Raw genomic sequence first — 109,224 nt, 5'->3', positions numbered from 1 at the left:
GCGGGCGCACAGGCCCTGCGACGATGCAGCGATTGCAGTCGCGGCGGTCCGTGTTATGGGACGCCATGGGATTCTCCTCGGCCAGACACGGTTGGATGACGGCGCTGCTTGCGTCGTTCCTGGCCCTGTTTGTCCTGGTCACCGCCGTCGAGGCCGCCACGTGCGCCCCCGAAGCCGCGACCGCCCATGCCTCGGAGATCGTCGCCGACGCTCCCTCCGATTCCGACAACACCGACCGGCCGGATCAGCACGCGATCTGCTCTCACGGCCACTGCCACCACGGCGGCGTCGCCGTGCCGCAGACGCCTGACGCGCCGGTCGTGACCCATGCCGGGTCCGATCTCGACGCCCTTCCGCTGGCGGACGGCTTGCCGTCCCGCATGCCCGCCGGACCAGACCGCCCTCCCAGAGGCTGACGAGACTGCGCGCGACCGCGCGCCTTCCACGTCAACCATCCGGGAAACAGGACCTATGCCATCCCCTAAACGCCGTCTGCCGCACCCCGCGGCCGGCGGAGCCGCGATCACTCTCGCGGCGATCCTGGCCATGCTGGCCCCAGGGTCAGCCTTCGCCGAACCCGTCACCCTGGCCGAGGCGCTGTCCCGCGCCGCGGCCTCTTCGCCCACGCTGGCCGCCGCCGAAGCCGATGTCGCCGCCGCCGTCGGCCGCGCGCAACAGGCCGGCTTCCGGCCCAACCCCGAACTCGGCCTGGAGGTCGAGAATTTCGCCGGCACTGGCGGCTTCTCCGGCGTCGATGACGCCGAAAGCACCCTGAGCGTCGGCCAGCGGTTCGAACTCGGCGGCAAGCGGCCCGCACGCGAGCGCGCCGCCCAGGCCGAGGTGGACGCCGCCCGGCTGCGCCTCGCGGTCGCGCGGGCGGACCTGGAACAACAGGTGCGTGACGCCTACGCCGAGGCCTATGCGGACAGCCGCCGGGTCGAACTGGCCCGCGATCAGTTCATGCGCGCCGATAACCTTCAGACGATCGCCACCGAACTGGTCGACGCCGGCCGCGAACCGCCGTTGCGGGCTCTGCGAGCGCGCACCGCCGCCCTGGAAGCGGTCGGACGGGTTCGCGCGGCTGAAGCCGAGTACGCTGAAGCCCAGCGGGCGCTCGCCGCCCTGTGGGGCGGCGGTGAAGAGCTGCCCGAACCGACCGCCGCTGAGACCCCAGCGGCGCCGAGCTCGGTCATCGACCCGGCCAGCGCGCTCGACGTGCGTCTCGCCGAGGCGGAGGTGGCCACCTCGGTCGCCGTCGTCGAGCGGGAGCGGACCCTGTCCCGTCCCGATGTGACCGTCAGCGTCGGCGCCCGCCAGTTCCGGGGCACGGACGACACGGCTCTGGTGTTCGGCGCCTCCATGCCGATCGGTCTGTTCGACCGGAACCAGGGCAATATCGTCGCCGCCAACGCCGAGCGGACCGGAGCCGAGGCCCGCCGTAACGCCGCCCTCGCCGGCGCGATCCGGCGGACCCGCGACGCCCAGGCCGCGCTGCGCACGGCCGAAGCCCAGTTGGCCTTCCTCGAAACCCAGGCCGAACCCGAAGCGATCGAGGCCGTGCGCATCGCGCGTGAAGGCTTCTCGGCCGGCCGCTTCACCCTGCTGGACGTGCTGGACGCCGAAGAGGCGCTCAACACCGTTCAGGCCGACATGATCACCGCCGAGCTGGAGCGGGCGCAAGCCGTCGCCGCCCTGACGCGCGCCACCGAAACCGAAGGATCCGCCCAATGAAGAGATTGACCAACCAGCAACGCCTGCTCGGCGGCGCGGCGGCGGCCGTGATCGTCCTCGGCGGCGGGTTCGCCGTCTGGAGCATGACGCGTGGTCCGGAAGCGCCGGCGGAAGCCGCGGCGGAAGCCGAAGAAGAACACGGCGCCGGCGAGGCCCTGGAGATGGACGCCGCCCGCATTCAGGCGGCCGGCATCATCCTCGCGCCCGTCGGCAGCGGTTCGCTGAGCGCCGAGATCGTGGCCCAGGGCACCGTCGTGGGCACGCCCCAAGGCGAGGCCGTGCTCGCGGCCCGCGCCGACGGCGTGATCACCGGCGTCTCACTGCGCCTCGGCGACAGCGTGCGCGCCGGCCAGACCGTGGCCCTGATCGAGAGCCGCGAGGCCTCCTCCATCGCCGCCGAACGGGCGACCGCCCAGGCCCGGTTGACCGCGGCCCGGCAGGCGCTCGCCCGCGAGCAGCGGCTGTTCGACTCGCAGATCACCGCGCGACAGGATCTCGAAGCCGCCCAGACCGTCCTGGCGGAGGCCGAGGCGGAAGCGCGCCGGACTTCGTCCGCTGCCGCCGCCGCCCGGGTCTCCGGCGACGGCCGCAGCACCGGGGTCGTCAGCCCGATCAGCGGGCGAGTGACTGTGTCCAATGCGACGCTCGGCGCCTTCGTCACGGCCGGGACCGAACTGTTCCGGGTCGCCAACGCCAGCCAGATCGAGGTCCAGGCCTCGGTCTCCGCTGACGACGCGGGGCGGATCGCTCCAGGCGACCGGGCCAGCATCACCCTGCCGGAAGGCGAGGTCCAGGCCACGGTGCGGTCGATCACCCCGGGGGTGGACGCGGAAAGCCGCGCCGCCACCGTCCTGCTCACCGTGTCCGGCGTGGGAGGCTTGCGCCCCGGCCAGGCCATCGCCGTGCGGATCTACACCCGCGACGCTCAGACCTCCGCCGGCGTTTCGGTGCCCGAGGAAGCCATCCAGACCGTCGAAGGCCGCGAAGTGGTCTTCGTCAGAACGGCGACGGGCTTCAACCCCGTGCCGGTCATCGTCGGCCAGCGCAGCGCCGGCCGGGCCCAGATCACCTCCGGCCTGACGGCGGGGCAGACCGTGGCCACCCGCAACGCCTTCCTTCTGAAGGCCGCGCTCGGCGCCGGCGAAGTGGAGCACTAGCCCATGATCGCCAACCTCATGGCCCTGTCGGTGCGGGCGCGATGGATGATCATCGCGCTCGTGCTGCTCGTCTCCACCTACGGCGCCTGGCAGCTGACACAGCTGCCCATCGACGCCGTGCCCGACATCACCAACAACCAGGTGCAGATCAACACCTCCGACGCCTCGCTCTCCCCCGTCGAGATCGAGAAGCGCGTCACCTTCCCGGTCGAGACGGCCATGGCCGGCATCCCCGGCCTGCAGTCCACCCGGTCCCTGTCGCGCAACGGCTTCTCGCAGGTCACGGTGATCTTCGAGGAGAACGTCGACCTCTATTTCGCGCGGCAACAGGTCAGCGAGCGCCTCGTCCAGGCCCAGGAAAGCCTGCCAGAGGGCGTCCAGCCCCAGATCGGACCGGTCACCACCGGTCTGGGCGAAGTCTTCATGTACGCCATCGACTTCACCAACCCGGGCGGGCGAGGCGCGACCGTGCGTAACGGCCAGCCGGGCTGGCAGTCCGACGGGTCGTTCCTGACCCCGGAAGGCGACCGCCTGACCGACGACATCTCCCGCGCGGCCTATCTCCGGACCGTGCAGGACTGGATCATCGCGCCGCAGCTGCGGACGGTGAACGGCGTGGCCGGCGTCGACACCATCGGCGGCTTCGAGAAACAGTATGTCGTCGAACCCGACCCGACCCGCTTGGCCCAGTACGGCGTCTCCTTCAGCGAACTGGCCGCCGGTCTGGAATCCGCCAACCTCTCCGTCGGCGCCAATTTCGTCGAGCGGGGCGGCGAGGCCTATCTGGTGCGGGCCGACGCCCGTATCCGCAGCCTGAGCCAGATTGAGGAAGCCATCGTCGCCACCCGTGGCGGCGTGCCCGTCGCCGTTCGCGACGTCGCCGCCGTCCGTCTCGGTGGGGACCTGCGCACCGGCGGGGCCACCATGAACGGCCACGAGGTCGTCATCGGCACCACCCTGATGCTGATCGGCGAGAACAGCCGCACGGTCGCCCGTTCGGTCGGCGAACAGCTGGAGACGACCGTTCGGTCTCTCCCGCCGGGGATCAAGGTGACCCCCGTCCTCGACCGGTCCAAACTGGTCAACGCCACCATCTCCACCGTTCAGCGCAACCTGATCGAGGGCGCCATCCTCGTGGCGGTGGCTCTGTTCCTGCTCCTGGGCAATGTCCGCGCCGCCCTGATCGCGGTGGCGATCATCCCGATCTCCTTCTTCATGACCGCCATCGGCATGAACTTCATGGGGGTGTCGGGCAATCTGATGAGCCTGGGGGCGCTCGACTTCGGCCTCATCGTCGACGGCTCGGTGATCATCATCGAGAACTGCCTGCGGCGGCTGGCCGAGCGCCAACACCACGAGGGCCGGTTGCTGAGCCTGCGCGAGCGGCTCGAGGAAACAACCATCGCCACCCAGGAGATGATCAAGCCGACCGTCTACGGCCAGGCCATCATCCTGCTGGTCTTCGCGCCGCTGCTCACCTTCCAGGGCGTCGAGGGCAAGACCTTCTCGCCCATGGCCATCACCCTGATGCTGGCCCTGGTCGCGGCCTTCATCCTGTCCATCACCTTCATCCCGGCGATGGTCGCCCTGGTGATGCGCAACAAGGTCTCCGAAAAGGACGTCTTCGTCATTCGCTGGATCAAGGCGAAGTACGAGCCTGTGCTGCGTCAGGCCGTGGCCCGGCCCTGGCCCTTCGTGGGCGGCGGTCTGGCCCTGTTCGCCGTCGCCGGGGTGATCTTCACCATGCTGGGACAGGAGTTCATCCCGACACTGGACGAACGCAACCTCGCCATGGCCTCCCAACGGGTGCCCTCCACGGCGGTGGAGCAGTCGATCCGCATGCAGCGGGGCGTGGAGAGCGCGATCATCGCCTTGCCCGAGGTCGAGCTGATGTTCTCCAAGACCGGCACCGCCGAGGTGGCCACCGATCCGATGCCGCCCAACATCTCGGACGGCTTCATCATCCTCAAGCCGCAGGACCAGTGGCCGGACGGGGTGAACACCAAGGAAGACGTGATCGAACGCATCGAGGCCGCGGCGGCGGGCCAAGTCGGCAACGGCTATGAGCTCAGCCAGCCGATCGAGTTGCGGTTCAACGAACTGATCGCCGGCGTCCGCGGCGACGTCGCCATCAAGATCTATGGCGACGATCTCGACAAGCTGACGGCCACGGCCAACCGGATCGCGGCCCAGCTGAACGCCACGCCGGGCGCGGCCGACGTCAAGGTCGAACAGACCGACGGCGCGCCGTCTCTGGACGTGACCTTCGACCGGGCCGCCATCGCGCGGTTCGGCCTGACGGTGGAGGAGGTGGCCGACACGGTCGCCGCCGCCATGGGCGGGCGTGAGGCCGGGCAGCTGTTCGAAGGCGACCGCCGCTTCGACGTGGTGGTCCGCGTGCCCAACGCCAGCCGACACGACCTCGACGCCCTCGGCGCCATCCCTGTGATGTTGCCGGAAGCGGAGGGCCGCACACGGGCGTCCGTCCCGTTGCGGCAGGTGGCGTCGTTCCGCTTCGCCGAGGGGCTGAACCAGATCAGCCGCGAGAACGGCAAGCGTCGCGTCGTGGTCCAGGCCAACGTCCGCGGCCGCGACGTCGGGTCGTTCGTCCGGGAGGCCATGCCCAAGGTGGAGACGGTCGCCTTGCCGGCCGGCTCCTGGATCGAGTGGGGCGGCCAATTCCAGAACCTCAAGGCGGCCTCCGACCGCCTGTCGCTGGTCGTGCCGATCTGCTTCCTGGCCATCTTCGCGGTGCTCTTCCTCGCCGTGGGGACGTTCGGGCGGGCGGTGGCGGTCTTCCTCACCGTGCCGCTCGGTCTGGCGGGCGGCGTCTTCGCCCTGGCCCTCACCGGCATCTCCTTCTCGGTGTCGGCGGCGGTGGGCTTTATCTGCCTCGCCGGGGTCGCGGTGCTGAACGGCCTGGTGGTGATGTCGTCGATCCGGCAACGGCTCGACGCCGGAATGGAGCTCTCCCGCTCCATCATCGAGGGCTGCATGGAGCGGGTGCGGCCGGTCATCATGACCGGCCTGGTCCCGGCCATCGGCTTCGTGCCCATGGCCCTGGCCCACGGCACCGGCGCCGAGGTGCAGAAGCCCCTGGCCATGGTCGTCATCGGCGGCTTGGTCACCGCAACCCTGCTGACGCTGCTCGTCCTGCCGGCGATGAGCCGGCTGGTCCTCGGCCTGACCGAGGGACGGCGTCCCAAGCCCACCGACGCGCCGGCCGGCGAACCGGTTCCGGCGGAATAGTCCCGGTCCCCGCCGTCGCGTCGGCGGCGGGGATCTCCCTTTTCAGGAGGCGATCATGTCCGACCCCATCAAACTGATGCGCATCTACACCGACGAGGCCGCCTATTTCGGCGATCGCAAGGTCTTCGAAATCGTGGCCGAGCGGGCCCGGTCCGCCGGTCTGGCCGGCGGGACCGTGCTGCAGGCCCTCGTCGGCTTCGGCCACACCCCGCACCTGCATCGCCGTCACGTCCTCGACGACGACCAATCCCTCATCGTGGAACTGCTCGATCATGAGTCCAAGCTGAGGGGTTTCCTTGAAACCCTCTCCGACCTCGAACACCTCGGCCCGGTCACGCTCGAGGCGGTCGAGGTCCTGCGTTGGCCCAACCCCGCTCCGGCGGACGCCGACTAGGAGAGCGGCTTTGACGGCTCGCGATCAAACCGAACGTCAGCAGCGTCGCACGCTGTTGACGGTCCTCGCGCTCAACGCCGGACTGGCGGGTGCGCTCGGCGTCGGCGGCGTCACCGCCGATTCCAGCGCCTTGCTCGCCAACGCCGTCGACAATGCATCCGACGCCGCCGTCTATCTGATCAGCTTCCTGGCGATCGGTCGGGACGGGTCGTGGAAGCGGGGCGCGGCCCGTCTGTCCGGGATCATGCTGCTGATCTTCGCCGCCGGCGTCCTGCTCGACGCCGGGCGCCGGTTCCTCGTCGGAACAGAGCCGATCGGCCCGACCATGATGGGGCTGGCCGTGGTCGCCGCCGTCGTCAATCTTATCTGCCTGCACCTGATCCGTCGCCAGAACAGCGGCGACGTCAACATGAAGGCGGCCGAAACCTTCAGCTTCAACGACTTCGCCTCGAACGGCGGCATCCTCGTCGCCGGAGGACTGGTGATGTGGCTGGACCAGGCTTGGCCCGACCTGGTTGTCGGCGTGCTGGTCGCCGCCATCGCCGCCAAGGGTGGGGTCGAAATCCTGCGCGACGCAGCTCGCGCCAAATCCGACAAGGAGAGCGGCGTATGACGTCGACACATTCGTCCGAAGAGCAGACCAAGGCCGCAGACCACGGTCCCGGTGATGGCCACGATCACGGCCATGGCGGCATCCTCGGTCCCAACACCGAGGTGATCTTCGCGCTCTCGTCGGGCGCAGCCTTGGGTGTGGGGTTCGCGCTGGAGAAGCTCGCGCCGGGCGTCCCGACCTGGATCCCGCTCGCGCTCTACCTTGTCGCCTACGCGTTCGGCGGCTTCTTCACCGTCCGCGAGGCGGTCCAGAACCTCCTGCAGAAGCGGTTCGAGATCGATACCCTGATGCTCGTCGCCGCCGCAGGCGCGGCGGCGCTCGGTGCCTGGGCCGAAGGCGCGCTCTTGCTGTTTCTGTTCAGCATCGGTCATGCGCTTGAGCACTACGCCATGGGGCGGGCCAAACGGGCGATCGAGGCCTTGGCGGATCTGGCGCCCCGGACCGCCCACGTGCGGCGTGACGGGCAGGTCGTCGAACTGCCGGTCGAAGAACTGCTGGTCGGCGATACCGTGGTGGTGCGTCCGAACGAGCGCCTTCCGGCCGACGGCTTCGTCGTGGTGGGAACGACAAGCATCAATCAGGCCCCGGTGACCGGCGAGAGCATGCCGGTGGACAAGCAGCCGGTCCCGGACGCCGCCGCGGCGCGCGAGCGGCCGGCCCAGGTCGGATCGGCGTCCCTCGTCTTCGCGGGCACCATCAACGGCGCGGGTGCGATCGAGATCGAGACCACCCGCAAATCGAGCGACACCACCCTAGCCAAGGTGGTCCGGATGGTGAGCGAGGCCGAGACCCAGAAGTCGCCGACCCAGCGCTTCACGGACAGGTTCGAGCGTATCTTCGTACCCGTCGTCCTGGGCTTGGCCTTCGTGTTGTTGTTCGCCTGGGTGGTGGTCGATGAGCCGTTCCGCGACAGCTTCTATCGCGCCATGGCCGTCCTGGTCGCCGCGAGCCCTTGCGCGCTCGCCATCGCTACCCCGAGCGCGGTCCTGTCGGGCGTCGCCCGTGCGGCGCGCGCGGGTGTTCTGATCAAGGGCGGCGCGCCGTTGGAGAATCTGGGCTCGCTCAACGCCATCGCCTTCGACAAGACCGGGACCCTGACCGAGGGTCGGCCCCGGATCACCGACGTCATGCCGGTGCGCGGGACGACGGAAGCCGACCTCCTCGCGATCGCGGTCGCCGTCGAGCGGCTCAGCGACCATCCGCTCGCGGAAGCGATCGCCCGCGACGGCTCTGAACGGCTGGGCGATACCGCGCTCGTGGCCGCGACCGAGCTCAAGAGCCTGACCGGCAAGGGGGTGACGGCCCAACACGGCGGCGAGACGATCTGGATCGGCAAGCCCGAGATGTTCGGGGCCGACGGCGTGGCGGGTCTCGACGACGAGACGACGGCCGTCGTCGCGCAACTGCGCGAGCAAGGGCGGACCCTGATGGTGGTGCGGCGCGGGACGCGAGACCTCGGTGTCATCGGCCTGCTCGACACGCCCCGGGTTGCGGCCGGGCCGGCGCTCGCCGCGCTGCGGGCCCTCGGCGTCCAGCGCATGATTATGATCTCGGGCGATCACCAGAAGGCCGCCCAGGCCATCGCGGAGCAGGTCGGGCTGACCGAGGCGTGGGGCGATCTCATGCCGGAGGACAAGGTCGACGCCATCAAGAAACTCCGCGCGGACGGCAAGATCGCCATGGTGGGCGACGGCGTGAACGACGCCCCCGCCATGGCCACGGCCACGGTCGGCATCGCCATGGGCGCGGCCGGGTCCGATGTCGCTCTGGAGACCGCGGATGTCGCCCTGATGTCCGACGATCTGGCGCAACTGCCGTTCACGGTCGGCCTTAGCCGGCAGACCCGCCGGATCATCCTCCAGAACCTCTATGTGAGCCTCGGCGTGGTCGCCTTCCTGGTGCCGGCGACCATCCTCGGCCTTGGCATCGGCCCCGCCGTGGCGCTCCACGAAGGCTCGACCCTGCTGGTGGTGTTCAACGCCCTTCGGCTGCTTGCCTACCGCGATCCGGCCCGGACGGCCGTCTCAACCGCAATCCCGGCGGGCCCTGCGGCCTCTCCGGCGCTCTCGAGGACATCGATATGAAACGGATCGGATGGGCCTCCGTCATCGCCGTCTTTCTCGCCCTGTCGGCCTTCGCCTTCGGCATGATCTCGCGGCAGGCCCGCGACGTCCCCGATCGGGGCCCGGCCGTGGACGCGCGTCCGATCGACACCGGGGCGAGCCACGCCGGAGGACCGGCCGACAACCCCTCGACGGCGGCCTATCGTGAAGCGAGCGCCCAGATGCACGCGGCCATGAGTATCGACTACACGGGCGACCCCGACATCGACTTCCTGCGCGGCATGATCGCTCACCATGAAGGCGCCCTCGCCATGGCGAAGATCGCCGTCGAGCACGGGGAGGCCCGGGACGTCCGCAATCTGGCCGAGGAGATCATCGCCGCGCAGGACGCCGAAATCGTCCGGATGAAGGTAATGCTTGCCCGCCACGAGGACGCCCCGGTCCCCGCCGGAAGGCCCTGAGTCAGTGGCGGGCAAGCGCTTCACCGTCCGAAGTCGCGACATTCGCTGGCGCGAGGGCCGCTACGGCAAGCGACGGCGATCGCCGTTGTTGAGCCGCCCGCCGAGACCGCGGCCCGTCCTTGATGTGGTGATCGCGCTCGTCGCCAGCCTGATCGCAGGGGGACTCGTGCTCTGCATGGCCTTCCTGCTGCTTGGCTCCTACGGCTTGCCCCTTCATCTGGGGTATGGCGTCATCCTCGCCGGCGTGACCCTCTGCAGCCTGCTGATGGGCCCGCGCGACCGGGGAGGGGTGATGATCACGGCCGGTCTGGCGCTCGTCTGGATCCTGGGAACGGCGAGCCTCTACGTCGTTCGGGACGCTATTCATCTCCGCCCCCACGAACACCGCAAGCCGGCGGCGGTGGTCTTCGGTCGGGAGCCGTCCTGAATGCCGGAGCCTGCCGCGCTTGCGCCGTCGCCTCGTCCCGTCCGGATCGCGCGGGGCGGATGGCTGGACGCGCTGCGCTTCATCGTCGGGGCGCTGATCATCCTCTACCATTTCCGCGAGGCCTCGCCGGTCCCGCTGCCGCAACTGCATCCGGTGTTCGACCGGGGCTATCTGCTCACCGACTTCTTCATCATCGACTCCGGCTATGTCCTGGCCCGCATCTACGGCGACCGGCTCGCCGCCGGCCAGGCCTCGCTGCGCGCCTATGCCCGTCAGCGGCTGCTTAGGGTCATTCCGGCCCATTTGGCCGTCAGCCTCGTGCTCGTGGCCATCGTCGGAGCCGCCGCCCTGGCGGGGATCACGCCGAGCAATCCGCGATGGTTCGACTGGTCGCAGCTGCCCGCGCAGGTGCTGCTGGTCCAGGCCTATGGCGTGCCGGGCGGGCAGGGGTGGAACGCCCCGACCTGGACCCTCTCGGCCCTGATCGGCTGCTATCTGCTGTTGCCCTGGATCTGCCGCGCCCTGTGGCGCTGGCCGCCGGTCGTCGTCGTGTTCGGCGCGACGGTCCTGGTCCTCGCCGCTGACGTCGCCGCCTCGCTCTGGCTCGGCGATCCGATCTACCGCCTGCCGATGCGCTACGGCATCCTGCGCGCCCTGCCGCTGTTCCTGCTCGGGGTCGCGGCGGCCTTCTACGGCGCGCGGGTCTATGTCGGGCCGCGCCTGGCCGGAGCGATCGGCGTCGCAGCCGCCGTCACGCTCATCCTGTTCCAGGCCTTCGGCGCCTTCAGCCTGCTGTCGCTGGGCCTGATGACCGTGATCATCTGGGCCGCCGGCGCCGTGCCGGTGCGCAGTCCCTCACGGCTGATCGAGCATCTGGCCCTGATGTCGTTCTCGATGTTCCTGACCAATGAGGTGAGCCGCATCGTCTGGTTCGGCCTGCTCGACGCCCTGGGCCAGGAGGCCTGGTCGTCCGGCGTTCGCTGGGTCCTGTGGGCCGTCGGCTTCGTCGGGGCCTTCGTGGCGGCGGCGGTCTTCCGGTACGGCTTCGACCGCCCGGTGCAGGTCTGGCTCAATCCGTCCAGCGCCGCGTCGAATCGCGAGCGGGTCGGCATCGAGGCTGATCCGGTCACGCCTGCGGCCCGGCCAAAGCTTCATATGACGGGCAGGGGGCTCAGCCCGGCCGAGTACCGCGCCCAGCATGGCGGTCACCCGCATCAGGCTGACTTTTCGCGCAGCGCCGATGGCGGCGACGGCAGGACGGTGGACGGGAACGAGGCGGACTGACCCGACCGGCCGTGAACCGGTCGCCTGACGACCTCCGCCGGCCTGTCGGGCGTCAGGCGCCGTTGTGCCGGCCGAACACGCGGGTGGAGCCGTCGTTGAGGATCAGGACAGTCGTATAGGGTTCGCGCCCGGCGGCCTCCATGCCCGGCGAGCCCGCGGGCATGCCGGGCGCGCTCAACGCCCGGGCGGCCGGACGCTCGCTGAGCAGCCGGTCGACGTCGTCGGCCGGAACATGGCCCTCGATGGCGTAGGCGCCGACCACCGCCGTGTGACAGGAGGCCAGCCGGTCGGGAATGCCATGCTGGGCCCGGATCGGTGCCAGGTCCTCGCGCTCGACGACCTCGACGGTCCAGCCGGCCTGACGCATGTGGGCGATCCACCCGCCGCAGCAGCCGCACCAGGGGGTCTTGTACGCGGTCATCCGCTTCGACGGCGTGGCGAGGGCCGGGCCGGCGAGGGCGGTCAGGGAGAGGCCGACCAGCAGGGCGCGGCGGGAAGGACGGGTCATGGGCGGCGATCCGGATGCTGCGGCGAAGACGGACACCCTAGACTGATGACCGCCGCGCCGCGAAACGACCCGGTGTCACAGGAGGCGACTGCCGCCAAGCGGCGCAGGCGATAGGGACATGGGGTGTGTGTGTTCCCTTTCTGTTCCGATCTTGGTACAGCGGGATATGAGCGACGGGCCGGTTCGCAAGATCATCCACGTGGACATGGACGCCTTCTTCGCCTCGGTGGAGCAGCGCGACGACCCGGCTTTGCGCGGGCGGCCGGTGGCGGTGGGGTACGCCGCCCAGCGTGGCGTCGTGGCGGCGGCCAGCTATGAGGCGCGGGTCTTCGGCGTGCGTTCGGCCATGCCCTCGACCACGGCCTTGCGCCAGTGCCCGGGCCTCGTCTTCGTCCCGCCCCGGTTCGAGGTGTATCGCGCCGTCTCCAAACAGATCCAGGCGATCTTCGCGGACTACACGCCTCTGGTGGAGCCGTTGTCCCTGGACGAGGCCTATCTCGACGTCACCGACAACCTGCGCGGCCTGCCGACCGCCTCGGAGACCGCCGTCGAAATCCGGGCCCGGATCCTGGAGGAGACCGGCCTGACGGCGTCGGCCGGGATTTCCTACAACAAATTCCTGGCCAAGCTGGCTTCCGACCAGCGCAAGCCGAACGGCCAGTTCGTGGTGCCGCCCGGTCGGGGCGAGGCCTTCGTCCAGACCCTGCCGGTGAAACGCTTCCATGGGGTCGGGCCGGTGACCGCCGCCAAGATGAGCCGGCTGGGCATCGAGACCGGCGAGGACCTGCGGCACCAATCCCTAACCTTCCTGCAACAGCATTTCGGCAAGTCCGGCCCCTGGTACTACGCCATCTCGCGAGGCGAGGATCATCGCGCGGTGAATCCGAACCGCGAGCGCAAATCGTCCGGATCGGAGACGACCTTCGGAAGCGACCTGACCGATCCCTCGGCGATCGAGGCCGGTGTTATCGCCATGGCGGGCGATGTCTGGGGCTGGTGCGAGAAATCGGACGCATACGGGCGCACGGTGACGGTGAAGGTCAAATGGGCCGACTTCCAGCAGTCCACCCGCAGCCGTTCCTTTCCGGAGCCGGTGACGTCCAGGGAGCGGCTCGAAGAGATCAGCCTGCTGCTGGTCCGCTCCCTCTATCCGCCCGCCAAGGGCATCCGCCTGGTCGGCGTCAGCCTGTCCAACTTCAAGGCGCCGGCGGTCTCGGCGTCCGATCAACTCGCCCTGGCCTGATGGGTGTGCAGGCAGACCTCTTCGGCGAGCCGGTCGCCACCGGGCCCGCCGCCCCGGCCGGGTTCCGCTACTGGCCCGATCTCCTTTCAGAGGACGAGCAGGCGAGGGTGGTGCGCGCGCTTCAGGCCTTGTCCTTCAAGCCCTACGAGCACCTCGGCTATCTCGGCAACCGTCGCATCGCCGCATTCGGGCGGCGCTATGATCTGGCGCGCCAGGCGTTGGAGGCGGCCGAGCCTTGGCCGGCGTTCCTGCAGGAGCTGCTAGGCCAGTTGACCGACCGGGCCGGTCTGCCGGCGGAGGATTTCGTTCAGGCGCTGGTCAACGAATATCAACCCGGCGCCGGGATCGGCTGGCACAGGGACCGGCCCGTGTATGGCCGGATCCTCGGGGTCTCGCTGCTCTCGCCCTGCATCATGCGTCTCAGGCAGAAGCGCGGCGCCGGCTGGACGCGGGCCGGCGCGCCGCTCGCGCCGGGCTCGGCCTACCTGCTGTCGGGCGAGGTGCGCCGGGACTGGGAGCATTCGATCACGCCGATGACCGCGCTGCGCTATTCGATCACCTTCCGGACGCTGGCGTGCTTAACGCCCTGATCCCCGCATATCAGGCGCAGCGATCAATCGGCGGCGGCAGCCTCCGGATCATCGTTCTCCGCGAGGATTGCTGTGGTCCTCGCGTATGGGTAGCGTCCTCAGGCGGGAGAGACTCGCTCGGGGAAGTTCTCCAGGCCATGGTGGCGACATACGATCGACAGCTGCTTGCCTTGACGGCGACGGACTTGGAAAAGTTCGTTCGCGACTGGGCGCTTGAGAAGAAGACACAATATTTCAAGGTCGAGGTGTTCAGCGGCTCGGGTGATCGAGGCCGTGACGTCGTGGGCTTTGTTGATCAGACGCTGCATGAGGGCGACTGGGACAATTTCCAGTGCAAGCAGTACGGCAAGACGCTTCCTACCGCCTCGGCCTTCCACGAGATCGGCAAGATTCTCTATTACGCCAGCCTAGGTGAGTTCACCCCGCCTAGGGCATTCTCGTTCGTCGCCCCAAAGGGCGTCAATCGCAACCTGCAGCGCCTCCTGTTCAAACCGGTCGAGTTCAAACAAGCCTTCATTGCGGGCTGGAACGAGCACTGCGAAAACACGATAATCGAGGGGGCCAGCGTGCCTCTGACGCCTGAGTTGACGGCCTTTATCCAAGCCTATGACTTCTCGCGTATTGGCCGCGTAGGCTTGGATGATCTTATCGGCGACCCCGCCGCCAAGCCGGTCCTGTACAAGTGGTTCGGGGCTGATCCCGGCCCGGCACCCCTAGGGGCTACGCCCGATGTCGTCCACGACGACGAGCTTCCATACATCGGCCAACTGCTTGCGGCGTACTCCGAGCGCGCCGACGCGCCCATTGCCGACCATCAGGCCGCAGCGGGCCACCCGCACTTCGGAACCCATCTGGCCCGACAGCGTGAACGCTTCTACGACGCCGACGCCTTCAAACGTTTCTACCGTGACAACACCGACGCGACCGCGATCGAGGCGTTCGAAAGCGACATATATCATGGCGTGGCAGACACCTGCGACGGACCTCACGCCGATGCGCTGAGCCGAGCCGATGCTGTGATGTCACAAGCGGCGACCGTTCAGCCGAGCGGCGTCCTTGCACAGCATTCCCGCGTGAAGGCGAAGCAGGGGATCTGCCACCACTTCGCCAACGAGGCTGAGCCGAGGCTACGATGGCAGAAGCCATGAGCGGCGCCGCCCCCGTCTTGTTCAATAGCCCGCTCGAAACCGGCGTACGGGCGATTGTTGTCCTGAACGCGGCCTATCCCCGCGCTTTCGACGTCACTGAGATCGCCTGGTTCGACCATCTGATCGTCCACACCGGCGATATCGGCGGACCGGAGAGCCTCCATCCAGACGTCCCGCAACGGAGCGGAGAGCTGCTCGTGCGCCGTCGGCTGGTCGAGGACAGTCTGCTGGTGATGCGGCGACTTCACCTGGTGGAGTTCGTGCCCGACGGCGACGCGGGTTTGCTCTATCGGGCGAGCGAGGAGGCCGTAGGTGTCATCGAGTTGATGCGATCGCCCTACTCGATCGCATTGCGGGAACGGGCCGAATGGCTTGCATCCAATGTGCTCTCGCGGTCTCGACCGGACCTTGAGCACCTCGTCGCCGAACGGATCGGGCGCTGGCGGATCGAGTTCCATGGCGGCGACTATGCCGGCGAGACCAGCACCCATGTCTGATCGGATTGTTCTGCGCAGCTTGACCTTCACAGGGCCAGACAAGGTGTCGGCGGCCCTGACGTTCGGCGACAAGCTGACTCTGATCTGGGGCGCGTCCAACACCGGCAAATCCTTCACGCTGAAAGCGCTGGACTTCATGTTCGGCGGCTCAAAGGCCTTGCCGGACATCAACGAGCGCCAAGGCTACGACACCGCGTGGCTGGCGCTTACGCTGCCGAAAGAGGGCGACGTGACTCTGTCGCGTGCTTTGAGTGGGGGCGCATTCTCCCTTCACCAAGGGCACGTCACTGCGCCCGTTGCTGGCGAGAACGCCCGGACCCTGCAGCCCAAGCATGACGCCGTTGCCGATGGTAATTTGTCGGCGTTGCTACTCACTGAAGTCGGGCTGCGCGGCAAAGAGGTCGCCACCAACGCGTTTGGCCAGAAGCGGCCTTTGAGTTTCCGCGACCTCGGCCTGATCTATCTCGTCGATGAAACGAGCATCCAGATCGAACGATCGCCGATCGAAGGCGGGCAGCGTGACGCCCGAACGACCGAGCGAAGCGTGTTCCGACTATTGCTGACAGGTCTGGACGACAGTGCACTCGTGGCGGTCGAAGATCCAAAGACCTTTAACGCCGCCAAACAGGTTCGGCTCGAGGTCGTCGACGATATGATCGCCGAGATCGAGGCTGCGATCGAGGCGGAGTATCCGGACACCGAAGACCTTGAGGATCAGCTCAATCGATTGGAAAGCTCCATCGAGGGGGCAAGTGCCAGCTTCGCCACTCTGCAGACCTCAATCCGCGGTCTCATGGCCGAGAAGCAGACGTTGGCGCGCGCCATTCCGGATGCGTCGAGCCGGCTCGACGAAGTGAACCTGCACATTGACCGCTTCGAGCAGCTTCAAGAGGTGTATGCATCCGACATCGACCGACTGGAATCTCTGGAAGAAGCGGGCTTCCTTCTGGGCCTGTCCGCCGAACGGCAATGCCCGTTGTGCGGAGCCGCGCCAGCCGCCCAGGTCCATGCTCACGACCATCAGGATATCGCGTTGGTGAGAGAGGCGGCTCTGGTTGAGATCGCCAAGATCCGTCGGCAGTCCGAAGACTTGGCAAGCACTCTCGCCACCCTCCGCGATGAGCAATCGCTTCTGGGTGATGAACTCCCCCGCCTCACAGACCGCCTCGATAAGCTCGAGGCCGATATCGCTGACCTAACGCCCCAGGCCGCCCAATCGCAGTCTGACCTGGGACAGATCGTGGCGGCGCGGGACCAGGCTCGACGCGGCCTCGCCCTTCTGGCGCAGCGCGACGAGCTCTCGCGACGTCGGGGCGGTTACGAAGGCGCGAAGGCGACGCCCAAGGCGGATCGGCCTGTCTTGGCCCTGGCCGGCAGCATCACCCATGAGTTCGCCCAGATCGTCAGCGGCGTGCTGGAGCAGTGGGGCTTCCCCGGAGAGCACCATGTCTCGTTTGATGACGAGACCTACGATCTGAAGATTGACGGCAAGGCTCGGGTCGCCAACGGCAAAGGCGTCCGAGCCGTCACGCATGCTGCGTTCAAGGTCGCTCTCCTGTTGTTCTGCCGTGAGAAGGGCTTGCCACACCCGGGCTTCCTGGTCCTAGACACGCCGCTCCTGACTTATCGCGATCCTTTAAAGACGCCGAAGTTCGGAGAGCTCGAGGACGACGAGCGTGCGCTGGCGGCGACCTCGCTCAAGGACCGCTTCTTCGATCATCTGGCTTCGCTGGAGATCGACGCTCAGTTTGTCATTCTGGAGAATGTTGATCCGCCGACCGGACTGGAAACTCGGGCGCATCTGGAAGTCTTCTCCGGGGGTGACGGGCGACGAGGGCTGTTCCCCGTCTAGTCGCTGCTGTCGGCCCGTCTGAACGCCGCCGACTTTGGGTGTGGATCGGTCCTGCGCCTGCTCACGGACCGCCTCGGTTTCGGGAGCCCGTGAGAACGGGTACCGTTGTGTCATGCTGGATTTCCGGAAGCCGCATGCGTTTACGGGCCGCCTTTCGAGAGGCGGTGACGACCAATATGTGGCGTTCAAGCTCACCCTCACCCCGTCCGGATCGCTCGTCTTCGACTTCGAGGAGCTGGCGTTCACCAAGGCTACCGCCTGGCTGCGCGGCCCCGACGACCGCGGTGAGACGGTGTCCTACTTCAGCTTGGTCGCGCAGTCGGGCGAGGTGACGCTGACGACGGATCATCTGCACCTCAACGCCCCCGTTCATGACGATCAGGAGGGGTCTTATCTCGCCTTGAAGGGGCAGGCCCAGCTGGCGACCCTGACAGCCTCTCGGACGCACGAGGAGCCGTTCCTACGTATGGGATTGCGGGCGTTTCAGGGCTTCGGCCGGCATCAGGTCGAGACGGCCCTCGGAACGATCTATGTCGGCGGCGGCCCGGCCAAGCCAGTCGACGACACGATTTCGGGGTTCATAACTCTCGTCGCGCCGTCCGCCGTCGCCGATCGTCCGGCGTGGCGGGCTGAGGCGGGGCGGCTGCTGGAGTACCTCAGGCTTATGACGAGCTTCGCGGCCGGCCGGAGCCTCAAGGGCCCGACCCTTGAGTACGCGAGCGGCACGGAGTGGACGCTTGAAGTCCTCGAGCAGGCCGGCGGGGGCGACACCCATCAGCCCGTCATCCATTTCTTGAACCAACAGGCCTTCGTGCGTGCAGCCGTCGACGCCTGGTTTTCACCGGTGTTCAAGGTCGAGCAGCTGATGTTCGCCCTCGAATGGTACGTCATGGCCGCGGGTTACACGGAGATGCGGCTGGTTCAGGCCATGACCGTTCTCGAAAACCTGAGCCATGCCAACCTGACGTCTCGCCAGAGCCATTTTCTCTCGCCGACGCAGTTCAAACGGCTCTCGACCGCGATGCGGGCTGCGGCTCCAGTGGCTCAAGGCAATCCTGACCTTGAAGCGCTATTGACGGCCCTGCCGGGTAAGATGGCGGACCTGAATCGCCGGCCGCTGAAAGACAAGGTGAGGCTGCTCATGAAGCAGTGGAATGTCCCGGTCGCCGATCTCAATCTCGAGGCGCTGGATCGTGCAGTGAACGTCCGAAACGAGATCGTGCACCGGGGCCACTATCGCGCCGACGAGCCGCGGTCATCGGCAGGATCGGGACTCTGGCCTCACGTGCAGTTCGTTCGGGAGGTCATCGCCCGGATCGTGTTCGCGATGATCGCTTATGACGGCCAGCGGATCGGCTGGATCGGCGGCTATCATCTGACAACCTATCCGCCGTCGGAGGTCTGATGGCGCCCCGGCGTTGGATCACTCCGCCCCAGGATCAATGGGATTTCCCCTGGACGCGCGGCGACCGCTGTCCCTGCGAGAGCGGGAAGCCGTTCGGCGAATGCTGCCTGAGTTCCGATGGCCGCCCCCATCTGAAGCTGGGGCCTATCCACCCGCCGCCGCCGGTCACCGGCTATGCCCACCCCAGATGCTATCTCAACCGGTCTGGCGACTGCTCGCGCACGATCAGCCGGGAGCACTACATCAGCCGGGGCCTGATCAGCCGGCCGGGGCTGAAGGTCAGGGGCATGCCGTGGCAGGCGGAGCCGGTGATGGCCACGTCCGCTGACGCCCTGACATCCAAGATCCCGTGCCAGCGCCACAACTCCGCGCTCTCGCCCCTGGACGCCCATGCCCAGCGCGCGTTTCTGGCTCTGGAGGCCGCGCAGATGCACGCCACCAAGGCGTCCCTGTCCCGCAAGCGGTTCTCGACCCTCGTCTCCGGCGAGGCGCTCGAACTCTGGGCGATGAAAACCCTGGCCGGTCTCTATGCGACGGGCATGGACTTCAAGGTCGGGCCCTACCGGTTCCGCGACTATCCGCCGCCTATGGCGGACATCGCCGACGCCTTGACGGCGACTCCGCCCCGAAGCCTCATGCGTCTGGAGGTGCCGACGGATGCGGACGCGCACGAGGCGTCCCTCGGCCGCTCGGCCGTCTCGACCCTTCCGGTCATCGACGAGGATCAGGGCCGGCTGGTCGGGGTGATCTTCCGCCTGCAAGGGCTGGGATTGAAGTTTCACCTCGACGACGAGGGTGCGCCGGCGCCGTCCGACGCGGGGCTCAGACCCCACATGATCGATGTGGTGGGGCCGGACCGGAGCAGCCGCATCTACGTCAGCTGGGGCGAGGCCCGGCCCGGTCAGATCGTCTTCCTCAAGCTGAAGCCCGCGACGCCGCGCCAGAAGGACACCTGGCGGGCGTCGCAGAAGGGCTAAGGGCTCCGCCCTCGCGCGGGCCAGGGTGAAGCGGCCCCGCCGCCGGACCGGCCGGTCTCCCCGACCTTCCGCGCCGGCGAATGTCGTCACGATGATCATCAGGGTCAGGCTTGTGCAGGTCGGGCGATCCCCCTCCGGCCGGTCCGCCCTGGCCCTTGCTACCCCGGTCTCGCCGACGGGCAGGGTTTCAGGCGCGCAGTTCGCGTGCCTGCAACCCATGCCCAAAGGAGGCAGACATGACTGCTCAATCCATCGAAACCGTCGCAACGGAGCCGCAGCACGGCGCCGAGATCATCGTGCCGCTCAATCGGCTCAAGGCCTCGCCGAAGAATGCGAGGAAGACCCCGCACAGCCCGGCGACCATCGAGGCCTTCGCCGCCTCCATCAAGGCCAAGGGGGTGTTGCAGCCGCCCGTGGTCGAGATCGAGCGGGACGGGGAGGGCGCGCCGACCGGGAACTACCTCGTCACCATCGGCGAGGGGCGGCGTCAGGGCCTGCGGTTGCTGGCCAAGCGCAAGGCGATCAAACGGACCCACCCGGTCCGCTGCATCGTGGACGCGGAGAACGACGCTCATGAAATCAGCCTCGACGAGAACATCACCCGCGAGGCCATGCACCCCGCCGATCAGTTCGAGGCCTTCCAGCGGCTCGCCGTGGAGAAGGCCTATGGCCCGGACGAGATCGGCGCCCGGTTCGGGGTGTCGGCTCAGGTGGTGCGTCAGCGGCTTCGGTTGGGATCGGCGGCCCCGGAGTTGATGGCGGGTTATCGCGCCGGGACGCTGGCGCTCGACCAGTTGATGGCCTTCTGTGTCAGCGAGGATCGGGACCGCCAGCGGCAGGTGTTCGAGCAGATCGGGCCGCATACCCCGGCCTATGCCATCCGGCGCGCCATGACCGAGGCCAAGGTCAGGGCTGATGATCGGCGCGTCCGCTTCGTCGGCGTCGAGGCCTACGCCGAGGCGGGCGGCGGAGTTCTCCGCGACCTGTTCACCGAGGACGGCGGCGGCTGGCTGGAAGACGTTTTCCTGCTGGACCGGCTGGTCGCCGAAAAGCTGGCCGGGCTGGCCGACGAGGCGCGCGAGCGCGAGGGCTGGAAATGGGCCGAGGTCAGCCTCGACTATCCCGACGTGTCCGCGTTCGGGCGGGTCTATCCGGTGGCGGTCGAGCGGTCGGAGGCGGACGCCGCCGAGATCGTGCTCCTGTCCGAGGAGTACGACGGGATCGTCTCCGGGGCGGGCGCGGAAGGTCTGTCGGCGGAGGCGGATGCGCGGCTGGAGGAGATCGACAAGGCCTTGCAGGCGTTCGGCCCGGACTTCGCCTACGCCGACGAGGCCAGGGCGCGGGCCGGGGTGGTGGTGACGCTGGGTCACGACGGCCTCGCCCGGTTCGAGCGCGGACTGGTCCGCGTCGAGGACGTGCCCGCCGATCCGCCGTCGCCGTGGCAGGAGGACGCGGCGGCGGACGAGGGTGCGGACGACCGGCAGAGCGCGGAGGCGGAGGCCTCCGAGAACGAGGCGCCGTCGGCCCTGTCGGATCGTCTGCTGATCGACCTGACGGCCCACAAGACCATGGGGCTGCGCGACGCGGTGCAGGCCGATGTGAATGCGGCGCTGGCGACGGTGGTCCACGCGCTCGCATTGCAGGTCTTCTATCCGGGCTACGGGGTCTGGACGCCGTTGCAGCTTCGGCTGACGACGACCGGGCTGGAGCGGCTGGCGCCGGGGGTGGACGACGGCCCCGCCGGACGCCGGGTCAGCGACCGGTGCGAGGCGTGGGGGGCGCGCCTGCCCGAGCGCCCGGAAGACCTCTGGGGCGTGGTGGCCGCGTTGCCGCCTTCGGAGCAACTGGACCTGATGGCCTGCTGCGCCGGGGTCGGCCTCTACGCCGTGCGCGATCCGCACGACCGGCGACCCGGCGCCTTGGCGCAGGCCGAGACGCTGGCGACGGCGGTCGGGCTCGACATGGCCGGGACGTGGACGGCGACGGCGTCGTCGTATTTCACCCGCGTGTCCAAGGCGCGGGCGCTGGAGGCCGTGACCGAGGCCGTGAATCCGGAGGAAGCGGGTCGGATCGCCGGGTTCAAGAAGGCGGACATGGCCGAGGCCGCCGAGAGGCTGGTGGAAGGGAAGGGGTGGCTGCCCGTTCCGCTGCGAACCGTGTCGGATGCAGCCGAGCCGGAGGATGAGGGCGCGAAGGCACCGCGTGACGACGACGCCTATTCGTTCGCCGCTGAATAGCTCCGTCCGAGACAAAAACTCGCCGCGCGCCCTTTGGGGGCGCGCGGCTTTTTTGTTGGGCTATCAGTGAACATCGTCAGCGATGCTGAGCAGCTCACGAGCAAACTCGAACTCGCTGACGAGCTCGCTGGCCTTTTCCTTCGGCCATTCCTGTTCTCGCAGGGTTGCATAGAGAAGGTCTGTATCGAGCCGTTTGCCCCTCCGATGCACAGCGACAAGGAAGGCCGCCCAACGCTTGAAATCTGCGGGGTGCGATGACCCCGAAGACTGGTTGGCCGCACCCGAAAACTGCACGAGAAGCCGCGCGATCTCGGGTCCGACTTCCGCCGCGAGCGAGGTGCGGGGCAGGGACGTGACCACCGACAACGAGAGCGCCGCCGCCGCCGGCTGAACAAGCTGTTCGAGGAACTCCTGAAGGGCCGCGTTGTAGACGCCCGTGCTGAGGTTGCCGACATCACGGGGAACGATGTTCACGATCTGGATGCCCTCCGGCTCCAGATGCAGCGCCACCCCCAGCGCCGGAAGCGAGCCGTCCGCCTCTCTCGAGAAGACGCGGTAGCTGTCGTCGCCGATGTTCGCCTCGCCTTCCGCCGAGCGCGCCCACGGCGCTTTGGCCGCCTGCGTCATGTGATCAACGAGCGCATCGACCTGCGCGCGCGTCCCGCGAACCTCGAGGTCGCGCATAACTTCCATCATCGTTTTCCCTGCCAAGTGTTCGCATATTGTTCTTAGCGCGAAGCAGGCTAGGGTCAAAGCTGTCGCCACGCCGGAACGAGAGATGCCCACAGGTTCGCTGTACGCACGGATGCAGGCCCACGGCACCTTGTCGGAGTCGCCGCGCGACATCGCCAACGCCGTCTATGCGCTGCCGTCGACCCTGCACTGGATGCGCGGACTGGCGATCCTGTGCGAGGCGCAAACCGTCTCGTTCCGAACGGCGCGACCCTTCTACCAAAGGGTCCAGCGCAAGCCGCTTCCTGATCGGCAGCTCAACTCGATCTATGAGCAGCTTCTGCTGTCACTGCATCACATCGCGGCGCTCGACGCCCTCGCGCTCGCACCGAACAAGGCCGACGTGAGCCGCGTCGGCATCGTGGCCTGGTACTACGGCGTCTATGGCGCGGCCTCGGCGATGATCGCTGCGGCCGACGGCTCGTTTCCCGAAACCCACGCCAGCACCGCCAGGCAATGGGACCGACAGTTCGCCGTTTCGGGCCTGGTGATGCCGCCGTTCGCTGACCGCGTCGGGCGCCTGTGCGCGGCAGATGTGGAGGAAGCGCTTCGCGTGCCGCGCAGTCGCGGCAAACACTCGCTGACGTTGCCGCCGGGCTCGGCCGACGAGGCGTGGGGGTGCATCGCCGAATACCTGTCGGGCACGGCGTCGTGGGAACAGTGGAACGTCGAACAGGCGGTCCGGGGATCGTCTGGTTTTCGCGATCTCGGCGTGGAGAATTTTCGCACGAAGGCGGCCCGCGAACTCCGCGATGACGCGCTCGGAAAACGGAGCGTCTGCTTCCTTCATCAGGCGTCTCGGTATCGCGGCAAAGCCAACTACCGCGACGCCATCTTCCTCGCCTACGGCAAGTCGGTGCCGAAGTCGGTCGACGGGTTCGTCGACGACCTGCGCACCGTCCTCAGAGCCTTCAGCGGCATGGCGGCGGCCTATTGCGCCGCGCGCGTCGGTCGGGACGAATGGGACTGGTTCGTCGCGGACATCGCCAGTCGCCGCGCGATTTCGCTGTCGCCCGAGGAGGTATGGACGTGAGCGTCGTCTCGGTCGCCTTTTCGATACGACCGAAAATGACGCAAGCGCGCGCCAATGTGCAATCGCGATTCCGACCGGAGACAAGCTGATGCCAATTGCCCGTCTATACGCCCGCGGCGCCGGAGGGCGTCTGGAAGACCTTCAACATGACATCGATCTGAGCGAATGCGCGGGAGTGTGTCCCATGACGGGGGACCACATCGTCGCCTCCAAGGTCGGCGAATCCGGCACGCTCTGGGAAGTGACGGGGCGGTACTTCAAGGCTCGGGGGCACGACGAGTACGTGGTTCTGATTGTTCAGGAACGCGACGCCCGTCCGGATGAAGTCGAATTCTTCTGAGGCTAGGGATGCAGCCTCTCGAACTGCCCGACTTCGACTTCGCCGACGATCCGACGCTCGAGCGTTTCCTGCCCTCCTTCGACGGTCGGTGGAGTCGACAGACCAAGGCGATTCTGACGGCTCTGGGCGCGAAGCCGCTCGACCTGAACGGCAACTGGGCCGGCACGCCGACCGATTGGTGCTGTCCGGTCTGCCGACGATACAAGCCCGAGATCGCCCGATTGACGCCGGCGGGCGTCGTGCTTTGCCAGCTCGACCGACACCACGACCATCTCGGCGACGAGGGCGCGCGCATTCTGTGGCGCGGCCAGCAAAAGCAGCCCGACCGGGCGAGGCAGGACGCGCTTCACAGCGCGATCCAGGCCTGTCTGGCCCTCGGCGAGCGGTTCCATCCGACGCTGGTCTGCAGCGACTGCAACGCCGCCGACGGAGCGGCCAAATCGGCGCTGGCGGGCGTCGTGCATCCGGAGTTCAGCTTCGCACCCTCCGAGATCGCCAGATTCATCCGGATCGCCCACAACCGTCCTCATGAAGTCGATCCCGACATCGCGCGGGCCGTCTGGCTTGAGGTTGCTGACGACGTCCGGGACCGGCTATCCTTTATGGAAGTCATGGCCCGACGTGTCGCCGAGGGCCGGCACAGCCGCGAGGGATCCGGTTATACGCCTCACTACAAGGCCACGCTTCTGACCGATGTCCTCAGCGCGGCCGGGCATCCCAGAATGCAGGTTGAATGGCTGGCGGGCGCGGTCGAGAAACGCTCTATCCAGCGCGACGGCTTTGCGTCGTCGGTGAAAAAGCCCTCGAGGAAAGCCGTTTCGGTCCCGACTCTGGAGGATCTGGCGCGGTTCATCGCCAGCCAGCACGAACGAGATTTCTGGCATGCGCCGGCGGAGGACTGGCGATGCGCGGCCTGTGACCGATCCCGCTTCGAGATGCTTCGCAAGTCGCCGAAAAGCGGCCTCTGGACCGCCGGCGCCCACCGGCGGCGCGTCTTCCTGGCCGAAGCCGATCCGGACGCCCTGTGGCGCCGGAACGGCTGGTACGAGCACGGTCTCACCTTCGCCAATCATGAGACGGTCTGGATCTGCAAGGACTGCCGTCTGATCATCACGGACGCCAAGCAGACCGGCCAGAACCTGACGGACGACTGCCTCAGCGTCGCCGACGTCCGGGACCTGCTGATGTCGGTCACGCCGCACGAGCGGCCGGAGTACGATCGCCAGGCCGCCGCGCGCCGCGCGAAGGACAATTTCGAGGTCATGGCGGCGATCGAGGACTACGACCTCCACCGCCGCCGATGTTTGGACCTGTTCTACGACCGCAGGCGACTTCTGCGTTCGAACCGCGAGTCCGACATAAATCTCTGGCAGCTGGAGGCGGTCTGGGAAGACCACATCGAGGAAGCCCAGCGTCCCGGCCATCTCGCGTGGCTGATCGATCAAGGCCGCCGCTTCGCCGAGGTCAACCAGCGGGACCGGTGGCCGCGAGATGAGGCTGAGGACGGCTAGGCCGGTTTGTCCGGCGAGGTCAGCGGCGCCCGACCCGTCAGGCGTTCGGCGAAGCGGGCGATCTCGGTGAAAACCTCCGGATACAGGCCGGAGATGTTGAGCGCCGTCGCCACGTCCTTCGGACGAACGCGCGGCGTGTCGTCGGTCTCTCGCCGGGCGTACGGAAACAGAATGGAGACCCGGGCGTCGATCAGGGCGGCGCGGGCGACGATCACCTGGATGGTGTCCGCCATCACCGCGTCCCCACGAGGCGTCTGCAGGTTTCGCCACGCGGCGTCGGCGTTCGTCGCCAACACTTGGAGTTCGGAGATGATCTGGGCGACCTGCTCGCCCGGTTCGTCGGGCGCCGTCAGGATGAAGGCCTGAAGATCGCGCACCAACTCGGTGGGCAGCACCGGCAGTTCGACCAAGCCGCCGCGCGGCAATCTGATCTTGCCGACCCGGCCGAGCAGGGGTGAGACCGCCTTGATGACGGCGCGAGCGTATTCAGAGATGTCGTTCAGGCTGAGGGGCAGCACGGCGCGGGCGGCCGCGGCGGCCCGTCGGTTTCGTTCGGCCTCGATCCGGTCGGCCTGCCTGATCTGCGACAGTACATAATTGGCCCCGTAGAAGGCGGCGAGCAGGGCGATGGCGGCCCCGGCCAAGTCCTGCCATTTGTGGATCGAGGACACGCGGGCCGCGAACCCGGGCACGAATGCGTCGGCACCGATCAGCAGGCAGATCGCCACGAATACGATTCCGATCCCGAGCGCGGGTCCCAGATGCTCTCTCGTCACGGGTGAGGCTCTTCCTGCAGTTGTGATGGCGCGAAACGCTGTAGACTGGACGACATCACGACGCGAGGCCGCTTATCCATGAGAATACGCTTGCCGGGAGCAGGGCGGTCGGGGAGACTCCCCGGGTGAAGAAAAGCCTCGATCATCTGCCGCTGCGCAAACAGTCGGAACTGCGCCACGTCGTCGACGTCATCCAGGCTGCGTTCGAGGAGGCCATCTCGACGCGCCGCGCCGCGCGCCTGAAGAACGGCAAGATCCTCAAGATCATCCTCTATGGATCGTACGCGCGCGGCGACTGGGTCCACGACCCGGTCGGGCGGTATTTCTCCGACTTCGACCTTCTGGTCGTCGTCGATCATGAAGACCTGACCGACGGCGAGTTCTGGCATGACGCCGAGAACCGGCTGATGCCGCTGGGGCCGGACATCCGCACCCCCGTCAGCCTCATCGTGCACAGCCTTGATGATGTGAACGAGCAGCTGGATCGGGGGCGCTACTTCTTCGCCGACATCGTACGCGAGGGAATCGTCCTCGACGACACGCCCGGCACCAAGCTGCACAAGCCCGCAGATTTGAAAGCTGCAGCGGCCTTGGAGGAGGCGGAGCAGCACTTCGAGAAGTGGATGACCAGCGCCACCGGCGCACAAGCCATAGCCCAACATTCGATCGAGACAGGCCAGCCCAACTGGGCGGCATTCATGCTCCATCAAACTGCGGAACACCTCTACCACTGCATCCTGCTGGTGGTGACGCTGTACAGTGGCAAGGCCCACAACCTGGCCTTCCTCCGCAAGAAGACCGAGGCCATCGACGCCCGGCTGGCCGAAGCCTGGCCTCGCGAGACCAAGTTCGAACGCCGCTGCTTCGAACTTCTGCGCGAGGCCTATGTGAAGGCCCGCTACTCCAAACACTACAAAATCAGCGGCGAGGAGTTGGCTTGGCTGACGGAGCGGGTCGAGGTCCTGCGTACTCTGACCACGGCAGTATGCGAGAAGCGGATCGTCCAACTTCGCATTGAAGCCGGGGACGATACGAATGGTTTGACCAATGCCGACGCCTAGCACGGAACATCGCTTGGCTAAGCTGGAGGAGCGCCAGGATGCGATGGATATGGCGTTCATGGCCATCATGACCAACGACCAAACCGCAGCGGAAGAGGAGGGGCGTGATTCCATCGGCTCACTTGCCGAAGCAGCGGTCGGTCCCTTGGACTACGATCTCCGGCAGTCAGAGAGCCAAGGCGACATCAATCCTCGGCTCAGGCGGGTGATTGAACGCGCGAAGTGGCTCTTGGCTGGCAATCCATACGACCCACTCGATTAGCCACGCAATGCGTGGATTCACGCTTTAAGACCACGCATTGCGTGGTATCGTCCGGCATGTCTGAACTTCTCGATATGGAGCCGGATGAGCTCCGGACGTTTCGCCAGAACCTGGATCTCACCCAAGCAGAGCTGGCTGAAAAACTAGGCGGGTCGCGCCGGTCCATTGAGGACTGGGAAGCGGGCCGACGCCAGCCTCCCGCCATGCTGCGGCTGGCGCTGGCCGCACTCCGGTTTGACGTGCGGCCCTGGTCGCCGATCACGATTGACCCGCGCTATCCTGATCGGGAAAGCGTCGAGAACGCAGTCCGTGACCGCTTGCATGAAGTTGCATCGGATCGAGCGCAGACCAAGTTCGAGAACTGGCTTGGCGACACAGCATCTCTTCCGCTCGCCGAAGCGATCCTGCTGGGTTTCCTCGAGACAGCGACCGACGGTTACAACGACGTCGAATTGAGGGACGGTTGGGATCGATTGCCGAAGTCAGGGTGGCGGACGACGATGGTCGTCAAACCGGCGCTCGGCAACGGTCTGCATCCGAATGTCGCGTTCGAAACCCGACATGACGAGCACGCGCGGCGCCTAGCCGTGTTCGTTGACAGCAAAAGGCCGAATGAGAGACTGCCTGGTCGTCTTCGAGTCGAGCAGGCGCTTGTCGATCAGGGCTTCCGCGTCATGACCTTCAGCGGCGAGGAGATCCTCGCCGATCCGGAAGGCTGCATCGATCGGATCACCAGCGTCCTCTACGATCTCGTGGACGAAAACCTGATCGCCGCCGGGATCATCTCGCCGCCACCGCGTAAGCGAGATGAGATCGGATGATCCAGCACGACGTCTTCATCTGCCACGCCAGCGAGGACAAGGACGCGGTCGCGCGACCGCTGGCGGAAGCGCTTCGCGAGTGGCACCTCGACGTCTGGTACGACGAGTTCTCAATGAAGGTCGGCGACAGCCTTCGGGAGGCGATCGACCGCGGATTGGCGAGCTGCCGGTATGGCGTGGTGATCGTCAGTCCCGCCTTCTTCCAGAAGCGCTGGACCCAGCGCGAGATGAACGGGCTGGTGGCGCGGGAGATGAGTGAAGGCCGCAAACTCGTCCTGCCTATCTGGCATGATGTCGAGCTGTCGGATGTCGTCGCCTATTCGCCGCCCTTGGCGGACGTCGTCGCCACCCGGTCGTCGGTCGGGATGGACCGCATGTGCGCGGACCTTCTACGGACGATCCGTCCTGAGGAAAGCCCGCTGATGGTGGCCCGCGACGAACTGATCCGCCTCGGCTGGTCGCCGCCGCCGATTTCGGACGAGTGGTGGCTGGACATGGTCGAGGCCCAGGAACACGCCGTCTCGTCGATGTGGTCTGTGCCATGGCGATTTCCGCTGCCGGAGCGCCTCGGCAGCCAAGGGCGCCGGCGGGGGCTGAACATCGCCTGGACCGCGCTTCAGCTCGACTGGCAGCACCAGGCGGAGCATCGGAAGATTTGCCAGATCACCCATCCCGACGACGTGCTGGCCTTCGTTCGGGGCGATCCGGCTTTGACCGAAGCGGCGCACGACTATCCCCAGCACTTGGCGAACTACGCGCCGCAGCTTCTCATCCCTCAGTTCTCGGCGGAGTTCGCCGATGATTTCGACGACCTGCTCCGCGAGTCCGAGGAGCGCTGGCGCACGCAACCGGACCGTCGGTTTCCCGAGGCGATGTGCGATCGGCAACTCGCCCTTCGGCACCCCGAGTTCGGTCGACACTCGGCTGTCGAGGTCGCCGAGAAATGGATGGTGGGCCTGGGCGGCGACCATTCGGCGAGCGTCTACGAAGAGCTGGAGTACATTTTTTGGCTCCTCGCGCCCGACAGTGACTGGCTGCCCGCCGATATCCGGGCGTTTCTCATAAACGGCCTGAAGGAGCGTGCGACTTGGGATCGCGACAGGATCATCACGACGAACGGAGCATTCAGTTCGGCGATGATGACGGCGCGGCGCACGCCATTGCGCTGGACACGCGGCATCAAGGCGGACCTGGAGGAGATCGTCTCCAGCTCCATCAGGAAGATGGGTCTGACCGCGGCGACGAGCTCGATCATTGATCGCTTCATCGAGGAGGACTTCGTTGGGGTCTGCGACAGGGTCGAACGGGAGCGCGCGGCGGCGCGCAGGCGTTGAATGGCGGTCGATGAAAAGGACCGCCGCCGGTTCTGGAGCCGACCGACGCCCCTGCGTTCGGTCGACGAAGGAGAGCGAGACGCCACGATGCGGCATCTCCGGGATCGAGCTGAAGGGCAACTGGTCGCTCATCAGCTTGCCCTTCAGATGCAGGGGAAGGAACGGTCTCACTACGGCGATGCTGACGCGGCCCGTCGCTACCTCGACCTAGTCAGAGCCCTTCGACAGGCCGGGCAGATCACGTTCGCTGAATATGTGCTCCAAGTCGGCAGCCGCATGGAGATGGTCTCCGATCATCGGTGGACCGAGGGCGCCTACAGCGCAGACCTCGGTCCGATCGACGCCGCGATGCAGCGGGTCACCCGGGCGCACGGCCTCTCCGATGACCAGTACTGGGCGAGTGAGGACGAGCCCCCGGAGTATCGCGAGCTCTCGGAGGCCTATTCCGCCTGCCTGGATCTCAAGCTGATCGGGGTCATGCGGGAGTTCGGCGAGGCCGAACTCGCCGATCTTCGAGAGCAGCACCCGGATCGATACGACGCGTTGCGGGAAGAGGGGCGCCGATCGGTCTTCGAGAAGGACAATCGCCACACTGCGTTGGCGACCCTCATTGCCCACTACGAGAGCGAAGCCGAAACGGCGGGCGCGGCAGGAGCCTATCTGTCCGGGTGTCTGATGTGGGGCGCGGCGGTGGAAGGACGTCTGCTCCTGTGGTGTCTCAGGGCGCCAGTCGTCGCCGAAGAGGCGCGACAATCTCTCCCTGCGAAGGAGCGGCCTCGGAAGCCGGACCCGGTCGAGTGGACACTCGACAATCTGGTCCAAGTCGCGAGAGAGGCCGGCTGGATCGGCGTGCTGGAAGACGATGATTTCGTATTCTCAGTCGAGGGCCTGCTTCGGAACCTGCGCCAGACGCGAAATCTGATCCATCCCGGAAGGTCCCTTCGAGAGGCCCCGCATCTGAGGCGCGACAAGGCCGCGTTCGACGACGCGCGCGCCGCCTATGCCGCGCTTCTCATGAACGAGGTCGCCCACGCGCCAGCAGCGCCCGACGATCCCGCCTCGACGCGCGCCTAGCTTCCACAGCAATTCGAACAAATAGAGAACAAAGACCTTGCGATCACGTCGCCATCCCGCGTAACCCGACGCCGGGTCGGTTGGCTGGATCGGAGCGGACCGTGAGAGAACAGGGCGCGCGGCGGGTGCCGCGAGAAGACGTAGTTCCACGGATTGGGCGGCGTCTGGTCGTGCGGTGCGACAGTCCGCTGTGTGATCATGCGGTCTTGATGGATCCGCGTCCGGTCTTCGGCGCACCGAAATATTGGCCGGCCAGCGGGCCATCCTACCGGTTCCGATGCCAGTGCGGGCATCGAGTGGCGTCCGTCTCCTACACCGACAATGGAGATCAGGCCGAGGGATCGATTTCGCCTGCCGCGCTCAAGCTTTGGTTCTAGATGCACAGGCCGTTTGGGCCGCCGTCTCCCCCGCGCCTCGTGACGGTGCAGTCCGCTCGGCGGCATGGTCTGCTGTTGCGCATCGCCTGTGAGCCCTGCGGCAGGACCCAATCGATCGATGGAGCCGCCTTGCCTGTGATCCCGCGCGCCATCGCGGTCGGCGAACTGTGGTTCGCTGGCCGGTTTCGGTGTGCGGCGTGTCGGCGACCGGCGTCCCGGCTTGAGCTGATCGAACGGGGACAGGTTCAGAAGACGCTGGAGCGGTGGGGCCTAGGCGAACCCTTCGTGGCACAACGGCTGCGTCGACACTGGCGGCATGATCCCTACGACCGGCGTGACTGGCCCGCCTGGTTCAGGCGTGGGTGACCATGGTCGTCCTACCTGCAACGGCCAGCCTTGCGCGGCCTCTCAATGGCCTGATCTGACCGAAGCCCGTCCGGCCTCCGCAACCGGTCGCGCCGCTTTCTTCCCCGGCCTGACGGCCTTCCTCGCGAGGCAAGAAAGCGGCTCTCCCGGTCCTCCGCTGCGCTGCGGGGTCTCGCCGTGCTCGCCCTGCGGGCCGTCCGGTCTCCGATCCGCCGATCGCCATCGAGGCCGCGGCAGGCGTGGCCCGACATCAGCAAGGAGAGACTTCCATGGCCACCATCGGCACCTTCACCCAGCAAGCGGACGGCAGCTACAGCGGTTCGATCAAGACCCTGACCCTCAACGTCAAGGCGGCCCAGTTGCGGGCCAACGAGAAGACTGACGACAAGGCCCCCGACTTCCGCATCTTCTCCGGCCAGACCGAGTTCGGCGCCGCCTGGAAGAAGACGAGCCAGCAGAACCGCGAGTACCTGTCGGTCAAGCTCGACGATCCCAGCTTCCCGGCGCCGATCTACGCCTCGCTGGTCGAGATCGAAGGTGGGCACAGCCTGATCTGGTCCCGCTGATCCAAGGGCCACGGCGGCGCGGGGACCGCGCCGCCGCTCCGCCTTCGACGGTGTTCAGAAGTCGAGGAAGACGGCGGCCTTTTGACGGTCCGCGAGGCTGACGATCGTATGGGTGAACGCCGCGTTCTCCGCGTAGCTGGCCTCGAGCAGTCGGATCAGGCGTTCCCGGTTTCGTGCCTGGGCCGGCGACAGGTTGGCCTTGAGGTCAGCGACATCCTCGTCGGTGCTTGCAGAGACCCAGCTGAAGAACCGTCCCAGCAGACCGACCAGCACGTCCGAAACCTGGACCCCTGGTTCGTCGTGCGACCGCATGACGAAGCGGTAGTTGCAGAACGGCGCTCCGTTGTCGGTTAGCGTCATCGCGGTGAGCTCGCTGGAGACGACATCCTCGGCGTCGAAGATGTGGCTCGCGTTCTTCAGGATGCAGATGCGTTCGAGGAAGAAGTCCCTGAAACCGTCGATCAGAACGCGTGCCGTACCGCCCTCGATGAAGGGCAACGGGTTGTGGCGACCCATTTGAAGAAGTCCGCGGAGCATCTGATAGCCGAAGTGGTCGAGGTGGTCAGAGTAGTCGCTCGCGAAGTCGATAAGCGCGCTCATGAAGGCGTGCCGGTTTTCCGGAAGAAGGTCCGGGTAGTCGAACCGGGACATAAGGGCCGCGGTCCGGGCCCGGTCGGCGCGAAGCACGGTCGAGAGATCCGATTTCAAGGTTTCGTCGAAGCCGTCCGGCATCTCGCCGGCAGCCAGCACCGAGTCGACGACATCGACGACCGACCAGTAGAAGGGGTCGAGCGCGAGGTAGTGGACCAGGAGCTCTTCCTCGATCGCCCACTCGAGAAACACCTCCAGCTTTCGCGACCCCAGCACGGTCGGAAAGGCACCCTTGCCGAAGAGGCCGAAATGCAGCTCCTCCGCGTTGGACTGGATTCGGGCGCGGGTTCTTAGGGGGCCGAGATCGATAGGCGTCGCGTCCCGTCGGCCGAACCCGCCGAGCACCCAGCAGTTCAGCACCGGCACGTTGAAAGCGTTGGCTTCCAGATGCAGCCGCCGGATGTTGTTGGTCTCGTCGTAGTGAAGGACATAGGCGACGTCGGCCCTATGAAGGCCGTTGCGAAGAATGGAGGGCCGCCGCATCGCGTTGACGTCGATGGGCTCTCGTTCGGCCGCGCCTGTCGGGTCCATGCTCACGCCTCCGAGGGGCTCGTCGGAGCCTTTCTTCGCCTACTGATGCGACGATTCTCGCTCGATCTTTGCGCCGTCATCGTGTCGCCCCGCCCAGGCTGGGGCGCCCTTCGGGGCGGCGGGCGAGCGGCCGCTTGGGACGCCGAGGGGAGGGCGGGCAGCACCGGAGGCCTACGGGGCGAGGGGGGTGACGGTCTAGGGCAGGATAGGCTTTGCGCCGGCAATGTCTGACAAACCCGCTCTCCGATGGACCGCATCACCCTTCGCCTCCCGCCCGACCTGACCCACCGGTTCGACGCCGCCGCGGCCGATCAGGGCGGACGCTCTCGGCTCCTTCGACGGCTCATGGAAGGCGCCGCCCAAGCGCCTCTGCCGACGCCGCGGGAAGGGCCGCCCACGGCCAGGTCGGGCAAGCTGACCCTGCGTCTGGGCGAAGCGGACCTGCGTCTCCTGGAGGTCGAGGCGGCCGCGATGGGCCTCTCGCGGACCCAATGGAGCGCGGCGCTCATCCGTCGTCGCCTGCACGATCGGCCGCAGTTCAGCCGGCCCGAAGCTCTGGCCCTGATCGAGGTGCGCCGCGAGCTGAGGCGGATCGGCGTGAACGTCAACCAGATCGCCCGGGCCCTGAACACCACCGTGATGGACGGCGCGGTGCTAGATCTGGAGCTGGCTCAACTCGGCGCCTTCCAGGCCGAAATCTCGGCTTGGGTCGACGCACTTGGTGAGGCCTTCGAGGGCAATCTCGCCTACTGGGCGCCGGCCTCGTGACGGACTTCCAGTCATCGCGCGGATTCGAGGAGGTGCTGCGGCCGCCCGTCGATCTCCGGCGCGCCCGGATCACTTCCGCGGTGCTGCGTCCGCCTCGCGGGGGCGGAGACGGTCCGTCCGCCCGGTTCACGCGGGTGGCGCGGCGAGCGCCGGAGGTGATGGTGAAGATCACCGGCCGGACCCGGGACGGCGCCCATCTGAAAGCGCACCTGGACTACATCAGCCGCAACGGCGCCTTGGCCCTGGAGGGCCCCGACGGAGAGCGGCTGGAAGGCCGTGGACAGGTGCGGGATCTGGCGCGCGACTGGGCCGAGGAGTTCGTGCTCGAGCCGGGACGCAGACAGGACGCCTCGATCACCTTGTCGATCATTCTGAGCATGCCGGCGGGGACCGACGCCGTCCGCCTGCATGATGCGGCGAGAGCCTTCGCGGCCGGGACGTTCGGCGAACGCTTTCCCTATCTCTTCGCCCTGCATGACGAGGGTCGGCACCCGCATGTCCATCTGACGGTGCGAAGGCTCGGGCAGGACGGCGAGCGGCTGAATCCGCGCAAGGCGGACCTGCAGACCTGGCGGGAAGGGTTCGCCCGCGCGCTTCGCGACCGATCCATCGAGGCCGAGGCGACGCCGCGCCGGACGCGTGGCGTCGCCCGCAAGGCCGAACGCATCCCGGTGCGCAAGATGCGGGAACGGTTCGCCGCGGGGCAGGGGCCTCTGCCCGAAGTGCTAGCCGCCGCTTATCGCGCGGCGCTGACCACGGGCGGAGCCGACGCGCCGTGGCTGGAGGCGATCCGTACGCGTGAGTTGGCTATCCGGCGCGTCCTGGTGGCCGAGGCCTTGCGTCTGGCGCGATCGGAACGGGTCGGGGATCGCGCCCTAGCCGCTCTGGTGGAGCGATTCGTGCGGGAGAGACCGGCGCCGATGACGCGGGATCAGGCGCTGCGACAGAGGGGCGAGACACAGCGCGACCCTGGCCGGACCCGTGAGCGCTAGGCCGGCCGTTATCGAAGTCGCCGGCCCCGCGTTTGCGAAGTGTCAGAAGTTATCCTATATTTCTGACACTGAGGTTGTCATGCAAGTACTCGCCGATCAGATCATGGAGCGCGCCTCGACGCTGCCGGAAGGCGCGCCGATCGCCGCCAAGTCGCTGCTGCACCTGGGCACGCGCGCGGCAGTGGACCAGGCCCTGTCGCGGCTGGTTCGCCGGGGCCGGCTCATGCGCGCCGGTCGCGGCCTCTACATGCGCCCGCTGGAAAGCCGCTTCGGCTCCCGCACCCCCTCGGTCGAAAAGGTGGTGCGCGCCGTGAGCGAACAGCGCGGCGAGGTCGTCGCCTCCAACGGTGCGGCGGCGGCCAACGCCCTGGGCCTGACCACCCAGGTGCCGATCCGCATGGTCTATCTGACCAATGGGAGAAGCCGCACCTTCAGTGTCGGCAAGCAGACGGTGGAATTCCAGCATGCGCCCGCATGGCAGCTGCTCCTGGCCGATCGTCCGGCCGGCGAGGCGGTTCGCGCCCTGTCCTGGCTCGGGCCGGACAAGGCCGGAACGGCGCTCGAAACCCTGAAGCGAAAGCTGGGGCCCTCGGCGTTCGGCGAACTCGTGTCCGTCGGGCCGCGCCTGCCGACTTGGCTGGCGCGCTCGGTTAGCCAGGCGGCGCATGTCTGACGTCTTCCTGCAGCTCCCGGCCGAGGACCGGATCGACGCCCTCGCGACGGCGGCGGCCGAGTCCGGGCGTCCCGCTCATCTGCTGGAGAAGGACGTCTGGGTCGTCTGGGCGCTTCGGGCCCTATTCGAGGCGCCGCTGGGCGAAGGCCTGGTGTTCAAAGGCGGCACCTCCCTGTCCAAGGCCTATGACGTCATCCAGCGGTTCTCCGAAGACATCGACCTGACCTACGACATCCGCCGGCTTATCCCGGACCTGGCGGGCGCGGCCGAGGACCCTGTGCCGGAGACTCGCGCCGAAGAGCGACGTTGGACCCGTGACGTTGAGCGGCTGTTGCCGCTGTGGGTCGAGGGGGAGGCTCGACCGATGCTCGAAGCGCGACTAGCTGCGGACGGCGTCGCCGCCGTGGTCCGGATCGAGGGCGCCAAGGCCTTCGTGGACTATGCGCCGACGAGCACGGGAACGGGCTATGTCTCGCCCAGCGTCATGCTCGAGTTCGGCGCCCGCGCGACGGGCGAGCCCAGCGCGCCGCGTCCTGTGGTTTGCGATGCGGCCGCCCACCTGGCAGGCGTCGCGTTCCCGACCGCCACGCCGCGCGTGATGGCGGCCGAGCGGACCTTCTGGGAGAAGGCCACCGCCGCCCACGTCTACTGCGCGCAGGGCCGACTGCGGGGAGACCGTTTCTCTCGCCATTGGCATGACCTGGCCCGTCTGGACGCCGCCGGCTTCGCCGAGACCGCGATCGCGGATCGCGCCGTGGCCCAGGCGGTTGCGCGGCACAAGGCCATGTTCTTCCGCGCGACCGTCGACGGTGAGGAGATCGACTACGGCCGGGCGATCGCCGGCGGCCTGCGGCTGAAACCGGAGGGCGCGTCCCTGGACGCTCTTGGAGACGACTATCGCCGGATGGTCGAGGACGGTCTGCTTGAGGCGGATGCCGAACCGTTCGAGGCCTTGATGGAGGCCTGCGAGGATCTCGCCCGGCGCGCCAACGCCGTGGCGGCGGCCTGACGATGACCTACGCCGGCGTCGAGCAGGAGGCGATCCTGTTGAAGGCCGTCTGGGACATGATCGACGACATGGTCAATCTGGAGGTCTTCCAGTCTCCGGTGACCTCGCGCCCGACCAATCTGGTGTTCAAGTCCGGCTCGCACAAACGGATCTTCGCGATCCTGCTGGCCGACTTTCTCGCTCAGCCGAGACAGGCCGCCCTGCCGTTCGCCTTTGCGCCTTCGGGGCAGGCCGCGCGGGAGACCGACCGCACCTATCTCTTCTATCTCGAGGCCATCTGCCGCCAGCCGCAACTCGGCGCGGAGGCGTCAGGCCTGGCCACCGCGGCCTCTGGCTTCGCCGACTGGCTTAACGCGGAATGCCACTGTCCGGCGGTCTGGCTCCCGGAACTGGACCTGTCCCTGGACTTGCGCGTCTCGCGAGTCTGGCTGCTCAAGGTCGTAGGGGACGCCAACAAGCACAACTTCTCCCGGCTCGACGCCCGGGTGAGACAGATCAAGGCCATGCTCGCGCGGCACGGCCATGTCGTTGACGAAGGGATGGTCTATCGCGCCCTGCCCAACTTCCAGGACTGGTTCTACACGGACGTGTTCTCCTATCACGCCAGCACGATCGGTGAATTCCTGGACCAGATCCGACGGGCGCTGTTCGACTATCTCTCACCGGAATATGCGCGGGCCTGGCGAAGCGGCGACCGGTTCGACGGGGACTACAGTTTCGACGTCCCGAGCGAGATCCGCGATCCCCTGGCGTTCGGCATGTACTGGGAGCTGATGAACCGGGTGAGGGGCGGCCTTTGGTTCCCCGCCTTCTCGGTCTCCCCACTCCTGAAGAACCACTTCTAGGACACGGGGTCTTCGCCGTGCGCCTTGCCGCCGCGCTGGACGATGGTCAGGACGCCCGCCGGCAACGGCCGCTGAAGGGCCTGCGCTTCGTTCCAGGGCGCCCGCATCCAGACGTCGCGCTCCTCCGCGGTTCGCAGGATCACCGGCATCGCCTTGGGATGGAAGGGCGCCACGTCGGCGTTCGCGTCCGTCGTCAGGAAGCCGTAGGCGTCCAGCTCTTCCCATCCCTTGCTGATCATCCGGACGCAGGCATGCGGGGTCCAGACGCCGGCGAAGAAGGCGAGGGGGAGATCCTCGCCCAGAGCGAACCAGACGCTGTCGCCGCGACTGACCTGATCGGGTTCGTTGAAGGCCGTGAAGGGGACCAGACATCGGTTCTCGGGAGCGAGCCAGGGCCACCAGTGCCGGCTCTCGGTGCGGCGGATATTGGTGGTGCCCTTGTCGGGCTCCATCCGCAGCAGGTCGTCGAAATCGAAGGGCTTGCCCTTGGCCCGCAGCTTGTCGGCCCGCTTGGTGGCCGCCTCGAGCAGCGCCTTCCGGCTGCTCGGCATGCCCCAACGGGCCCGGGCGAGCAGCAGGGAGCCGTCAGCCTGGCCACGAAGGATCGGCCCGGAATAATCGGGGAAGACCGCCGGCATCGGGCCGAAATTGCCGATGTCCTTGGTCATGGCGGCGACCATCTGGAGGATCGCCGAGATATGCTTGGACAGGCTGTAGAGGTTGCACATGCCGCCAGCGTGGCACAGTCAGGCCGAATACGAAAAGCACCGGGACAGGGTCTTCAGGGTTGATCGACCCGTTCGACCGCCACCCAGTAGCTGCCGCGCTTCTCGACGATGAACCAGGCTTTCGGTTCGTCGAAATGGGGCATGTGACCGTCCCTGAACCAGATCCAGGGTCTCGATCGGGAACCGGGGCGCACGAAGTAGGACCGGCGCGGCCCCGCGGTTTGCCACTCGACCAGGACTTTCTTTCGGACAGGCATGATGAGAACAAATAGCGAACATAGACGTTAGTCAATCGGGGTTGTTCGATCATCAACAGGTCTGGCGTCTGGTCACCGGGTTCGGGTTCGCTGCTCGCGGACCTGCTCCGGTTGCGGAGCCCGCTCGGCGGCCCGGGTCAGGGCGCGGGCCATAAGGCGGGCTTGAGCGGCCGGATCGGCGATGAGGGCGCGCACCACCACGGCGGCGCGGTCGAGCCGCGCGCCGAGGTCCGGCGGGGTCTGGCGGTGTGGCTCGCCGGCGGCCTGCCGATCGCGCTCGCGCGGTCGATGACCTTTCACCTCCAGCCCCAAGGCCTGGGCCTGAATCCAGACCTCGCGACGGAAGGCCGGATCTCCGGACACCCGAACCTGGTCCCAGCCGCGGTGGCGGGCGATCTTGAGCATGTCGATGACGGCGTCGGGATAGGCCTGGTTGGAGACAAGCGAGCGGCCGCGGTCGCGGAACATCGGCTCGGCCGCGCGATGATCGCGGAAGAAACGCTCCGGCCGGCCCCGCAGGTCGCGCTCGACCAGATAGCGGTCGAGCACCGCCTCGGGCACGTCGCCCTTGGCTGTGGAGCGGCGCGATCCGGCCGGGCCCGGCGCGGGACCGAGGCGGTTGGACGGCGGGGCCGTGTCAGGGGTCTTCACGGCTCGCGCTCCAGCACGGCCGTATCGACGACCCGGTCCAGCCAGGCGCCGACGGCGTCTTCATCCGCCCCGGCCTCAGGCGGCGGCAGGCCTTCGGCGGCGAAGGCGCGCGCGATGACGTCAAAATCCATGGGATCCTCCTCCAGAGCGGGGGGCGATGCCGGCGCGGCGACCGGCGCCAGATCGGGGGCGGGCCGCAGTCGGCGCTGGAAGACGCGCTCCCGGAAATAGGCGATCTTCCGGCCCCGCACCGGGGGCAGGCCGGCCGTGAGGACGATCAGGGCTGTCTGCGGCAACTGCATCAGTTCCTGGGGCAGCATGAGAGCACGACGCTGATCGGAAACGGTCGTGCTGCGCCGACCCGGGCTGAGCCCCGTCGGCCGGCTGCGGCTGCGGCCGTCGGTCGTATAGGCGCCGAGCCGATCGCTGAGCTCCTGGGCGATCTTGAGCTCCTTGGGCGCGAAGACGATCTCGACCCCGCAGTTGGTCATGACCTCCTCGGCCACGTCCGGGCCGTAGATCGCCCTCAGCTGCGACGGGCTCTGCAGCACCGCCAGAAGCCGCAGCCCGTAGCCGGCGACCCAGGCGAAGGCGTGGGCCAGGACCGGCGCCGGCCCGAGACGGGCGAACTCGTCGAGGACGATCAGGGCGGGGCGGTCGGTGGGGCCGGGCAGGGCGCGGCTGTTCAGATCGACCAGCTGCTGAAAGAGCAGGGCGTAGAGCGGCTGGATCCGCAGCATGTTGTCCGGGGTGGCGCCCAGATAGAGGGAGAGGCGGCCGCCGCGCAGGTCGCGGAGGTCGAAGTCCGAGACGGAGGTGGCGGCGTCGACCCGCGGATTGAGCCACAGCCCCATCCGGGTGGTGATCGACTGACGCACGGAGGCGAAGGTGTTCTCGCTGGAACTGGTGAAGTCGGTGAGCGCGGCCACGACCGGTCTGGGGAGGGGACGACCCTCCTGTTCCCGGGCCGCGACGATCCGGGGCAGCCGCGTGCGGGCGTCGCCGGCGGTGAGCTGGCGGAAGATTTCGCCGAGGGTGAAGGGGCGGTCGGGCGTGGCCGCGACATAGCCGCCGACGCCGATGAACCCGGTCCGCGACGCCTCCGCCCAGAAGGGGTCGGCGCGTTCGTGGACCGGGAACAGCATCATCGCCATGCGCTGCAACTCGTCGAGCACCGCGATCGGGTCGGTGCGATCGACATGGCCCAGCGGGTTGAAGCGCGCCGTGCGGCCGTCGCGCGCCAGGGGGTCGAACAGATGCACCGTCTGGCCGACCTCGGCGCGATAGCCCGCCGTGGCGAGGAAGTTCTCGCGCTTGATGTCCAGCACGACCACGGAGTCCGGCCAGGCCAGGAGGTTGGGAATGACCACGCCGACGCCCTTGCCGGTGCGGGTGGGGGCGTAGAGCATGACGTGCTCGGGACCGTCGGCGATGAGGAAGCCGCCGTCGGCCCGCCCCAGGACGATGCCGCGATGCGCCCGCAGCCCCGCGCGCCGCTGTTCCGAACCCGAGGCCCAACGGGCGGCGCCGTGCAAGGGGCGGCGTCGGGCGAGCAACACGGCCGCGACGAGAACCCCGCCGACCAGGCCCGAAACCGAGACCCCGACGGTCAGCCAGCGGCGCACCTCGGGGTCCTGGCGATAATACCAGAGCCAGCCGGGGACCCGGGCCGGGTCGACGGCGTCCGAGAACTGGCCCAGACCGACCAAGGCGATGAGGATGGCGAGGACGGCCAGAAGGCTCACGGCGCCCAGACCGCCGAGGGCGACCGCCGTCGCCCTAGCTCCCGGGCTGGCGCTTGCGAACCGGGTCATGCCAGACCTCCGTCACGCGGAAGCGCCCATCGATCTTCTTCATCTGGATGACGACGTCGACGAGCAGATGCAGCAGGGCGCGGATGTCCGCGCGCGGCAGGTCGCGTCCGCCTTCGGATTCCCGCACCAGCAGGGTGAGCTGCTCGAAGGCCAGGGCGGCGGAATCCGCATGCACCGTGGTGATCGACCCGGGATGGCCCGAGTTGACGTTGCGCAGATAGAAGAAGGCCGTGCCGTCGCGCAGTTCCTGCAACAGGATGCGGTCCGGGCGCATGCGCAGGGCGCTTTCCAGGAGCTGCTTCGGTCCGATCCTGGCCAACCCCTGACCGTCCTTGGAATAGACCAGATGGACGACGTTGCGGTGCGGCACCACGAACTCGCGGGTGTCCTCGATGGTCAACAGGCGCTCATGGTCCGGGATGAGTTCGATCAGCCCCTTGGCCAAGGTCGTCTTGCCCGAGCCGGTCGCGCCCGAGATCAGGATGTTGCGCCGGGCGGTGACCGCCAGGGTGAGGAAGGCCGGCCAGTCGCCGGCCTGCCGCAGACGGATCAGTTCGGCGTCGACGAGGTCCGTGGCGTCCGCCTGGGCGTCGGCGACCTCGTCGAACAGGCCGGCCGCCGCGAACTCCTTCAGGCCGAGACGGCGCCGCGACGGCTTTCTCAAGGTCAGGGAGAGGCCGCCGTCCGCCGCCACCGGGGGCAGGACGATCTGGCAGCGCACGTCGCCGGGCAGGGTGGTCGAACAGATCGGCTGTTCAGGGCCCACGTCCTGACGGGTGTAGGCCGCGGCCGCCACCGCCAGGGTGCGCAGCCACGCCTCGGTCAGTTCGGGCGCCTCCGTCCAGCGCCAGGCGCCGTCCGCCTCGACCCCGACCTCGCCGGGCCGGTTGATGACGACCTCGGTCACGTCCGCCGGCTCCAGGAAGGGTCGGAGCGGCGCGAGGTAGTGATCCAGGACCGAGGTGTCGTCCATCAGCGCGGCCGAAGCTGGTAGACCCCGGCGAAATCCAGGTCCTGGGCCACGAAGATCGACACCTCGGCGCCCTGGCCTTGGCGCAGCGTCGGCGGGATCTCGACCGAACCCTGGAGGGCGACGCTCGCCGCATCGGATGGGACGCGGGCCATCGAGGATGCGCCGTCGTTCCGGCCGGCGGCGGCGTAGACGCCGTCATCGACGATGGAGAGCAGGAGCGCGCCGCCGAACCGGTCCCAGAAATGGGTGTCGACCACGCCGTCGAACCCCGCCCGGCCCAGGGCGTCGGCGGCCGGGGAGGCGAGGGCGACGGCGACCCCGGTCGGCGTCACCGCCCGGGTCCAGAGGACGAACAGCCGGCGTCGGCCCTGTTGAAGCCCGCCGCGGTACTCGCCCAGAACCCGGGTGCCGCGCTCCATCAGGATCACGGCGCCGTTGTCGGACCAGACGTCTCGCGGCAGGACGCAGGTCACATAGCCGGGCGTGGTGCTGTCCAGGGCCGTCTGCAGGACGCAGGGCACGCTGGTCCCCGCCGTGACCAGCAGGTTGCGGTCGGGCAGGCGACCGGCGCGCGTCTGGCCCACGGGCGTGAGCTGACGCAGCTGATCGAGCGACGTCGGTTCGCCCGGAGGCGTCGGCGCCGTCAGGGTCGGCGGCGCGCCCGGCTGGCCGCCGCCCGCCCGGCTATAGGCGAGCACGGGCGCGCGCCGGGCGCTTTCGGCCAGGGCGCGCCGCTGTTCCGCCGGACTGGGGCCGGACCGGGATGTCGCCGGATCCCGGGGCGCGGCCTCCAATGGCGGGATAGCCTCTTCGCCGGTCAGGGTCGGCGCGTCGGGATCGACGGCGGCGTCGCTCAGCAGGGGCGGGGCCTCGCGGCGGGCGGGCTCGAACGGCGTCGTCTGCCGGGCGGGCTCGTCGCGACGGGCCGGTTCGGCGTCGCCGGCGTCGCCGCGATCCCAGCTGGCGATCAGGAAGACGCCGCATCCGACGGCCAGGGCGGCGAGGGTGACGACCTTGCCCTGACGACCGCCGAGCTGTCCGGCGATCGGCGAGACGCCGCGATCGGCCGGCGCGGAGGGCGGGCGAGGCGCGTCGGCCGGCGGCGTGGGATCGGGCGCGCTCATGACCGGCCTGCGACGGGCGCACGATCGACGACCGGCGAGGCCGTTCCGGTGCCCACGCCTACGCCGCGGCGGTCATAGGCGTCGTTGAACAGGCACAGGACCGACGGACCCCGTCTCAGCCGCAGACCCCGGGTCACGCCGTGGATCACCACGAACTCGCCGCGGACATCGTAGGGGATCAGGCGCTCCGATCCGTCCTCGCCGACCTCGAACACGGCCGGCAGGGCCTGGACGCCGGGGAAGCGCAGCACGCTGAAGCGGCCGTTGTCGCTGACCTCGCTCGGCTGCAAGGCGGCGTCGCCCTGGGCGGACCAGGCCAGATTGCGAGGACCTTCGACCACGCCGCGCTCCAGTTCCAGTCCGATGAGGCGTTGCTCCACGGCCTCGGCCTGGACGGCCAATGCGCGGGCCGCCTGGGCCTGTTCGTCGGCCGGGTAGCGGAACCGGACCTGATAGGCGATCGCCGTCCGGTCGCCGGCCTCGCGGGCGAGCAACTCGAAGGCGTAGTGCCGGACCGCGCCGTCGCGCTCTGTGACGACCAGGAGGTTGGTCGCCTGATGGCGTTCCCGAGGCTTGAGGAAGAGCACCGAACCCTCGGCGGCCACCTCCCAGGCGACGCTGTCGCCGATGGCGGCATGGCGGATGGTCTCCTCCGGTGAGAAGACGATCTGGGTCGCCGTCCGGAACGCCCCGGCGATCGGGTAGACGGCCGCAGGATCATAGGTGAGCTCGCGAATACGCGGATCCAGCGGGGCTTGCGCCGCGACCGGGGACGCGAGGGCGAGGGCGGCGATCAGGGGCAGAAGGGAACTGACGCGTCTCATCGGATGACCTCCGGATCGGCGCGGTAGGACGTCACCTGGAAGCCGAGGGGATTCCTCAGGCGATCGGGCTCGGACATCGGCGCGCGGGTGTAGGTGAAGGCGATGGTGGCGATCCAGTCGCTCTCCACGGTCTGCTGGGCCTGGCGGACCGTGCGGTGGAAACGGACGTTGGCGACGCCGTCGTTGATGAAGCCGATGGCGCGGATCGAGATGATGGCCTCGCCGTCGCGGCCGTAGAGGTTCTGCGGACTGGCGGGATTGGAGCCACGGAACAGGTCGGCCCAGCGCCGCTGTTCGGCCGGCGCCGACAGGATGGAGACCAGCCGGAAGGCGTCCTCGGCGGCCGGATCGAGGTAGCCCTCGCGCTGGCGCACATACTGGCCGAGGAAATATTTGCTGACCGCCTCGTCGTAGCGGACCGGCCCGTCCTCGGCCGAGAGGCCGCGCATGACGTCGACCGCGCCGGTCGCCTGGTCCACCCGGATGACGAAAGGCTCGGTGGACTTCAGCGGCGTCAGCATCGCCACCGCGCCGGTCGCGATCACCGCCAGACCCGTGGCCACGGCGGCGGCCGACCAGGCCAGGCGACGCGACCGGAGCGCCGAGGCCAGACGGTCCTGGTCCCAGCGTCGCGCCTCGGTGAAGTAGCGCTTCAGGTCAGGAGAGGGGACGCCGCTCATGCGCAGCCTCCCGTGTCCGAGGTTACGGCCTCGGGGACCGATGGGGGTTCGGTCTGCGGCGCGAGCACCGATCCGTGGGGATTGGCGGGTCGCCGGGCCGCGCCGTCGCAAGTCGGCAACGCCGGATCGCCGCGGTGGGCGCAGGCGCCCAGCAGCATCAGGCCGGTGAACAGGAGGGAGCGATAGGTCATGTCAGGCGCCTCTCGGTCGAATGGTGCCGCCGCCCCTGGGCGGCTGGCGGCTGGCTTCTTGCGGGCCCTGGCTGCGGCCGGAGCCGCTCCCGCCCAGGGCCGCGGCGTTGGCGAAGTCGGCGAGTCCGGCGCTGGCGCCGCCCGCGATGCCGGCGGCGATGGCCGGCGTCTGCAGAAAGAAGATCGCCCCGAGCAGGCACAGGGCGATGAAGATCAGGCCGCCGATCATCGGGTCGGCGCCCTGGATCGCGCCCCACTGGTCGCGCACGAGCGACAGGACCAGCTGGAAGATGACGATGATCAGGGCGAACAGGACGAGATAGTTCACCGCTTGGCTGAGCCAGCCGAAGAAGAAGCGGCGAGTGGCGTCGAACAGGGCGCAGGCGATGAAGATGGGGCCGAGGGTGACGAGCAGCGCGAGAGCCAGTTTGGCCACCAGCACCACGCCGAAGCCGAGGGCGGCGGCCAGGGCGCCGATGATGAAGACGGCGGCGGACACCACCCAGGGCCCGGGATTGAAGGCCGAGCCCTCGCGCGAGATGTCCTCGCCCAGCCAGGCCGCATAGGCGAAGAACTGGTCGAAGGCTGCGCCGACGCTCGGCGTGTCCGCGCCGCTGACGGCCCGGGTCAGGGCGTTGGGCAGGCCGGTGAACAGCGGCTCGGTGACGAAGGTCGAATAGGCGGCCGTGGTCGCCAGCAAATACAGGAAGGCCAGCTTCAGCGACCGGACCGCGAAATCCATCACCGGTTCGCTGATCGCGCCCCTCAGGATGGCGACGCCATAGAGCACGACATAGAGGACCAGGGCGATGCGCAGCGGTCCCTCGACCTCGGCGACCACCGACGACAGACGGTCGCCGAGGAAGACGTTGAGCCGTTCGTCGATGAAGTCGTAGCTGGGCTCGAAGACGCGAAAGCTCATCGTCGGGCTCCTCAGAAGACCCGCTCATAGGCGCGCATCCGCGCCTCGCGCCGCGCGTCGGCCAGACCGCGCCGCGCCGCCTCGCATTCGTCCGTCTCGCGGCCGGCGTCGCAGGCCGCCACGATCGCTTCGGCCGCTTCGGGATCGGCGGCGAAGTCTGCAGCGGTCCGGTCGGTCGCCCCGCAGTCGACGAGGCCGAGAGCGACGACCAGCGCGGACCGTTTCACCGGAACGCCCGTTCGTAGACATCCATGCGGGCCGCCCGGGCGGCCTCGGCCCGTTCCCGCGCGCGCTGCTCTTCCAGCCGCGCCTCGGCCGCCTGGGTCAGGGCGAGACCCTGCAGCCTGACCTGCTCGTTCTGGATCAGCGCCTGTTCGGCCGCGAGGCGGGCTTCGAGGTCCATGACGGCGCGGGCGTTGGGAGCGGTGTCGAGGGCGGAGCGGAGCGTCTCCAGGCCCTGAAGACGCCGGTCCGCCGCGCCGCTCACCGCCTCGCCGATGGCCAGATCCCGCGCGGTCCTTGCGCCGGCGCGCTCCAGGCTGTCGCGATAATAGGCCTCCGCCGACCCCGGATCGCCCGCGGGCGGCGTGTAGACCCTGGTGTCGCGGCGGATGGCGTCGGCCCGGTCGGCCAGGTCGCCGAGCGCGGACAGATCGCCGTCGGCCGCCGCGCGCAGCGCGCGTATGTCCGGCAGCGGATTGCGCACCTGCGGCAGGCCGAGCTCGCCGGCGAGGGCGTTGACGCCGGACAGGTCGTTCAGGCTGTCGAAGAGCTGCTGGCCCTGCTCGATCTGGGTCTGCAGCGCCCTCAGCTGGTCCAGGGTGGTGCGGGCCTCCTCGACCATCTGGGCCAAGGCCCGGGGATCGTGGACGATCTGCTGCGCCTGGACAGCCGGCGCGCAGGCGAGGACGAGGGCGGCAGCCGCCGCGGCGAAGGGGATGCGGGTTCTCACAGGAACCTCCTCTGGTCATGGAAGGGATCGCGCCACAGCGCGTAGTCGTCGCCGAGCTCGGCGCGCAGCCGGTCGAGCAGGGCGGTGGTTTCGGTGCGGCCCGACAGGACCGACAGGGCGTCGTCCATGCCGCTCAGGTCCAGTTCGACGACCACGCTGTCGTGGCCCTGCTTGACCAGGAAGCGGTGCGATTCCGGGGTTAGGACCTCGCGCACCAGCCGGAATTCCTCCTGGGTGAGACCGAAGCCGTCGATGTAGTCGCGCGCCTGGCCGTGGGCGTTGGGCAGGAAGATCTTGGTCGCGCACTGTTCGAGGATGGCGTGGGCGATCGGGGAGCGCAGGGCGTCGGCGGGCGACTGGGTGCCGAACACCATCAGGGCGTTCTGCTTGCGCCAGGTCTTGAGCCCGTCCTGGGCCAGTTCCGTGAAGGCCGGGTCGCCGAGGACCTTCCAGAACTCGTCGATGTCGAGGACGAGGCGACGACCGTCGACGCGCTCGGCGATGCGGTGGAACAGATACAACATCGCTGGCGTACGGACCTCGTCGTGGTCGAGGACCTGGGTGATGTCGAAGCCGGCGAAGCGCGCCTCAAGTCTGAGGGCGTCCTCGTCATTGTCGAGGACCCAGCCGAGGGGACCGCCCCTTTGCCAACGCTCCAGCCGCGCGCCCACGCCGCCGGCGTCGCCCTGGCCGAGGAGGCTGCGCAGGGCGGCGATGGACCGCCGCTCACGCGGCAGGGCCTCCAGCGCGGCCACGCCCTGATCGATAGCGCGGGCCTGGGGCACAGTCAGGGTTTCGTCCGGCCGGGCGACGAGGGTCCGGACCAGGCGGACGAGGAAGGCGCGATTGGCGGGACTGGGGGCGAGGGCCTTGAAGGGGGCGAAACCGGTCGGTTCGCCGTTGCGCAGGGCGAGATAGGTCCCGCCGCAGGCGCGGACAAAGATCTCGGCGCCCCGGTCCTTGTCGATGAAGAGCTGCTGGGCGTCGAACCGCTCCAACTGCGCCAGCATGAAGTTCTGGACCACGGTCTTGCCCGACCCCGAAGGCCCGCAGATGAAGGTGTGGCCGAGATCGCCGACATGGAAGTTGAACCAGAAGGGCGAACCGGCCGTGGTACGCAGCACCGCGACGGCGTCGCCCCAATGGTTGCCGCGCGCCTTGCCCACCGGATGGGCGTGGAAGGGCGCCAGGGCCGCGAAATTGCGCGAGGTGATCGCGGCCGGCCGGGTGCGACGGGCGAAGGCTCCGGGGAATTGGGACCAGAAGGCCGCCTCCAGGCCGAGATCCTCGCGCGCCACGACGAGGCCGGAGTCCGCGAGGATGGCGCGGGCCTTGGACAGGTGGTCGGCTAGCGCGGTTGGCGTGTCGCCGTGGACGAGGACCGAGGCCTGGTGCTCGCCCATGACGAAGCGGTTGCTGACAAGGTCGTCGAGCGCGTCCGACAGGCCGGTGATTTGCGAGGCCGCGCGGTCCCGCGCCGAGACCATCTGGTTCTGCTTGCGCTCCATCACGGCGCGGGCCGAGGCCTTGGACAGGAAGGCGAAGGACTGGCTGATCACGAAGCCGAACCGGACGCTCAGCAGTTCGTCCCACAGCCCGGGCCGGGTCGTGGCCGGGTATTCCTTGACGGCCAGGACGCCGGCGTAGCGCGCCTCGGCGGCGTCCCGCAGCTCGAGCGTCTCGCGCCCGAAGATGGCGCGCACGGTGTAGACTGCCGAACCGAGGTGGCCGAACACGATCGGGACCGACGACCGGCGCCCGGTCAGGACCAGCCGCATGACCTCCATCGGCTCGGAGAACCACAGGCCGCCGCGTTCGTAGAGGCCGAGCCGGCGCGGCGCATAGCGCCCGAGGTACTGCACCAGGTCGCGCCCGGCCTCCTCGATGCGCTGGATATGGGCCAACTCGACCTCGGCGTCGTTGCGGCGCGACGCCCTCAGACGTTTGGCGAGCGCCGCGGCGCGATCGCCGGCGTCCCGGCCCGGATGCAGCACAAGGGTGACGAACAGCTCATTGATCCAGAGCCGCCGTCCCGCGACACGGTCATCGTAAAGGGCGCCGAGCTCCCCGGCGAAGGCCGAGCGGAAGCCGGCGGATCGCTCCAGCTCGACCGGGCGTCGCGCCACATGGTGCCAGACCGCCAGACGGTCGTCGGCGAGATTGCGCCAGGCCTGGTTGAGCTTGACGTGCCAGTCGTTGAGGTCCCGGGCGTCGGCGGTCTCGAAGCTGGCGCCGTCGACCTGGAACACCATCATCAGGGCGCCGCTGTCGAGCGCCACCACATGGTCCGAGACGTGGCGGGCGTAGGGCAGGTGCGGCCGGGCGTCGGCCTCGCGCCGCAGCCGCGCCGGAGGAACGCCGCCCTCAGCCACGGGACAGCTCCGCCAGACGATAGCGGCGGACGAGGGGGAGGGGCGTCGCCGAGCTCCCGCCCCAGAGCGCCGCGTTGCGTGACCGGCCCTTGGTGTCGACATAGACGAAGAGCAACCGGAAGGCGTTGTGGTCGGCCCGGCAGATCGCCCGGAACACCAGGTGCAGGGCCGGGGCGACGAGCAGATAGAGGAGGCTGCCGCCGACGAGGAAGACGACGCCCGATACGATGACGTTGACGCCCATCGCCTCCATGGGCACGCCGAGGATCATCGCCGGCCGCGTGCAGGCCAGGAACAGCGGATCCTCGGTCAGACGTTCGTCAGCCATGGGGCCCTCCCGCCGACAGGCGCGACAGGGCCAGGCCGATGGCCAGCCCTGAGCCGAGACCGGCGAGGATCTGGGCGAACCGCTTGGGCGAGATCAGCTTCAGGCCGAGCATCAGACACAGGGCGAGAAAGGCCGACGCCGATCCGATCCACAGCCAGGGCGCGGCGACGGTCATCAGGCGCCGCCCGTGATCAGATTGACGATCTCGGCCGCGCCGAAGACCACGACGATGCCGAGGACGACGATCGCCGCCCGGCGCAGGTCGAACAGGCCGAACATCCACAGGATGCCGACGACCACGACCGCCAGCACGGCCAGCAAACGGGCCGTATTGCCCGTGAGCATGTCGACGACGTTCTGCAGCAGGCCTTCGACGTTGGCCGAGGCGAGCGCCGGCTGCGCCGACAGACAGGTGGCGGCCAGCGCGATGCAGGCCGCCGCGCCGGCGTGACGCGGGAAGGGTGAAAGGGTCAGGGGACGAAACATCAGTGGCTCCGGTCGACGGAAGTGGAAAAGGCGACCCGCACGGGCCCGCGCGCGAACACGTCCCAAGCGGCAGGCGGGGCGTTCGGGAGCGGCGGTTCGGGAAGGCGCGCGTCGGACGGTTCGACGGCGGTCGCCGCAAGCGGGGCGGCCAGGTTCAAGTCGACCGCAGCCTGCTCGACCCTGGCGACGTAGCCGTTGCGGAATCCTCGCTGGGCGTCGCCAGTGTTGTAGCGGGACAGGGCGACGCGCAGGGCTGACTGACGATGCGCCGGAGTCTCGCCGACGGGTCGGTAGCCCGCGCGAAGGACCGTCGCCGCGGCCCGCAGGTTGAGGCAGGGATCGAAGGTCTCTTCGACCGTCAGACCCAGCCAGCCGAGGTTGTCGCTGTTGATCTGGGCCAGCCCGAGATCGAGGTTGGCGCCGCGGCTCAGGAGCCGACGGGCCGTCGTCGCGGCCTCCGTCGCACTACGCGCTCGAGCGGGGCGGGCGCCGTTGCGATTGACGCCGATCGCCAAGGGATCGAACCGGCTCTCGACGTGCGCGATCGCCGCCAGGGTCTGGGGGGCCACCGAAGGCGCGCAGCTTTGCGAGAGGGCGAGAACGAACGCGAGGTCGAGCATGGGGGGCCTCCAGGAACCGCCGCCATCCCATCGGATCAGGCCGGCGACGGCGACCCGCGAGCGCCCCGTCGGAGATCTACGGTAGGAAGCTGCGGGGTTCGTCGGCGCGTCGGGCGGCCACCGCCAGGCAGGCGACGGCCTGAATGCGCGTCCGCACGCCGAGGACACTGCAGGCCGTCATCAAATGCTCATCGACTGTCCTGGGGGAAAGTCCCAGCCGTTCGCCGATGCCGGATGAGGTCAATCCCGTGGCGGCGAGTTGCAGGCATTCGCGCTGCCGATCGGTCAGGGACTCGAGCCCCGGGGTGGATGAAGCAGCGGGCAGGGAGGGGTGCGCTTTCATCGCCGAATCCAGCCGGGAAATCACGGCTGCGCGCCAGTCCGGAACCTTCCCACCGTGACTCTACGACCGGGGCGGGGCGCCGGCAGGCGGTCTCAGCCGCCGTTGTTGGTTCCGCTGTCCTCCCGATCGGGCGCTAACAGTCTGCTCCGCCGTTGCTCGAGCCAAGCGTCTGCCTCGGCGTCGCGCTTGACGGACTGATCCGCGAGATCCCTGAACATCCTGGTGAAGGTGTTGATGATCGGTCGGGCGTCGAGATCGGTGATGGCGTCGCCGGCTTCCTCGTCGAATTCCTGAAGCGCCACGGCGAGGATCGTCGCCAATTTGTTGTCGGCGCACCGCAAGGCGAAGGCGGGGGACCCGAGGGCGAGGGCCGCGAGAATCCCGTGCGGATCGCTGTTCGTGACCTCGGCGAAGCGGTGAATGCGTTCGATGTTGATTCGCCCCGCACCGGACTCGAAATGCTCGTAGGACCGAAGCGCCATGTTCATGGCCTGGGCGACGTCGATCGACCGCATGCGCCGGTGAGAGCGGATCAGACGGAGGCTCGAGGAGAGCACCGCATTCGTCGACGGGGTGTGCCGGGCGTCCATCTCTCGGTTTACTCCCTCGCCGTCGGCACCACGCGTTACGAACCTAGTTCACCCCTACAGGTTGAAAAATGACTCAGCCATGCGTCAAATGAAAGTTGATAAAGATCAACAGCATAAAAGCTGCGGCTATGACGCAAGTTTCTTGCGGACGACAGTATAGGAGGCGCGGCATGACACGATCGACCCGAAGCATGCCGGTCGTCGATCTGCATCTCAGCGTGGCCTGGAGGCGGCCGTGAGGCAGCGCGATCCCTTTGGCATGGCGCTCGCCGGCCTGCGCACCGCGCTTGAGGACGGCCTGGCTCCCGGACAGCACCTCTCCGTAGTGGACATCGCCGCTTCGCTCGGCCTGAGCACCAGCCCGGTGCGGGAAGCCCTGTCCCGACTGTGCGGCGAAGGCCTCGTCGAGGATCGCCGCGGTCTGGGTTATTTCACCCGGGCGGCCCCCTTGGAGGATGTTCTGGGCTTGCTGGACCTCGAGGCCGCCCATGTCCGGCTTGCAGCGCTCTATGCTCCGGTGGCTCAACCCCGAGACGGTTCGGATGCGTCCGTCGAGGCGTGGATCGACGACCTGGTCGGCGCCTGTGACAACCAGCCCTTGATCGAAAGCCTCGTTCGCGTGCGCCGTCGCCTGGCGCCGCTCAGACGCCTGAACGGCCCGACGGAAGCGGCGGCCGGTCCCGAGCCGGCGAGCGACGTCGAGGCCTATTACGCGCGCTGGCGGATCGCCGCGACGGGTCTCGCGTCCCGCGTCCGGCGTATCAATCCAGATCAGTCAAAGTATACGCGAAATATAGTTTGAATCGATTTGCTTTCCGGCGCTGATGGTTCGTCGTCGACGTTTTGTCGACCTTCAAAACAGGAGACGACCATGACCAAGAAAACCTCGCGCCTCGTGCGCCTCGGGTCCGCCCGCACCCTGACCCGCGCGGTCTCACGCGGCGAGTTCGACGAGCTGAATCCGGTGCTGAAGTACACCATTCCGCCCAGCGAATGACCGGACGGGCCGCTCCGGCGGCCCGGACGTCCGGACCCGGCCTCGCTCCGGACGCCACAACCAGAGGCCAGTCCTGACACAGGAGAGGATCCATGAAGATCCAAACCAAGACGCGCGTCCTGCGTCTGGGGGCCGCCCGTCGGCTGACCCGGGCGATTCTGATGGGCCCGTTCACCGAACTGAACCCGGCCCGCCACTGGACGATGCCGCCGGAATGACTCCAAGGGGCCGCCCGCTTCGGACGGCCCCGCCGAGCGTCCTGTCGGAGGGCGGATCGGCCGCCTTTCGTCGCAACAGGGAGATACTGATGTCAAAGCCGACGATCCATCGGCTTCTGCGCCTCGGGATGGCGCGGAACTGCACGCGACGCGGGGGAGGCCAATACCTGGACCTCAATCCGGGCCTCCATTCAAACCGACCCGCGGGGTGAGGATGACCGACGCGCTTCTAGCCGATGGGGCGTCCGATGTTGACCGCGGGTGGCTCGGGGAGGGGATACATGCGGTCCGCGTCGGTGCCGATCTGGTCCTGCTCGATCTCGCCGCAGACGACTATCTTTGCTTGCCGGAGTGCGGCGATCTCCGGATAGACGGTCGGCAAGTTCGCGGGTCGATCGAGGAGCTTCTTCGCCTGGCGGCCGAGGAACTACTGCACCCCACGTCGGCGCCGGACGATCGAATCCCGCCGCCGGCCCTGCCGTCTGCCCGCCTTCCGGCTCCGCCGCCGATCCGGCCGACGCTGCGGGACGTGGCCACTTTCGCTTTCATCTGGATCGACGCGGTGCGGCGCCGCCCGACGCTTCTGGAGCTCAGCCGCCGATACGCCCGGCGTGGCGGCCGCCGTTCGGATCCCGAAGCGCTTGCGGCGCGGGTCGAGGTGTTCCGCCAGTTGCTCCCGCTGGCCCCCTGGACCGGCGCCTGTCTTCTCCAAGCAGAGCTGCTGCTGCGCTTCGTCAATGCGGCGGATCTGGACGCGGACTGGGTGTTCGGGGTCCGCACCTTCCCCTTTCTCGCCCATTGCTGGCTGCAGAGCGGCGACCGGTGCGTCAGCGAGGCGCCGGAAACCCTGACCGTCTATCGGCCGATCCTGGTGATCTGAGGTGGCGGCGGACTGCGCAATCATTCTCGTGGGTGACACGCCGGCCGCACTCGACGCCCTGGTGGCGCCCGTTCGACAGCGCCTGAGCCGGGCCGGCTGGTCGCGCAAGTCGCACGACCCCTTCATCCAGGTGTTCGCTCCTACCGGTGGACGGCTGGAGGCCGCGCGGGGGCTGGACGGGCACGGCGTGCTGATTGGCGAGGTCTACGACGGCGACGGCCATACGCTGTCGCCGCGGGCCCGGGGCGCCCTGGGATGCCGGCGTCTCGATGCGGCGCATGCACGCGCCATTTGCGCGGACTATTGGGGGCGATACCTGTTGGTCCGGCGGGTCGAAGGCGACGTCGCGGTGCTCCGCGACCCGTCCGGCGCCCTGGACTGTGTCGTCTGGCGCAAGGCCGGCGTAACTCTGATCTCGACGAGCGCTGCGGCCGTCATCGACCCTTGGTTGCCCGACGGGATCACGTTGGATTGGGACGCGGTGGCCGCCTTGGTGGACCGCCCCGGCGAGCATCGACATCGGCTGGCCCTGACCGGATTGCAGGCCGTCGCCGGCGGCGAGTTGCGGGTTATCGGGGACGGCGTCAACCGAGCGCACCAGATCTGGCGGCCCGCCAACCTCTATCGAGACCGCGCCTTGCTTCCGCCTCCGAACCTTCGAGAGGCGGTGGAACGGTCGGTGAGGGCGCTGGCGGGCGAAAGGCGCTGGATCGCCGAGGTCAGCGGCGGACTGGACTCCGCCATCGTGGCGGGCGTCCTGACCGCCGATCAGCGCCGGAGTGTCGCCGCCTGGGTCAACCACTACGTCGACCAGCCGGAGGGCGACGAACGGGCCTACGCCCGGGCGGTCGCGGGGCGGTACGGCTTCACGCTGACAGAAGTCCGCCGCGACGGCCTCAGGCTCGACGCCGCCCGTCTGGCGGCCTGCGCCGAAACCTTCCGACCGGCCGCCAACGACATCGATCCCGACTACAACGACGACATCGCCGACCGGATCGAGGCGATGGGCGCCTGGGGCTCGTTGACAGGGCAGGGAGGCGACGCCGTCTTCTTCCAGATGCCGAGCCTCCTGATCGCCTTGGACGAGATTTGGGAGCGCCGAGGCCGAGCGCGCGCGGCGATCCTGCATCGGCTCGCGCGATGGCTGCGGCACTCCGTCTGGCCGACGGCCCTCGCCCGGGACTGGCGCGACGAAGTCCGCCACCGCGCCGGTTGGGACCATCCCTGGCTGGATGATCTGGCCAACGTCCCCCCAGCCAAGGCGATCCAGATGTCGGCCTTGGCCTTCTGCCAGACCTTTCAGGGGCCGGCGCTCCGCAGTCGGCTTGGTCCATGCGTCAATCCGTTGCTGAGCCAGCCTGTGATGGAGGCCGGGCTGGCCATGTCGACGGTCGATCTGACCTGGGGCGGGCGCGACCGGGCTGCAGCGCGCGCCGCCTTCGCGGCTGTCCTTCCGCCATCGATCCTGGATCGCCGCTCGAAAGGCGAACTGGGCGCCTATTATGGTGGCGCGGTCGCCGCGCATCTGGCGTTCCTGCGCGACTATCTGCTCGGCGGCGCCCTGGCGGAAGCGGGGTTGATCGATCCGGGCCTGGAGGACCGCCTCACCCGGGACGCGCTGCTGTGGCGCGGCGGGCATTCCCAACTGCTTAGTTTGGCCCTGACGGAGGCGTGGGTGCGTCGCTGGCGGGAACGGCTAGACCGCCGGACCCCATGAGATACCGGTCGAACCAGCTCCGGACCTGGTCGTAGTAGAGCCGAATATTCCCCGGACTCCGGAGGCCGTGTTCCTCGCCGATGAGGAGGGTCAGGGCGACGGGCCGGTTCAGACGGTGCAGGGCGCCGTAGAGTTGCTCCGACTGACCGAGCATCAGATCGTACTCGCCCACCACGAGAAGCGTCGGCGCGACGATGCGGTCCGCCTGCTCAAACGGGCTGTTGCGGCGATACCGGTCGGGCGCTCGCCAATAGGCGTCCCGCATCTCGGCCTGGCCGGATTCCAGCCAACGCGCACTCGCCGCCGCGGCGAGCGCATGTCCGCCGTCGAGGCGCAGCGTCGATCCCACGTCTCCGATGACGGTCGAGAAATTCATTGGCCCGTTCAACGCCACCACGGCGTCGAAGCGAGGAGACTGCGCCGCGCTCATCACCGCGGACCAGGCGCCGAAGCTCCAGCCCCACAAGCCGATCCGCTCCGCATCAACCAGGCCTTCCGCCGCCGCGGCGTCGACGACCGCCAGGATGCGATGGGCGAGGCCGTCCGCCGGTTCCGGAGTCGCCGGAAGATCCGGGACGAGGATGGCGTAGCCGGCCGCCGCCATCAGCTGGGGCGCCATGGACAGGCTGGTGGACTCCCGCCGCATCCACCACGGCGGGGCGGGGTACGACTCGCCCTGATAGGGCACCACGATCACGGGCGGTGTCGCCGTCGGGTTCGGCGGCAGATAGAGCCAGCCGCCAGCGCCGCCGACGCCGGCGATCCGCCGAGGGGCCGCGACCGAGATACGCTCGAGTTCGGAGTTCAGCCGCCAGACCACCTCTCGGCGTTGGCCGCGTTGCAGGCGCAGAGCGTTTGGATCATCTTCCAGGGCGCCCCGATCGAGGCTGATCCCCCCGCTCCAACTGATCGCGGCTCCGGGCGTCGCCGCGACGCATCGGGAGTCGGCATCAGGGTCGACCCAGACCCGGCACAGGCGTCCGTCGCCAACTGCGACCACGGCGAAGGCGGCTTTCAGAGAACCGCTCTGCGCCCGCAATCCAAACGGACCGCGGGGGTTTGCGGCCGATGCGGCGGGGCCGAGATCTGCGTGCCCGTCGTCGGCGTCGAACCGCACGACGTGACCGCCGCTGTTGAACAGAACCGCAGACCCTCCCTCGGCGAGGAGCCGGGCGTCCGGGGAGAGGCCAGTCAGCGGCGAGGCGTCGGCGTCGGCGAAGAACCAGCCCTCCCGGGATCCCGACCGGCCCTTGAAGATCGGAGTTCCGCCCAACCAGCCGCCCTCGGCTGTCGCCATGCCCTGGAAATCGATCGGCGTTGTCGGGCGTGCCCCGGCAGGCGTCACGTCCCGCGTCGCGCCGTCTGGGGCGATGGTCAGGAGCCGGGCCGGCTCTTCGTCGATTCCCGCCACCAGAAGGGCGTCGGAAGCCGGCGACCAGGCCAAAAGGCTTGTCGAGATGTTGCGGGCGTCGGATGGCCGTACGGCGGAGCCGGAGATCAGGTCGACGATCTGCAGACCTCGGGCGCGCCGCACCTCGGTCGCAGTATCGGCGGCGGGAGGCGGGAGGAGCGGACCGTCCAGGAGAAGCGCGGCGTATCGCCCGTCCGGGGAGGTTTCGAGGTCGAGGAAGGGGCCGTCGGCGATCGCGGCCGCCTCGCCGGTGACGGCGTCGATCCGCCACAGACGCCGCGGCGACAACGCCTCCGGCGCACCATCCTCACCCACCGTGATCGCGGCCGCGGACCCGGCCGTCGCGGCCGCCCTCAGCGCCAACAGGCGCGCCTGCTCGGCGCGGGGGCCGGCCAGTCGCGGGGGAAGCGCCCCGTCAGGCATGCCCAAAACGACCAAGGCGTCGTCCGTCAGCCACTCGAGGGACCGGCCCCAAAGGCCGAGGTCCGGCGCTACCTCGGTCCAGACCACGCGCCCGGTCGCGATCTCGACGAGCCCCAACCGCCATTCGTCGTTCCGTAGCCGAAACACGGCCAGGCGCCGGCCGCTTGGCGAAAAGGCGCCGATGGAATAGCCGGCGTCCTCCTCCATCGCCAGGAGCGGTCGCGGACGGTCGGGGACGTCGAGGTCGATGCGGTAGAGTCGGGCGTACCGGTTGGCGCCTTCGGCTTCCAGATCATGGCGAGGGAGGTCACTTCGGGCGCGCCGTTCCTCGAAGACCGCCACCTCCCCGGACGGGTCGATCGCCACCCGGCCGAAGCTCTTGAGTGCCAGAATAGCGTCCACCGTGAGCGGCTCCGACCGGGCCGACGAGGGGCACGCCGCGGCGAGCAGGCCCGCGAGGGCCACAACGACCATGCGCATGGGCGATCACCAGCGCTTGACGAGCTGAAGCGAGACCTGCCGGCCGAGCACATTGGTGTTGGCGGCGTCGTAACCGATCCCCGCCGGAGCATCGTAGAAGGGCGGCTCCTCATTGGTCAGGTTCAGCACGTTGAGGGTGAGCGAAAGATTTTCGGCCCATCCGCTGTCGATGTCGTAGCGGACCTGGCCGTCCAGAGTGATCCAGTCGTCTATCCCGCGACCGTTGACCGGATCCCGTCCTCCGCTGACGTGATTGAGCGCGCCGCCGAGCGTGAGCGGGCCGCGAACCCACTGGCCGCTGAAGCGGCCTCGCCAGCGCGCCGGGAAGTTCGGCGCGCCCAGCAGGTCCTCGGTGGGGGAGGTGGCGGTGACCGCCCGGTCGTTGGTGAGGAGATGGGTCACGGTCGCATCGAGCGAGATGTCGTCCGACCCCAAGGTGAAGCGATAGCGTGTGGAAAGATCGAGCCCCTCGACTTCCACAGCCGAGGCGTTGACGTACCGGTTGTCGATCACGGCGCCGTAGGCGGTCGCAGGGAAGACGTTCGGATTGTAGTTCCCCGGATGGCTGAGCAGGGACTGGACATAGGCCAAGTCGTCCGCACTGGAGCCGGGGCTCACATACCGGATGAAGGGCGCCAGGGTCGGGTCGTTCAGGGCGTTGATCAGGTTCTCCGCGACCGGCGTTGCGATCCGGTCCTCGAAGGTCGTCCGAAACCAGCCGGCCTCTATCCGCAACCCTTCGGCGGCGGCGGGCGTCCAGACGAAACCCGCCGTCCAGGACTCTGCGGTCTCCGGGATCAGGTCGGGGTTGCCCCCGTACTGGACGATGCTGATCACATTGGCGCCGGCGCGATCTAGAAACACCGGGCCGAGCCGGTAGGCGCTGTTCAACTCCCTGAGCGACGGGGCGCGGAACGAGGTTCCGAAGCTGGCGCGCAGCAGCAGATCGGGCGTCGGGTTGTAGAGGACGCCGACCTTGGGATTGCTGGTCTGGCCGATCCCCTCATGGTCTTCGATACGACCGGCGAGCGACAGCTCCAGCCGCTCGAGGCCGGGCCGAGCGTTGTCGGGGCCCACCAGCGGTGCGCGGAGTTCGACGAAGGCGGCCGAGACGTCACGCTCGAACGCCGTCGGAGCGGCGATGCGCGGCGCCGCGCCGGAGATGAAATTCTCCCCGGAGGTTTCGAAGCGCTCCTGGCGATAGTCGACACCCACGGCCATGCGCAGGTCGCCGCCCGGCAGGGTGAGGAGGACGCCGTCGGCCTTGAGGTTGAAAGAGCCGACCGTGCTGATGTTCTCGGATCGGAGGTAGCCGGACCCGATGAAGGCCAACAGAGCCGCGCTATGGGCGGCGGGGTCGCCATAAGGGTTGAAATAGCCGTCGACCGCCGGGTTGAAGGTGGTCAACGGATCGTCGGGCGTCGCGCCAAGGGCCTCGTCGAGACGCGTCGTCTGCACCCGGTTCGAGGCCGTGAGGCCGGTGGTCTCGCGACCGCCGCTCAGATAGGCCGCGAGGTTCCAGCCGACGAGTTCGCCCTCGATCCCGAACGCGCCGCCGATGCTGCGGGAGAAGCCTTCGTCGCGACCCGGTCCCAGGTCGTTGACGAAGGAATAGGCGATTTCCTGATATGGCTCGCCCGCCACCGGCACGAAGAAGGGATTGTCCGGCGTCACGAACAGGATGCCGATGTCGGCCACCGAGTCCTGGTTGTAGGTTCGATCGGTGTAGCGAAGGTCGCCGTCCAGACTGAAGCCGCCCGGAAGGTCCTGTCGGCCCGCGACGAACACGCTGTGCCGGCGCTGGTGGGGCAGGTTCCACTGGCCTTCCATCTGGTTGGTCAGATTGACCTCGCCGGGTCGAAAGTCTCCCGGCGTGAGGCCCACCCCGTTCTGATTGCGGGGGATGGCGTAGGTCGGTTCGTAGGATCCGCTGACCGGATCGAACGCCATGAGGTTTCCCGGCGCGGCGTAAAAGAAGCGCCAGTCGGAGCCGCCCAGCGGGCGCAAGTCAGCGCTCGCTGTCGCGCGACGGTCGGCGGCGCGCAACTCGCCCCGGTCATGAAATTCATAAGCTGCGATGAGGCTGCCGCTGGACCAGTTAAAGCCGCCGCTGTGGGACAGGAGGGTCTCCACGGCCCCGCCGTCGCTCGTGCCCCCGACGCGCACCCGGCTTTCGGCGCCGTCAAAGCGGGATTTCAGGATGATGTTGACCACGCCGCCGACCGCGTCCGCGCCGTAAAGGGCCGATGCGCCGTCGAGCAACACATCCGCGCGGGCGATCGCGCTGCTGGGAAGATTGGAGATGTCCGAGAAGTCGCCGGCGCTGCCGGTGCCGGCGATCCGCCGGCCGTTGACCAGAACGAGGGTCGCGTCCGCCCCAAGACCCCGCAGGTTAACCCCGGTCGCATAGGCGGAGTTGCGGCTTGTGCGGTCGGCCCCCGTGCCCGCCGAACCCTCGTAGGCGGCTCCGGTGAAGTTCTGCGGCAAGGCGGCGAGCGTCTCGGCGACCGTCGCGCGACCCTGCCGCGCCACGTCCTCCTGGGTGATCACAGTGACCGGCGACGGGCTCTCCGCCCCCCGCAGATAGGTGCCCGTGACGACGACTTCCTCAAGCTGCGTCGCTTCCGGTTCGAGTTGGGCGCGGGCCGATGGATCAACGAGCACGAAGACCGTCGGACGGCTCTGCCGATAGGTGAGGCCTGTCCCGCGCAGCAACTGGGCGAGCGCCGCTTCCGCCGTGTAATCGCCGGTGACGGCCGGGGACTGACGTCCGACGACGAGGGCGCTGGGATAGAGGATCTGCAGTCCGCTCTGCTGGGCGAAGACCGGCAGGCTTCGCTCGAGCGGTCCCGCCCCGATGCTGAACGCGCGCACGGCGTCGACCGACTGCGCGGCTACCGGCGTCGTTACACCCATCATCAGCGCGGCGAGCGCGGTTGAAGTGAACCTGTGACCCATGATCTCCCCCGATTTTCTACCCGCAGATTTGCGGGCCGGGGAGGAGACGTCGGGTCGCGGGCCATCCCCTAAGTCCGGGGTCAGAATATTTTCAGGCGGGTCCCGTCAGGACGAGATGGCCGTCCGGCGCCCGGGTCGCTTCGAGGGCGTAGAGGTCCCTCAGCGCCGCGACGAAGCCGTCGACATCGCCGGCATCAAAGACGCCGCTGACTCGTATGGTGGAGATCCGGTCGTCTCGCAGTTCGACCGGTGACGGGCTGTAGCGATTGACCTCCGCAACGGCGACGGCGATCGGGGTGTTCTCGAACGTCAGGCGGCCGGTCGTCCAACTCGTGGCCGCCGGCACGTTCACCGCAACGACTGCGGGGCGTTGAATCGAAGTCGTGACCTGTTGTCCCGGTGCGAGGGTCCAGGCCGACCGCGACGACGAGTCCTGCCGGACCGCAACCTGACCCTCGACCAGAACGACCTGGGCGCCGGCGCCGGCCCGGCGGACATCGAAGCGGGTGCCGATCGCGGTCACCTCGGTGTCGCCGGCCCTCACCAGGAAGGGGCGGGCCGCATCCCCCTGCACCTCGAACATGGCGCGTCCGGAGGCCAGGGTCACCAGCCGTTCGGAACCGCTGAACCGGACCGTGACGCGGGAGTCCGTGTCCAGAATAATGCGTGAGCCGTCCTCGAGCCGAACCGTTCGCTGCTCACCGATGGCGGTGTCATAGGCGTCCGGAAGTTGGGCGGACCACCACGACCAGCTTCCCACCGCGAGCGCCAGGGCGACCACGCCCGCCGCACCGAGCGGGATCAGGCGGCCGGAAGGACTCCTCCGCCGGCTGGGCGGGGCCTGACGGGCCCGGTTCGTCGCCTCTTCCGTGAGCGCGGCCATGCCGGGGGTCTTCGCGAGCGTTCCGGCCGCGTCCCACATCGCCTCCAGACGACTGAAGGCGCGGGCGTTCTCAGGATCCCGCCGCCAGTCGCTGAAGTCCTTGATGTCGGCGGTCGTGACCTGGCGCTGGTTCAATCTGCTGAACCATTCCGCCGCTTCCTTGCGCCTGATTTCGGCTTCAGCCTCGATCGTCATCCGTCTTGCCTACAAGTCCAGCCGAGACGCGCAGTACTCGAGCGCCCTGGACATTCGCCATTCCACCGTTTTTACGCTGATCCCGAACGACTGGGCGATCTCCGGATAGGTCATACCGCCAAAGCGGCTCAAGACGAAGACGTCGCGGTAGAGTTGCGGCATGGACCGGATCACCTGTTCGAGCAGAACCTGATCGAACTGGGGCGCGGCCTCGGCTTCGGCCGGTCGCTGAAACGACCGATCCCGCCGCCGCCGACCCTCTTTCCGGCTCTCATCGCGGACTAGGTTCAGGGCGATCTTGAGCAGAAACGCTTTCGGGTGGCGGATGTCGTCCAGCGCATAGGGCGCAACGCGGATATAGGTCTCCTGGACGACATCGGCCGCGGCATCGGCGTCGACATGGGCTCTCAAGCGCCGATCCAGCCAGGCGGCATAGCGCCGATAGAGACGGTTGATACCGTCCTGCGCCTCCGCACCAAGCTGCTTCGTATCGGTCACCACGGTTCTCCGGCCTCTCGACGAGAGGGTCCGGAACCCAGACGCGTCCACACGGCCCGGGACAGGCACGCAGGCGCGCGCCGTCAGGCGTTGGGAACGGGCAGACGCGCGATGCGCGACGCCGTCGATGAATTGATATCGCACAGGGGATTCCAGGCCCCACCAACGCAAGCGTCGGCCAGGCCAGCATGAATCAAACGGAATCCCGGCGCAAGCCGGAGGGGTCGGGCGTTGGAATCCTCCGCGATCGCGAGGCCCGCTGCTTCGGTCCACAGCGGCGCCCCTGTCGCTCGGACAGACCCCGGCTCAAGCTGTGCGCCTATGTCACGGCGCCCGACCGGGGCGGTCTAGAAGGGCGTTTGCCCCGGAGCAAGCGCGTCAATTCGCCCTACGGTAAGGCCGGCGCCAACCGCAAAAAATTGGCGGACACCCCGCAATTCACTGTCGTTGCCCGGCCGTTGATTCCCGCTCACCGTGCATCGAGATCAATGCGAACGGAGCCGGCCATGGAGCCCAGTCGTCACGCGGAACGTCGCCCGGTCGTGCTCCTGAGCGGCCGCGAAGCCGAATGCTTGCTCTGGGTCAGCCGAGGGAAGAGCTCTGCGGACATCGGCCAGATCGTTGGGCTCTCTCCGCGAACCGTCGACAGCTATCTTGAAAAGGCCTGCGCCAAGCTCGGCGTCAGAACCCGGATCGAAGCGGTTGCGATCGGCGTTCGCACCGGCATCATAGACCCTGAAGACGGCTGAGCCCCGTCGCCTGTCCGACGCGCCTGGAAGGGAAGGGGGCGGGCCTGGAACTTCTGTACAGAAGCCGGAGGTTTCGGCCCTGATCGCCGCCGACGCATTGCGTCCCCTGGCTCAAGACCAGCGCCTGTCCGTTCCGGAGCCCGCCGCAGAGGATACTACACCGTTCACGGTCGATCCCGCGAGTCGACCTTGACCGAAAACGGCGATGGAGGAAAACACGCCAATGGCCAAATACGCGCCCCTCGCATCCTTTCTTCGCCGGCAGAAGCGGGCTGAAGTGAATCTGACTTTTCGGGACATCGAACGGATTGTAGGCGGCATCCTGCCCAAAGCCGCGGCCGTGGACGGATGGTGGCGAGCGGATCCATCCGGGCCAGTGATGCCCCAACACATTGCGTTCGCGGACGCCGGCTTCGTGGCCGAGCCGAAAACGCGAGCCGAAACCGTGCACTTCGTTCGACTGGACGCCGCCCGGTCATTCTCCGACGCGGAGGAGGCCGAGGATGGGAGCAGGACAAGCTGATGTCCGATCGTTCCGGCCCCGAAGGGGCTGCGGACACGATCGGACCGGGTCGATCAGTTGTGGTCGGCATGCCCCTGGGGCGCCGGCGTGTCCGATGGCGCCGGCGCGGGCGGCGCGGGTTCGGCCGGGGCGGGCTCGGTCTTCATCTCGTCGCAGCACGTCATGGGGGCGTCTGCGGCCATGTCCTTGCAACAATCGCAGCCTTCGGCCGCCAGAGCCGCGCCCGCGCTCAGGGTCAGGATCGCGCCGGCGGCGGCCAGCAGGTTGGAAACCTTCATCGTCGTTCTCCTAGTGAACCATGAAGCTGACGGAACCGGACATCTTGTGACCGTCCGGGCCTTCGGCGGTCCAGGCGGCAGTGTAGGTGCCCGGCGCGAGCCGCGGAAGAGCCACGCCGACGGTGGCGGCAGCCGGCGCGGCGGGGACAGTGACGTCGACCGGAGCCTGACCCTCGGCGGAGAGGGCGACGGTTTTGAGGACCATGGCGTGGGGGAAGGTGACGCTGAACCGCTCGGGCGACCCCTGGGTCATCGCGCCATTCGCAGGAACGGTCGTGATGCCGGATTGGGGCGCAGCGGCCTGGGCCGGCATAGCGTGACCCGCATGCGGGTCCTGGGCGGCGGCGGCGCCGGCGAACGCGAGGGCGGCGGTGACAACGAGAGTGCGGATCATCATGGGGTGGTCTCCTTCGGTTAGAACCAGGCCTTGAGGCCGACGACGAAGCGGGTGTCGTCGGTCTCGCCGCCTCGGGCCTCGATGTAGTCGGCGGTATCGCCGAACGCGCGGCTCCACTCGATGCCGACATAGGGGGCGAACTCCTTGCGGAATTCGTAGCGCAGTCGCAGGCCCGCCTCGATCGAGGACAGGCCCGAACCGATCTCCAGTTCCGGAATGTCGCTGGCCGAAGCGTCGATTTCGAGGCGGGGCTGAAGGATCAGGCGCTGGGTGATGCGCTGGTCGTATTCGGCCTCGACGCGGGCGGTCAGGTCGCCGTCGGTCGACAGGAAGGCGGCGGCGTCAAGCTCCCACCAATGGGGCGCCAGGCCCTGCAGGCCAAGGACCAGATGCGTCGTATCCTCGCCGTCGGGCCGGAAGTCCTGACGCACGCCGGCCTGGACGTCCCAGAAGGGCGTGACCGCGCGGCTGTAGAGCGCCTGGACTTCAGCCTCCTCGAGCTCGCCGCCGAAGTCGCCTTCGCCCTCGGATTTCCACCAGAAGCGGTTGATGTCGCCGCCCGTCCAGCCCTGGACGTCCCAGAGGTAGGTCTCGCCGTCGTCGCCGAAGCCGGCTTCGAGGCGATCGAGAATGACGGCCGTGGTGCGGACGTCGCCGTTTTCGTGAATCAGGGTCCGGCGAGAGGCGGCCATGGCCTCGGCGCCGAAGACGAGATCGGCGGCGTGGACAGGGCCGGCCAGGGCGGCGGGCGGGAGTGGGTCCTCCGGAGGGCGGCCGGGATTGTCGGCGCTGGTCGCCACATCGGGCGGCCCCATGCTCATGGTCGACATGTCATGCCCGGCGTGAGGGTCGGTCTGCGCGGGCGACATGGCCGACATGTCGTGGCCCGCGTGCGGATCAGCCTGGCCGGGCGTCGCCGCCGGCATCTGGTGTCCCGCGTGCGGGTCTACGGGCGCGGGCTGCGCCGGCATCTGGTGGCCTGCATGCGGATCCGCGGCGGGCGGCGTCTGCGCGGGCGGCATGACGTGACCGGCGTGCGGATCCTGCGCCGGTCGGGCCGGCGCCTGTGGCGTGGGCCGCGGTGCTGGCGCGGGGCGCGTCGGCGCCGCGGTCGCCGGCATCGTGTGGCCCGCGTGAGGGTCCTGGGCCTGGGCGCTGAAGGCGCTGGCGGCGAGCACCAGCGGGGCGAGGGCGACGGCGAGGCGGTTCATGACGCAGCTCCGTCCATGGGCCGCACCGTCACAACATTGAACATGCCGGCGTGCATGTGCATCAGCATGTGGCAGTGGAAGGCCCAATCACCGGGCGCGTCGGCGGTCAGATCGAAGGTCACCTTGCCGCCGGGCGCGACGTTGACCGTGTGCTTGAGGGGCTGGTGCCCGGCCGGTCCGCCGGTCACCAGTTCAAAGAAATGACCATGCAGATGGATCGGGTGGGCCATCATGGTGTCGTTGACCAGGGTCACCCGCACCCGCTCGTTGCGCTCGAAGCGGATCGGTTCGACCAGTTCGCTGAACTTTCGGCCGTCGAAGCCCCACATGAACCGCTCCATGTTGCCGGTCAGGTGGATCTCCATCGTCCGAGACGGGGGGCGCGGGTCCTTGTTCGGCTGGAGTGACACCAGGTCGGTGTAGACGAGGACGCGATGATCGACGGTCGTGAGACCGATCGGACGCTCACCCAGACGGTTGGCGGGGTCCATGGCGATCGCATCGACGCCGACGCCCACCGCCATGTCGGGCGGAGCGTTCTCGGGATCGCGCATGTTCATGCCCGACATGGACATCCCGGCCATCTCGCCGGCTGCGGGCGCGTTCTGGGTCGGAGCCGCGTGGTCCATGCCGGACATCGCGTCATGGTCCATACCGGACATGTCGCCCATCGCGCCGTGATCCATGCCGCCCATGCCCATGTCGCGCATGGTGAGGTTCGGGACCTCGCGCAGGGGAGGGACCTCGGCGGTCATGCCCAGGCGCGGCGCCAGGGTTGCCCGGCCCATGCCGGACCGGTCGATGGCTTCGGAGACGATGGTGTAGGCGCGGTCCTCGGTCGGCTGGACGATGACGTCGTAGGTCTCGGCGACTGAAATTTGGAACTCGTCCGTCTCGACCGGGCGCACGTTCTCGCCGTCGGCCTGCACCACGGTCATCGGCAAGCCCGGGATGCGAACGTTGAAGATGGACATGGCCGACGCGTTGATGATGCGCAGCCGCACCCGCTCGCCGGGCCGGAACAGGCCGGTCCAGTTCTCCTGCGGCCCATGGCCGTTGATCAGATAGGTGTAGGTCGATCCGCTGACGTCGAGGATGTCGCGCGGGTCCATCCGCATCTGGCCCCACATGCGCCGTTCCTCCAGGCTCATGCGGTCGCTGCCGTCCATAAGCCCCGCCAGCGTGGTGCGCTGCTGGTTGAAGTAGCCCGGGCTCTTCTTCAGCTTGGCCAGGATTTCGTGCGGATGCATGAAACTCCAGTCCGACAGGACCAGCACATGCTCGCGCTCGTAGGCGACCGGATCGGCGTTCGCCGGGTCGATGACGATCGGACCGTAGTGGCCCATCGCCTCCTGAAGGTTGGAGTGGCTGTGATACCAGAAGGTGCCCGACTGCTTGATCGGGAACTCGTAGACGAAGGTTTCACGCGCCCGGATGCCGGGGAAGCTGATGCCGGGCACGCCGTCCATCTGGAACGGGACGAGCAGGCCGTGCCAGTGGATCGAGGTGTCCTCGTCCAGCGTATTGGTCACCGCCAGCCGGACGTTCTGGCCTTCTCTAAGGCGCAGCAGCGGCGCCGGCAGAACGCCGTTGATGGTCACCGCATGGCCGGTGCGGCCGCCCACGGTGAAGGGCGTGTGTCCGACGGTCAGGTCGATGTTCGGTCCCGTCAGCGTCGGAAGATCCGCCCGCAGTCCCGCCGATCCGGTTTGCGCCCAGGCGGGGAGCAGACCCTGCAGGCCCAGCAGCCCGCCGCCGGCGGCTGCGCCACGGAGAAGCGTTCGGCGATCGAGGCGGGGCGTAGACATAGGCGAGAAATTCCTTGGTCGGGCTATTCAGCCGTTCGTTCAGATACGCAGCCGGGCGGCATTCCCCTTGCGTCAGGACGCCACAGACGTCGGGATCGCGGCTTCTGCACCTTCCCATCATGGCAAGGTCAAGCGTCTCCGCCGGAAGCCTGGCCCAGAGCCGCCGCCAAGGTCTTGCGGGCGCGGGCGACGCGGGTCTCGACCGCCTTGGGCGTGATGCCGAGGATCGAGGCGATCTCGGCGTGAGACCGTCCCTCGAGCGTGGCGAGCAGAAGCGGCCCCTTCAGGGCGTCGGGAAGGTCCCGCAAGGCGCGTTGCAGAGCTTCGGCCCTGCGCTGATCGTCCAGCCGGGTCTCGGGTGAGGGCGCGTCGTCGCCCACCGCCGCCGCCTCGGGCGCCTCCAGGCCCATGACGCCGCGCACGACCCGGCGCACCGCGCGCCGCCGGCCCCAGTCTCGACATTTGTTGAGGGCGATGGAGCGCAGCCAGACGTCGAACGGCCGCGCCGGATCATACCGCCGCAGGGCGAGCCAGGCGGACGCATAGCTTTCCTGAAGCACGTCATGCGCTTCGGACTCGTCGCCGACATAGCGGCGCACGAACCGGTAGAGATCGGCCTTTGTGGCGGCCATCAAGGCGGTGAAGGCGGCCCGGTCTCCGGTCGCCGCACGGGCCTCGATGCTCTGCTCGGCACCCACGCGCGGCGCTTAGCCGGCGTCGTCGTGCAGGGCCTCGACGACCGCGGCGTCGAACACCTCGGCCTGCGCCGGGGTCAGGACGGATCGCATCTCGAACACATGGGTGATCGTCGCCTTCTGCAGATCGCCCATGGCCGCGTGGAAATGATCGACCGCGGCCTGGACCTGGGGCGTGTCGCCGTCACTGGCGGCGATGGCGGCCGCCAGTTCGCGATTGGCCGCGCGGACTTCCGCTTCGAGCGCCGGCCGCTGAGCGGCGAACCGGGCTTCGACCACGTCGAGCCGTCGATCCTGCTCAGGGCTCAGGTCGAGTTTCTCATGGACGACGCTGTGCAGGCTTGGCGGTTGCCGCTCCCGCATGACCCAGGTCGCGCTCGCCCAGGTCGCCGCGCCGCTGGCCAGCGCGGCCAGGATGGCCGTGATAACGATCGACTTCCAGGCGGCCCTCATCCCCGAACGTCCAGGCCGGAGAGAGGCGACAAGCCCGCCGAGACGGTGAAAATCCGCATCTCGGACGGCTCCGGCCGCGGAGCCATGAGCATCAGCCCTCCGTTCGCGACGCCGATCACCAGCGCGAGTGCAACGGCGGCGACCCGGACCTGACCCATGCGGGCGCGCTCCCTGCGTTCGCCGATCCGCACCCAGACCGCGTCTTCCATGCCGACCAGCCGGCCGGCGTCGCCCGGCCCGACCGCTGCGATCAATTCATTCATGTCGTCAGTCATTGCGCACCTGCGTCACGCCCCATCTGCCATACGCGCCGGCCTTCCGGTCCCCTCACGAGGGGACGAGCCGTCGCCCGCGTAGATACCAGAGAACGACCGGGACGCGCCCTGTCGTCCGGGGAAAAGACGTGAGCGACAGAGCAGGGCCCACGCGGGTTCCATTCCCCGACGTGCTCGATCCGCTCACGGGCGTGAGGTTCTTTCTCGCCCTCGGCGTCGTGCTGTTTCACTTCCAGCTCTACTGGACGCTCCCGGCGGAGAGCGCGGGCTTGCTGAACCGCGCGCGCCTGGGCGTGGATGTCTTCTTCATCCTGTCGGGCTTCATCCTGACCCACGTCTACCTGCAGGGAGACAGGGCCCCGAACTACGGTCGATTCCTGGCGGCGCGCCTCGCCCGGGTCTATCCGGCTCACCTGTTCATCCTCCTGGCCATGCTTGGGCTGGTGCTGATCGCGCCTGTGTTCGGCGTCGGGCTCGAGCCTGGCCGGTTCAATCCCGTCGACTTCGCGGGAACCCTTCTGCTCGTCCAGGCGTGGTTCCCGCGCCAGAGCATGGCGCTCTGGAACGGACCGGCCTGGTCGCTGTCGGCGGAGTGGTTCGCCTATCTGGCCTTCCCCGCCTATGCCGCCCTCGCGCTCCGGCTGCGGGCCAGGCCGTGGGTCTTGATCGCACTCGCCATGCTGTTGTTCGTCGCCCTCGACGCCTTCTACCGCGCCTGGTTCGGCCGGATGCTGCCTCGGGCCGAGGACAGCCTCGGGATCCTGCGGATCGTTCCCGAATTCCTTTACGGGATTGGCCTCTACTATCTCGGTCAGCGCTGGACGCCTTCGCCGCGAATGTCCCTCATGGGCGCCCTGGTCACCACGACCCTGCTGCTGACGCTCATGCAGATCGGCGCCGACGACCGGGTCATCGTGGCGGCGGCCGGTCCCCTCATCCTGTCGCTTGCCCTGTTGGCCAAGGCTCCGGTCCGGACCTTCCTGTCTCACCCCGTGCTTCTGTTCGCCGGCGAGGCTTCGTTCGCCCTCTATCTCGTCCACATCCCCATCCTGATGGTGTGGCGTAACGCGGCGCAGGCGTTCGCCGGCTGGGGTGCCGACTATCGAATGGGCCTGGTCGAACTGGCCGACATGCTTGTGTTGACGCTCGCCGCCGCGGCCGCCATCCATCTCTTCGTCGAGCAGCCCGGCCGACGGTGGCTGCGGGCGCGGCTGGCACCGCAGCGCGCAGACCCTGTCGAGGCGCAGCGATCCGTCCACAGCGATCAGGGAGAACCCTTTTGAATCCCGCCAATCTGAACCGTCGTCTGCTGATGGGCGCGGCCGTCTTCATCGGCATGGGCGGGTCCGCCTGCGCCCAGACCCGTCCGTCCAGAAACCTCACGGTCTTCAAGACGCCGACCTGCGCCTGTTGCGACGCCTGGATCGCGCACATGCGCCAGGCGGGCTTCACCACCACCATCACCGTCCTTCCGAGCCTTCAATCGGTCCGGAGCAGCCGCGGCATGCCGGACGCGCTCGCCTCCTGTCATACCGGTCTGATCGATGGTTATCTGGTCGAGGGTCATGTGCCGGCCCCGGACGTCATTCGACTGCTGACCGAGAGACCGGCGGCGGTGGGCGTCGCGGTCCCGGGCATGCCGCTCGGTTCGCCCGGCATGGAGACGCCGCAGGGGCACAAGGAGCCCTACGACACCCTGCTGGTGCTTCGCTCGGGCGCGACCCGCGTGTTCGCCCGCCACAACCCGCCGGCCTGACGCAGATCGCGCTCAGCCCGTTCAGATCACCCACAATCCGGAGTTCGCCATGTCCCGCACCTCTCTCGCACTCGTCCTGTCGCTCGCCGTTCTTTCGGCGACACCCGCCTTCGCCCAGGACCACGCCCACGGGCATGCCCAGGCCGCCGGCTCGGTCGCCGCGGAAGCTACGGACGCGGCGGCGGCCGTCGACGCTTTTCACGTCGCCCTGAAGGCCGGCGACACGGCCGTCGCCCTGGCACTGATGGCGCCGGATGTGATGATCTTCGAGGAGGGTGGCGCGGAGCGATCGCGCGACGAGTATGCGTCCCATCACCTGGGCTCGGACGCCGCCTTCGCCGCCGCCTCTGAAGCGACGGTGACGCGAAGATCGGGATGGGCCGACGGGGACATCGCCTGGATCGCCAGCGAAGGCCGCACCACGGGCCAATTCAACGGCCGCGCCGTAGACCGCCTGACGACCGAAACCATGGTCCTCAAACGCCATGCCGACGGCTGGCGCATCCACCACATTCACTGGTCGTCGCGCGCGCCCGGCTGACGCTCAGGCCCGCGCCAGCGGGTCGCCGGCCCTGCGACGTCGGTGAGGAACATCGAGAAGACGCCCGCCCTCGCGGGCGGGCGTCCCCGATCATACGATCAGCAGCAGGTGCAGGCTTCCGCGCAGGCTGCGATAGCGTCGCAGCAAGCGCATACGGCCTGCGCCACGGCGTCCGGCGCGGCCGCGAAGGCGGCTGAACCGGAAGCCAGCAGCACCAGGGCTGCGAGGGTGAGAGTGCGTTTCATGGTTTTGATCTCTGTTTGATTGAATGAGTTCGGTCATCTTCATCAGGATCAGCGTCGTGGGGGCGGGTCGTCCGCCTCCACGGTGAAATCGGCATGCCGCGCATCAAGGGATGGATAGAGGACAGATGCATAGACCCGTGCGGGGGTGGGTTCACGGCCCTGGGGGACAAGGCCCTGGCAGATGGCCAGACACGCCTTATGGCACGAGATCCTGACGGTCTTCGGCTCGCACGGGACGCCGTCGCCGCTCATCGACATGGACGCCATATCCTGATCGACCGGAGCTTCGCAGGCGATCGAAGCGGTGGACACGAACAGCACGGCAAACGCCGCGAGCAGCGCGGTCGTCAGTCGGACGAGGTCATGACGCAGGAACGGCATTGTCTGATCATACTTCAACGGTCGGCGGAGCGACGATCTCATTTTGATCATCGCAATCGAGCCTACAGAGACGCCGGGGGCGGCAGGGTTCCCATGACCGCCACGACGCCGATCAGGGCGAGTCCCAGACCCGTTTCGACCAACAGGCTGCGCCGGAGCGCGCTCATGGCGGCGACGGAGGGTTGGCCCGTCTCCAGCGCAGAGCCCAATGTCGGCGTCAGCCGGAACCGGTTGCTCGCCGCCAGCGCAAGCATCAAACCGAAGAGGACGAGCTTGGCGACCAGAAGCTGGCCGTAGAGGTTGCCCGCGATCGACGCCACGCGCTCGGGACCGATCAGGAACCAGCTGTTCACGAGACCGGTCAGCACCAGCATCAGGACCGCGAGCGTTCCAAGGCCGGCGAAGCCATGCAGGGCGCGATGGATTGCAAGGTCCGGACCGGCTCGGCGCAGAAGCAGGGCCGTCAACGCCGCCAAGGCGCCCAGCCATAAGGCCGCTGCCACCGCGTGAATGATGTTGGCGACAAGATGGATGGGCCCGCCAGGGCCCTCGGTGGCCGCGCCGTGACCCGTCCATGCGAAGCTGGCGGCCACGATCAGACCCAAGGCGGCCGTCACGCTCCAGAGCGCGCGACCGGGTTTCAGGGCGACCAAGGCGACGAGCCCAAGCAAGGCGGCGGCGGCCCGCACGACCATCGCCATGCCCAGGGCCGTGCCGGTGACCATGAAGGACAGGGACGCGGGTTTGACGGCTTCGCTCAGCGACCCCGCCATGACGGCCGTCTGTGCCACCAGAGCGGCGAGCGAGCCGAGCGCGACGATGATCGCCGCGAGGCGCAATGTCGGTCGCGACCATTCCAGGTTCGGCGCGTCGGCGTCTTTAAAGCTGTAGAGAAGGAACAGCGGCGCGCCGAGAAGGACGACGCCGCCGCCGTATTGAAGCCAGCGAAGCGCGATGACCGCGACTTCCAGCACGGCGTCAGCGCACCGTGAAGGTGTAGGATCCCGTCATGCGGTGGCCGTCGCTCGACGCGATACGCCAGTCGACACGGTAGGCGCCGGCGGCCAGCGGGCGAGCCAGCGCGCCCGTGAGGGTCCTGCCGTCCTCGGCCACCGAGGTGCGGATCGCGATCTTCTCCCCCGCCGCATTGAGGACGTCGAAGCCGGAAAAGGCGGGAACGCTGCGTTCGCTGAAGGTAAGGGTCAGCGTCCGGGTCGCGGCCACGGTGGAGTCGGGCGCCGGGGTGGCGCTGACCAGGCGAGCGTGGGCCGCCGCCGGTCCGGCGGCGAAGGCCACGACCGCCGCGACGGCGATGAAGGGCGCGGGGTGGAAGTAACGCATACTCAGTCTCCAGACGTTTGGCCGGTCCCGGCCTTCTGCTTCTCTACGCGCCACACGACCGCGTCCCTCATGAAGAAGAATCGGGCGGCGGCTGAGGCCTTCCCCCGCACGCCGGGGTCAGCGGCGACGCTTCTCGAGGAGCGCCTGCATCTGGGCGATCTCCTCCTGTTGACCACGCACGATGCCGTCGCACAGGGCGATGATCTCCGGATCGGTCAGGGAGGCTTGCTCGCACATCAACACGGCCCCGGAATGGTGCGGGATCATCGATCGCAGGAATTCGTCGTCGCCAACGAACGCCTGGGTGCGCATGCCGATGAAGCTGCCGACGAAGATTACGGCCGCGACCGCGCCAATGGCCAGGTTCGTTTTGCGCGACGGGTACATGGACCGCATGAAGACGAGCATGAGGACCGCCATCGGCGCGACCATCATCAGGGTCATGTAGACGTTGTTCAGGTTGAGATAGAAGTGACCGAGCGTGGCGATCATCGTGTACATGACCAGGTACATGATGACGAAATCGATCGCCAACTCGAGGTACAGGCTCCGATAAGGGCCGAGTCCACGAGCGTTGCCTTGCCCGCCGTGGTCCATCTGTTGATGAGACATCGTCCGTATCCTCTTCAGAAATTTCAGTTCGTCATCGCCTGCCGCTGCGAATGCCTGGAGACTGCGGTCACCGTCTGAATCAATCCGGCCCGTCACAGCCGGTTCCTCCCTTCGGTGGGTGGGCGGACTGTTGATCGGCTATCCTGGCTAAAGCTTCACCGCCCGCAGTCTCAGCGCATTGCCGATGACGCTGACCGAGGAGAGCGCCATTGCGAGCGCCGCAAGGGCAGGCGAGAGAAGCCAGCCGAAGACGGGATAAAGCAGGCCGGCCGCCACGGGGATGCCAAGGGCGTTGTAGCCGAAGGCGAAAACGAGGTTCTGGCGGATGTTGCCCATCACCGCACGGGACAGATGCCGTGCGCGCACGATGCCTTGCAGATCACCGCCCAGCAGCGTGACGCCGGCGCTCTCGATAGCGACGTCCGAACCCGCCCCCATGGCGACGCCGACATCGGCGGCGGCGAGGGCAGGGGCATCGTTGACGCCATCCCCCGCCATGGCGACGATCCGACCCTGCGAACGAAGCTGTTGAACCACAGACGCCTTGTCCTGCGGCAGAACCTCCGCCTGCACTTCGTCGATGCCGAGGCGCCGCGCGACCGCTTCGGCCGTCGTCCGGTTGTCCCCGGTCATCATCACCAGCCGCAGACCGGCCGCTTTCAGCGCGAGGATCGCGGCCGGCGTGGTGGCCTTGATGGGATCGGCGATGCCGATGACCCCGGCCGCCTTTCCGTCGATCGCCGCGAATATGGCGGTGGCGCCGTCGTGGCGAAGGGCCTCCGCCTTCGGCTCCAGCGCGGAGACGTCGATCGAAAGCTCGCCGAGAAATCGGGTGTTGCCCAGGGCGACCTGGCGGCCCTCAATCGTCCCGCGGACGCCGCGACCGACCGGGCTGTCGAAGTCCGCGGCCTCGGTAAGGGGGATGTCCCGGTCCTTGGCTGCCCGGACAATCGCGTCGGCCAACGGATGTTCGCTGCCCCGCTCGAGGCTGGCCGAAAGACGCAAGATGTCGGCTTCAACGAAACCGAGGGCGGGCAGGATCGCCGTTACCGACGGACGGCCCTCTGTCAGGGTGCCGGTCTTGTCCAGAACGAGAGTGTCGACCTTCTCGAAGCGTTCGAGCGCCTCGGCGTTCTTGATCAGGACGCCGGCGTGGGCGCCACGTCCCACCCCGACCATGATCGAGATCGGCGTGGCCAGACCCAACGCACAGGGACAGGCGATGATGAGCACCGAAACCGCGGCGACCAGGGCGTAGGACAAACGGGGCTCGGGACCGACCAGGCCCCAGACGACGGCCGCGAGCAGGGCGATCGCGATCACTGTGGGCACGAACCATCCGGAGACCGTATCGGCCAGCCGCTGGATCGGGGCGCGACTGCGCTGGGCCTGGGCCACCATCTGGACGATCTGCGCCAGCAGGGTGTCGGCGCCCACCTTGTCGGCGCGCATGATGAAGGACCCGGTCTTGTTGAGCGCGCCGGCCACGACGCGGTCGCCGACGTCCTTGGTCACCGGCATGGACTCGCCGGTCACCATGGATTCGTCGACAGCGACCCGACCCTCCAGGAGTTCGCCATCGACCGGGATCTTCTCTCCGGGCCTTACCCGCAGGCGGTCGCCGACGGCGATCTGGTCAAGCGAGACATCTTCATCGACGCCGTCCGCCCGGATTCGGCGCGCGGTCTTGGGCGTGAGGTCCAGCAGGGCGCGGATCGCGCCCGACGTCTGTTCGCGGGCGCGCAGTTCCAAAATCTGCCCGACGAGGACCAGCACGGTGATGACCGCCGCCGCCTCGAAATACACCGGCGCGCTGCCGTCGGCCTTCAGGAAGGCGGGCGGGAACAGGGTTGGCGCGACGACGGCCACGACGCTGTAAAGCCATGCCACGCCGACCCCCATGGCGATCAGGGTGAACATATTCAGCCGACGGGTGCGCAGCGATGTCCAGCCGCGCTCGAAGAAGGGCCAGCCGCACCAGAGAACCACGGGGGTCGCTAAAGCGAACTGGATCCAGTTCGACATCTGGCCCGGGATGAACATGTGGAGATTGGTCAGGTGTCCGCCCATTTCCAGGGCGAAGACCGGCAGGGTCAGGACCAGACCGACCCAGAAGCGTCTGGTGAAGTCGATCAGCTCGTGGTTGGGTGGGGCTTCCGCCGTGACCATCTCCGGCTCAAGCGCCATGCCGCAGATCGGGCAGGAGCCTGGGCCTTCCTGTCGGATCTCGGGGTGCATCGGGCAGGTGTAGATGGCGCCGGGAACGGCCGGCTCAGCCTCCACGCGAGGGTTCAGGTAACGCATCGGATCGCCGATGAATTTGGTCCGGCACCCCGCCGAGCAGAAGAAATAGTCCTGACCGTCATGACTGGCTCGGTGAGTGGTAGTCGTCGGATCGACCGACATGCCGCAGACGGGATCCTTGACCGTTGCCGCGCCATCCGAGGCCTTCGCCCCGCAGCAGGCGTGACCCGAGGGATGATTGTGAGGATGCGTGGACATGTCGCTCTCTCCGGCTGACCGAAGGGCTCACATATACCCATGGGGGGTATATCGCAAGATACCCGTCTGGGGTATATGGGGGTGCTCAGGAGGACAGGCCGCATGCAAACCGACACGAAACCCAAAGTCCTCAACAGGCTCAGTCGGATCGAAGGCCAGGTGCGGGGAATCTCCCGCATGGTTGAAGATGACCGGTATTGCGTCGACTTGCTGACGCAACTTCAGGCCGTTCGAGCCGCGCTCCATCGCGTGGAGACCGAAGTGCTACGGGATCACCTCGACCACTGCGTCATGGGCGCCATGACCGGCGACGATCCCGAGGATCGCAAGGCCAAGGCCGGCGAGCTGATCGAGCTCTTGGCGCGGGCCGGACGGTAGAGTCGGCGGAACGAATGGGCCCTCCTGGTCGCTAACGTCGGGATCCCAAGGAGCCGTCATGAAACGCATCAGCCTCGTCCTTGCCGCCTGCGCCTTGGCTACGGCCTGTTCCCCGCAAGCCGAAGAGCCCGCCGTAGCCACGCCTGAGGCCGCCGCAGCGGCGGACGCCCATGGCGGAATGGAGGGCGGCATGGCTGCGCCTGCGCCCGGCGACTCCGTCGCCACCCAAGGCTACAAGGCCTCGATGAACACGATGATGGAGGCGATGCCCGCCTTCACCGGGGACGCCGACATCGACTTCATGAAGCAGATGCGAGGTCACCACGTCGCCGCCGTCTCGATGGCCCGTGTGGAGCTCGCGCAAGGCAAGGACGCCCAAGCGCGGGACCTGGCCCAGGAGGTGATCACGGCGCAGGAGCGCGAAATCACCCTGATCGACGCCTGGCTCGCCCAGAAGGGAGCGTCGGCGGCTCCCGCCGCCTGATCGCGAGATCAGCGCACCGCGTCCGACGACCAACGATGTGCGTAATCCGCCATCTGTCGTCCTCGTGGCGAAAGACCGATCGGCCAGTCCCGCCGTCGTCGAAAATCAGGACGCCGTCGGCCGCAAAGCCAGTGCGGCGTTTGCATTCCGGTCGTCGAGCGCGGCATGACAGGCATCGACGACGCTTGTCGCTATCGCCATACGATCGAGCCGGTAAGCTCGACGACGAACGTGCGGATGAGATACAGTGTACGTCCAAGTGATGGTGCAAGGTGGCAAGGCGAATCGAACTCGTTGCATTGCATCTCAGTGCGCAGAAAGTCCGATAGACCGCAAAAGATGACGAATTCACGTAAATGTTATTGCTTAGAATTTTCTGAATGTTTTCAGAATACTTCCCGTCTGTCGGTTGTTCAATCGGTTCGGCGGCCGATAAGCGAGGAAAAACCCCAAGCCGATCAGCGGCTTGGGGTAATTTGTGTAATCGAGTGGGAATGACCGTTCGCCGGTCCCCATGGCGAAGAAGTCGGTTTCCACAAAGCGTCTGAACGCGGCGAACCTGGCGTCGCTGGGCGCCCCGGCGCTCGCCGATCTGCTGATCGAGATGGGCGAGCAGGACGCGGCCTGGAAGCGCCGCCTGCGTATGGAGCTGGCCGCTGCGGTCGGCCCCGAGCCGCTGGCCGACGAGATCGACAAGCGTATCGCCGCCCTGGCCGCCGGCCGCGCCCGAGTTTCGTGGCGCAAACGGCCCGACCTGATCCGCGAGCTGCGCGGCCTGAAGACCATGATCGTCGAGCGGCTGGCGGGCCTGGACGCCGCCTCCGCGCTCGACCGCCTGGTCGACTGGTTCGACCTTCAGCCTGGCCTGGCCGGGCGGGTGAAGGACCCCAAGGGCGAGGTCGCCGACCTGTTCGTCGAGTCCGCGCCCGATCTGGCGATCGTCGCCAATCTGACCCCGCTGACCGCGCCCGAACGTCTGGCCGCCGCCACCCTGCGCCGTCCCCTCGCCTGGGTGCGCTGGCTGGAACCTGCGGCCCCGAACCTCGCGCCGGCGCTCACCCGGGATCTGCTGAACCGCCTCGCGCCGACGGAGGAGGGGGTCACGCCCGGCCTGCGTCCGGTGATCCGTCTGCTGGCCGAAGCGAGCGACGACGTCGACGCCCTGATCCGCGTCCTGCCGCTGGCCGAACGCAAGCAGCCGGACATGGCCTCCGCCCTGGCCGATCGCCTGATCGCCGCCGGTCGCCTCAGCGAGGCGCGGTTGACGCTCGAGAGCGCCGACTGGGACGCGTCGCCGTCGCGCTGGTCCCTGCGCCGCGCCGCGCCGAAGACCGTGCCCGAGGCCTTCATCCTCAGCGAGATCGCCCTGCTGGAGGCCGAAGGCCGCAGCGCCGAGGCCCAGGACGCCCGCTGGCGGCTGTTCGAGGCGGCCCTGTCTCAGACGGCGCTGCGCGACTTCGTCACCCGCTTGCCGGACTTCGAGGACGTCGAGGCCCTCGACCGCGCCTTCGCCTTCGTCGCCGCCGGCCCGAACGCCCGCGACGCCCTGACCTTCCTCATGTCCTGGCCCGCCTTGCGCGAGGCGGCCCGGCTGATCGAGAACCGCCAGTCCGAACTCCCCCGTAGCCTCCCCGAAGCCGATGCCTGGGCCGGACGGCTCGAACACCGCTACCCCGCCGCCGCCGCCATCCTCCACGACCGGCGCGCCTGACGGGTTCGTGCGCCCGCCTCCGGGCGGGGGCGGCGATCTGCGGGCGGCGCCCTCCATGGAAACGAACTGCGCGTCTGGGGGCGCGTCAGTGTTTCCATCCGGAAACATAAAACACAGGTATGTTGCCGTAACGTATAACCATATCGCCGCTATGTATCCGGTAAGTAGATGTTGTCGGTGTTGGTGAATAAAACTGTCACCGCAAAGTCTCATGCTTGTTCCTGAAGTGTCCATCGCGCCAAATTCGGCTCTCATTATCGTCTGGTTTCGGCTCAGTACGCTCGCGGCTCGGTAGGTGGCCGTTTTCAGAGTTCTGAGGGCCGGTCACAAGAATGGTCGATTTCAAGAAATACCTGCTGGGCACCACGATCGTGATGGGCCTGGCCGCCGTTGGGGCGCCGGTGTGGGCGCAGTCGCAACCGCAGTCGGAAACGGCCGACGCCGCGAGCGCAGAGTCCGATCCGGGCGTTATCGACGACATCGTGGTCGTCGGTTCGCGTCTGCGCCGGGACACCTTCAATTCGCCGTCGCCGATCCAGGTGGTGACCCGCGAGGAGGCCACCCTGGCCGGCTTCGCCTCGGTCACTGACGTGCTGCAGAGCACGGCCGTCACCCAGGGAACGTCGCAGATCAACAACGCTTACGGCGGCTACGTCACCGACGGCGGGCCGGGCGCCAACACCCTGTCCCTGCGGGGCCTCGGCGCGACGCGGACGCTGGTGCTGCTGAACGGCCGTCGCGTCGCCCCGGCGGGCTCGCGCGGCTCGGTCGGTTCGGCCGACCTGAACGTCCTGCCCACCGCCATGATCGAGCGGGTCGAGATCCTCAAGGACGGCGCTTCCTCGCTGTACGGCTCGGACGCCGTCGCCGGCGTCGTCAACATCGTCACCCGCAATGACCTGGACGGTGTGACCGTCGAGGGCCAGTACAACGCTCCGCTGGACGCCAGCGGCGCCGGCGATCAAACGCGCCTCTCCATCGTCGCGGGTACGCACGGCGATCGCTGGAGCCTGTCGGGCTCGGCGGAATACTACAATCGCGAAGAACTGACGCTGGGCGACCGCGAGTTCGCCCGCTGCCCGATCGACAACTACATCGACGGCACGGACTACATCGATCCGATGACCGGCCGTTCAAAATGCTGGTCGCTGAACGCGGGCGGCGTGACGGTCAACACCATCGGCACGTCCAACATCGCGGGCGTGGCCGCGGACGGCGCCGTGGGCACGGTCTTCAACCGCTGGCGTCCGAACACGGCGGTCACGACCGGTCTGACCGGGTTCGAGGGCGTGGGCAACACGGCCACCAACACCAACGTCCGCGATACCTTCGATCCGGACATGCTGAACCAGTCGCTGATCTCCCCGGTTGAGGTGGCCACGCTCTACCTCCAGGGCTCCTACGACCTGCAGGCTCTCGGCAATGCCGAGGTCTATGGCGAGTTCCTGTACAACCAGCGCAAGTCGTCGCAGACCGGCTACCGCCAGCTGGCGCTGGACTACGCCGTCGGCAGCCCGCTGATTCCGGCCAACCTTGCGGGCAGCGTCTTCTCGCCCGGCGACCTGGGCCTGAACCTGGGCCAGGCCGTCGGCGTCCGCGCCTTCATCGGCTACGGCAACGATACCTCCAGCCAGACGGTCGACTTCACCAAGTCGGTCGCCGGAATCCGGGGCGACTTCCTGCCGCTGGATGGCTGGCACTATGACGTTTCGGCCAGCTACACGAAGTCGGACTCGACCTACTCGAGCCCCCAGTTCCTGATCGACCGGCTGCAGAACAGCCTCGACGTGGTGTCCAACGGCGCCGGTGGCTTCTCCTGCGCCAACCTGGCCGCAGGCTGCGTCGCGGCTCCGGCCATCAACAACCAGACCCTGGCCGGCGATCTGCCCGCCGACTGGCTGAACTACGTCATGGCCGACGTCGTCGGCACGACCGTCTATGACGAGGCCGTGCTGTCGGCGAGCATCGACGGCGACCTGTTCACCATGCCCGCGGGCGTCGTGCGCGGGTTCGTCGGCGCCGAGTATCGGGAGATGTCGATCGACGACACCCCCGGCATCGATATGCAGACGTCCAACGTCTACAACTATTCGTCCTCGGCGGTGACGCGCGGCGACGACTCGGTGTGGGAGGTGTTCGGCGAGGTCGAGGTTCCGCTGCTGCGGGATCAGCCCTTCGCCGAGAACCTGACGCTGAGCGCGTCGGGCCGTTACACGAACTACGACTCCTACGGCGACGACACGACCTACAAGCTGGGCCTGGTCTACACCCCGGTCGACTTCGTGACGTTCCGCGGCAGCTACGGCACCTCCTACCGCGCCCCGGCGCTGTTCGAGCAGTTCGTCGGCGCGACCACGGGCTTCCTCGGCACGTCCTTCGATCCCTGCAACAACTACGGCGACGCTGGCGCCGATCCCATCGTGGCCGCCAACTGCGCCAGCCAGGGCCTGGCTCCGGACTTCCAGCAGACGTCCGGCGTGACGGTCGTCACCAAGGGCGGCGCCGACGCCGGCCTGGAGGCGGAAACCTCGACCAACCTGACCGTCGGCATGGTGCTGCAGCCCACGCTGCCCGACGCCTGGGGCGAGCTGGCCTTCGCCGTCGACTACTATGAGATCGAAGTCGAGAACGGCGTGGATCGTCTGGGCGCCTCCGGCGTCCTTGATCGCTGCTACTCGTCGGCAAGCGCCGACTTCGCGGCCGGCAACGGCTACTGCGCCCTGGTCGACCGCGACGGTACGTCCAACGCCCTGACCGTTGACGACAGCTACCTCAACCTGGCGACGGATGTGGTGCACGGGATCGACTACACCCTGCGCTACCGCAAGCCGGTCGGCCCGGGCACGGCGCTGATCAACCTGGGCGTCACCCAGATGCTGGAACGCCACAGCACCCTGTCCGCCGACGATCCCGTCTACGACGAAGTGGGCACGATCGGCACGCCGGAGTTCACGGCCACGGCCGACGTCTCCTACGCCTGGGATCAGTGGCGCGTGCACTACGGCGTCGAGTGGATCAGCGCCACGGGCTACGATGACTACTATCTGAAGAACTACGGCTACACGCTGGCCGAGCTCGGCTACGACGCCGAGGTGGGCAGCTACGCGACCCAGAACGTCTCGGTTCGTTACGAGGCTGACGACTGGGCCGTGACCGCCGGCATCCGGAACCTGACCAACGAGACCGGCGGTCTGGTGTCGGCCGGGGTCGTGGACATGGTCGGCAACGTGCCGCTGTACTCCGGCTACGACTATGTGGGCCGGACGGCGTTCATCAACCTGAGCAAGTCCTTCTGATCCGGACTTTTCAGGCTGTGTCGTGACAGGAGGCGGGGGATCATTCCCCCGCCTTTCTGCTGTTCGGACACACCGCCGGAATCTCGTGCGGCGCCATAAAATCGCGCTTTCGGGCGGCTATTGTCCGGCTTTCAGGCTGTTTCGTTTCGTGACTGAAACAAAGAGTCTTTCAGTCGGGAAAACCTGATGTTGGACACCGCTGTGTCCCGGATACTGGTCGTCGACGACGACCCCGGCATTCGGGACGTCATGGGCGCCTATCTCGGCAAGCATGGCTTCAAGGTCTATCGCGCCGCGTCGGCCCCCGAGATGGACGATGTTCTGGCGACCGAGGCGATCGATCTGATCGTTCTGGACATGATGATGCCGGGCGAGGACGGCCTGTCCGTGTGCCGGCGCCTGTCCGGCCGGGGCACGCCTATCCTGATGCTCAGCGCCATGAGCGAGGAGACCGATCGCATCGTCGGCCTCGAACTCGGCGCCGCCGACTATGTCGGCAAGCCCTGCAATCCCCGTGAACTGTTGGCCCGTATCCGCGCCATTCTGCGTCGCCATGATACGGGGCAGTCACGCCCGGCGGGCACCGTCGTCACCTTCGCGGGGTGGCGACTGGATCGGCTGCGGCGTGAGGTCGTCACTCCCGGCGGCAAGTCGGTCTCCCTGTCGCGTAGCGAATTCGTCACCCTGGAGGTCCTGGTCGAGCACGCGGGCCGCATCGTCCGGCGCGACCAGCTTCTCGATCGCGCCCGCGCCGCGGGGCGCGAGGTGAACGAACGCGCCATGGACGTGCAGATCAGCCGGCTTCGCAGCAAGCTGAGCGAGGAAGACAGCTCGCGGGATCTGATCGTCACGGTTCGCGGTCACGGTTATCTCTTCGACGCCGTCGTCGCGAACGACGCCCTGGCCGCATGAATTTCAGGTCGTCGTCCGTCCTGCTGCAGGTCGCCCTGGTCGCCGCGGCCGCGGTCGCGGCGACCCAGCTCGTCACCCTGGCCATCATCTTCCTGGCGCCGAGTCCGGCGCCGACGGGCTACACCCTGGCCGCCGCCGCCGCCGCCCTGAACGGCGAGCCGGCGAGGACCGCCGATGGCCGCCTGCTGGTGCGGGAACTCAGCGACGGCGAGCCGCTGGAGCAGGGCACGTCATCCCTGGCGAAGGCCGCGGCGCGCTCCCTGGCGGTCGAGATGGGGCTGGATGTCCGGCGGATTCGCGTTCAATCCGACAGGCGAGCGCGGGAGCGGTTCGGTCCCCGTCCGGAAGTGGTGCGCCCCTCGGCGGGCCCGCTCCCGGCGCCCGGGGACAAGCCGCAGGGCCTGTTTTCGGCCCAGCAGACCCTGCCGCCCTTCCTGGCGGCTGTGCAGCTCGACGACGGTCGTTGGGCGATGGTCCGGATACCGAAATCCCTGCTCGCGCCATGGGAGATCACCATTCTTCTCGGCATGCTGGTCAGCCTGATTGTTCTGGCGCCGCTGATCTGGTGGATGGCCCGGAGACTGGCGCGTCCCATCCACCGGTTCGCCATGGCCGCCGATCGGCTGGGCGCTGACCCGGACGCCCCTCCGCTCATGTCCGACGGGCCGAACGAGGTGCGGCTGGCGGTTTCGGCCTTCAATGAAATGCAGGCCCGCCTGCGGGAGCATATCCAGCGCCGGACGCAGACGGTGGCGGCCGTCGCCCACGATCTTCGGACGCCGCTGACCCGCTTGCGGTTCCGGGTCGAGGAGTTGCCCGCGCGGTACCGGCCGGACATGAGCGCGGACATCGAGGAGATGGATACGCTGATCGCCCGGGCGATGCAGTTCGCCAAAGGGGACTTCGCCGCGGACCAAAGGGAGGTGCTGGACATCTCGGACCTCGTCCAGGCCACCGTGAACCGGTACGTGGAAACCGGCGCGGCGATGAATATCGCGGTCGAGCCCGGCCTCCGGGTGGAAGCCGACGCCAGCGCCCTGCGACGCGGCCTGACGAACCTCATCGACAACGCCCTCGCATATGGCGGACCGGTGACCGTGACGGCGCGCGCCGATGGCGATCAGGCGCTGGTGCAGGTCCGGGACAATGGGCCGGGCATCCCGCCCGACCTGCTGGAACGCGTCTTCGATCCCTTTTTCCGCATCGAGATCTCCCGCAGTCGCCAGACGGGCGGGGCGGGCCTCGGGCTGGCCATCGCACGGCACGCCATTCGCGCGCACGGTGGCGATGTGAAGCTCCGCAACAATCCCGACGGCGGCCTGGAGGCCGACCTGTTCCTGCCGCTGCTCGGGACCCGGCGGGTCCAGCCCTGATCGGCGCAATAGCAGCTCCGTGAAACCTGTCGACGGCCAAGGTCGTTACGACCGGAGGTTCTGTCCGGCGAAAGCGACAGCTCATGATGTGTCGGGCCCTTGTCGTGGCGACCGTGCTGACGGCGGCGATGTCGCTGGCCGCGTGCGGCACCATCTCGCGAACCGATCCCGTGCCCCTTCGCCTCGTCGAGGGCGAGATCATGCCGACCATCGATCCGCGCATCCGCCCGGACGACGAGGAACGGCTGCTGGCGATGCAGAAGGACTTCTCGGCGCGCCTGGCGGAACCCGACAGCGCCGGGACGCTGCTGGCCCTGTCCGGCGGCGGGGCCAACGGGGCCTTCGGCGCGGGCCTGCTCGTCGGCTGGACCCAGACCGGAAACCGGCCCGAGTTCGACATCGTCACCGGCATCAGCACCGGCGCCCTGGCCGCGCCCTTCGCCTTCCTCGGCCCGGAGTGGGACGATGAACTGCAGCACGCCTACACCAGCGGCGTGGCCGAGGGGATCATCGGCATCCGCGGTCTGTCCGCCCTGGTCGGGCCCAGCCTGTTCAGCTCCGCGCCCCTGCGCCGGCTGGTCGACGAGAACGTCACCCCCGAATTGCTTCGCGCGATCGCGGCGGAACATGCGACCGGCCGTCGCCTGCTGGTGGTGACGACCAATCTCGACGCCCAGGAGTCGGTCATCTGGGACATGGGCCTGCTGGCGACCCAGGGCGACGACCAGGCCCTGGTTCTGTTCCGGCGGGTGCTTCTGGCCTCGGCCAGCATTCCCGGCGTCTTTCCTCCGGTGCTGATCGCCGGCCTGTACGGCGACAAGGTGGTCGAGGAGATGCATGTCGACGGCGGCATCAACATGCCGTTCCTGGCCATCCCCGAAGGCCTGCTGGTCGACTCGCCGCCGCGCACCGGCCTGGGCAAGCCCTCCGTCTACATCGTGATCAACGGCCAGGTCGGGCGTGATCCGCAGGTGGTGCGCGGCAGTCTCCGGTCGATCGTCATGAGCACCTACGACAGCATGAGCCGGGCCAGCACCCGCACCCATCTGGTCGCCAACGCCGCCTATGCCGAGCGGCACCGGATCGATCTGCGGATCGCCGCCATCCCGGTCGAGGCCCAGGTCTCCGCGCTCAATTTCGACCGCAAGGCCATGACCGACGTGTTCGAGATGGGCCGCGCCCGCGCCCTGGCCGGCGACGCCTGGTTCGATGCGGTCATCGACGGCCAGGCCGTGGCGAGGCCTGAAACGACGCCGCCGGAGCGATGACATGACCCTGCGCGCCCTCGGCCTGGCGATGACGGCGACGGCGGCGCTGTCGCTGGCGGGCTGCGGCACGCTCCACCGGTTCGATCCCGTGCCCGTGCGTCAGGCGGACGGCCAGATACGCCCCACGGTCGATCCCCGCATCCGGCCCACGGACGAGGCGAAGCTCAACGAACTGCTCAGGACCTTCGCGGCCCGACTGGAAGACGAAAACAGCTCCGGCGCCGTCCTCGCCCTGTCCGGCGGCGGCGCCAACGGAGCCTTCGGCGCCGGCCTGCTGGTCGGCTGGACCCAGACCGGCACGCGCCCGCAGTTCGATATCGTCACCGGCATCAGCACCGGGGCGCTGAGCGCACCCTTCGCCTTCCTCGGCCCGGACTGGGATGACGAGCTGCAGGAGGCCTACATCGGCGGCGGGATCGACGGGATGCTGAACCTGTCCGGCCTGTCGATCCTGGTCTCGCCCAGCCTGTACAGCTCCGCGCCCCTGCGGCGGCTGATAGAGGAGAACGTGACGCCCCGTCTCCTGCGGGCGGTCGCCATCGAGCACGCCAAGGGCCGCCGTCTGCTGGTGGTGACCACCCATCTGGACACCAAGCAATCGATCATCTGGGACATGGGCGTCCTCGCCACCCAGGGCGACGATCAGGCCCTGTACCTGTTCCGCCAGGTGCTGCTGGCCTCGGCCAGCATCCCCGGCGTCTTCCCGCCGGTCATGATCGCCGGCCTCCAGGGCGACCTCGTCGTCGACGAGATGCACGTGGACGGCGGGGTCAACATGCCCTTCCTCGCCGTGCCCGACCGTCTGCTGGTGGACTCGCCCGCCAGAACGGGCCCGGGCCGGCCGGCCATCTATGTGGTCGTCAACGGCCAGGTGGACGCCAATCCGCAGGCCGTCCCGGGCACCTTCAACGCCATCGCGATGAACAGCTACGACAGCATGAGCAAGGCCAGCCGGCGCATGCATCTGACCGCCAACGCCGCCTATGCCGCGCGCCACAACATCGATCTGAAGATCGCCTCCATCCCGATGGACGCCCAGGCCGGATCGCTGGATCTGCACCAGCAGGCCATGAACGCCCTGTTCGACCTGGGCCGCAGAACCGCGCTGGGCGGCAACGCCTGGTATGTGCTCAACGCCGGGAGCGGTCCGCAGACCCTCCTGCCGGAGCGGCCGCTACCCGACGAGCTGCAGCCCACGCCCTGACGCGTCAGGTCCCCGGCCGCTGCTCCGCGCCCGCGCTCCACACCCGGTAGCGCACCTCGATATCGTTCGGCGCATAGACCACCAGCGGCAGGCGGCTGTTGTAGCGCAGCATGGGCTCGTCGGCGCTGCGCACGAACTGCTCCGTCTTCTCCTGGGTCGGGCAGGCCATCCTCGTGGTGGCGCCGCCGCCCACGCCGGTCACGACATAGTAGTTGAAGCCCCAGCCCTCGGCCGTCCGCTCCTCCAGATGCGAGGAGAACAGCACCCGGTTGCAGTCCACCAGCATGGTCCGGCCGACGATGACGCTGACCCGTTTGGCGTCCTCGTCCTCGGCCGCCGGCAGCCGGATGACATGCCGCGTCTGACCGGCCTCGGCGGCGGGGAAGGGGGCCATGTCGTCCTGGCCGGACTGGGCGTCGGCGCAGGAGCCGGACAGGGTGAGCAGGGCGGCGGCGGCCGCGAGACTTGAGATCAGGGTGGCGTTCATCGACCCGCTCCTTCCAGGCGGGCCGCGCCCGCAGTCCGGCGGACCATGGCGCAGCATCCCGGCGCGGATGATCGGGGATTCCCCCAGGGTGTGCCCGCCAGACGCCTGATCTCAGCCTTTCGCGGCGGCTTCCAGCGCGGCGATGTTCAGGCGCTTCATCTCCATCATGGCGTCGAACACCCGCTTGTTCTGGGCCGCGTCCTTGCTCGACATCAGCTCGATCAGCCGGCGCGGCACGATCTGCCACGACAGGCCGTAGCGGTCCTTCACCCAGCCGCACTGTTCGGCCTCCGGCACGACCGACAGGGCGTCGGACAGCCGGTCGACCTCGGCCTGGTCGTCGCAATAGACCTGCAGCGAGATCGCCTCGTTGAATTTGAACGCCGGCCCGCCGTTCAAGCCGGTGTAGCGGCTGCCGGCGAGGGTGAACTCCACCACGATCGTCTCGCCCGCCTTGCCGTCGGGATAGTCGCCGGGGGAGGCGATGACCTCGTCGATCCGCGAGTCCGGCAGCAGCGATACGTAGAAGCGGGCGGCCTCTTCGGCCTGGTGGTCGAACCACAGGCAGGGAGCGATCTTGTGGGCGGACATGACGTCTCTCCGTTGCGTATAACCGAATGGGTATCGAACCTGTCAGTTAAATGCAAATCGGACGCTGCGGTTCCGCGTCGGCGGGCTGGCGTTGCGATCGTCTGAACAGGGTGGAAGGCTGACCTCCGCCTGGCTAAGCTTTGCCGCATGAGCCGTCGGGCGGTTGGAGGGACCGCCAGGACCCCACGCATAGACGGTCGGGGCCAGGCAGATGTTCGCGTTCCTCCTTCTGATACCGGTGATGTTCATCTGCCTGATCGTCGGCGTGGTCATTGCGGCCATTTGGTACTTCAGCCGCGGCAAGGGGAACCGCCCGAACCTCTTGGCGGTCCTCGCTGTTCCGGTCGGCTGCATCGCTATGCCGATCGTCGGCGTCGTCCTTGTCGGCGGCCTGCTCTTTGTCGTGGGCACTCTGGTCCAGAAGAGCGATGAGGCGCTTGCGGAAGAGGTGTTCGGCCATCCCACGACCCTGACTGGCGACCGGATGCTGTTCGATGACTTCGGGCGTGGTCGAGACCGCGAGATTTATATGCGGGCCGAGATGACCGCTGCCGAGCGGGAAGAACTGCTTTCCATCGCCGGTGCGGTTGAATCGGAATACGCGCTCATCTCGTTCGCAGCCCGTGGCGACAGAAAGGGCTTCACGTGGTGGGTGTCGACTGCTCCCGGGGACATCAACTATTGCGAGTCAGCTCGCATTACCGACGCGCATGGCTTCAACGGCTGGACCGAGTTCCGGATTGCCGAGTGCCGGGATGCAGGGGTCGCTTCTCCGCTGTCATCTAACGGGTACGTCTACGTGGTCGCCTCCGGCCGGCGGGATTGATGAGTTGGATCGTCGTCTCCTGGCCATAGTGAATACGGCGCCCCATGAGTCGGAATCCCGAACACGGAGTGATGCCGCCTTCCGTGTTCCTCAATCAGCAGAAGCTCTCGCATGACCCCATCGGTTCTCCGTCTCGCTTCAATCATGTTTGTGATGATCGCGAGCTGCGCCGCTACGCCGGCCCTGGCCCTGAGAACGCATGAGGCGGATGCGGGGAACCTCCGCGTCGCCATGCGCATGCCTCTGGGAGACCTTCGCGCGGGCTCAACCTATCCAATCGCCGGGAGGGCGGATGAGGCCCTGGGCATGTTTACTGTGCGTGAGCCGCACAGCCTGACGTTCGTAGACGGGGGCCGCGAACTGCATTTTTCCAACCTCGGAGAGGATCAAGCATTCAGCTCCGTCCTTGGTTCCGAGGGGCGAGTCGTCAGCATGAACGTGCAGCCCTTTCCGCAGGAAGTCTCTTTGGACGAAGCACTGGCCAAGGGGCGCGAGCTTTACGACTGGTTCCTGAGCGCCGGGTTCGAGGTGAATGAACCTGGCATTGGATTCCACGACAACTCAGTCCGTTCGACCGTAGCCACCGAAAGCATTCAGAGTTTCGACGACGCGCGAACCGTCCTTGTCGATCCATCTGCGCAGGTTACCGACGCGACGCTCTTCAATATGTCGAAGGGCGGCGTTTACATGAGTGTCACGATCTACAATTCGCGTCGTATGCAGGAAGCCTACGATCGACCGAGGCCGCCCGAGGGTTCCGGCGCCGCCTCTGAACGTCGATGGTCTCTGGAAGTCGGCGTCGCATCACTTGATCCCCAATGAGAGCGACCATCCGGGCTGAACCGATCAAGAGCGGGGGCGGGAGCGTCGATCGCTGATGTCCGCAACGGGCGATGGCTGACGTCGCCGCGAAAACATGAGAGACGCGCTCTCCGAACCCAGGAGGCCCCCCGATGATCCCCACACTCTACGGCATCCCCAACTGCGATACGGTCAAGAAGGCCCGCGTCTGGCTGGACGCGCACGGCGAGGCCTACGCCTTCCATGACTACAAGAAGCTCGGCGTCGACCGCGCCACGCTGCAGGACTGGGTCTCGGCCCACGGCTGGGAGACGGTGCTGAACCGCGCCGGTACGACCTTCCGGGCGCTGCCGCCGGAAGCGAAGGCCGACCTCGACGCCGGCAAGGCGATCGAACTCATGCTGGCCCAGCCGTCGATGATCAAACGGCCGGTGCTGGACGTGAACGGCCGCACGACCGTGGGCTTCAAACCCGAGATCTATGCGGCCGTCTTCGGCTAGGCGGTCAGGGTGAACTGCGCCGGTTCGCCGTCCTGGGCGCTCGGCGCCAGCCAGACGTCGAACAGGCCGGGCTCCACGGTCGGCTTCAGGTTCTGACCCAGGAACAGCAGTTCGGCGTAGGTCAGCGGGATCGACACCTCGACCGAGCCGCCGGCCGGGACCGTCACGCGGCGGAAATTGCGCAGCAGGCGCACCGGCTGGGTGATCGAGGCGGTGCGGTCGCGGATGTACAGCTGCACCACCTCGGACGCCTCGCGACTTCCGGCGTTGCTCAGGGTGACGCTGGCCGTGATCTGGCCCTCGCGCGCCATCGTCTCCGACGACAGCCGCACGGCCGAATACCGCACCGGCGCATAGGTCAGGCCGTGGCCGAACGGGTACAGGGCCGCGTGCGGGACTTCCCGGAATTTCGACGTGAACTCGCGGTCGGTCGGCTGCGACGGGCGGCCCGTAGATTTGTGCGCGTAGTAATAGGGCGACTGGCCCGAGCGGAACGGGAAGCTGACCGGCAGACGGCCCGTCGGGGCGTGATCCCCGAACAGCACGTCGGCGACCGCGTTGCCGGTCTCCGAACCCAGGAACCAGGTCACCAGGATCGCCGGGGCGTCCTTGACCGCGCCCGCCAGCTCCATGCCGCGGCCGTTGCGCAGCAGCACCACGACCGGCTTGCCCGTGGCGGCGACCGCCTCGGCCAGCGCCAGCTGCGGGGCGGGGACGCCGATATCCACGCGGGACTTCGATTCCGCGGACATCTCGCCTGACTCGCCGATGGCCAGCAGGATCACGTCGGCCTGGGACGCTGCGGCCACGGCCGCCTCGATCCCGCCGTCGATCGCAGCTTCGACCTCGGAGCCCTTGGTCACGGTCAGGCTGGAGCCGGCGCCCATGGCCGAACGAAGGCCTTCCTCCAGCGACACGGCCAGGTCGGTGTCCTTGAAGATGGACCACGGGCCGAACAGGTCGCTCTTGTCCGCGCCGAACGGGCCGATCAGGGCGATCTTCCTGCCGTTCTTCGACAGCGGCAGCAGGTCGCCGTCGTTCTTCAGCATCACGATCGACTTGCGACCGGCCTCGCGGGCGAGGTCCAGATGCTCGCGGCTGCCGGTCACCCGGGTCTCGATCTCGACGTCGGCGCCGCGATAGGGGTTTTCGAACAGGCCCAGCGCCGCCTTGGTCATCAGCACCCGGCGGACGGCCTCATCGACGCGGCTCATCGGCACGTCGCCCGACCGCACCAGGTCGGGGATGTGCTTCATGTACAGGCCGCTCTTCATCGACATGTCGACGCCGGCCATCAGGGCGATGCGCGCCGCGTCGCGGCCGTCGGCGGCGAAGCCGTGGGCGATCAGCTCCTGCTCGGAGGTGTAGTCCGACACGACGAAGCCGGTGAAACCCCATTCGTCGCGCAGGATCTGGGTCAGCAGCCAGTGGTTGCCGCTGGTCGGCACGCCGTTCAGGTCGTTGAAGGCGCTCATCGTCGACAGGGCGCCGGCGTCGAACGCCGCCTTGAACGGCGGCAGATAGACCGAGCGCAGCTCCAGCTCGCTCATGTCCGTCGAATTGTAGTCCATGCCCGACTCGGCGGCGCCGTAGGCGGCGAAATGCTTCGGACAGGCCAGCAGCGAGGACCAGTCCTTCAGGTCGTCGCCCTGGAAGCCCTTGGTCCGCGCGATGGCGAACAGATTGCCCAGGTGCACGTCCTCGCCCGCGCCCTCGACGACGCGGCCCCAGCGTTGGTCGCGCGCGACGTCGACCATCGGCGCATAGGTCTGGTGCACGCCCGCGGCGCCGCCCTCGACCGCCGCGGCCCGCGCGGTGCGCTCGGCCAGGTCCATGTCCCAGCTGGCGGATTCGCCTAGCGGCACGGGGAAGGTGGTCTTCAGGCCGTGAACGATGTCGGCGGCGAACAGCAGCGGAATGCCCAGCCGGCTCTCGCGCACGGCCATGTCCTGCACCATGCGCGTCGTCGCCGCGCCCACGCCGTTGAACAGCGCGCCGATGTGGCCCGCGCGAATCTCGGCCGCCGTCGCATCCTGGTCGGCGTTGAAGTCGCCGGGGTTCACCCCCTCGGGCCGCCAGCGGAACGGGTCGTTCTGCAGGTTCAGCTGACCCGCCTTCTCTTCGATCGTCATCCGCGAGATCAGGTCGTTGACCCGCTCGAGATTCGCCTGCGTCTTCGCTGTCGCCATTCGTGGAGCCATCATCACCATCCCCGCTGCCAGAACGCCCCCGGCGAGGACTCGGCGGCGACTCGGATCAAACAGGGATTCATGACGCATGTAACCGGTTCCAATTGCGGAAAGCCGTGGACTAACGGTCGAATTATCATCCGCCTAGCCTCCGGCGATCACATAGGGTTGCGGCGTCAGCCCTCAACTTCCGCTTCGGGCCGGTCATGTCCGTCCGCGCGTTCGGTGACCCAGCGACCGGTTGTGTCGGCGTACTCTATTAGCGAGTCCTCGTCCGGTACTTTTTGCTCGCGGGCGGCCGCGACCGCCGCGGCGCGCGCCGCGTCGTGGTTCGGATAGGTCTCGGAGTAGGTGTCGCCGAGCTTGTAAGCCCAGCCGCCGTCATGCTCGACGATGCGATAGGTGATCTGGACCATGGGCAAGGGCTCCGGCAGGCGAGGGCGTCTGGCGACTGTCCGGGAGCGAACGCAACGCTGCGGCGACGGTTGCAGTGTCCCGTTTCGCCCAAGAATGACCCGGACGGACACGGAACAACGTTACGCAAGCGGACGGGACCTGTCTCGCGCCATCCGCGCCGGATGTCGAGCGTGGCCGTGTGCGGAAAAAAATGACAGCCTTGCATCCATGCACGCCGACGGCGCCGACTACCCTGTGAAAGCGCAGGGCGATGGGCCCGCGCATCGGGATCGACGACCATGGAAGACCTGTTCCGTTCCTTTTGGTGGCTGATGTTTCCGCTGGCCTGGTTCGTGTTCGGCGGTTTCCAGAGCTTCCTGAACTACCGTCGTCAGAAGGACGCGCTGAATCTCATCAAGACCTACGCCGACAAGGGCCAGGAGCCGCCCGAGCAGCTTCTGAAAGTCCTCGACCGGCCGCTGGACGAGGAGGGCGAGATGATCTGGGGCTCGACCAAGGATCAGGGCGGCAGCCGGGGCAACGACGGCTCCTGGTTCTCGGCCATCCTGTTCGGGGTCATGGCGGTCGGCTTCGGCTACGGCGCCTCGACCGACATGTACGGCGCCCGCGACGCGCTGATCATCGTCACCTTCGTGCTGGCCGGCCTGTGCCTGGCCTGCCTGTTCCAGGCCCTGCGGTCCGGCCGCCGTTCGCGGAAGTGATGCGGGACCGGGGCGCACGGGATGGGGGGATTACAGACCGACGCCGAGTTGGTGAGCCGCGCGCTCGCCGGCTCGGACGCGGCCTTTTCGCGGCTGGTGGAGCGCCATCAGGCCGCAGTGCGCGCCTTTCTGCGCCGTCTGCTGGGCGGCGGCTGGGCCGAGGCCGACGACCTGGCGCAGGAGGCCTTCCTCGCGGCCTGGGCCTCGCTTCGCACCTTGAAGGATCCGGCCGGCGTCCGCGCCTGGCTGTGCGGCATCGCCTGGCGCAAGGCCCAGGACCGCATCCGCTCCTCGCGGCGGGGCGCGGCCCGCGACGCCGCCTGGCTGGAGACGGTCGAGACCCCGGCCGGCATTTCGCCGGTCGAGAAGCTGGCGCTGGCCGCCGCCATGGCCGAACTCCCGCCCGACGTCCGCGCCTGCGTGGCCCTGTGTCTGGCCGACGGCTGGTCGCACGGCGAGGCGTCGCTGGCGCTGGACTTGCCCCTGGGCACCGTGAAGTCGCATGTTGCCCGCGGTCGGGCGCGTTTGCTCAAGGCGCTCGGAGGTTCTGATGACGCCTGAACAGAAACTGGCCGCCCTGTTCGCCGCCGACGCCCCGCCGGCGCGCGACTACGCCTTCCAGGCGCGGATCGCCGAACGCATCGCCGCCCGCCGCGCCTGGATGACGGTCATGGCCCTGGTCCCCTGGGCCATCGCCGCCGCCGCCGTGCTGTGGGGCCTCAGCCCCATCGTCGCGCCGCTCGCCGAAAGCCTGGAGGCGACCATCGAGCCGTCGGCCCTGGTGCTGGCCGTGGCCTCCGCCGCCGCCATCGCCGCCCTGTGGTTGTCCCGCCGCTTCAGCGCAGCCTGATCGAACCCGCCACGCCGAAGTGATCCGACGGGTGCTCGCCGCCCGTCGTTTCGGTCCCGAACACCAGGCCGTGCACGGGCGCGAAATGCGCCGTCTCGGCGAAGATGTGGTCGATCACCCGCGGCTGGTGGCCCTTGGCCGGGTTCAGCGTGGTCGGCGCCGAGCCGCGCGGCAGCACGCTGAAGAACCGCTCGCCGGTCAGCACGGCCAGGCCAGCGTCCTCCTGCACCGCGTTGAAGTCGCCCATCACCACCAGCGGAGTCCCGTCCTGCGGCAGCCACGCCAGCAGGTCGGCGATCTGCTGCGCCCGCACCGGCGCCTGGTCCGGCTGCCAGGCCAGGTGGGTGCCGACCACGTCGATCTCCCGACCCTGGAACGCCACCCGCGCGCGGATCGCGGTGCGGAAGTCGTTCAGCGGCTCCAGCTTGCGCGTGTCGTGCGCCAGCACCGGCAGACGGCTGAGAATGGCGTTGCCGTAGCGGCGACCGCTGTCCTCGGGATCGGTCGAGACGAAATACACCTCATAGCCGCCCAGCGCCCCGGCGATCGTCGTCGCCTGGTTGGGCAGGCCGACGGCCGCGTCCTCCAGCACCTCCTGCAGGGCGATGACGTCGGCGTCCTGGGCCTTCAGCTCGGCCACGATCAGCGGCAGACGCGCGGCCCAGTTCCCCTGGTTGTGCCAGATGTTGAACGTGACCAGCCGCAGCGGCGCCTTTCCATCCTGTGTCGCGGTCGTGGCGCAGGCGGCCAGCGGCGTGGCGGCGAGAGCGGCAAGCAGGGTGCGGCGGTCGAGCATCGGCGAATCCTCACTGTTTGACTGGATGTAACCGGTTTCATCCGCCTTACGAAAGTTTCACCCGGCCGAACGCATCCGTACGCCCCCGCCATCGCCTCTTGTCGTCAGAAGGCCGGAACGTCACGCTCCGGTGGAAACGAGAACGAGGGGATACCCCAATGGATATGACGCCTATTCTGATCGTCCTGATCATCTTCAGCGCCATCACGGCCGTGATCTTCGGCCCGACCTATCTGAAGTTCCGCGAGAAGCGCGAGATTCAGAACACCGTCCGCCACGCCATAGACAAGGGCGAGAAGCTCCCGGCGGAACTGATCGACGCCATGACCCGCGAAGTCGCCAGCAAGGTGCCGTCGCGGACCCGGGACCTGCGCCGCGGCGTTATCTGGCTGGCGTCGGGCATTGGCATCGCCGCCTTCGGCCTGCTGCTGCACGGCCCCTGGTACAACGACGGCTGGGGCGACCATGACTTCGGCAACCCGCTGCTGGGCATCGCCGCCATCCCGGCCACCATCGGTCTGGCCTTTATCGTCCTGAGCTTCTTCAACCCGAACAAGGATTGAGCCGCGCAGGGACAGGGGAAAGATCATGACCCAGCCCTTGGTCGACCGACACGACGTCGAGCTCGCCGCCCTCGCGGCGGCGGGCGGACGGCGGGAGTTCGGTGAACTGGTGCGCCGCCACGGCTCGGCGGTGCGGGGCCTGCTGCGCCGGATGGGGGCCCAGCCCTCGCTGGCCGACGACATCGCCCAGGACGCCTTCATCCAGGCGTTCGAGCGGTGCGCCGAATTCCGCGGCGAGGGCACGTTCGCGGCCTGGGTCAAGCGGATCGCGGCGCGGCTCTACATCAAGCGCATCGCGAAGGAAGCCCGCTATGTCGCTGAAATCGAAAACGACGAGGCCTCGGCCGCTCCCGATCCGGCCGGCCTCGTCGATCTCGACGAAGCTCTCAAGGCGCTCAGTGAGCCGGAGCGTCTGTGCGTGTCGCTCTGTCACGGTGCGGGCATGGCCCATTCCGAGATCGCGACCGCCCTCAATTTGCCACTCGGCACGGTGAAGTCTCATGTCAAACGTGGTCTGGATAAACTCCGCGCGCGGCTCCAGCCGGAACCCGCTCAAACCCTGGGGAGAACACAGCATGTCGGCTGATGAGTTCGATCCGGCGATCGAGCGCCTCTTCGCCCGCACGCCCTCCATGCCCGACGCGCCCCTGTTCACCGCCCAGGTCGAACAGCGTCTGCAGAAGGGCTCCAGTCTCCGGGCCGTCGCCCTCGGCCTAGCCGGCGTCATCGGCGGCGTCGTCGCCGTCAGCGAGCTGCTGACCGTCAACATCGCGGGGGAGGGGGTCGTTGCCGGCGACGCGCTGGGCGAGGGCATGCGCTCGGCCTCGGTCAACGCCCAGACGGCCGTCCAGTCCGGCCTGGACCAGTTCGGTCTCGGCACGCTCGAGCTCGGCTCCATGAACGGCATGCAGCTGTTCTGGATCGTCGCGGGCGCCCTGATCGCGGTGGCCGCGGCCGGCGTGGTTCGTCTGTCGCAGGAAGTGTGACGCTCATCCACCCGTCATCCTCGGGCTTGTCCCGAGGACCCATGCTGGCAGCCGGCGCGGACGGCAGACGCTCTCAGTCCGGTATTGCCCCGGTTCACTGGCTCGCCCGCGGATAAATGGGTCCTCGGGACGAGCCCGAGGATGACGGACGTTGGGTTGGGCCCTATCTAGGGGCTCCACCATTCCGGAGCCCCGTCATGTCCAGCCAGAAGCAGGAAGTCGTCCGCCGCCTCGCCGCGCCGGACATCCGGGCCCGAAAAGGCGGTGAGCCGCTCGTCTGCCTGACCGCCTACGACGCGCCCACGGCCGAAATCCTCGACGCCCACTGCGACGTCCTGCTGGTCGGCGACAGCGTCGGCATGGTCGTGCACGGCCTGCCCAACACCGTCGGCGTCACCCTCGATATGATGATCCTGCACGGCAAGGCCGTCATGCGCGGTTCGAAACGGGCCATGGTCGTCATCGACATGCCGTTCGGGACCTATGAGGGCTCCAGGGAGCTGGCGTACCAGAACTGCGCCCGCGTCATGCAGGAAACGGGCGCCCAGGGCGTGAAGGTCGAAAGCGGCCCGACCATCGCCGAAACCATCGCCTATCTGGTCCAGCGCGGCATTCCGGTCATGGGCCACGTCGGCCTCCGGCCCCAGGCCGTGCTGACCGAGGGCGGCTTCAAGGCCAAGGGCAAGACCGACGATGAACGCCTGCGGGTCATGAGCGAGGCCGAGGCCACCGCCGACGCCGGCGCCTTCGCCGTCGTCATCGAGGGCGTGGCCGAGGGGCTGGCGCGCGAGATCACCGAGGCCATCGACAAGCCCACCATCGGCATCGGCGCCTCGGCGGCGTGCGACGGCCAGATCCTCGTCACCCACGACATGCTGGGCCTGTTCGACTGGACGCCGAAATTCGTCCGCCGCTACGCCGACATGCGCGGCGAGATCGATCGGGCCGTCGCGGGCTACGCCGCGGACGTGAAGACCCGCCGTTTTCCTGCCGAAGTCGAGACCTACTTCTCGAAAAAGCCGGTTGCGCAGTAACGCCTGCGTTGCGGGGGCGCTGCTGAGGCTCTAGGGTCCGGCCGGATTGAATTTAAGCGTTTTGGGGCGACACTCCGTGGTTGATGTCTTCGAGCAGGTCGAGGAGGAGCTTCGCTCCGACCGCTACAAGCGGCTGGCCCGCACCTGGCTGCCCGTCGTGGGCGGCATCCTTCTGGTCGCTCTGATCGCCGCCCTGGCTTGGTGGGGCTACCAGAGCTGGGAGACCTCGCGCGCCGACAAGGGCTCGATCGCCTACGAGCGCGGCCTCGAATCGCTGCAGTCGAACAACCCCGTCGGCGCCGACGCCGCCTTCACCCAGGCGGCCAAGGAAGGCAACGGCGCCTACAAGGCCCTGGCCCTGATGCAGCGCGCCGGCATCGCCCTCGACGCCAACCGCGTTCCGGAAGCGATCGCCTTCCTCGATGACGCCGCCAAGGCCAACCGTGATCCGCTGATCGCCGACGCCGCCGCAGTCAAGGCCGCCTGGCTGGCCATGGACACCGCCTCGCTCGAGGACATTCAGGCCCGTCTGGAGCCGCTGACCGGAGACAAGCGCCCGTTCCGCGACTTCGCCAAGGAAGCCCTCGCCATGGCCATGGCCCAGCACGGCAAGGCCGCCGAGGCCAAGGACATGCTGACCGTGCTCAAGAGCGGTCTCGATACGCCGCAGATCATCAGCCAGCGCAGCGAACTTCTGATCGCCGCCATCGACAGCGGTTCGGCCGCCAACCTCAAGGCCATCACCGACCAGATGGCCCGCGCCCCCATCGCGCCCCAGGCCCCTCCGGCCGCTCCCGCCGCCGCTCCGGCCCGCCCGTGATCTTCGCTCCCAGGACGCTCGCCATGACCCGTGTGCTCAAAGTCGCCCTGCTTTGCGGCGTAGCCGTAACCCTCGCTTCGTGCAGCACCGTGCGCAGCGCCCTGCCGTTCGGCCTCGGCGGCGACAAGGAGCCCCAGGCCACGGCCTCGGAAGGCCAGCGCATCTCGGTGCTCGAGTTCGAACAGCAACTGGCCCCGTCGCCGGCGCTGTCGGGCCGTGACTTCTTCATTCCGGGCCCGCAGGCCGCGGTCGCCTGGACCCAGCCCGGCGGCAACGTCGAGAACGCGCCCGAGCACGTGATCGCCGCCGCTGACTTCACCGTGGCCTGGCGTCGCAACGTCGGCGCCGGTTCGTCGCGCAACCAGCAGGTCATGGCCCCGGTCGTGGCCGACAACGGCCGCGTCTTCGTCCTCGACGGTGAATCGACCGTCAGCGCCGTCGACGCCGGCACCGGCGCGCCGGCCTGGAAGGTCAATGTTCGCCCTGAGGGCAAGGAACGCGGCGGCTTCGGCGGCGGCGTGGCCGTCGGCGGCGGCAAGGTGTTCGTGGCCTCGGGCTACCGCACCATGACGGCCATCGACCAGGCCTCGGGCGCCGTCCTGTGGACCTCGCCGGTCGACGTGCCGATCCACGGCGCGCCGACGGTCGCGGGCAACCGCGTCTTCGTCGTCGACGTCGAGAACCAGATCTTCGCCTTCGACACGACCACGGGCCGTCAGGACTGGTCGTTCCGCGGCATTCCGGAACCGGCCCGCATCATGCGCGCCTCCAGCCCGGCTGTGGTCGGCGACACCGTCATCGCCCCGTTCTCGTCGGGTGAAGTCGTCGCCCTGCGCGCCTCGACGGGTCAGACGCTGTGGAGCCAGACCCTCTCGCGCACCAGCCGCACCAGCGCCCTGTCGGAAATCCGCGACATCGCCGGCCGTCCGGTCGTCAGCCGCGGCGTCGTCTACGCCGTCGGCCACTCGGGCGTGCTCTCGGCCATGGACATCCGTTCGGGCCAGCCGAAGTGGCAGCTCCCGGTCGCCGGCGTGAACGCGCCGCTGCCGGTCGGCGACGTCGTCTATGTCGTGTCCAAGAACGGCGAACTGACCGTCATCAACCGCGACAACGGCCAGGTCTACTGGACCCGCGACCTCAACGAGGGTCGCGGTCGCAAGGAAGGCGGCTTCCTCGGCATGTTCGACCGCACCGTCTATCCGGAATGGTCGGGCCCGCTGATGGCCTCCAACCGTCTGCTGCTGGTCAATTCCGAGGGCGAACTCGTCGCGCTGGATCCCAAGACCGGTGCGCAGACCGCCACCCTGCGCCTCGGCGCAGCGGCCTATGTCGCTCCCGCCGCCTACAACGGCTCGCTCTTCGTCCTGACCGACAAGGGTGAGCTCGTCAGCATTCGCTGACCAAAAGCCCCCAACTTGCGTTAGAAGGCCGACATGGCTCTCAAAGTCGCCATCGTCGGCCGCCCCAACGTGGGCAAGTCGACACTATTCAATCGCCTCGTCGGCAAGCGCCTCGCGCTGGTCGATGATCGCCCGGGCGTGACCCGCGACCGTCGCTATGCCGACGGCAACATCGGCGACATGGATCTGACGCTGATCGACACCGCCGGCTACGAGGACGTCACCGACGAAAGCCTCGAGTCGCGCATGCGCGAGCAGACCGAGGCGGCCATCGACGACGCCGAGCTGATCCTGTTCATGATGGACGCCCGCGAAGGCGTGACCTCGCTGGACCGCATCTTCGCCGATCGCCTGCGCAAGGTCGCCAAGCCGGTGATCATGTTGGCCAACAAGTCCGAGAGCCGCGAAAGCGGTGGCGGCATCGGCGAGGCCTACGCCCTCGGCTTCGGCGAACCGGTCGCCATCTCGGCCGAGCATGGCGAAGGCATGGCCGACCTGTATCAGGCCATCGTGGGGGCTTCGGCAGACATCTTCATCGAAGAGATCGACGAGCCCGACAAACCGATCCGCATCGCCGTCATCGGCCGTCCGAACGCCGGCAAGTCGACCCTGGTCAACCGTCTGCTGGGCGAGGATCGCCTGCTGACCGGTCCGGAAGCCGGCATCACCCGCGACTCCATCTCGGTCGACTGGGAATACGAAGGCCGCGCCATCCGCTTCGTCGACACCGCCGGCATGCGCCGCAAGGCGCGCGTCCAGGAGAAGCTCGAGAAGCTCTCGGTCGCCGACACCATCCGCGCCATCACCTTCGCCGAGGTGGTGATCCTGATGATGGACAAGGACCACGCCTTCGACATCCAGGACCTTCAGCTCGCCGACCTGGTCGAGCGCGAGGGCAGGGCGCTGATCTACGTCGCCTCCAAATGGGACCTCGAGGAAGAGCCCCAGTCCCGCATGGCCGAGCTCAAGCGCCTCGCCGAGGACAAGCTGCCCCAGCTCAAGGGCACGCCCTTCGTCGTGCTGTCGGCCCACTCGGGCCGCGGCGTCGAGCGTCTGATGCCCGCCGTCATCAAGGCCTATGAGACCTGGTCGGTGAAGGTGAAGACCAAGGACCTCAACACCTGGCTGTCCATGGCCACCCAGAGGCACCCGCCGCCCGCCGTCGACGGCAAGCGCATCAAGCCGAAATACATCGCCCAGACCAAGGCGCGCCCGCCGACCTTCGTGCTGATGGCCAGCCGCGCCGAGTCGATGCCGGAGCAGTACAAGCGCTACCTGGTCAACTCGATCCGCGAGAGCTTCGACCTGCCGGGCACGCCGATCCGCCTGATCGTCAAGTCCAGCGGCGACAACCCCTATGCCGAAGGCGGCTCCAAATCGGGCCCCGAACGCTACAAGGGCGACGCCAAGACCGCGCCGCGCCGCGTCATCAAGAAGGCCGAGAAGGCCGAGATGCTGTCCAACCTGCCCGGCAAGGCGCTGGAGCAGAAGAAGACCCGCAAGCATCAGCCCAAGGTCGTCTCCGGCGTGAAGGCCAGCTCCTCCAAGAAGGCCGGCTCCTCCATCGCGGTCCAGAAGGGCGCCCGCGGCGGCGCCCGCCAGGTCTCCCGCTCCGGCCGCATCCGGACCGGCCAGAAGCACGCGCCGAAGAAGTAGGGTTAGTCCGCTGGCCCATCTGGAATGCGGAGCGTGTGGTGCGATCTTGACGCGAGCTTGCACCTGGGGAAGCGCCGAGGACTATGACGCGACATCGGCTGACCGTGCGCCGGCGGTGCCAGCTGGGCTAATGGTGCGCCTTGATGCTGCAGACGAGGTGCCTGTGATTCAAGGTGATGCCGTTGTCAGTACCCACGTCTATTCACCCGCGAACGCCATCGCCGCAAATCCCGAAGACGTCCTCCCTGGTGCTCTTACGCGAGCTGGAGCCGACAACGGTTGCTGCGGCTCTGACGGATGCGATGGGCCCAATCGAGCGTGTAGCTGTGGCGCGATCCTGGCGACTGAATGGAGCGACTGCTGGACACAGGCCGAGGTCCGATTTCTCCCGACGGCGGTCGTCGCTCGGTAATCAGACCAGCGCTGACGCCCCCGGCGCCGCGTTCCACTCCCTGAAGCTCACCGTCAGCGGCGGCTGCAGGTCGCCGCGGGCCAGTTCGACCACCAGCGGGCCGATGGCCGACGGATGGATCACGTCCTGCGGATCCTCGCCCGGATAGGCCTGGGCGCGCATCGCCGTGCGCATCCGGCCCGGATCGACGATCGAGACGCGGATCGGCATCGACTCGATCTCGTCGGCCCAGCATTTCAGCAGCGCCTCGGCCCCCGCCTTGGTCGCCGCATAGGCGCCCCAGAAGGCCCTGGGCGCGGTCGCCACGCTGGTCGTCAGATGGATCACCCGTCCGCTGTCAGACGCCTTCAGCAGCGGCTCCAGCGAGCGGATCAGGCGATAGACGGCGGTGAAGTTGGTCTTCTCGATCTTGGCGAAGCCGCGCGGGTCGGCGTTCGACACCGGCGTCAGCCCCTCGGCGCCCATGGTCGCGGCCGCCTGCACCCAGATGTCCAGCCGGCCGAAGCGCTCGTAGATCGCCCCGCCCATGCGGTCGATCGCGCCGCCGTCCACCAGGTCGAACGGGATCAGCGTCGCGTGCTGGCCGGTGGCCGCATAGATGGCGTCGTCCAGCTCCTCCAGTCCGCCTTGCGTGCGGGCGGTGGCGATGACGTGCGCGCCGGCCTTCGCCAGCGCCAGGGCGCTTTCGTAGCCGATGCCGCGCGAGGCGCCGACGACGAGGGCGATGCGGTCTTTCAGGGGGAGGTCGGTCATGGCGCGCCTGATAGCGCGCCGTCGCGCGGTGCGAAAGCTAAAGCCCGGCGGCAGGCTGCCACAGGCTGAAACTCACGCCTTGATCGTCGCACACCACGGCCGACCGGCCTGACGCGCTGTCCGACGGCATGGCCGCCTTGCCGCCCAGTTCGCCGACCCGCGCGCACGCGGCGTCCACGTCGTCGACGCGGAAATACAGGTGGGTGAAGTCCCTGGCCCGCTCCACCTTGGTGAAGCCGAACGCCGGCGTGCTGTCCGCCACATGGGCGTAGGTCGGGCTCGACGACGCCTCGTCGAACGTCCACCCGAACAGGGCGCCGTAGAAGGCCCGGGCCTTCGCGATATCAGGGGTGTCGAGCGTGAAATAGCCTGGCTGGATCATCCAGCTTAAGCGCTGACCAGCAGGGAAAGTTGCCGCGTGGAATCCTCGCGCCCGCCTTCCTCGATCTCCCGGTCCAGCAGGCGGGTGGGGTACTCGCCGGTGAAATAGTGGTCGGTGAACTGCGGGTTCTTGGCGTCGCGCGGACCCGCCTCCATGGCGTCGTACAGGCCGTCGACCGACAGGAAGCCCAGCGAGTCGACCTCGAGATAGGCCCGCATCTCCTCCAGCGTCTTGTTGGCGGCGATCAGCTGGTCCCGCTCCGGCATGTCGATGCCGTAGAAGTCCGGATACAGGATCGGCGGCGAGGCCGAACGCAGGTGCACCTCGGTCGCGCCGGCGGCGCGCACGGCCCGCACCAGCTTCACCGACGTCGTGCCACGCACGATCGAATCGTCGATCAGCACCACGCGCTTGCCGGCCAGAACCTCGCGGTTCGGACTGTGCTTCATGCGCACGCCCTTCTGCCGGGCGCCCTGGCTCGGCTGGATGAAGGTCCGGCCCAGATAGTGGCTGCGGATGATCCCCATCTCGTAGGGGATGCCGCTCTCCTGCGCATAGCCCAGCGCCGCCGGCACGCCCGAGTCCGGCACCGGCACGACCACGTCGGCCTCGACCGCGTGCTCGCGCGCCAGGCCGCGGCCCATGCGCTTGCGCACCTCATAGACCGACTTGCCGTTCACGACGCTGTCGGGGCGCGAGAAGTAGACGTATTCGAACAGGCAGGGCCGCGCGGCCTTCACCGGGAACGGCTTGATCGAGCGCAGGCCCTCGTGATCGATCACGATGACCTCGCCATGCTCGACGTCGCGCACGAAGTCGGCGCCGACGGTGTCCAGGGCGCAGGTCTCGGACGCCAGCACCCAGGTGTCGCCGATCCGGCCCAGCACCAGCGGGCGGATGCCCAGCGGGTCGCGCGCGCCGATCATCTTCGAGCGGGTCTGGCAGACCAGGGCGTAGCCGCCCTCGATCCGGCCGATGGCGTCGATGAAGCGGTCGACGATCTTGGCCTTACGGCTGCGGGCGATCAGGTGAAGGATGACTTCCGAGTCCGACGTCGACTGGAAGATCGCGCCTTCCGACACCAGCTGGCTGTGCAGGTATTTGAAGTTGGTCAGATTGCCGTTGTGGGCGACGGCGATGCCGCCCTGGTCCAGATCGGCGAACATCGGCTGGATGTTGCGCAGGAACGATCCGCCGGCGGTCGAATAGCGGGTGTGGCCCACAGCCGCCGAGCCCGGCATCCGCTCGGCCAGGTTGGTCCCGCCGAAGGCCTCGCCGACCAGGCCCATGTGGCGCTCGGTGTAGAAGCGGGCCTCATGCACGCTGGCGATGCCGCAGGCTTCCTGCCCGCGGTGTTGCAGGGCGTGCAGGCCCAGGGCGACGATGGAGGAGGCTTCGTCCTGATCCGCGCCCCAGACACCGCAGACGCCGCATTCCAGGCGCGGACGATCGTCGTCGGCGTCGCGGTGATGCTCCCGGTGAACGACGGGGGCGGCGATGGAATGCTCGAGCGTGCTCATCGTGAACTCCGATGATGCGGGCGGACGTCAGGGCTGGGCGGACGGCGGCGAAGTATTGTCTGTTTGGGGCGAGGGCAAGGCTTCGTCGTCGGAAAACCCTTTGCTCACGGAAGAACTTACTACCGGGGACAACGCGTCGGCCCCGCGTCCGATGCCGGGCAGGATGATCTGGATCACCCGCGCGGCTCCCGCCGTCACCGGCCGCAGCGCCGCTTCGGTCAGCCAGCGCGGCGTTTTCTCGCCCGGCATGGCGGCCACGACGACCAGATGGATCGCCCCCAGCAGCACCAGCGCCCGCGCCGAACCCACGAACACGCCGATGAACCGGTCGACCCCGCCCAGGTGCGGATGCGCCTGCGCCCGCTTCGACAGCTGCGAGCCGAAGATGCGGATGCCGAAATAGATCAGCAGGAACGACAGCACGGCCGCGAAGATGGTCCCGGCCCAGTCCGGATCGATCAGGCCGCGGCCCAGCGGCGCGGTGATCGGCAGGGCCACCAGGGCGATGAACGCCGCCAGCACGAAGCTCAGCAGGGTGATGATCTCGCGCGTCCCCCCGCGCACCCAGCCGGCAGCGGCGGACGCCAGGATGACCAGGATGGCGAAAGCGTCGAAACCGGTCATGCTCGCTCGCAACCTCTACGGTACGAACATCAATAGCGGTTTTGCGAGATTCGTTCGACCGCTTGCGCCAGCCGGTTGATCGCCGTCACCTTCACGCCCTTGTCCTTGACCGTCAGGGGAGGGGACAGAACGTGGTCGAAGCCCAGCTTCTGCGCCTCTCTCAGCCGCGCCTCGGCCCGGCCCACGGCCCGCAGTTCGCCCGACAGGCTGACCTCGCCGAACACCACGCAGCCCTGCGGCAACGGCATATCGGTGGCCGAGCTGATCAGCGCCGCCGCCGCCGCCAGATCGGCCGCCGGTTCGTTGATCCGCAGCCCGCCCGCGACATTCAGATAGACGTCCTGATCCCCGAACCCGATCCCGCAGCGCGCCTCCAGCACCGCCAGCACCATGGCCAGCCGTCCGGTGTCCCAGCCCACCACGGCCCGCCGCGGCGTGCCGTAGGCCGACTTCGAAACCAGCGCCTGCATCTCGACCAGGACGGGCCGCGATCCTTCGATCCCCGCGAACACCGCCGCGCCCGGCGCCCGGTCCTTGCCCTCGCCCAGGAACAGGGCCGACGGATTGGCCACTTCGCGCAGCCCTGCGTCGCCCATCTCGAACACGCCGATCTCGTCGGTTGCGCCGAAGCGGTTCTTGCCGGCGCGCAGGATGCGGAACGGATAGCCCCGCTCGCCCTCGAAGCTCAGCACCGCGTCGACCATGTGCTCGACCACCCGCGGCCCGGCCACCTGGCCGTCCTTGGTCACGTGCCCGACCAGGATCACGGCGGGACCGCCGGCCTTGGCCATCCGCACCATCTCGCTGGCGCAGGCGCGCACCTGGGTCACCGATCCCGGCCCCGCCTCGTGCGCGTCCGACCACAGGGTCTGGATCGAATCGACGATGACGATGTCGAACTTCTCGCGCTTCAGCGTGCCCAGGATTTCCCGCAGCGCCGTCGCCGACGCCAGCTCCACCGGCGCCTTCTCCAGCCCCATCCGCCGCGCCCGCGAGCGGATCTGCTCGACCGCCTCCTCGCCCGAGATGTAGGCGATCCGCTTGCCCGCCAGCGCGGCGCGCCCGGCCACATCCAGCAGCAGTGTCGACTTGCCCACGCCGGGATCGCCGCTCAGCAGGATGGCGGATCCGGGCACCACGCCGCCGCCGCACACCCGGTCGAATTCGGTCACTCCGGTGATGATCCGCGGCGGCTCCGGCGTATCCGACTGCAGCGTCTCGAACTGCAGGCCGCGCGTGCGGCTGTTCGCGGTCGGCTTCAGCGCGCCGGGCGGAGCCGAGCGGCTCTCCTCGACGATCGAATTCCACTGTCCGCACGCGCTGCACTGCCCGGACCACTTGCCGTGCACCGCCCCGCAGGACTGACAAACATAGATCGCACCGTCTCTCGCCATGACCCCGGCTTACAGGAGTCGGACGAAGCGGGGCAGGGGGCGGATCAGGGCCTACGTCCGAAAATGACGTAGGGAGCCCGGGGCCTCTTACCTTTGCCGTAAGGACCGCATATCGTCGTTCGATCTCGGGGGAGCGCTCATGGACGCCTGTAACAATCTCACCAGTCAGGACGAGTTCGCCAACGGGCGGCGCATCCGCTTCATCTCCTACCTCGGGCAGGGGCTGGTGATCGGCGCCAGCGGCCAGGTCGTCAGCGGGCCCATCGGCATTCCCTGCATGGAGAGCCCGTCGGTCGCGCTGTCCCATCTCTCCAACGGCAACGCCGGAAACTCCATCTTCTCCGCCCAGGCCACTGACGGCGGCTTCACCCTCTCGCGCGGCGGCGATTCCCGGCAGCAACTGTCCTGGTCGGCCTACCGCGAGCCCCTGACCCTGTTCTGCAACGAGGTCACGGTCATCGCCGCCGACCCTGTCTTCACCGTCACCTTCGTCGACGGCTGCTGGTTCACCCTCAACAACGCCGACGGCTCCATGGTCGTCGACGTCGCCGGTTCCGGCACGGACGAGGGCCAGCCCCTCCTCGGCTGGGACCCCAACGGCGGCGACAATCAGAAATGGCGCGCCGAAGTCGCGACCACGGTGCTCGGGCGGCGCTGATCTTTTCCCTCTCCCGATGGGAGAGGGCTTGAGCGCCCGCGAGCGAAGCGAGTGGCTGCGCGAAAGGGTGAGGGTCGACTGCGGGCTGATCATCGCCATCCGACCCTCATCCGACCGGGCTCTGCCCGGCCACCTTCTCCCATCGGGAGAAGGACTCCTCCTTTGCTTTCGTCATCCTCCGGCGACCCTCGCGCATGCGAGGGGAGACCGGGGGACCCAGCGGCGCGCTGGAGCGCGAACCTGTCGGGAGCGCTGGCGGCCCGGTTTCGCCTTCGGCGCCGCTGGGTCCCCCGGTCGCCCTTCGGGCGCCGGAGGATGACGATAGCAGGAAGAAAGCGTCGGCTATTCCCGGATTCTTTTCGCCAACCCTCTGATTTCCCCCACCTAAATTCCCTCTACGCAGCGAGGTATCCGCCTCGGCCATAATCCTCCCATCCCGTCGATGGGGAAGGCGTCGGATCCAGCGCCTCGACGACGACGGGCTGTGGTCGAGCGATGAAGCCCGGGCGAAGGGTAGTCCGGGGGTCCTCGTCGGACAGCGATGGATGCTGTCCGCTTGCTCGCCGCGCATCGAAGGTGCGGACCGCTGGCTCAGCCGATGTCCCACCCACGTCGCTTCCAGCAATGGCGGCGGCGGAGATCCGTCAAGGCTCTAACAGGGCCGCCAGCCGGAGGGCGCGCGAAACCAACGACCACGCGGGGCGGCCAGCTTCGTCGAAACGGTAAAACACAAAGCATTCCGGGCGAGGCCCGGACGCCCCGCGCCTTCCCCTCCCTTCGCCGGTCTCGCCGGCGGGGACGAATACGTATGCGCGGTTGCCCGGCTTCCGCCCACGTGCCAGCTTCGCCGCGCTCTGGAGAGGGACCACCATGCTGAACCGTCTGGCCGTCGCGGCCGCTGCTCTCGCCGCCGTACTCAGCCTGTCCGCACCCGCGAACGCGGAGACCCTGGTCGTCACCGCCGCCCGCATGGTTGATGTCGAGCGGGGTCGCTACATCGACAATCCCGTCGTCGTCGTCACCGACGGCCGCATCGTCTCGGTCGGCACGACCCTCCCGGCGAACCTGCCCGCCGACGCCGAACGCCTCGACCTGGGCGGTCTGACCCTGCTGCCCGGCCTGATCGACATGCACGTCCATCTGGCCAACACCCCCTACGTCTCCGGCTTCAACATCCTGTCCTATGCCGACGATTTCGAGACCGTGCTGCAGGTGCCGAACGCCCGCGCCAATCTCGACGCCGGCTTCACCACGGTGCGCAATCTGGGCGGTCCGGACTTCGCCGACGTGGCCCTGATGCAGGCCATCGACGCCGGATTCGTCGTCGGCCCGCGCGTCGTTCCGGCCGGCGTCTCCTTCGGCGCCACCGGCGGCCATTGCGACTACACCGGCATGCCGCGCTCCCTGGCCCAGGCCAATGACTACAACGCCGACAGCGTGGACGAGGCCCGCCACAGCGTGCGCGAGGTGCGCAAATACGGCGCGCGGGTGATCAAGATCTGCGCCACCGGCGGCGTCTTCTCGCGCAACACCGAGCCCGGCCAGCAGCAAATGACCCTGGCCGAGATGACCGCCGTCGCCGACGAGGCGCACATGTGGGGTCTCAAGGTCGCCGCCCACGCCCACGGCGCCTCGGGCATCCGCGACGCCATCCTCGCCGGCATCGACACCATCGAGCACGCCTCGCTGATCGACGCCGAGGGCATCCGCCTGGCGGTCCAGCACGGCACCTGGCTGTCGATGGACATCTACAACACCGACTTCACCCAGGCGACGGGCACCGAGTTCGGCGTCACCGAGGACAACCTCCGCAAGGACCGCGAGATCGGCCAGCTGCAGCGCGACAATTTCCGCGCCGCCCATGACGCCGGCGCCCGGATGGTCTTCGGCACCGACGCCGCCATCTATCCGCACGGCCAGAACGCCAAACAGTTCGCCGTCATGGTCGAGTACGGCATGACCCCGGCGGAGGCGATCCGCGCCGCCACCTGGAACGCCGGTCAGGCTCTCGGCCAGGAGAACAACGTCGGCGCCATCGCCGTCGGTCGCTACGGCGACCTCATCGCCGTCGCTGGCGACCCGCTCGCCGACGTCCGTGCGCTCGAAACCGTCGCGGTCGTGGTCAAGGGCGGCGAGGTGGTGAAGGACGCGCGCTAGCCGACGTAAATCCGCGGCACCCGGGCGGTGATCGAGGTCAGCAGCTCATAGGCGATGGTGCCCGCCGCCGCCGCCGCGTCATCCAGCATCCGGTTCGGGCCGAACAGCTCGACCCGGTCGCCGACCGCGACGTCCAGTCCGGTCACGTCGACCGCGCAGACGTCCATCGACACCCGGCCCACGATCGGCCGCAGCGCGCCGCCCGCAAACGCCAGACCCTTCGGGCTGTAGGCGCGCAGCA

Annotated in this window: 115 protein-coding genes (1 of these 115 only partly in view); 65 read left to right on the top strand and 50 right to left on the bottom strand. The window is 68.1% G+C overall.

Features of this window, described 5'->3' with window-relative positions:
- Window positions 1-95 precede the first annotated feature (95 nt).
- Genes GGR12_RS10550 through GGR12_RS10505 form a run of 10 tightly spaced genes read left to right on the top strand, consistent with a single transcriptional unit; the run spans window position 96 to window position 11,379 of the window.
- Entirely contained in the window at window positions 96-416 is a 321-nt protein-coding gene (locus GGR12_RS10550; protein WP_183204364.1) for a hypothetical protein, read from the top strand.
- A 55-nt stretch (window positions 417-471) separates the two neighbouring features.
- Window positions 472-1,731, top strand: coding sequence for a TolC family protein (locus GGR12_RS10545; RefSeq protein WP_183204363.1), 1,260 nt, complete (start codon window positions 472-474; stop codon window positions 1,729-1,731).
- The gene (locus tag GGR12_RS10540) at window positions 1,728-2,888 is read left to right on the top strand and encodes an efflux RND transporter periplasmic adaptor subunit (protein WP_183204362.1); all 1,161 of its coding nucleotides are present in this window, start codon (window positions 1,728-1,730) and stop codon (window positions 2,886-2,888) included. Before GGR12_RS10545 ends, GGR12_RS10540 begins: the two co-directional genes overlap by 4 nt.
- Before the next feature lie 3 nt (window positions 2,889-2,891).
- On the top strand, window positions 2,892-6,137 hold the full coding sequence (locus tag GGR12_RS10535) for an efflux RND transporter permease subunit (protein ID WP_183204361.1): 3,246 nt from the start codon (window positions 2,892-2,894) through the stop codon (window positions 6,135-6,137).
- 55 nt (window positions 6,138-6,192) lie between these two features.
- Complete coding sequence (locus GGR12_RS10530) at window positions 6,193-6,531, top strand: DUF190 domain-containing protein (protein WP_183204360.1); 339 nt, start codon at window positions 6,193-6,195, stop codon at window positions 6,529-6,531.
- 10 nt (window positions 6,532-6,541) lie between these two features.
- A complete protein-coding gene (locus GGR12_RS10525; protein WP_183204359.1) occupies window positions 6,542-7,144 on the top strand; it encodes a cation efflux transmembrane domain-containing protein in 603 nt (200 codons plus the stop codon).
- Window positions 7,141-9,228, top strand: coding sequence for a heavy metal translocating P-type ATPase (locus GGR12_RS10520; protein ID WP_207931412.1), 2,088 nt, complete (start codon window positions 7,141-7,143; stop codon window positions 9,226-9,228). Before GGR12_RS10525 ends, GGR12_RS10520 begins: the two co-directional genes overlap by 4 nt.
- The gene (gene copM / locus GGR12_RS10515; RefSeq protein WP_183204358.1) at window positions 9,225-9,668 is read left to right on the top strand and encodes a CopM family metallochaperone; all 444 of its coding nucleotides are present in this window, start codon (window positions 9,225-9,227) and stop codon (window positions 9,666-9,668) included. Before GGR12_RS10520 ends, copM begins: the two co-directional genes overlap by 4 nt.
- Before the next feature lie 4 nt (window positions 9,669-9,672).
- The gene (locus GGR12_RS10510) at window positions 9,673-10,095 is read left to right on the top strand and encodes a hypothetical protein (protein WP_183204357.1); all 423 of its coding nucleotides are present in this window, start codon (window positions 9,673-9,675) and stop codon (window positions 10,093-10,095) included.
- On the top strand, window positions 10,096-11,379 hold the full coding sequence (locus GGR12_RS10505) for an acyltransferase family protein (protein WP_225896981.1): 1,284 nt from the start codon (window positions 10,096-10,098) through the stop codon (window positions 11,377-11,379).
- Window positions 11,380-11,431: 52 nt separating this feature from the next.
- On the opposite strand, the gene GGR12_RS10500 is transcribed toward GGR12_RS10505, so the two are convergent.
- Complete coding sequence (locus tag GGR12_RS10500) at window positions 11,432-11,887, bottom strand: DUF411 domain-containing protein (protein ID WP_183204356.1); 456 nt, start codon at window positions 11,885-11,887, stop codon at window positions 11,432-11,434.
- 166 nt (window positions 11,888-12,053) lie between these two features.
- Here GGR12_RS10500 and dinB point away from each other — a divergent pair, with 166 nt between their 5' ends.
- The 8 genes from dinB (at window position 12,054) to GGR12_RS10460 (ending at window position 21,836) form a co-directional block, all read left to right on the top strand.
- The gene (gene dinB / locus GGR12_RS10495; RefSeq protein ID WP_183204355.1) at window positions 12,054-13,130 is read left to right on the top strand and encodes a DNA polymerase IV; all 1,077 of its coding nucleotides are present in this window, start codon (window positions 12,054-12,056) and stop codon (window positions 13,128-13,130) included.
- A complete protein-coding gene (locus GGR12_RS10490; protein ID WP_246328845.1) occupies window positions 13,130-13,720 on the top strand; it encodes an alpha-ketoglutarate-dependent dioxygenase AlkB in 591 nt (196 codons plus the stop codon). Before dinB ends, GGR12_RS10490 begins: the two co-directional genes overlap by 1 nt.
- 185 nt (window positions 13,721-13,905) lie before the next feature.
- Complete coding sequence (locus tag GGR12_RS10485) at window positions 13,906-14,868, top strand: ABC-three component system protein (protein WP_183204354.1); 963 nt, start codon at window positions 13,906-13,908, stop codon at window positions 14,866-14,868.
- Window positions 14,853-15,365, top strand: coding sequence for an ABC-three component system middle component 2 (locus GGR12_RS10480; RefSeq protein ID WP_183204353.1), 513 nt, complete (start codon window positions 14,853-14,855; stop codon window positions 15,363-15,365). Before GGR12_RS10485 ends, GGR12_RS10480 begins: the two co-directional genes overlap by 16 nt.
- Window positions 15,358-17,217, top strand: a complete 1,860-nt coding sequence (locus GGR12_RS10475) for a coiled-coil domain-containing protein (protein ID WP_183204352.1) — start codon at window positions 15,358-15,360, stop codon at window positions 17,215-17,217. The genes GGR12_RS10480 and GGR12_RS10475 overlap by 8 nt, the downstream gene beginning before the upstream one ends.
- 112 nt (window positions 17,218-17,329) lie before the next feature.
- Entirely contained in the window at window positions 17,330-18,622 is a 1,293-nt protein-coding gene (locus GGR12_RS10470; RefSeq protein WP_183204351.1) for a hypothetical protein, read from the top strand.
- Entirely contained in the window at window positions 18,622-19,599 is a 978-nt protein-coding gene (locus GGR12_RS10465) for an SEC-C domain-containing protein (RefSeq protein WP_183204350.1), read from the top strand. Before GGR12_RS10470 ends, GGR12_RS10465 begins: the two co-directional genes overlap by 1 nt.
- 236 nt (window positions 19,600-19,835) lie before the next feature.
- Window positions 19,836-21,836 carry a ParB/RepB/Spo0J family partition protein gene (locus GGR12_RS10460; RefSeq protein WP_183204349.1) on the top strand — a complete coding sequence of 667 codons (2,001 nt, stop codon included), beginning with the start codon at window positions 19,836-19,838 and terminating at the stop codon, window positions 21,834-21,836.
- Between the two features lie 63 nt (window positions 21,837-21,899).
- On the opposite strand, the gene GGR12_RS10455 is transcribed toward GGR12_RS10460, so the two are convergent.
- Window positions 21,900-22,520 (bottom strand): hypothetical protein, encoded by a 621-nt coding sequence (locus GGR12_RS10455; protein WP_183204348.1) that lies wholly within the window; start codon window positions 22,518-22,520, stop codon window positions 21,900-21,902.
- A 94-nt stretch (window positions 22,521-22,614) separates the two neighbouring features.
- On the opposite strand from GGR12_RS10455, the gene GGR12_RS10450 reads away from it, so the two are divergent.
- The 3 genes from GGR12_RS10450 to GGR12_RS10440 all read left to right on the top strand — a co-directional run bounded on the left by GGR12_RS10450 (window position 22,615) and on the right by GGR12_RS10440 (window position 25,452).
- Window positions 22,615-23,601 carry a hypothetical protein gene (locus tag GGR12_RS10450; protein WP_183204347.1) on the top strand — a complete coding sequence of 329 codons (987 nt, stop codon included), beginning with the start codon at window positions 22,615-22,617 and terminating at the stop codon, window positions 23,599-23,601.
- 184 nt (window positions 23,602-23,785) lie between these two features.
- A complete protein-coding gene (locus tag GGR12_RS10445; protein WP_183204346.1) occupies window positions 23,786-23,941 on the top strand; it encodes a hypothetical protein in 156 nt (51 codons plus the stop codon).
- 8 nt (window positions 23,942-23,949) lie between these two features.
- Window positions 23,950-25,452, top strand: coding sequence for a hypothetical protein (locus GGR12_RS10440; protein ID WP_183204345.1), 1,503 nt, complete (start codon window positions 23,950-23,952; stop codon window positions 25,450-25,452).
- Here GGR12_RS10440 and GGR12_RS10435 read toward each other — a convergent pair.
- A complete protein-coding gene (locus GGR12_RS10435) occupies window positions 25,449-26,180 on the bottom strand; it encodes a hypothetical protein (protein ID WP_183204344.1) in 732 nt (243 codons plus the stop codon). The genes GGR12_RS10440 and GGR12_RS10435 overlap by 4 nt on opposite strands.
- 173 nt (window positions 26,181-26,353) lie before the next feature.
- Here GGR12_RS10435 and GGR12_RS10430 point away from each other — a divergent pair, with 173 nt between their 5' ends.
- From GGR12_RS10430 to GGR12_RS10405, 6 genes are all read left to right on the top strand, one after another.
- Window positions 26,354-27,289, top strand: a complete 936-nt coding sequence (locus GGR12_RS10430) for a HEPN domain-containing protein (protein ID WP_183204343.1) — start codon at window positions 26,354-26,356, stop codon at window positions 27,287-27,289.
- Between the two features lie 13 nt (window positions 27,290-27,302).
- Window positions 27,303-27,551: a hypothetical protein gene (locus GGR12_RS10425; protein WP_183204342.1), complete on the top strand. Its 249-nt coding sequence runs from the start codon at window positions 27,303-27,305 to the stop codon at window positions 27,549-27,551.
- Window positions 27,552-27,607: 56 nt separating this feature from the next.
- Entirely contained in the window at window positions 27,608-28,372 is a 765-nt protein-coding gene (locus GGR12_RS10420; RefSeq protein ID WP_183204341.1) for a helix-turn-helix domain-containing protein, read from the top strand.
- The gene (locus GGR12_RS10415; protein ID WP_183204340.1) at window positions 28,369-29,706 is read left to right on the top strand and encodes a TIR domain-containing protein; all 1,338 of its coding nucleotides are present in this window, start codon (window positions 28,369-28,371) and stop codon (window positions 29,704-29,706) included. The genes GGR12_RS10420 and GGR12_RS10415 overlap by 4 nt, the downstream gene beginning before the upstream one ends.
- Entirely contained in the window at window positions 29,707-30,780 is a 1,074-nt protein-coding gene (locus GGR12_RS10410) for a hypothetical protein (protein WP_183204339.1), read from the top strand.
- 1,012 nt (window positions 30,781-31,792) lie between these two features.
- Window positions 31,793-32,089, top strand: a complete 297-nt coding sequence (locus tag GGR12_RS10405) for a DUF736 domain-containing protein (protein WP_183204338.1) — start codon at window positions 31,793-31,795, stop codon at window positions 32,087-32,089.
- Between the two features lie 54 nt (window positions 32,090-32,143).
- Here the strand turns inward: GGR12_RS10405 and GGR12_RS10400 are convergent, their stop codons facing one another.
- A complete protein-coding gene (locus GGR12_RS10400; protein ID WP_183204337.1) occupies window positions 32,144-33,271 on the bottom strand; it encodes a hypothetical protein in 1,128 nt (375 codons plus the stop codon).
- A 246-nt stretch (window positions 33,272-33,517) separates the two neighbouring features.
- Here GGR12_RS10400 and GGR12_RS10395 point away from each other — a divergent pair, with 246 nt between their 5' ends.
- From GGR12_RS10395 to GGR12_RS10375, 5 genes are all read left to right on the top strand, one after another.
- On the top strand, window positions 33,518-34,039 hold the full coding sequence (locus tag GGR12_RS10395; protein WP_183204336.1) for a MobC family plasmid mobilization relaxosome protein: 522 nt from the start codon (window positions 33,518-33,520) through the stop codon (window positions 34,037-34,039).
- Window positions 34,040-34,197: 158 nt separating this feature from the next.
- Window positions 34,198-35,031, top strand: a complete 834-nt coding sequence (locus GGR12_RS10390) for a relaxase/mobilization nuclease domain-containing protein (protein WP_246328844.1) — start codon at window positions 34,198-34,200, stop codon at window positions 35,029-35,031.
- 79 nt (window positions 35,032-35,110) lie between these two features.
- Window positions 35,111-35,704 (top strand): DUF6088 family protein, encoded by a 594-nt coding sequence (locus GGR12_RS10385; RefSeq protein ID WP_183204335.1) that lies wholly within the window; start codon window positions 35,111-35,113, stop codon window positions 35,702-35,704.
- Window positions 35,697-36,713, top strand: a complete 1,017-nt coding sequence (locus tag GGR12_RS10380; RefSeq protein ID WP_183204334.1) for a nucleotidyl transferase AbiEii/AbiGii toxin family protein — start codon at window positions 35,697-35,699, stop codon at window positions 36,711-36,713. The genes GGR12_RS10385 and GGR12_RS10380 overlap by 8 nt, the downstream gene beginning before the upstream one ends.
- Window positions 36,714-36,715: 2 nt before the next feature.
- Window positions 36,716-37,558 (top strand): hypothetical protein, encoded by an 843-nt coding sequence (locus GGR12_RS10375; RefSeq protein WP_183204333.1) that lies wholly within the window; start codon window positions 36,716-36,718, stop codon window positions 37,556-37,558.
- Here GGR12_RS10375 and GGR12_RS10370 read toward each other — a convergent pair.
- The 18 genes from GGR12_RS10370 to GGR12_RS10285 all read right to left on the bottom strand — a co-directional run bounded on the left by GGR12_RS10370 (window position 37,555) and on the right by GGR12_RS10285 (window position 51,413).
- Window positions 37,555-38,286, bottom strand: coding sequence for an SOS response-associated peptidase family protein (locus GGR12_RS10370; protein ID WP_183204332.1), 732 nt, complete (start codon window positions 38,284-38,286; stop codon window positions 37,555-37,557). The two genes, GGR12_RS10375 and GGR12_RS10370, sit on opposite strands and share 4 nt — an antisense overlap.
- Before the next feature lie 329 nt (window positions 38,287-38,615).
- A complete protein-coding gene (locus GGR12_RS10365) occupies window positions 38,616-39,194 on the bottom strand; it encodes an LPD7 domain-containing protein (protein WP_183204331.1) in 579 nt (192 codons plus the stop codon).
- Window positions 39,191-41,008 carry a type IV secretory system conjugative DNA transfer family protein gene (locus GGR12_RS10360; RefSeq protein ID WP_183204330.1) on the bottom strand — a complete coding sequence of 606 codons (1,818 nt, stop codon included), beginning with the start codon at window positions 41,006-41,008 and terminating at the stop codon, window positions 39,191-39,193. The genes GGR12_RS10365 and GGR12_RS10360 overlap by 4 nt, the downstream gene beginning before the upstream one ends.
- Window positions 40,974-41,981, bottom strand: a complete 1,008-nt coding sequence (virB11, locus tag GGR12_RS10355) for a P-type DNA transfer ATPase VirB11 (RefSeq protein ID WP_183204329.1) — start codon at window positions 41,979-41,981, stop codon at window positions 40,974-40,976. The genes GGR12_RS10360 and virB11 overlap by 35 nt, the downstream gene beginning before the upstream one ends.
- Window positions 41,981-43,105, bottom strand: coding sequence for a type IV secretion system protein VirB10 (gene virB10, locus GGR12_RS10350; protein WP_183204328.1), 1,125 nt, complete (start codon window positions 43,103-43,105; stop codon window positions 41,981-41,983). The genes virB11 and virB10 overlap by 1 nt, the downstream gene beginning before the upstream one ends.
- Entirely contained in the window at window positions 43,102-43,929 is an 828-nt protein-coding gene (locus tag GGR12_RS10345; RefSeq protein WP_183204327.1) for a TrbG/VirB9 family P-type conjugative transfer protein, read from the bottom strand. Before GGR12_RS10345 ends, virB10 begins: the two co-directional genes overlap by 4 nt.
- Complete coding sequence (locus tag GGR12_RS10340; RefSeq protein ID WP_183204326.1) at window positions 43,926-44,609, bottom strand: VirB8 family type IV secretion system protein; 684 nt, start codon at window positions 44,607-44,609, stop codon at window positions 43,926-43,928. Before GGR12_RS10340 ends, GGR12_RS10345 begins: the two co-directional genes overlap by 4 nt.
- Window positions 44,606-44,800, bottom strand: a complete 195-nt coding sequence (locus GGR12_RS10335; protein ID WP_183204325.1) for a hypothetical protein — start codon at window positions 44,798-44,800, stop codon at window positions 44,606-44,608. The genes GGR12_RS10340 and GGR12_RS10335 overlap by 4 nt, the downstream gene beginning before the upstream one ends.
- 1 nt (window position 44,801) lies before the next feature.
- Window positions 44,802-45,722 (bottom strand): TrbL/VirB6 family protein, encoded by a 921-nt coding sequence (locus tag GGR12_RS10330; RefSeq protein WP_183204324.1) that lies wholly within the window; start codon window positions 45,720-45,722, stop codon window positions 44,802-44,804.
- 11 nt (window positions 45,723-45,733) lie between these two features.
- Complete coding sequence (locus GGR12_RS10325) at window positions 45,734-45,949, bottom strand: hypothetical protein (RefSeq protein ID WP_183204323.1); 216 nt, start codon at window positions 45,947-45,949, stop codon at window positions 45,734-45,736.
- Entirely contained in the window at window positions 45,946-46,674 is a 729-nt protein-coding gene (locus GGR12_RS10320; RefSeq protein ID WP_343053207.1) for a TrbJ/VirB5 family protein, read from the bottom strand. Before GGR12_RS10320 ends, GGR12_RS10325 begins: the two co-directional genes overlap by 4 nt.
- Complete coding sequence (locus GGR12_RS10315; protein WP_343053206.1) at window positions 46,671-49,046, bottom strand: VirB4 family type IV secretion/conjugal transfer ATPase; 2,376 nt, start codon at window positions 49,044-49,046, stop codon at window positions 46,671-46,673. The genes GGR12_RS10320 and GGR12_RS10315 overlap by 4 nt, the downstream gene beginning before the upstream one ends.
- A complete protein-coding gene (locus GGR12_RS10310; RefSeq protein ID WP_183204321.1) occupies window positions 49,039-49,374 on the bottom strand; it encodes a VirB3 family type IV secretion system protein in 336 nt (111 codons plus the stop codon). The genes GGR12_RS10315 and GGR12_RS10310 overlap by 8 nt, the downstream gene beginning before the upstream one ends.
- Window positions 49,367-49,549 (bottom strand): hypothetical protein, encoded by a 183-nt coding sequence (locus GGR12_RS10305; protein WP_183204320.1) that lies wholly within the window; start codon window positions 49,547-49,549, stop codon window positions 49,367-49,369. The genes GGR12_RS10310 and GGR12_RS10305 overlap by 8 nt, the downstream gene beginning before the upstream one ends.
- A complete protein-coding gene (locus GGR12_RS10300) occupies window positions 49,549-49,860 on the bottom strand; it encodes a TrbC/VirB2 family protein (protein ID WP_183204319.1) in 312 nt (103 codons plus the stop codon). Before GGR12_RS10300 ends, GGR12_RS10305 begins: the two co-directional genes overlap by 1 nt.
- Complete coding sequence (locus tag GGR12_RS10295) at window positions 49,860-50,480, bottom strand: lytic transglycosylase domain-containing protein (protein ID WP_183204318.1); 621 nt, start codon at window positions 50,478-50,480, stop codon at window positions 49,860-49,862. The genes GGR12_RS10300 and GGR12_RS10295 overlap by 1 nt, the downstream gene beginning before the upstream one ends.
- 76 nt (window positions 50,481-50,556) lie before the next feature.
- On the bottom strand, window positions 50,557-50,847 hold the full coding sequence (locus GGR12_RS10290; protein ID WP_343053205.1) for a LuxR C-terminal-related transcriptional regulator: 291 nt from the start codon (window positions 50,845-50,847) through the stop codon (window positions 50,557-50,559).
- Window positions 50,848-50,915: 68 nt separating this feature from the next.
- Window positions 50,916-51,413: a helix-turn-helix domain-containing protein gene (locus GGR12_RS10285; RefSeq protein WP_221212313.1), complete on the bottom strand. Its 498-nt coding sequence runs from the start codon at window positions 51,411-51,413 to the stop codon at window positions 50,916-50,918.
- A 235-nt stretch (window positions 51,414-51,648) separates the two neighbouring features.
- Here GGR12_RS10285 and GGR12_RS10280 point away from each other — a divergent pair, with 235 nt between their 5' ends.
- From GGR12_RS10280 to GGR12_RS16835, 5 genes are all read left to right on the top strand, one after another.
- Entirely contained in the window at window positions 51,649-52,215 is a 567-nt protein-coding gene (locus GGR12_RS10280; RefSeq protein WP_343053204.1) for a GntR family transcriptional regulator, read from the top strand.
- A gap of 69 nt (window positions 52,216-52,284) precedes the next feature.
- Complete coding sequence (locus tag GGR12_RS16730) at window positions 52,285-52,410, top strand: hypothetical protein (protein ID WP_281378566.1); 126 nt, start codon at window positions 52,285-52,287, stop codon at window positions 52,408-52,410.
- A 92-nt stretch (window positions 52,411-52,502) separates the two neighbouring features.
- Entirely contained in the window at window positions 52,503-52,628 is a 126-nt protein-coding gene (locus tag GGR12_RS16725) for a hypothetical protein (protein WP_281378565.1), read from the top strand.
- Window positions 52,629-52,842: 214 nt separating this feature from the next.
- A complete protein-coding gene (locus GGR12_RS10275) occupies window positions 52,843-53,508 on the top strand; it encodes a lasso peptide biosynthesis B2 protein (protein ID WP_183204317.1) in 666 nt (221 codons plus the stop codon).
- A gap of 1 nt (window position 53,509) precedes the next feature.
- A complete protein-coding gene (locus GGR12_RS16835) occupies window positions 53,510-55,225 on the top strand; it encodes an asparagine synthase-related protein (RefSeq protein WP_183204316.1) in 1,716 nt (571 codons plus the stop codon).
- Here the strand turns inward: GGR12_RS16835 and GGR12_RS10265 are convergent.
- The 4 genes from GGR12_RS10265 to GGR12_RS16720 all read right to left on the bottom strand — a co-directional run bounded on the left by GGR12_RS10265 (window position 55,158) and on the right by GGR12_RS16720 (window position 62,073).
- Window positions 55,158-57,539, bottom strand: a complete 2,382-nt coding sequence (locus GGR12_RS10265) for a S9 family peptidase (protein ID WP_183204315.1) — start codon at window positions 57,537-57,539, stop codon at window positions 55,158-55,160. The genes GGR12_RS16835 and GGR12_RS10265 overlap by 68 nt on opposite strands.
- Before the next feature lie 6 nt (window positions 57,540-57,545).
- Complete coding sequence (locus GGR12_RS10260) at window positions 57,546-60,497, bottom strand: TonB-dependent receptor (protein ID WP_183204314.1); 2,952 nt, start codon at window positions 60,495-60,497, stop codon at window positions 57,546-57,548.
- 91 nt (window positions 60,498-60,588) lie between these two features.
- On the bottom strand, window positions 60,589-61,575 hold the full coding sequence (locus GGR12_RS10255; protein WP_183204313.1) for a FecR family protein: 987 nt from the start codon (window positions 61,573-61,575) through the stop codon (window positions 60,589-60,591).
- A 9-nt stretch (window positions 61,576-61,584) separates the two neighbouring features.
- Entirely contained in the window at window positions 61,585-62,073 is a 489-nt protein-coding gene (locus GGR12_RS16720; protein WP_183204312.1) for an RNA polymerase sigma factor, read from the bottom strand.
- Window positions 62,074-62,579: 506 nt separating this feature from the next.
- On the opposite strand from GGR12_RS16720, the gene GGR12_RS10245 reads away from it, so the two are divergent.
- A complete protein-coding gene (locus tag GGR12_RS10245; RefSeq protein ID WP_221212312.1) occupies window positions 62,580-62,822 on the top strand; it encodes a response regulator transcription factor in 243 nt (80 codons plus the stop codon).
- A 223-nt stretch (window positions 62,823-63,045) separates the two neighbouring features.
- On the top strand, window positions 63,046-63,345 hold the full coding sequence (locus GGR12_RS10240; protein WP_183204311.1) for a DUF7662 domain-containing protein: 300 nt from the start codon (window positions 63,046-63,048) through the stop codon (window positions 63,343-63,345).
- Window positions 63,346-63,398: 53 nt separating this feature from the next.
- Here GGR12_RS10240 and GGR12_RS10235 read toward each other — a convergent pair whose 3' ends face one another.
- From GGR12_RS10235 to GGR12_RS10205, 7 genes are all read right to left on the bottom strand, one after another.
- Entirely contained in the window at window positions 63,399-63,623 is a 225-nt protein-coding gene (locus GGR12_RS10235) for an ammonium transporter family protein (RefSeq protein WP_183204310.1), read from the bottom strand.
- Between the two features lie 10 nt (window positions 63,624-63,633).
- The gene (locus GGR12_RS10230) at window positions 63,634-64,020 is read right to left on the bottom strand and encodes a copper resistance CopC family protein (protein WP_246328843.1); all 387 of its coding nucleotides are present in this window, start codon (window positions 64,018-64,020) and stop codon (window positions 63,634-63,636) included.
- A gap of 17 nt (window positions 64,021-64,037) precedes the next feature.
- Window positions 64,038-65,231 carry a copper resistance protein B gene (locus GGR12_RS10225; RefSeq protein WP_183204309.1) on the bottom strand — a complete coding sequence of 398 codons (1,194 nt, stop codon included), beginning with the start codon at window positions 65,229-65,231 and terminating at the stop codon, window positions 64,038-64,040.
- Complete coding sequence (locus GGR12_RS10220; protein ID WP_183204308.1) at window positions 65,228-67,039, bottom strand: copper resistance system multicopper oxidase; 1,812 nt, start codon at window positions 67,037-67,039, stop codon at window positions 65,228-65,230. The genes GGR12_RS10225 and GGR12_RS10220 overlap by 4 nt, the downstream gene beginning before the upstream one ends.
- A 128-nt stretch (window positions 67,040-67,167) precedes the next feature.
- Window positions 67,168-67,737 (bottom strand): RNA polymerase sigma factor, encoded by a 570-nt coding sequence (locus GGR12_RS10215; protein WP_183204307.1) that lies wholly within the window; start codon window positions 67,735-67,737, stop codon window positions 67,168-67,170.
- 9 nt (window positions 67,738-67,746) lie between these two features.
- Window positions 67,747-68,187 (bottom strand): Spy/CpxP family protein refolding chaperone, encoded by a 441-nt coding sequence (locus GGR12_RS10210; protein WP_183204306.1) that lies wholly within the window; start codon window positions 68,185-68,187, stop codon window positions 67,747-67,749.
- A complete protein-coding gene (locus GGR12_RS10205) occupies window positions 68,184-68,462 on the bottom strand; it encodes a hypothetical protein (RefSeq protein WP_040349357.1) in 279 nt (92 codons plus the stop codon). Before GGR12_RS10205 ends, GGR12_RS10210 begins: the two co-directional genes overlap by 4 nt.
- Window positions 68,463-68,632: 170 nt before the next feature.
- Between GGR12_RS10205 and GGR12_RS10200 the strand changes: the two genes are divergently transcribed.
- Genes GGR12_RS10200 through GGR12_RS10190 form a run of 3 tightly spaced genes read left to right on the top strand, consistent with a single transcriptional unit; the run spans window position 68,633 to window position 70,759 of the window.
- The gene (locus tag GGR12_RS10200) at window positions 68,633-69,745 is read left to right on the top strand and encodes an acyltransferase family protein (protein WP_183204305.1); all 1,113 of its coding nucleotides are present in this window, start codon (window positions 68,633-68,635) and stop codon (window positions 69,743-69,745) included.
- A complete protein-coding gene (locus GGR12_RS10195) occupies window positions 69,742-70,218 on the top strand; it encodes a DUF411 domain-containing protein (protein WP_183204304.1) in 477 nt (158 codons plus the stop codon). The genes GGR12_RS10200 and GGR12_RS10195 overlap by 4 nt, the downstream gene beginning before the upstream one ends.
- Window positions 70,219-70,267: 49 nt before the next feature.
- Complete coding sequence (locus tag GGR12_RS10190; RefSeq protein ID WP_183204303.1) at window positions 70,268-70,759, top strand: YybH family protein; 492 nt, start codon at window positions 70,268-70,270, stop codon at window positions 70,757-70,759.
- Window positions 70,760-70,857: 98 nt separating this feature from the next.
- On the opposite strand, the gene GGR12_RS10185 is transcribed toward GGR12_RS10190, so the two are convergent.
- The 6 genes from GGR12_RS10185 to GGR12_RS10160 form a co-directional block, all read right to left on the bottom strand.
- A complete protein-coding gene (locus GGR12_RS10185; RefSeq protein WP_164952583.1) occupies window positions 70,858-71,004 on the bottom strand; it encodes a hypothetical protein in 147 nt (48 codons plus the stop codon).
- 48 nt (window positions 71,005-71,052) lie between these two features.
- Complete coding sequence (locus GGR12_RS10180) at window positions 71,053-71,385, bottom strand: hypothetical protein (protein WP_183204302.1); 333 nt, start codon at window positions 71,383-71,385, stop codon at window positions 71,053-71,055.
- Window positions 71,386-71,447: 62 nt separating this feature from the next.
- Window positions 71,448-72,359 carry a copper homeostasis membrane protein CopD gene (gene copD, locus GGR12_RS10175; protein ID WP_183204301.1) on the bottom strand — a complete coding sequence of 304 codons (912 nt, stop codon included), beginning with the start codon at window positions 72,357-72,359 and terminating at the stop codon, window positions 71,448-71,450.
- Window positions 72,360-72,363: 4 nt separating this feature from the next.
- On the bottom strand, window positions 72,364-72,726 hold the full coding sequence (copC, locus tag GGR12_RS10170) for a copper homeostasis periplasmic binding protein CopC (protein WP_183204300.1): 363 nt from the start codon (window positions 72,724-72,726) through the stop codon (window positions 72,364-72,366).
- A 117-nt stretch (window positions 72,727-72,843) separates the two neighbouring features.
- Entirely contained in the window at window positions 72,844-73,338 is a 495-nt protein-coding gene (locus GGR12_RS10165; RefSeq protein WP_246328842.1) for a DUF305 domain-containing protein, read from the bottom strand.
- 147 nt (window positions 73,339-73,485) lie between these two features.
- Window positions 73,486-75,840, bottom strand: coding sequence for a heavy metal translocating P-type ATPase (locus tag GGR12_RS10160; protein WP_183204299.1), 2,355 nt, complete (start codon window positions 75,838-75,840; stop codon window positions 73,486-73,488).
- A gap of 102 nt (window positions 75,841-75,942) precedes the next feature.
- On the opposite strand from GGR12_RS10160, the gene GGR12_RS10155 reads away from it, so the two are divergent.
- From GGR12_RS10155 to GGR12_RS10120, 8 genes are all read left to right on the top strand, one after another.
- On the top strand, window positions 75,943-76,218 hold the full coding sequence (locus GGR12_RS10155; protein WP_040349360.1) for a metal-sensitive transcriptional regulator: 276 nt from the start codon (window positions 75,943-75,945) through the stop codon (window positions 76,216-76,218).
- Window positions 76,219-76,276: 58 nt separating this feature from the next.
- Window positions 76,277-76,702, top strand: a complete 426-nt coding sequence (locus tag GGR12_RS10150; protein WP_183204297.1) for a DUF305 domain-containing protein — start codon at window positions 76,277-76,279, stop codon at window positions 76,700-76,702.
- 514 nt (window positions 76,703-77,216) lie between these two features.
- The gene (locus GGR12_RS10145) at window positions 77,217-78,413 is read left to right on the top strand and encodes a DUF6880 family protein (protein WP_246328841.1); all 1,197 of its coding nucleotides are present in this window, start codon (window positions 77,217-77,219) and stop codon (window positions 78,411-78,413) included.
- A gap of 332 nt (window positions 78,414-78,745) precedes the next feature.
- Window positions 78,746-81,709, top strand: coding sequence for a TonB-dependent receptor plug domain-containing protein (locus tag GGR12_RS10140; protein ID WP_183204296.1), 2,964 nt, complete (start codon window positions 78,746-78,748; stop codon window positions 81,707-81,709).
- Between the two features lie 186 nt (window positions 81,710-81,895).
- On the top strand, window positions 81,896-82,621 hold the full coding sequence (locus tag GGR12_RS10135) for a response regulator (RefSeq protein WP_183204294.1): 726 nt from the start codon (window positions 81,896-81,898) through the stop codon (window positions 82,619-82,621).
- Window positions 82,618-83,994: a sensor histidine kinase gene (locus tag GGR12_RS10130; RefSeq protein WP_183204293.1), complete on the top strand. Its 1,377-nt coding sequence runs from the start codon at window positions 82,618-82,620 to the stop codon at window positions 83,992-83,994. Before GGR12_RS10135 ends, GGR12_RS10130 begins: the two co-directional genes overlap by 4 nt.
- An 83-nt stretch (window positions 83,995-84,077) precedes the next feature.
- Window positions 84,078-85,262, top strand: a complete 1,185-nt coding sequence (locus tag GGR12_RS10125) for a patatin-like phospholipase family protein (RefSeq protein WP_183204292.1) — start codon at window positions 84,078-84,080, stop codon at window positions 85,260-85,262.
- Window position 85,263: 1 nt separating this feature from the next.
- Complete coding sequence (locus tag GGR12_RS10120; protein WP_183204291.1) at window positions 85,264-86,466, top strand: patatin-like phospholipase family protein; 1,203 nt, start codon at window positions 85,264-85,266, stop codon at window positions 86,464-86,466.
- A gap of 4 nt (window positions 86,467-86,470) precedes the next feature.
- Here GGR12_RS10120 and eco read toward each other — a convergent pair whose 3' ends face one another.
- Window positions 86,471-86,953, bottom strand: coding sequence for a serine protease inhibitor ecotin (gene eco / locus GGR12_RS10115; protein ID WP_183204290.1), 483 nt, complete (start codon window positions 86,951-86,953; stop codon window positions 86,471-86,473).
- A gap of 111 nt (window positions 86,954-87,064) precedes the next feature.
- Entirely contained in the window at window positions 87,065-87,544 is a 480-nt protein-coding gene (locus GGR12_RS10110) for a VOC family protein (protein ID WP_183204289.1), read from the bottom strand.
- A 211-nt stretch (window positions 87,545-87,755) separates the two neighbouring features.
- On the opposite strand from GGR12_RS10110, the gene GGR12_RS10105 reads away from it, so the two are divergent.
- From GGR12_RS10105 to GGR12_RS10095, 3 genes are all read left to right on the top strand, one after another.
- Window positions 87,756-88,370: a hypothetical protein gene (locus GGR12_RS10105; RefSeq protein ID WP_183204288.1), complete on the top strand. Its 615-nt coding sequence runs from the start codon at window positions 87,756-87,758 to the stop codon at window positions 88,368-88,370.
- Between the two features lie 111 nt (window positions 88,371-88,481).
- Window positions 88,482-89,192, top strand: coding sequence for a hypothetical protein (locus GGR12_RS10100; RefSeq protein WP_183204287.1), 711 nt, complete (start codon window positions 88,482-88,484; stop codon window positions 89,190-89,192).
- A 131-nt stretch (window positions 89,193-89,323) separates the two neighbouring features.
- Window positions 89,324-89,671, top strand: coding sequence for an arsenate reductase (locus GGR12_RS10095; protein WP_183204286.1), 348 nt, complete (start codon window positions 89,324-89,326; stop codon window positions 89,669-89,671).
- Here GGR12_RS10095 and GGR12_RS10090 read toward each other — a convergent pair.
- Both GGR12_RS10090 and GGR12_RS10085 read right to left on the bottom strand, forming a co-directional pair.
- Entirely contained in the window at window positions 89,668-91,860 is a 2,193-nt protein-coding gene (locus GGR12_RS10090) for a glycoside hydrolase family 3 N-terminal domain-containing protein (RefSeq protein WP_246328840.1), read from the bottom strand. The genes GGR12_RS10095 and GGR12_RS10090 overlap by 4 nt on opposite strands.
- A gap of 176 nt (window positions 91,861-92,036) precedes the next feature.
- The gene (locus tag GGR12_RS10085) at window positions 92,037-92,276 is read right to left on the bottom strand and encodes a DUF2188 domain-containing protein (RefSeq protein WP_183204284.1); all 240 of its coding nucleotides are present in this window, start codon (window positions 92,274-92,276) and stop codon (window positions 92,037-92,039) included.
- Window positions 92,277-92,555: 279 nt separating this feature from the next.
- On the opposite strand from GGR12_RS10085, the gene GGR12_RS10080 reads away from it, so the two are divergent.
- From GGR12_RS10080 to GGR12_RS10070, 3 genes are read left to right on the top strand one after another with little or no spacing between them, the layout of a single operon-like run.
- Window positions 92,556-92,978, top strand: a complete 423-nt coding sequence (locus tag GGR12_RS10080; RefSeq protein WP_183204283.1) for a hypothetical protein — start codon at window positions 92,556-92,558, stop codon at window positions 92,976-92,978.
- 21 nt (window positions 92,979-92,999) lie between these two features.
- Window positions 93,000-93,539, top strand: a complete 540-nt coding sequence (locus tag GGR12_RS10075) for an RNA polymerase sigma factor (RefSeq protein ID WP_183204282.1) — start codon at window positions 93,000-93,002, stop codon at window positions 93,537-93,539.
- Complete coding sequence (locus GGR12_RS10070) at window positions 93,529-93,828, top strand: hypothetical protein (protein WP_183204281.1); 300 nt, start codon at window positions 93,529-93,531, stop codon at window positions 93,826-93,828. The genes GGR12_RS10075 and GGR12_RS10070 overlap by 11 nt, the downstream gene beginning before the upstream one ends.
- On the opposite strand, the gene GGR12_RS10065 is transcribed toward GGR12_RS10070, so the two are convergent.
- Window positions 93,815-94,624, bottom strand: a complete 810-nt coding sequence (locus tag GGR12_RS10065; protein ID WP_183204279.1) for an endonuclease/exonuclease/phosphatase family protein — start codon at window positions 94,622-94,624, stop codon at window positions 93,815-93,817. The genes GGR12_RS10070 and GGR12_RS10065 overlap by 14 nt on opposite strands.
- A 158-nt stretch (window positions 94,625-94,782) precedes the next feature.
- On the opposite strand from GGR12_RS10065, the gene GGR12_RS10060 reads away from it, so the two are divergent.
- The 7 genes from GGR12_RS10060 to der all read left to right on the top strand — a co-directional run bounded on the left by GGR12_RS10060 (window position 94,783) and on the right by der (window position 101,083).
- Entirely contained in the window at window positions 94,783-95,187 is a 405-nt protein-coding gene (locus GGR12_RS10060) for a DUF6249 domain-containing protein (protein ID WP_183204278.1), read from the top strand.
- 25 nt (window positions 95,188-95,212) lie between these two features.
- Window positions 95,213-95,773 carry an RNA polymerase sigma factor gene (locus GGR12_RS10055; RefSeq protein WP_183204277.1) on the top strand — a complete coding sequence of 187 codons (561 nt, stop codon included), beginning with the start codon at window positions 95,213-95,215 and terminating at the stop codon, window positions 95,771-95,773.
- Window positions 95,763-96,173, top strand: coding sequence for a hypothetical protein (locus tag GGR12_RS10050; protein ID WP_183204276.1), 411 nt, complete (start codon window positions 95,763-95,765; stop codon window positions 96,171-96,173). The genes GGR12_RS10055 and GGR12_RS10050 overlap by 11 nt, the downstream gene beginning before the upstream one ends.
- Window positions 96,174-96,370: 197 nt before the next feature.
- Entirely contained in the window at window positions 96,371-97,207 is an 837-nt protein-coding gene (gene panB / locus GGR12_RS10045; protein ID WP_183204274.1) for a 3-methyl-2-oxobutanoate hydroxymethyltransferase, read from the top strand.
- Between the two features lie 76 nt (window positions 97,208-97,283).
- Window positions 97,284-98,027 (top strand): tetratricopeptide repeat protein, encoded by a 744-nt coding sequence (locus GGR12_RS10040; protein ID WP_183204272.1) that lies wholly within the window; start codon window positions 97,284-97,286, stop codon window positions 98,025-98,027.
- 23 nt (window positions 98,028-98,050) lie between these two features.
- Window positions 98,051-99,427: a PQQ-like beta-propeller repeat protein gene (locus GGR12_RS10035; protein WP_183204271.1), complete on the top strand. Its 1,377-nt coding sequence runs from the start codon at window positions 98,051-98,053 to the stop codon at window positions 99,425-99,427.
- A 33-nt stretch (window positions 99,428-99,460) separates the two neighbouring features.
- On the top strand, window positions 99,461-101,083 hold the full coding sequence (gene der, locus GGR12_RS10030) for a ribosome biogenesis GTPase Der (RefSeq protein WP_183204269.1): 1,623 nt from the start codon (window positions 99,461-99,463) through the stop codon (window positions 101,081-101,083).
- Between the two features lie 412 nt (window positions 101,084-101,495).
- Here the strand turns inward: der and GGR12_RS10025 are convergent, their stop codons facing one another.
- The 5 genes from GGR12_RS10025 to radA are packed head-to-tail and all read right to left on the bottom strand — an operon-like array spanning window position 101,496 to window position 106,168.
- Window positions 101,496-102,248: an SDR family NAD(P)-dependent oxidoreductase gene (locus tag GGR12_RS10025; RefSeq protein WP_183204268.1), complete on the bottom strand. Its 753-nt coding sequence runs from the start codon at window positions 102,246-102,248 to the stop codon at window positions 101,496-101,498.
- Between the two features lie 37 nt (window positions 102,249-102,285).
- On the bottom strand, window positions 102,286-102,630 hold the full coding sequence (locus GGR12_RS10020; RefSeq protein ID WP_183204267.1) for a VOC family protein: 345 nt from the start codon (window positions 102,628-102,630) through the stop codon (window positions 102,286-102,288).
- 5 nt (window positions 102,631-102,635) lie between these two features.
- A complete protein-coding gene (purF, locus tag GGR12_RS10015; RefSeq protein ID WP_183204266.1) occupies window positions 102,636-104,150 on the bottom strand; it encodes an amidophosphoribosyltransferase in 1,515 nt (504 codons plus the stop codon).
- Window positions 104,151-104,177: 27 nt separating this feature from the next.
- The gene (locus tag GGR12_RS10010) at window positions 104,178-104,774 is read right to left on the bottom strand and encodes a CvpA family protein (protein ID WP_183204265.1); all 597 of its coding nucleotides are present in this window, start codon (window positions 104,772-104,774) and stop codon (window positions 104,178-104,180) included.
- Between the two features lie 29 nt (window positions 104,775-104,803).
- On the bottom strand, window positions 104,804-106,168 hold the full coding sequence (gene radA, locus GGR12_RS10005) for a DNA repair protein RadA (protein WP_183204264.1): 1,365 nt from the start codon (window positions 106,166-106,168) through the stop codon (window positions 104,804-104,806).
- 139 nt (window positions 106,169-106,307) lie between these two features.
- Here radA and GGR12_RS10000 point away from each other — a divergent pair, with 139 nt between their 5' ends.
- Together GGR12_RS10000 and GGR12_RS09995 are read left to right on the top strand one after the other, a co-directional pair.
- Window positions 106,308-106,826, top strand: a complete 519-nt coding sequence (locus GGR12_RS10000) for an RICIN domain-containing protein (protein WP_183204263.1) — start codon at window positions 106,308-106,310, stop codon at window positions 106,824-106,826.
- An 870-nt stretch (window positions 106,827-107,696) separates the two neighbouring features.
- Complete coding sequence (locus GGR12_RS09995) at window positions 107,697-108,983, top strand: Xaa-Pro dipeptidase (RefSeq protein WP_183204262.1); 1,287 nt, start codon at window positions 107,697-107,699, stop codon at window positions 108,981-108,983.
- Here the strand turns inward: GGR12_RS09995 and alr are convergent.
- On the bottom strand, window positions 108,980-109,224 hold the 3' end of the coding sequence (gene alr, locus GGR12_RS09990; RefSeq protein WP_183204261.1) for an alanine racemase. The gene runs 793 nt beyond the window's last position; 245 of the gene's 1,038 nt are visible here — the last part of the coding sequence; its start codon lies beyond the right edge, outside the window — the gene reads right to left on this strand; the stop codon is at window positions 108,980-108,982. The genes GGR12_RS09995 and alr overlap by 4 nt on opposite strands.

It is taken from the genome of Brevundimonas lenta (genome assembly GCF_014196335.1).
GTDB lineage: Bacteria > Pseudomonadota > Alphaproteobacteria > Caulobacterales > Caulobacteraceae > Brevundimonas > Brevundimonas lenta.
The sequence above is the reverse complement of the archived record's forward strand: the minus strand, read 5'-3'. Positions and strand labels throughout refer to the sequence as shown.

What these genes read in the sequence shown, in the direction of transcription:
- GGR12_RS10160 (WP_183204299.1), bottom strand. Translation starts at nt 75,840, where the DNA reads ATGTCCACGCATCCTCACAATCATCCCTCGGGTCACGCCTGCTGCGGG.
- GGR12_RS10205 (WP_040349357.1), bottom strand. Translation starts at nt 68,462, where the DNA reads ATGACTGACGACATGAATGAATTGATCGCAGCGGTCGGGCCGGGCGAC.
- GGR12_RS10130 (WP_183204293.1), top strand. Translation starts at nt 82,618, where the DNA reads ATGAATTTCAGGTCGTCGTCCGTCCTGCTGCAGGTCGCCCTGGTCGCC.
- GGR12_RS10420 (WP_183204341.1), top strand. Translation starts at nt 27,608, where the DNA reads ATGTCTGAACTTCTCGATATGGAGCCGGATGAGCTCCGGACGTTTCGC.
- GGR12_RS10345 (WP_183204327.1), bottom strand. Translation starts at nt 43,929, where the DNA reads ATGAGACGCGTCAGTTCCCTTCTGCCCCTGATCGCCGCCCTCGCCCTC.
- GGR12_RS10335 (WP_183204325.1), bottom strand. Translation starts at nt 44,800, where the DNA reads ATGACCTATCGCTCCCTCCTGTTCACCGGCCTGATGCTGCTGGGCGCC.
- GGR12_RS10440 (WP_183204345.1), top strand. Translation starts at nt 23,950, where the DNA reads ATGCAGCCTCTCGAACTGCCCGACTTCGACTTCGCCGACGATCCGACG.
- GGR12_RS10370 (WP_183204332.1), bottom strand. Translation starts at nt 38,286, where the DNA reads ATGTGCAACCTCTACAGCCTGTCCAAGCATATCTCGGCGATCCTCCAG.
- GGR12_RS10105 (WP_183204288.1), top strand. Translation starts at nt 87,756, where the DNA reads ATGTTCGCGTTCCTCCTTCTGATACCGGTGATGTTCATCTGCCTGATC.
- GGR12_RS10520 (WP_207931412.1), top strand. Translation starts at nt 7,141, where the DNA reads ATGACGTCGACACATTCGTCCGAAGAGCAGACCAAGGCCGCAGACCAC.
- GGR12_RS10230 (WP_246328843.1), bottom strand. Translation starts at nt 64,020, where the DNA reads ATGATGATCCGCACTCTCGTTGTCACCGCCGCCCTCGCGTTCGCCGGC.
- GGR12_RS10285 (WP_221212313.1), bottom strand. Translation starts at nt 51,413, where the DNA reads ATGGACGCCCGGCACACCCCGTCGACGAATGCGGTGCTCTCCTCGAGC.
- GGR12_RS10415 (WP_183204340.1), top strand. Translation starts at nt 28,369, where the DNA reads ATGATCCAGCACGACGTCTTCATCTGCCACGCCAGCGAGGACAAGGAC.
- GGR12_RS10405 (WP_183204338.1), top strand. Translation starts at nt 31,793, where the DNA reads ATGGCCACCATCGGCACCTTCACCCAGCAAGCGGACGGCAGCTACAGC.
- radA (WP_183204264.1), bottom strand. Translation starts at nt 106,168, where the DNA reads ATGGCGAGAGACGGTGCGATCTATGTTTGTCAGTCCTGCGGGGCGGTG.
- GGR12_RS10060 (WP_183204278.1), top strand. Translation starts at nt 94,783, where the DNA reads ATGGATATGACGCCTATTCTGATCGTCCTGATCATCTTCAGCGCCATC.
- GGR12_RS10265 (WP_183204315.1), bottom strand. Translation starts at nt 57,539, where the DNA reads ATGCGCATGGTCGTTGTGGCCCTCGCGGGCCTGCTCGCCGCGGCGTGC.
- GGR12_RS10330 (WP_183204324.1), bottom strand. Translation starts at nt 45,722, where the DNA reads ATGAGCTTTCGCGTCTTCGAGCCCAGCTACGACTTCATCGACGAACGG.
- GGR12_RS10310 (WP_183204321.1), bottom strand. Translation starts at nt 49,374, where the DNA reads ATGGCTGACGAACGTCTGACCGAGGATCCGCTGTTCCTGGCCTGCACG.
- GGR12_RS10050 (WP_183204276.1), top strand. Translation starts at nt 95,763, where the DNA reads ATGTCGGCTGATGAGTTCGATCCGGCGATCGAGCGCCTCTTCGCCCGC.
- virB10 (WP_183204328.1), bottom strand. Translation starts at nt 43,105, where the DNA reads ATGAGCGCGCCCGATCCCACGCCGCCGGCCGACGCGCCTCGCCCGCCC.
- GGR12_RS10275 (WP_183204317.1), top strand. Translation starts at nt 52,843, where the DNA reads ATGACCGACGCGCTTCTAGCCGATGGGGCGTCCGATGTTGACCGCGGG.
- GGR12_RS10540 (WP_183204362.1), top strand. Translation starts at nt 1,728, where the DNA reads ATGAAGAGATTGACCAACCAGCAACGCCTGCTCGGCGGCGCGGCGGCG.
- GGR12_RS10145 (WP_246328841.1), top strand. Translation starts at nt 77,217, where the DNA reads ATGGCGAAGAAGTCGGTTTCCACAAAGCGTCTGAACGCGGCGAACCTG.
- GGR12_RS10550 (WP_183204364.1), top strand. Translation starts at nt 96, where the DNA reads ATGACGGCGCTGCTTGCGTCGTTCCTGGCCCTGTTTGTCCTGGTCACC.
- GGR12_RS10165 (WP_246328842.1), bottom strand. Translation starts at nt 73,338, where the DNA reads ATGTCTCATCAACAGATGGACCACGGCGGGCAAGGCAACGCTCGTGGA.
- GGR12_RS10025 (WP_183204268.1), bottom strand. Translation starts at nt 102,248, where the DNA reads ATGACCGACCTCCCCCTGAAAGACCGCATCGCCCTCGTCGTCGGCGCC.
- GGR12_RS10010 (WP_183204265.1), bottom strand. Translation starts at nt 104,774, where the DNA reads ATGACCGGTTTCGACGCTTTCGCCATCCTGGTCATCCTGGCGTCCGCC.
- GGR12_RS10020 (WP_183204267.1), bottom strand. Translation starts at nt 102,630, where the DNA reads ATGATCCAGCCAGGCTATTTCACGCTCGACACCCCTGATATCGCGAAG.
- GGR12_RS10220 (WP_183204308.1), bottom strand. Translation starts at nt 67,039, where the DNA reads ATGTCTACGCCCCGCCTCGATCGCCGAACGCTTCTCCGTGGCGCAGCC.
- GGR12_RS10095 (WP_183204286.1), top strand. Translation starts at nt 89,324, where the DNA reads ATGATCCCCACACTCTACGGCATCCCCAACTGCGATACGGTCAAGAAG.
- GGR12_RS10210 (WP_183204306.1), bottom strand. Translation starts at nt 68,187, where the DNA reads ATGAGGGCCGCCTGGAAGTCGATCGTTATCACGGCCATCCTGGCCGCG.
- GGR12_RS10140 (WP_183204296.1), top strand. Translation starts at nt 78,746, where the DNA reads ATGGTCGATTTCAAGAAATACCTGCTGGGCACCACGATCGTGATGGGC.
- GGR12_RS10395 (WP_183204336.1), top strand. Translation starts at nt 33,518, where the DNA reads ATGGACCGCATCACCCTTCGCCTCCCGCCCGACCTGACCCACCGGTTC.
- GGR12_RS10185 (WP_164952583.1), bottom strand. Translation starts at nt 71,004, where the DNA reads ATGAAACGCACTCTCACCCTCGCAGCCCTGGTGCTGCTGGCTTCCGGT.
- GGR12_RS10390 (WP_246328844.1), top strand. Translation starts at nt 34,198, where the DNA reads ATGGTGAAGATCACCGGCCGGACCCGGGACGGCGCCCATCTGAAAGCG.
- GGR12_RS10375 (WP_183204333.1), top strand. Translation starts at nt 36,716, where the DNA reads ATGACCTACGCCGGCGTCGAGCAGGAGGCGATCCTGTTGAAGGCCGTC.
- eco (WP_183204290.1), bottom strand. Translation starts at nt 86,953, where the DNA reads ATGAACGCCACCCTGATCTCAAGTCTCGCGGCCGCCGCCGCCCTGCTC.
- GGR12_RS10455 (WP_183204348.1), bottom strand. Translation starts at nt 22,520, where the DNA reads ATGCGCGACCTCGAGGTTCGCGGGACGCGCGCGCAGGTCGATGCGCTC.
- purF (WP_183204266.1), bottom strand. Translation starts at nt 104,150, where the DNA reads ATGAGCACGCTCGAGCATTCCATCGCCGCCCCCGTCGTTCACCGGGAG.
- GGR12_RS10070 (WP_183204281.1), top strand. Translation starts at nt 93,529, where the DNA reads ATGACGCCTGAACAGAAACTGGCCGCCCTGTTCGCCGCCGACGCCCCG.
- GGR12_RS10410 (WP_183204339.1), top strand. Translation starts at nt 29,707, where the DNA reads ATGGCGGTCGATGAAAAGGACCGCCGCCGGTTCTGGAGCCGACCGACG.
- GGR12_RS10075 (WP_183204282.1), top strand. Translation starts at nt 93,000, where the DNA reads ATGGGGGGATTACAGACCGACGCCGAGTTGGTGAGCCGCGCGCTCGCC.
- GGR12_RS10475 (WP_183204352.1), top strand. Translation starts at nt 15,358, where the DNA reads ATGTCTGATCGGATTGTTCTGCGCAGCTTGACCTTCACAGGGCCAGAC.
- GGR12_RS10450 (WP_183204347.1), top strand. Translation starts at nt 22,615, where the DNA reads ATGCCCACAGGTTCGCTGTACGCACGGATGCAGGCCCACGGCACCTTG.
- GGR12_RS10500 (WP_183204356.1), bottom strand. Translation starts at nt 11,887, where the DNA reads ATGACCCGTCCTTCCCGCCGCGCCCTGCTGGTCGGCCTCTCCCTGACC.
- GGR12_RS16725 (WP_281378565.1), top strand. Translation starts at nt 52,503, where the DNA reads ATGAAGATCCAAACCAAGACGCGCGTCCTGCGTCTGGGGGCCGCCCGT.
- GGR12_RS10180 (WP_183204302.1), bottom strand. Translation starts at nt 71,385, where the DNA reads ATGCCGTTCCTGCGTCATGACCTCGTCCGACTGACGACCGCGCTGCTC.
- GGR12_RS10300 (WP_183204319.1), bottom strand. Translation starts at nt 49,860, where the DNA reads ATGTTTCGTCCCCTGACCCTTTCACCCTTCCCGCGTCACGCCGGCGCG.
- copM (WP_183204358.1), top strand. Translation starts at nt 9,225, where the DNA reads ATGAAACGGATCGGATGGGCCTCCGTCATCGCCGTCTTTCTCGCCCTG.
- GGR12_RS10380 (WP_183204334.1), top strand. Translation starts at nt 35,697, where the DNA reads ATGTCTGACGTCTTCCTGCAGCTCCCGGCCGAGGACCGGATCGACGCC.
- GGR12_RS10535 (WP_183204361.1), top strand. Translation starts at nt 2,892, where the DNA reads ATGATCGCCAACCTCATGGCCCTGTCGGTGCGGGCGCGATGGATGATC.
- GGR12_RS10090 (WP_246328840.1), bottom strand. Translation starts at nt 91,860, where the DNA reads ATGGCGACAGCGAAGACGCAGGCGAATCTCGAGCGGGTCAACGACCTG.
- dinB (WP_183204355.1), top strand. Translation starts at nt 12,054, where the DNA reads ATGAGCGACGGGCCGGTTCGCAAGATCATCCACGTGGACATGGACGCC.
- GGR12_RS10085 (WP_183204284.1), bottom strand. Translation starts at nt 92,276, where the DNA reads ATGGTCCAGATCACCTATCGCATCGTCGAGCATGACGGCGGCTGGGCT.
- GGR12_RS10470 (WP_183204351.1), top strand. Translation starts at nt 17,330, where the DNA reads ATGCTGGATTTCCGGAAGCCGCATGCGTTTACGGGCCGCCTTTCGAGA.
- GGR12_RS10445 (WP_183204346.1), top strand. Translation starts at nt 23,786, where the DNA reads ATGACGGGGGACCACATCGTCGCCTCCAAGGTCGGCGAATCCGGCACG.
- panB (WP_183204274.1), top strand. Translation starts at nt 96,371, where the DNA reads ATGTCCAGCCAGAAGCAGGAAGTCGTCCGCCGCCTCGCCGCGCCGGAC.
- GGR12_RS10080 (WP_183204283.1), top strand. Translation starts at nt 92,556, where the DNA reads ATGGAAGACCTGTTCCGTTCCTTTTGGTGGCTGATGTTTCCGCTGGCC.
- GGR12_RS10460 (WP_183204349.1), top strand. Translation starts at nt 19,836, where the DNA reads ATGACTGCTCAATCCATCGAAACCGTCGCAACGGAGCCGCAGCACGGC.
- GGR12_RS10385 (WP_183204335.1), top strand. Translation starts at nt 35,111, where the DNA reads ATGCAAGTACTCGCCGATCAGATCATGGAGCGCGCCTCGACGCTGCCG.
- GGR12_RS10100 (WP_183204287.1), top strand. Translation starts at nt 88,482, where the DNA reads ATGACCCCATCGGTTCTCCGTCTCGCTTCAATCATGTTTGTGATGATC.
- copC (WP_183204300.1), bottom strand. Translation starts at nt 72,726, where the DNA reads ATGCGTTACTTCCACCCCGCGCCCTTCATCGCCGTCGCGGCGGTCGTG.
- GGR12_RS10135 (WP_183204294.1), top strand. Translation starts at nt 81,896, where the DNA reads ATGTTGGACACCGCTGTGTCCCGGATACTGGTCGTCGACGACGACCCC.
- GGR12_RS10255 (WP_183204313.1), bottom strand. Translation starts at nt 61,575, where the DNA reads ATGACGATCGAGGCTGAAGCCGAAATCAGGCGCAAGGAAGCGGCGGAA.
- GGR12_RS10000 (WP_183204263.1), top strand. Translation starts at nt 106,308, where the DNA reads ATGGACGCCTGTAACAATCTCACCAGTCAGGACGAGTTCGCCAACGGG.
- GGR12_RS10340 (WP_183204326.1), bottom strand. Translation starts at nt 44,609, where the DNA reads ATGAGCGGCGTCCCCTCTCCTGACCTGAAGCGCTACTTCACCGAGGCG.
- virB11 (WP_183204329.1), bottom strand. Translation starts at nt 41,981, where the DNA reads ATGGACGACACCTCGGTCCTGGATCACTACCTCGCGCCGCTCCGACCC.
- GGR12_RS10065 (WP_183204279.1), bottom strand. Translation starts at nt 94,624, where the DNA reads ATGCTCGACCGCCGCACCCTGCTTGCCGCTCTCGCCGCCACGCCGCTG.
- GGR12_RS10150 (WP_183204297.1), top strand. Translation starts at nt 76,277, where the DNA reads ATGAAACGCATCAGCCTCGTCCTTGCCGCCTGCGCCTTGGCTACGGCC.
- GGR12_RS10110 (WP_183204289.1), bottom strand. Translation starts at nt 87,544, where the DNA reads ATGTCCGCCCACAAGATCGCTCCCTGCCTGTGGTTCGACCACCAGGCC.
- GGR12_RS10490 (WP_246328845.1), top strand. Translation starts at nt 13,130, where the DNA reads ATGGGTGTGCAGGCAGACCTCTTCGGCGAGCCGGTCGCCACCGGGCCC.
- GGR12_RS10530 (WP_183204360.1), top strand. Translation starts at nt 6,193, where the DNA reads ATGTCCGACCCCATCAAACTGATGCGCATCTACACCGACGAGGCCGCC.
- GGR12_RS10055 (WP_183204277.1), top strand. Translation starts at nt 95,213, where the DNA reads ATGACCCAGCCCTTGGTCGACCGACACGACGTCGAGCTCGCCGCCCTC.
- GGR12_RS09995 (WP_183204262.1), top strand. Translation starts at nt 107,697, where the DNA reads ATGCTGAACCGTCTGGCCGTCGCGGCCGCTGCTCTCGCCGCCGTACTC.
- GGR12_RS10235 (WP_183204310.1), bottom strand. Translation starts at nt 63,623, where the DNA reads ATGAAGGTTTCCAACCTGCTGGCCGCCGCCGGCGCGATCCTGACCCTG.
- GGR12_RS10400 (WP_183204337.1), bottom strand. Translation starts at nt 33,271, where the DNA reads ATGGACCCGACAGGCGCGGCCGAACGAGAGCCCATCGACGTCAACGCG.
- GGR12_RS10545 (WP_183204363.1), top strand. Translation starts at nt 472, where the DNA reads ATGCCATCCCCTAAACGCCGTCTGCCGCACCCCGCGGCCGGCGGAGCC.
- GGR12_RS10245 (WP_221212312.1), top strand. Translation starts at nt 62,580, where the DNA reads ATGGAGCCCAGTCGTCACGCGGAACGTCGCCCGGTCGTGCTCCTGAGC.
- GGR12_RS10240 (WP_183204311.1), top strand. Translation starts at nt 63,046, where the DNA reads ATGGCCAAATACGCGCCCCTCGCATCCTTTCTTCGCCGGCAGAAGCGG.
- GGR12_RS10295 (WP_183204318.1), bottom strand. Translation starts at nt 50,480, where the DNA reads ATGCTCGACCTCGCGTTCGTTCTCGCCCTCTCGCAAAGCTGCGCGCCT.
- GGR12_RS10360 (WP_183204330.1), bottom strand. Translation starts at nt 41,008, where the DNA reads ATGACCCGGTTCGCAAGCGCCAGCCCGGGAGCTAGGGCGACGGCGGTC.
- GGR12_RS10225 (WP_183204309.1), bottom strand. Translation starts at nt 65,231, where the DNA reads ATGAACCGCCTCGCCGTCGCCCTCGCCCCGCTGGTGCTCGCCGCCAGC.
- GGR12_RS10190 (WP_183204303.1), top strand. Translation starts at nt 70,268, where the DNA reads ATGTCCCGCACCTCTCTCGCACTCGTCCTGTCGCTCGCCGTTCTTTCG.
- GGR12_RS10035 (WP_183204271.1), top strand. Translation starts at nt 98,051, where the DNA reads ATGACCCGTGTGCTCAAAGTCGCCCTGCTTTGCGGCGTAGCCGTAACC.
- GGR12_RS10125 (WP_183204292.1), top strand. Translation starts at nt 84,078, where the DNA reads ATGATGTGTCGGGCCCTTGTCGTGGCGACCGTGCTGACGGCGGCGATG.
- GGR12_RS10305 (WP_183204320.1), bottom strand. Translation starts at nt 49,549, where the DNA reads ATGACCGTCGCCGCGCCCTGGCTGTGGATCGGATCGGCGTCGGCCTTT.
- GGR12_RS10260 (WP_183204314.1), bottom strand. Translation starts at nt 60,497, where the DNA reads ATGGGTCACAGGTTCACTTCAACCGCGCTCGCCGCGCTGATGATGGGT.
- GGR12_RS10465 (WP_183204350.1), top strand. Translation starts at nt 18,622, where the DNA reads ATGGCGCCCCGGCGTTGGATCACTCCGCCCCAGGATCAATGGGATTTC.
- GGR12_RS10480 (WP_183204353.1), top strand. Translation starts at nt 14,853, where the DNA reads ATGGCAGAAGCCATGAGCGGCGCCGCCCCCGTCTTGTTCAATAGCCCG.
- GGR12_RS10505 (WP_225896981.1), top strand. Translation starts at nt 10,096, where the DNA reads ATGCCGGAGCCTGCCGCGCTTGCGCCGTCGCCTCGTCCCGTCCGGATC.
- der (WP_183204269.1), top strand. Translation starts at nt 99,461, where the DNA reads ATGGCTCTCAAAGTCGCCATCGTCGGCCGCCCCAACGTGGGCAAGTCG.
- GGR12_RS10155 (WP_040349360.1), top strand. Translation starts at nt 75,943, where the DNA reads ATGCAAACCGACACGAAACCCAAAGTCCTCAACAGGCTCAGTCGGATC.
- GGR12_RS10120 (WP_183204291.1), top strand. Translation starts at nt 85,264, where the DNA reads ATGACCCTGCGCGCCCTCGGCCTGGCGATGACGGCGACGGCGGCGCTG.
- GGR12_RS16730 (WP_281378566.1), top strand. Translation starts at nt 52,285, where the DNA reads ATGACCAAGAAAACCTCGCGCCTCGTGCGCCTCGGGTCCGCCCGCACC.